Here is a 112,118-nt window from a genome sequence, read left to right on the forward strand (position 1 = left end):
GCGGGCGGTTGGGGGTGTGGTGGGGCGGGCGGGGGCCGGCAAACCCGCGGCCCCGGGGGTGGCCGCCCCGCGCCCGGCACTACCATCGGTCAACCAAACTCGAAGCCCATCTCCGCCAGCGCGGGGCCGACAAAGTCGCCCTGCACATAGTCCACGCCGGCACTGAACAGCAGGGTCATCGAGTTGGCATCGCTGACGAACTCGGCGATGGTGCGGATGCCGGCTTCCTGCGCACGCGCGGTGATCTGGCTGATGCGGTCGATGTTCTCACGGGTGGCCGCCAGGTCGCTGGTGAAACCACGGTCCAGCTTGAGGAACTGGGGCTGGAAGTGGGCCAGCAGCTGGAACGAATCCAGCCCCGAGCCGAACTGCTCCAGGCCGATCCGGCAACCCAGCGGTGCCACTTCGGCAAGGAACTGCTGGGCGCTGCGCAGGTGGGTGAACACCTTCGCTTCCGGCGCATGCAGCCACAGCCGCTCGCCAGGCACACCCTGTGCCTGCAGCTCACGGCGAAGGGTGGCGATCATCTGCGGGTCGTCGAACGATTCCGGGGTCACCTTCACCAGCATCTGGGTGGCATGCCCTTCGCGGGCGCGCTGGCCAAGCACGGCGATCGCCTGCGAGACCACCCAGCGGTTGATGTCGGCCAGCAGGCCGTGCTCCTCGGCGATGCCCAGGAACGCAGTCGGGCTCAGCAGTTCGCCGTTATGCTCCAGGCGCAGATACGCCTCGTACAGCTCCAGTGACTCGCCCTGCAGGTTCAGTACCGGCTGGTAGTGCAGCTGGAAGCCGTCGCCAGCCAGTGCTTCACGGATGCGCGCGACCCAGCGCAGCACGCGTTCTTCCTCCACGCGGTCAGCGGCGGCCGGGTCGAAGATGCGGCAGGTGTTGCCCAGCTCGGCGGCGGCATGCGTGCATTCGCTGGCGCGCGCCAGTACCTGGCCGATGCTGGCGATCTTCTCGCCCACCTGCACGCCGCCGATGCTCACCGTCACCGTGGCCGAGCGGGCGCCGATGCTGAACACATGCGCGGCGTAGGCCTCGCGGATGCGCTCGGCCAGCGCCACGGTCTGCGCATACGGGCCGGCCTGCAGCACGGCGAAATTGTGCTCGCCGAAACGGGCCAGTTGCGCATCCTCGCCCACCACTTCGGCCAGCAGGCCGGCGAGGGCGCCGATCAGGGTGTCGGCCGACGCCAGGCCGATGTCCGGCAGCAGGCGCGCATAGTGGTCCGGCTCGATCAGCAGCAGGCCGAACTGGCCTTCGCTGCGCCCGGCCTGGGCTACCGCGCTTTCCAGCTGCAGCATGAAGGTCGGGCGGTTGAGCAGGCCGGTGACCTGGTCGCGCTGGCGCAGGTCCTCGACCTCGCGCGCCAGTTCCGGGTCGAACTCCATGCGGCGGCGGAGCACCACCTGCAGGCAGGACTCGCCTTCATAGGTGGCGGCAGTGAATTCCATCGTCGCCGGAAACGCGCTGCCGTCCTCGTGACGGGCATCGAGCTGGTACTGCGGCGGCGGCGCCTCGCCACGGCTCAGGCCCTTCAGCAGCTGCTTGAAGCCCTCCACGTGCTGGGCGGCGACCATGTCCAGCAGGGAGATGCCTTCGATGTCGTCGAAATGCTCGTAGCCGAACATTTCCAGGTAGGCATCGTTGGCGCGGATATGCATGCCTTCGTGCACGTAGGCGATGGGATCGCGCGAGGAGGCAATCAACGCATCGCAGCGGCGCTCGGTCTCGCGCATCTGTGCCTCGATGCGGCGCAGGCCGCGACGCGCCTGCAGGTCCACCCACTGGTCACGGATCACCGCAAGCAGATGCTCGGGGCGCTGGCGCAGGGCGAGGGCGCGGATACCATGGCTGCTGGCCTGCACCAGCTCGTCCTCGTCGATGCGCTCGGCCAGCAGCACCAGCGGAATGTCCTTGCCGCTGGCAGCGATATGTTGTGCGGCCAACGGCAGTGGAATGCCCTGCGAGGGTGACGCCAGCACCAGGTCGATGGCCTGGCTGGCCAGCACCTGGGCCAGTTCGGCCGCGTCCTGCGGGCGCCATGGGCGCACCGCGATGCCGCTGTTGCGCAGGGTGCTGACGATGGCTTCGGCATTCTCGCCGCTGTCGTCGACGATCAGCAGGCGGATGGTGATGTCGTTCGCGTTCTGCATGCACTGCTCCCCAATCTGCGAACCTAGATACACGATGCGCGGCGAACCGTCCATGCGCGCACCCCTTGCGCGCATCGAACGGCGATGTGGTTCACACCACGCCGCCGGCCGCGTGGCCGCTGGCCCAGGCCCACTGGAAGTTGTAGCCGCCCAGCCAGCCGGTCACATCCAGCACCTCACCGACGAAATGCAGGCCGGGCACGCGCTTGGATTCCAGCGTCGAAGACGAGACTTCGGCCGTATCCACGCCGCCCAGGGTGACTTCGGCGGTGCGGTAGCCCTCGGTGCCACTGGCCACCAGCGGGAACGCGCCCAGCAACTGTGCAGCCTGGCGCAGCACCGGCTCGTCCAGCTGGCGCACCGGACGGTCGGGCAGCCAGTGCTCGCACAGGCGCTGCGCCAGCCGCTTCGGCAGCACCTCGCCCAGCACCGTGCGCAGTTCGGCGGCGGGCCGCTCCTGCTTCATCTGGCGCAGCCAGTCACCGGCATCCTGGCCAGGCAACAGGTCCAGCTCCAGCGCGTCACCGGGTTGCCAGAACGAAGAGATCTGCAGGATCGCCGGGCCACTTACGCCGCGGTGGGTCAGCAGCATGAAGTTCTGGAAGCTCTTTCCATTGCAGCGCGCCTCGATCGGCAGCGCCACGCCGCTGAGATCGGCCAACCGTTCCTGGTGCTTGCCGCTGAGAGTGAGCGGCACCAGTCCGGCGCGGGTCGGCAGCACCTGGTGGCCGAACTGGCGGGCGATCTCATAGCCGAAACCGGTGGCGCCAAGGCTGGGAATCGACAGGCCACCGGTGGCCACCACCAGCGAGGCGCAATGGAACAGGCCCTGCGTGGTGTGTACGCGGAAACCATCGGTGCCATGCTCGATGCGCTCGACGCTGCACTGGGTACGGATCTGCACGCCCGCCGCCTGGCATTCGTCCACCAGCATCTTCACGATCTGCTTGGACGAAATGTCGCAGAACAGCTGGCCCAGCTCTTTTTCGTGATACGCGATGCCGTGCTTGTTGACCAGCTCGATGAAATGCCAAGGTGTGTAGCGCGCCAGCGCCGACTTGCAGAAGTGCGGGTTGGCCGACAGGAAGTTGGCCGGGGTGGTGCCGGTGTTGGTGAAATTGCAGCGGCCACCACCGGACATCAGGATCTTCTTGCCGATCTTGTTGGCATGGTCGATCACCTGCACCTGGCGGCCGCGCTGGCCGGCCGTGATCGCGGTCATCAGCCCGGCTGCACCGGCACCGATCACCACCACATCGCAACGGATCGCGCTCATGCCTTGGCGCGCTTGCGCCAGTTCGGGATCACGTCGAGCTGGATCTGATCGTCCAGCAGCTGCACCTCGCCGTCCTGGATCAGCACGCTCCAGCGCATCGCACGCTTGATCTGCTGGCCCCAGCGCTCGACGAAGTCGCCGTCCAGATCAACCACGGACAGGTTGTCGAAGCGCGCCAGGCCCTTGCCCTGCTTGCCCCACCAGATCTCCGAAGCGTTGCCGCCATAGTTGATCACCTGCACCTGGCGGCTGCGGTTGCTGGCCTTGCGGATGCGCGATTCGTCGGGATGGCCCAGGTCGATCCACTGCAGGATGTCGCCGGTGTAGTCGTGTTCCCACAGGTCCGGTTCGTCATCGGTGCTCAGGCCGCGGCCGAACTCCAGGCGGTCGCCAGCGTTCAGCGCGAAGGCGAGCAGGCGCACCATCAAGCGGTCGTCGGTCTCGGACGGGTGCTGGGCCAGGGTCAGGTTGTGGGTCGCGTAATAGCCGCGATCCATGTCGCTGATCTGCAGTTCGGCCTTGCGGATGGTGGCGGTGAGAGCCATTGGGGTACCGTGGACTAAAGAGGACCATGATAGAGGTTTGCTCCGGGGGTGTCCGTGGCGGGGCTGTCTGTGCAGCGTCAACGTGGCACGCTTGGGCTCTTTTCCGTTGCCTGAGTGGACCTGATGATCCTGCCCAGCCGCCTGCAGCTTCCGCCCGGCCACTGGGCCACCCTGCTCGACGGCCTGTGCGCGCGTTTTCCGCGCATCGATCGTGAGCAATGGCAGGATCGCTTCACGCGCGGCCGGGTGCAGGACGCGCAGGGCAGGGCGCTGGCAGCGGACATGCCCTGGCAGGTGGGGCTGGAGATCCAGTATTTCCGGGAGGTGGTGGACGAGCCGGTGATCCCCTTCGCCGAGACCATCGTCCATCTCGATGCGCATCTGCTGGTGGCCGACAAGCCGCACTTTCTGCCGGTCACGCCAGCCGGAGGTTATGTGCGCGAGACGTTGCTGGCACGCCTGGTCGCGCGCACCGGCAATACCGATCTGGTGCCGCTGCATCGGCTGGACCGGCTGACTGCAGGCCTGGTGCTGTTCTCCACGCAGGCTGCATCGCGCGACGCCTACCAGCGGCTGTTCCGCGAACGCCGCATCGACAAGACCTACGAGGCGCTGGCACCGGCGCTGCCCGCGGCGACGTTTCCGCTGCATCGGCACAGCCGCTTGGCCCCGGCCGAACCGTTCTTCCGCATGGCCGAAGTGCCCGGGGAGCCCAATGCGCGCAGCCGGATCGAGCTGATCGAGGGTGAGGGACCGATCTGGCGTTATCGGCTGCTGCCGGAAACCGGCCGCAAGCACCAGCTGCGCGTGCACATGGCGATGCTGGGCGCGCCGATCGAGGGCGATGACCTGTATCCGCAGCTGCGGCAGCGGCCGGCAGGCACGGCCGAGGTACCGCTGCAGCTGCTGGCGCAGGGGCTGGCCTTCGACGACCCGTTGAGCGGCGAGCGTCGGGTGTTCAGCAGCCAGCGCTGCCTGCGCCTGCCTGATCAGGAAGGCTAGACGCGTTCAGCGGGCCGGATGGCGTGCCAGCCAGCGGTCCAGCTCGGCCGCAAACAGCTGCCGGTCGCGTGGACCCAATGGCGGAGGCCCCCCGGTCTGTACCCCGGCGCCGCGAAGTTCCTCCATGAAATTGCGCATCGACAGCCGTTCGGCCATGTTGTTCGGGGTGTACAGCTGGCCGCGCGGGTTCAGGGCCACCGCCTTCTTTTCCAGCACCAGTGCGGCCAGCGGGATGTCCTGGGTGACCACCAGGTCGCCGGCCGCCACCCGCTCGACAATGGCGCTGTCGGCCACGTCCAGGCCCTGCGGCACCTGGATCGAGCGCAGCCAGCGTGAGGGCGGGGTACGGATCCACTGGTTGGCGACCAGGGTCAGTTCGATCCCGACCCGTTCAGCCGCCCGGAACAGGATGTCGCGAATGACGGTGGGGCAGGCATCTGCATCCACCCAGATACGGGGGCGGGCGTGTTCAGCTTGGGTTTCAGCTTCAGTCATTTACCCAGTGTAGGGTAGGAAAAACCTGAATGGGGACTCGGGGTTAGCCGCAGAAAGGCGCCAACCCTTGCCACGCCTAGCGGGCGGCGTTTGCCGATGAACGTCCGGGCTATCGCTTTTTGCAGAAAACACGCGTATCGTTCGTCCCACTGTGTTTGCTAGGGTCACCGTGAATCGTGGCCTGGTGCAGTTGATCTCACGATCCGCTCATCGATCCGCTTTACCAACGCCTGCAACTCAGTCTCGGCCCCGATACCCGGTGGCTGCGATTTTTTCAACATGTGTTTCAGGAGTTAGTCAAATGTCTGATCGTCAGACCGGCACCGTCAAGTGGTTCAACGACGCCAAGGGCTTCGGCTTCATCACCCCGGAAAGCGGCCCGGACCTGTTTGTGCACTTCCGTGCCATCCAGGGCACCGGCTTCAAGACCCTGCAGGAAGGCCAGAAGGTTACCTTCATCGCCGTCCAGGGTCAGAAGGGTATGCAGGCTGACCAGGTGCAGGCGGTCTAATCCGTCTGCTACCGTTTGGTAGCCAGAACGCCGGAAGCGAAAGCTTCCGGCGTTTTTTATTGCCCGCTGCTTTTTGTAGAGTCGGGCCATGCCCGACTGCTTTCAAACGCAGTCGGGCATGGCCCGACTCTACAAAGGGCATGCACCGTGCGCGGTACGATGTAGGTCTTCCCAAGGATCGTCCCCATGCGCATCGTCCACCATCTGGAAAACTCCCGTTCACTACGCGTGCTGTGGATGCTGGAGGAGCTGGGGCTGGACTACGAGCTGCGCCGCTATCCGCGCGATCCGAAGACGCTGCTGGCACCGCCGGAACTGCGTCAGGTGCATCCGCTGGGCAAGTCGCCGGTACTGCAGGATGGTGAGCTGGTGCTGGCCGAATCCGGTGCCATCCTCGATTACCTTGCCGACCGCTACGACACCCAGCGCCAGCTGTCGCCGTCGCCGACGCCTGCCGATGGTGCCGAACGCATCGCCTACCGCTACTGGCTGCACTACGCCGAAGGCTCGGCGATGCCGCCGCTGCTGCTGACCCTGGTGATCGGTCGCATCCGCAGCGCACCGATGCCGTTCTTCGCGCGCCCGATCGCACGCAGCATCGCCGACAAGGCCGAGCGTGGCTTCATCGGCCCGCAGCGGCGTCTGCACCTGGACTGGATGGAGCGCCGCCTGACCGAAAGCCCGTGGTTCGCCGGCGAGCGCTTCAGTGCCGCCGACATCCAGATGAGCTTCCCGATCCAGGCTGCGGCTGCGCGCGGTGGTGGCCTCGACGACAAGCCGGCACTGCGTGGCTTCCTCAAGCGCATCGGTGAACGCCCGGCCTATCAGCGTGCCGAGGCCCACGGCGGTCACCTGCAGGCACTCAGCGGCAATTGAGGAGGGTGGCCGTCGCCCCCATCTTCAGCACCATGGATACCGACAGCCCCCGTTTCGACAACCGCCTGCTGCATACCCTGCCAGGCGACCCCGAATCCGGCCCACGCCGCCGCGAAGTGCTGGGCGCCGCCTGGTCGCCAGTGATGCCGACCCCGGTGACGGCGCCCACGCTGCTGGCCTGGGCGCCGGACGTCGCCGCGATGCTTGGCTTCGATACCGCTGAGGTCGAGAGCGAAGGCTTCGCGCAGGTGTTTGGCGGCAATGCACTGTACGCCGGCATGCAGCCATGGGCAGCCAACTACGGTGGCCATCAGTTTGGTCACTGGGCCGGTCAGCTCGGCGATGGGCGTGCGATCTCGCTGGGTGAACTGGTCGCGCCGGATGGCCGCCACTGGGAGCTGCAGCTGAAGGGGGCCGGCCCGACGCCGTACTCACGCGGTGCCGATGGGCGCGCAGTGCTGCGCTCATCCATCCGCGAATTCCTGTGCAGCGAGGCGATGCATCATCTGGGTGTGCCGACCACGCGCGCGCTGTCGCTGGTTGGTACCGGCGACGACGTGGTGCGCGACATGTTCTATGACGGCCATCCACGTGCCGAGCCGGGTGCCATCGTATGCCGGGTGTCGCCGTCGTTCCTGCGCTTTGGTTCCTTCGAGCTTCCGGCGTCGCGCGGGGAAACCGCGTTGCTGCAGCAGCTGGTCGATGCCTGCATCGCCCGCGATTTCCCTGAACTCCAAGGGCAGGGTGAGGCACTGTACGGCGACTGGTTCGCGCAGATCGCGGTGCGCACCGCCGAGATGATCGCGCACTGGATGCGCGTCGGCTTCGTGCATGGCGTGATGAACACTGACAACCTGTCCGTGCTCGGCCTCACACTCGATTACGGCCCCTACGGATGGGTCGAGGACTTCGACCCGGACTGGACGCCGAACACCACCGACGCGCAGGGCCGCCGCTACCGTTTCGGCACCCAGCCGCAGGTGGCGTACTGGAACCTGAGCCGATTGGCGCAGGCGCTGTCTCCGCTGTTCGGCGATGTCGCACCGCTACAAGCGGGCTTGGCGGCGTATCAGTCCACCTTCGTGGCCTGCACGCGTCGCGATGCTGCCGCCAAGCTCGGACTGGCCGCGGCCGATGATGACGACCTGCAGCTCTTCCTGCGCTGGCAGCAGCTGATGCAGGACGGTGCCATGGACATGACACTGGCTTGGCGTGCGCTGATGCGTATCGATCCGACGGCACCGGATGCGGCGCTGCTGGACGCTGTGTACTACGACGAGGCGCGCCAGCAGGCGGTGCAGGCACCGTTGCAGCAGTGGCTGCAGGACTACACGGCGCGGTTGCAGGCCGATCCGCTGTCGGCCAGCGAGCGCACGGCGAAGATGACCGCGGCCAATCCGCTGTACGTGCTGCGCAACTGGCTGGCCCAGGAGGCCATCGACCGCGCAGAGCAGGGCGACCTCGGCGGCGTTCATGCGTTGCAGGACGTACTGCGCGATCCGTACACCGAGCGTGCCGGCCTGGAACACTTCGCCGGCAAGCGCCCGGCGTGGGCCGACAATCGCGCCGGCTGCTCGATGCTGTCCTGCAGTTCCTGAGGGTGGGTTTCGGCAGGGCTGCGCCCTGCACCCGCAGAGGCCAGGTCAACAGCCAGAGCAAAAGCGGATTCCGTGGTTTGGCGGGGCGGTGTCGGATTGCGGGGACGCCGCAAGTACGTCCGTGTAGGCTTGGCAGCCGCATCCATGCGGCTGACACCCCGCAATCCGACATCGCCCCACCTCCGACAGATTTCCCGCTGCTGTGGGTAGGTGTCGAACTTGGTCGACACGGTAGATCCAGGCCATGCGTGGATGCTCTTCGTTCAATTTTCGAAACATTCGATTTCAATTGAGATTCATCCACGCATCGCATGGATCAACAGATCGCAGAAATCTGTCGAAGGCGGGGTGGGTCCGGTGGCGGGAGTGTCCGCGGCATGGATGCCGCGGCCAAGCCCCCAAGGGTGAGGGTGCTTTGCTTGCGAAGCACTGCTTCGCAAGCGCCCGAACGCACAGCCGCCAGCGGCTGGGCCGGACCGCGGAGCGGGGTTTACGGCGTCCCCCGCAACCGGACCCACCCCGCCTCCCCACGGGAACCAGCTTCTGCTGTTGCTGTTGCTGTTGCTGTTGCTCCAGCTCGTAGCGGGTGCAGGGCGCAGCCCTGCCGTACCCCTAACCCCGTGCCATTGACTGCCACCACTGCGACATCAGCTCCGGCCTGCGCAGGCGCTCGCGCCACCAGCGCAGTGCTGCACCATCTTCACCGGTACGCCAGGCCAGCCAGAACGTCTCTTCCGGCTTGTGCTCCTCCACTTCGCGGATCACCAGCTGGCCGCGCGCTACTGCCGCGCGCGCGCACGGCTCGGGCAGGAATCCGAAGCCCACACCCTCGCATTGCAGCTTCAGCTTGCTGGCCATGTCCGGCACCGTCAGCATTTCCTGCCCCATCAACAGGCCGACCGTGCGTGGCAACAGCCGCCGCGCCGAATCGGAGACGGCGATCGCGCAATGCTCGACCAGCTGCTCGCGACCGAGCACGCCCGGCACCGCCGCCAAGGGATGATCGGGCGCGACCGCGAACACGAACTCCACCGTGCCCAGCGGCTCGACCACGTAACCACCGCCACTGGGGCCCTCGCCCGGCGCACCGACCAGCAGGTCGGCACGGCGGTCCAGCAGGGCTTCCCAGGTGCCGGACAGGGCCTCGCCAATCAGCCGCAGCCGGGTCGGCGCCTCGGCCTCACGGAATGCGGCGATATCCGGCCCCAACAGCCAGGTCGGAAACACCGAGTCGACCGCCAGGGTCAGCTCGGTCTCCCAGCCCGAGGCCACCCGCCGCACCCGCAGCTCCAGCTCACGCGCGGCGCGCAGCAGGTGCCTGCCCTCTTCCAGCAGCGCGCGGCCGGCCTCGGTCGGTTCGGCGCGCGGTCCGACCCGGTCGAACAGCTGCACGCCCAGATCCTCCTCCAGCTTGGCCACGGTATAGGAGATGGTCGAGGGTACTTTGTGCAGGGCCTTGCCGGCGCCGGCGAAAGAGCCGCGGCGGTCGATGGCATCCAGGATCTGCAGAGCATCGAGGCTGAGCTTGAGCATTCGAATTTTTCGATGATGGCTGTCAAAACTATCCGTTTTTCAAAGCCGGGGCGCAAGCGGATACTTCTCTCCAACGGGAAAACACAGCGGCCAGAGGCCCATCCCGCCCCATCGAAACCATCGAACAAGGAGATTCCATCATGCTGCAGATCCGCAAGAGCGCTACCCGTGGCTTGGCCGAGCATGGGTGGCTGTCCTCGCGCCATACCTTCTCCTTCGCCAATTACTACGACCCCCGTTACGTCAGCTTCGGCCCGCTGCGGGTGATCAACGAAGACAAGGTGATCGGCGGCCAGGGCTTCGGCACCCACAGCCACAGCAACATGGAGATCGTTTCCTATGTACTGGGCGGCGCGCTGGAGCACAAGGACTCGATGGGCACCGGTTCGGTGCTGCGCTACGGCGACGTGCAGCGCATGAGTGCCGGCAGCGGTGTCAGCCACAGCGAGTTCAACCATTCGGCCGATGAGCCGGTGCACTTCCTGCAGATCTGGATCTTCCCGGACGCGGAGAACATCACCCCGTCGTACGAGGAGACCCACTTCGCGCCGGAGACCAAGCGCGGCCAGCTGCGCCTGATTGCCTCGCCTGACGGTGCCGACGGCTCGCTGCGTATCCACCAGGATGCCCGCATCTTCGCCACCATCCTCGATGGCGGCCAGAAGCTGCACCACGCGCTTGGCAACGGTCGTGGCGCCTATGTGCAGGTGGCGCGGGGCCAGCTGCAGGTCAACGGCATCACCCTGGAAGCCGGCGATGCGCTGCAGGTCAGCGACGAAGCACAGCTGACCCTGGAAAACGGCAACGACGCAGAAGTGCTGGTGTTCGACCTGCCGCTGTAACGACAACGCCCGCGATGCTCCAGTGCATCGCGGGCGCATTTCTGTAGCGCCGGGCCCACGCTCGGCTGCTGTTTGCCTGGATCAGGCCATGCACGGCCAGCCGAGAGCGGGCTCGGCGCTACAGCACCACCGGCGTCAGAACTTGTACGTCATCGCCAGGCGTACGTTGCGCGGCTCACCCCAGGTATAGGTGCTGTACCAGCTGAAGATCGTGTAGTACCGCTTGTCCAGCAGGTTGTTGACGTTGAGCGTAGCCGACAGGCGATCACTGAATTCATAACGCGCCATCGCATCCAGCAACCAATACGGTTGGGTGCGATGCACCACCTTGGCCTGCGTGGCCGGGTTGGTGATCTCACCGAAAGTGGAATCCTGCCAGCGCGCACCACCACCCAGCGTCAGCCCCTTCCAGTCGCCGCGCAGGCGGTAGCTGGTGTGCAGGCTGAACTGATTCTCCGGCTCCAGCGTCGACACCTTGGTCCCGGCCTGGCGTGCGATCTTGTGGGCGAAACCACCCTGCACCTGCCAGCCCTCGGCCAGCTGGCCGGACAGCTCCAGCTCATAGCCCTTGGTGCGCACGCCCATCAGCGCGCGGTAGGCGATGTCGCCGGTCGGCGTCTTGCCACCGGAAGGCTGGGCGAAGTTGTCCTGGTCGAGCTGGAACAGCGCCGCACTGGCGTTGAAGCGGCCATCGAAGAATTCCGCCTTCAGGCCCATCTCGTAGCTGCGTCCTTCCAGCGGATCCAGCGCCTTGCCCTGTTCGTCGCGCTCGCCCTGCGGCTTGAAAATGGTGCTGTAGCTGGCATACACCGAATAGTGTTCGCCGAGGTCGTAGACCACGCCGGCATACGGTACGAACACGCCGGTCTCGCGCGTCTGCGGCGAGCGGTAGCTGGCCAGGCGGCTGCCGACGATCACCTTCAACGGATCGGCAACATCGAAGCGGCCGACCACATAGACGCCGTTCTCGCGGGTCACTTCATTGTTGTCGTAGCCCCGCTGCCATTGCGGCTCGGGAATGTCCCCCTGCCACGCGCGATAGTCCGGCACCGCTGTCGGGTAGCCGGGCTGCGGTGAGTAACCGGTGTTGGTCCAGCGCTTGCGCGACGCGCTGCCGCCGACCACCAGTTCATGCTCGCGCCCAAGCAGGCCGAAGCGCCCGCTGACGTAGAAGTCGGCGGCGTTGCTGACGGTCTTGCCGACATACTTGCCCAGCCACAGCGACACGCCTTCGCCGGTAACCGGATCGGGATTGCCACCGGCCGCGCCGGCCAGGGCCGCGTCATAGCCATTGACCTGATGGTTGAGCTGCAGCTTGGCAACCCAGTCATTGTTGAACGTGTGCTCCAACGTGGCGAAGCCGGTGCGCACGTACTGGCGCCAGCCGCTCCAATGGGTGCCATTGTTGAACGAACGCGGCATGTCGTTGAAGTTGCCCTGGCTGTCCAGCAGCGGGATGCCGCCCCAGGTCGAGCCCTTCGGATCGCTCTCCAGTACGTCCCCGCCGACAGTCAGCAGGGTGCGCTCGCCTACGTCGGCCTCAAGCACTGCGTAGCCCACCTTGCTGGTGCGCTGGTAGAAATCGAGATTGGAATGCTTGTCCTGCCAGGCACCAACGGCACGGCCACGCACACGACCATCGGCGGTCAGCGGACCACCCACATCGATCTCGGCGCGGTAGTCGTCCCAGCGGCCCACACCCAGCGTCGCACTACCTGCGAAGTCCTTGCCCGGCTTCTTGCGCACCAGGTTGATGGTCGCGCCTGGATCGCCCATGCCGGTCAGCAGGCCGGTGGCGCCCTTGAGCACTTCAATGCGGTCGTAGATGGCGGTGTCGCTGAGCGTGTTACCGGCCGAGTAGGCCGAGTCGCGCGACATCGGGATGCCGTCGTACTGGAAGTTCTGAACGGCGAATCCGCGTGCGTAGTACTCGGTGCGCTCGCTGTCGTAGGTCACGATGCTGATGCCCGGGGTCACCCGCATCACGTCATCGATGCCGTCCAGGCCGAAGTCGTCCATCTGCGTGCGGGTGATCACGCTGATGGTCTGCGGGGTCTGCCGCGGGGTCAGCACCAGCCGGGTGGCGGTGGCGATGGTGCCCGGCGTGTAGGCGCCGCTGCCTTCGGTGATGGTGCCGAGCTGGTTGGCGGTGACCTGTACGGTCTGCAGGGTCTGCGAGGCGGGCGCCGGCTTGGCCTTGTCCTCGTCCTGGGAGGACTGGGCGGCCGCGGTGCCGCCGCTCAGTGCAAGCAGCAGCAGGCCCTGGGCCAGCGCATGCGACAGCGGCAGGCGACGTGGAAACGGGAACGGGAAACGGACAGGCACAGACGACACGACGGGACCTCCACGATCGGGTGGGATCCTCTGGCGGCGGCTGGAGGCGGGATGGGAATGGGGCCGGATGGCCGCAGGCGCAGGAGTTTACTCCCCTGCGCCCCGGCTGTCGTGCGGTATGCCGTCGCGCGCGTCGCGATGGCGCCGGATCAGCCGCCTACGGCGGCACAGGCCTCAAGAATCAACGCGGTCACCTCGGCCGGCTTCGAGGCCAGCGAGGCATGGCTGGCATCCAGTTCCAGCAAGCGCTTGGGCTGCATCCGACCAGCCATGACCTTCTGGTTCTCCGGCGCGATCATCCGGTCATGGCGGGACAGCTGGTACCAGCTCGGCTTGTGCTTCCACGCCGGGTCGCTGACCGCATCGCCGAAAGTGCTGGCCAGCGGCGCCTTCTGGGTCACCGCCATCACCCGGCCTTCGTCGTCACTCAGGTCCTGGCAGAAGCTTTCATGGAACTTGTCGGCACGCAGCCACAGGTAGCCATCGCTGTCCGGCGCCAGATTCGGTGCCGCATCCGGCAGATGCTGCTGGGTGATGCCACCTGGACTCTCGCCGGCATCCGGGGCGAACGCCGCGATGTAGACCAGGCCCTTCACGTTGGCCTCGTTGCCGGCCTGGCTGATCACCGCACCACCATAGGAGTGGCCGACCAGCAGCACCGGCCCGTCGATCTGCCGGATCATTTTCTGGGTGCGGCCGGCATCATCGGCCAGCGAGGTGAGCGGCAGTTCCACCGCCTGCACGCGGTCATGGCCGTTGCGATGCAGCTCCAGGATCACTTTGGCCCAGTGTGCGGCCCCGCCCCAGAAACCATGGACGAGGAGGATGGTCGGTGTCGTGCTCATGTACGGATCTCCGGCAGCGGCCGGCGGAATGCCGACCGTGTCGCCACTGTCCGCGCGGGGCGTTAATCACTGGTGACGCATTCGGGTCACTGCAATCGTATGCGTCGCTTGATCTCACGCATGGCACTTGCCCATCCGGCCTGAAAACGTTTTCATGGATACTCCTTGGAGCTTCGCACCGCGCATGACGCCCTCATCCCCACGTGCCCAGCAGCACGCCACCCGTGCCGCCTTCTTCATTCCCGGATTCGCCACCGCTGCCTGGGCGCCGATGGTGCCCTATGCCAAAGCCAAGGCCGGGTTGTCCGATGCCAGCCTCGGCGCGGTACTGCTGTGCCTCGGCCTGGGCTCGTTGCTGGCGATGCCGTTGGCCGGTGCCTTGACCGGCCGCCTCGGCTGCCGCCGGCTGCTGGTGGTGACCTGCGCGATGGTGCTGTTGGCATTGCCACTGCTGGCGCTTGCGCCCTCGCCTTTCGCGCTGGGCGCTGCTCTGTTCGTATTCGGTGCCGGCGTGGGCGCGATGGACTGCACGGTGAACATGCAGGCGGTGGCGGTCGAGCGCGACGCCGGGCGCGCAATGATGTCCGGCTTCCACGCCTTCTACAGCATCGGTGGTTTTGTCGGTGCTGGCTGCATGACCGGCCTGCTGATCCTGGGTACGCCGTTGTGGCTGGCCGCGCTGGTCTCGGTAGCGGCGCTGCTGCTGGTGGCGGCGCTGTCGGCCCCGCACTGGCGCCCACAACGGATCCTGCACGAAGGGCCGCTGCTGGCACTGCCGCACGGCGTGGTGCTGTTCATCGGCGTGCTGGCCTTCGTGGTGTTCCTCGGCGAAGGTTCGATGCTGGACTGGAGTGCGGTGTTCCTGGCCGAAGTACGGCAGGTGCCACGCGACCAGGCTGGTGCCGGCTTCGCGCTGTTCACCCTGGCGATGACCGCGATGCGCCTGTTCGGCGACGGTATCGTCGAGCGCCTGGGCCGGACCCGCACGATGGTCTTCGGCGGCATCACCGCTGCTGCGGGTTTCACCCTGGCCACGCTGGTGCCGTCATTCCCGGTGGCGCTGGCCGGCTACGTGCTGGTCGGGCTGGGCTGCGCCAACATCGTGCCAGCGCTGTTTTCCATGGCGGGCCAGCAGCGGGTGATGCCGGAGAGCATCGCCATCACTGCGGTTACCACACTGGGGTACGCCGGCATCCTCGCCGGCCCGGCAGCGATCGGTGCACTGGCACACGCCACCAGCCTCGGCTTCGCCTTCCTCTGCGTGGCCGCGCTGCTGCTGGGCGTAGCCGCGTCGGCGCGCTCACTGGCACGACGCCTGCCCTGACAGAAGGGGGGACGGAGGGGATTAAGTCGTTTCTAGCCCAGGTGTGCGGGAAACGACCTAATCCACTCCGCCCCCTTTTTTCAGCTGCGCGCCGGAGCCTTCACCGGCGTATCGGTTTCGTGCACCAGCCATTCGGCCTGGGCGGGCAGCTGCGGTGCCGGGCAGGTGCTTTCCGGATGGTGCTCGTCGCGTGCCATCCAGTCGTCGACCACACCGGCCAGCAGATCCAGCCTCAGCGGCAGGGTGATGTGATCTTCGCCGCGCATCTCGATGTAGTGCGCGCGCGGATTGGCCTGCGCCAGTTCGCGGCCCTGGCTGACCGGGATGTGCTGGTCGCCCTGCCCGTGCAGAAGCAGTACGCAGGCGTGGGTATCGGCCAACGCGCGCGCCACGTCCACACGGTCGAGATCGACGTCGATGCGGCGGCTTGCCGCGGCGACCACCTGGTCGATGTCCTGGCCACCGTAACGCCAGCGCGCGTAGGAGGCTACCGCCTGCGCCTTCAACCCTTCCGGCTGCAACCCCATCAGATGCGGGATCATCGTACGGATGGCCACCCCGGCATTGGCGAATGACTCCATCGCTACCACCCCGGCAACCTGATCGCCCAGCTTGTCGGCGGTGAACACTGCGGTGGCCGCACCGTATGACACACCGAACAGGTACAACGGGCCGGTCACTTCGCCGCGTGCACGCAACTCACCGATCACATCGACCACGTCATCGGATTCATAGGTGCCATAGCCGGACGGACCGGCACCGGACTGGCCGTGGTTGCGCAGGTCGAGGGTGACCACGCGGTAGCCGGACTCGGCCAACTGAAGCGACCACGGCAACATCGAATCACCGTTCATCATCCAACCGTGCAGCAGCACCACGGTGCCGCGCGGTGCCTGCGCGTGGAAGGGCTGCGGCACGGCCAGGCTCAAGCCGGTATCCAGCGGCAGGCCGTTCTCGTGGCGCTGCGGCAGGTAGTGGTAGCGGGCACCGTAGTTACCCGGATCGAACACGCGCCAGAAGATCGGCACGCCATCGCGCCCCGCTGCGAAACCATGGCGATTGGGCAACTCGGCAATGGCGGCGGCAATGCGCGGGCGATCGAGCAGGGTCGACACGCCACCCGGCGCGATCAGCCGATCAGCGAGCGAGGTGGAGGATGCATTGATGGAGGAGGAGCATGCAGCCAGCCACAGGCCAGCGCACGCCAGCAACAACAGCAGCAGGCGCTTCATATCACGTCGTAGGGGTGAATCAGACAAGTGGCGACGTTAACGCCCCACCCGACCGGCCATCTATCGCGCGTGGATGACGGCTTGATGACAACGCGGGAACGATTCAGCTTGGTGTACAAGCTGTATCTGTTCAGTCATTGATCCGGATCAATGAACGCGCGTGCGCGATTGCCCACAGTGCCGCCATGCGCACCTCGTTCAAGCTCGCCATTGCCCTGGCCGCCACCGTGGCCGCCGCCTACGGCATCGCCCGCACCACGCCCTACTGGTTCGCACCGCGACAGGAGGCGAAGGTCAACGTCCACGACCTGGCGCTGATCGCGCAGGGGCAATACCTGTCGCGCGCGGCCGACTGCGCTGCCTGCCATACCGCGCCGGGCGGCAAGCCGTTCGCCGGTGGACTGGGCATGCAGACGCCGATGGGCACGATCTATTCGACCAACATCACGCCCGATCCGGACACCGGCATTGGCGCCTACGACTACGCCGACTTCGAGCGCGCGGTCCGTCGCGGCATCCGTCACGATGGGCAGCCGTTGTATCCGGCAATGCCGTACGCCTCATACGTGATCGCCAGCGATGCCGAGATCAAGGCGCTGTACGCCTACTTCATGGGCTCGGTGCAGCCGGTGAAGCAGGACAACGCCGACAGCACGATTCCGTGGCCAGCCAACATGCGCTGGCCACTGGCCTGGTGGCAGCTGCTGTTCGCACGCCCGCGCAGCTTCAGCCCGGATCCAGCGCTGGATGCCGGCGAGCAGCGTGGTGCAGAACTGGTGGAAGGCCTGGCTCACTGCGGCGCCTGCCACACGCCACGCGGGCTGGCCTTCCAGGAAAAGGCGATGGCCGACGATGGCAGCCGCCAGTTCCTGTCCGGTTCGGTACTGGAAGGCTGGTACGCGAAGAACCTGCGCAATGAATCGACCGGCCTGGCCAGCTGGAGCGAGGGCGAGATCGTCGACTTCCTGCGCACCGGCCGCACCGATCGTTCGGCGGCCTTCGGTGGCATGGCCGATGTGGTCGAGCACAGCACGCAGTACCTGTCCGACGCCGACCTGCTGGCCATGGCACGCTACCTGAAACAACTGCCGGCACGCGAGGGCCGCAGCGCACAGTGGTCACCGGGTACCGACACCACCACCGCCGCACTGCGCAGTGGCGACTATCGCGTGGCCGGCTCGCTGGCCTATGCAGAGCACTGCCAGGCCTGCCATCGCGCCGACGGCCGCGGCATGCCACGGGTCTACCCAGCACTGGCTGGCAACTCGATCGTGTTCGCCGATGATCCCAGTTCGCTGGTGCAGGTGACCCTGATCGGTGGCCGCACGCCGCATACCCCGCACGACCGCATGGCGTTCACCATGCCCGGTTTCGAGCAGCTGCCGAATGCACAACTGGCACAGATCCTGACCTTCATCCGCAGCAGCTGGGGCAACCAGGCCAGCGCGGTCAGCGAGGTCGACGTGGCGAGGATGCGCCGGGTGGTGCGTGACAAGCCGGTGCATTACGTTCCGCAGGAGGCTGCACGATGAAGCGTTCGCGCAAACGTTCCCGCCTGCTGCCCGGCAGTGCGATCGCCGTTGTGCTGCTGGCCGGTGCCGGCACCCTCGTCTACCGCCATCTGTACCCGGACCTGGATGCCGCCGTGGCCAGCACGATCGACATCCTCGACGCGCAGGGCACGGTGGTCGGCCAGTACCACGCCCCCAGCGCCGAGGAAATTGCCGGGCTGGGCAATGCCGGGTCGGTGATGCTCGGCCGCCGCCTCCTCAACGAGACCGCGCGGCTGCTGCCGGACAACGTCGGCAACGATCTGAACTGCAATTCGTGCCACATGGCCGAGGGCAAGCGGCCGTTCGGCAACCACTACTTCAATACGGGTGGTGGTGCCTACCCGCGCTACATGCCACGGCCAGGCAAGGTGATCGGGCTGACCGAGCGCATCAATGGCTGCCTGCAGCGCTCGATGAACGGCAAACCGCTGGCCAAGGACGCGCCGGAAATGCGTGCCATGCTGGAATACATGACCTGGTTGAGCCGTCCCGTTCCCGAAGGCGCGCGCGTGGCGGCACCCAGCGAAGGGCCGATCGACAGCTCACTGACACCTGATCCGATCCGCGGCCAGGCGCTGTACGCCGCGCAATGCGCCGCCTGCCACGGTGACAACGGCGAAGGCCGGCGCGATGCCAGCGGTGATATCGCCTTCCCGCCGCTGTGGGGTGACCGCAGTTTCAACATCGGCGCGGGCATGGCGCGGCTGTACAAGGCCGCCGGCTTCGTCAAGCACAACATGCCGCCGGCAGTGACCCGCGAGCCCCCGCTGGGGCAGCAGGTGATGCCCGACCAGGATGCGGTGGACGTCGCCAGCTACTTCATCAACCAGCCGCGTCCGGACTTCGCCAACAAGGCCAAGGACTGGCCGCGTGACCCGAAACCAAAGGACGCGCGCTACTGAGGCAGGCGGCCTCGGGTACCGGCCGTCACACAACACGGTTCCTGCATCTTCGCGTCATGCCGATGTCATTGGCGCTGCCGACACTCCGGGGCTTCCCTCCCCTCAAGGTCCGGTCTCGATGCGAACCATTGCGCGCTTTCCCCGTGTCTCCCTGCTTGCCCTGCTGATCGCCCCCGCACTGGATGCCCTGGCCGAAGCACCGCAGGGCGACGCGGCCGAACCGCGCAGCAGCGATGCCCGCACCCTGGACCAGGTGCAGGTGATCGGCCAGGCCACCAGTTACGCCAAGACCTCGGTACGTGCGGAAACGTTGAACCGGCAGACCGTGATGAGCAGCGTCAACGACGCACTCAATGAAGTACCCGGGGTGGTGGTCAGTGAAGCCGACGCCACCGGTTCGTCGGTGTGGGGCACGCAGATCAGCATGCGCGGTTTCGTCACCAACCGCGATACGCAGCAGATCGGCACCACCATCGATGGCCTGCCCAATGGCGGCTCGGGCTACGGCGGCGGCTCGCTGGCCAACCGCTACATCGACACCCTCGATCTGGAAACGGTGGAAGTCAGCCAGGGCACCGCTGATATCTCCTCGCGCTCGAACGAAGCCCTCGGGGGCACCCTGAACTTCCTTACCAGCGATCCGCTGCAGGACAGCCGCCTGCGCTTCGTGGTCGGCGCCGGTGACAACGAGGCACGCAAGTACTACGTGCGCTACGACACCGGCCTGCTCGGCGGCCACACCCGCGCCTGGGTCAGCGCTTCCTCCGCGCGCGTGCACGACTGGATCGACGGCAGCGGCAAGACCAGCAACGACCACATCGCCGGCAAGTTCATCACCGAGCTGGACCGTTGGACCCTTACCGGCTACCTGTCCTACAACGATGCCGACGAGCCGGAATACACCAGCGTCTCGCCGAAGGGCTTCGCCACCAACCCGGATCGCGACAACCTGGTCGGCACCCTCACCGGCATTCCGTACCTGGACCAGAACTTCCGTTCCGGCTCGCGTGCGCTGCGCGAGAACACCTTCGGCTACCTGCGCGCGGCCTTCGACGGCGGTAACGGTTTCAAGGCCTCGGTGGCCGCTTATGGGCACCGAATGGAAGGCCGCGGCGACTGGCTGCCGCCCTACCTGGCACAGGTCAGCGATGACGGTGCTGGCCGCCCGGAATCGGAGTATCTCGGTGGCAGGACCGTGTTCGGCGGCAGCAACCGCGGCCAGATCTTCTTCGTCAATCCCGATGGCAGCGCCGCACAGCGCCTGGCCAGCTGCACCCCACGGCTGGGCTTCACTGCCGAGTACGACCCGAACTGCTACGCCGGCAACGTGTTGGGCGCGCAGTCGTACCGCCACACCCACTACGACAACAACCGCAAGGGCGTGACCGCCGACGTCGAGTGGCGGCAGACTTTCGGTGCCGTCGACAACACGATCCGTGGCGGGCTGTGGGTGGAGAAGCTGGACCGCTCGGCACGCCGCGACTGGCATCGCCTGCTCAACGTCGGCCAGGACATCGCCTTCGACCACCAGCCGTACTGGGTGCAGTTCGAGGACAAGTACAAGGTTGATGAGCAGATGTACTACGTCGAGGATATCGCGCGCTTCGGCCCGTTCAGCGCGCGCCTGGGCGTGAAGCAGTTCTTCGTCGACCAGTCGCGCCGCCGCGTGATCGGTGCCAATGAGCACGTGAAATCCGATTCCAAGTCCGATCCGCTGCTGTCCACCGGCTTCACCTGGGCGCCAGGCGTGGAAGGCATGGAGCTGTTCGCCGGTTTCTCGCAGAACTTCGCCGCCATTCCCTCCGGCGTGCTCGGCGAGACCGACCCGCAGCGCTTCCGCAACGTGGAGCCGGAAACCGCCGACAACATCGAAGTCGGCATGCGCATCAGTCGTTGGCCGCTGACCGCCTCGGTCACCCTGTACAACATCAAGTTCGACAACCGCATCGTCTACCTGCCGGCAGGCTTCGTCAGCGGCATCGACTACCTGGGCGAGACCGATGGTGTCTACGAGAACTTCGGCGGCGTGGAAAGCAACGGCCTGGAGGCCGCGTTCGGCTATGGCTGGGACAACGGCTGGCGCCTCAACGCCGCCTATACCTACAACCGCTCCAAGTACCTGGGCAGTGGCGACGCCGCACGTGATACCCAGCTCGGCATCGTCGACGGTGCCAAGGTGATCGGCCAGCCCGAACAGACCCTGGTGCTGTCGGCCGACTGGCAGGGTGAAAGCTGGAACTTCGGCCTGTCCGGCCGCTACCTGGGCACGCGCTACCTCGATGCCGCCAACGTCAACAAGCTGCCCTCGGCCACCGTGTTCAACGCCAACATCGGCTTCGACCTGCAGGGCCTGTCGCCGCGCCTGAAGGGCATGGGCACCAACCTGGTGGTGAGCAATCTCACCGACAAGCGGTATCTTGCAGGGGTGGATGGCCGCGACAACGCCTTCATCGGCGCACCGCGTACCGTCGGCATCTCCTTCCGTGTGGACCTGTGAGTGAACCCGTGACCGATATCGGCCGACGCCGGTTGTTGCAGGCCGGCGCTGCCGCCGGCCTTTCCCCCCTGCTACCCAGCATCGCCCGGGCTGCAGCGATCGCACCCGCCGCGCAGACGCGCAGCCTGGAAGACCTGCAGCACATCGTGGTGTTCATGCAGGAGAACCGCTCGTTCGACCACTACTTCGGCACGCTGCCGGGGGTACGTGGCTTCGGCGACCGCTTCGTGGCCCCGGCCGCCGCGCTGCAGGCCGGTGGCCGCGCGCGCAGCCTGTGGCTGCAACCCGATGCCAGCGGCACGCGCGCGATCGCACCGTTCCCGCTGGATACCGCTGCACACTTCGGCTACATGCGGGTGGAAGGCACGCCGCACACCTGGCCTGATGCACAGCGTGCCTGGGACCATGGACGCATGGGTCAATGGCCGAAAGCCAAGCAGAACCATTCGATGGGCTATTTCCAGCGCAGCGACCTGCCCTTCCAGTTCGCCCTGGCCGACGCGTTCACTATCTGCGACGCCTACCACTGTGCGATGCAGGCCGGAACCAACCCGAACCGGGTGTTCCTATGGACCGGCCACAACGATGCGACCGCGCGCGCCGGTGGCCCGGTGATCGCCAACTCGCACGACAACTTCCCGGAACATGGCGGGCATCCGGCGTCGTACCGATGGACCAGCTATGTAGAACGCCTGCAGAAGGCCGGGGTGTCCTGGCAGATCTACCAGGACATGGCCGACAACTTCACCGACAACCCGCTGGCCGGCTTCGAGTCCTTCCGCCAGGCCTACCGCGCTGCGCCGGGGCATGACCCGCAGCTGCGCGCGCGTGGGGTCAGCACGCGTGGGCTGGCACAGCTGCGCCAGGACGTGGTCGACGGGCGCCTGCCGCAGGTCAGCTTCATCATCGCCGACGCGGCCGGCAGCGAGCATCCCGGCCCTTCCAGCCCGGCCCAGGGCGCGGCGTACACCGCGCGCGTGCTGGATGCACTGACCGCCGATCCAGAAGTGTGGAGCCGCACCGCCCTGTTGCTGATGTTCGACGAGAACGACGGCTTCTTCGACCACATGCCGCCACCGGCACCACCTTCACCGGAAAACGGTGGCTGGGCGGGTGCGTCTTCGGTCAGCACCGAGGGCGAGTACCACCGCCTTCCGGCACCGGGGGATGAGAAGTACGACGCCGCCGAGCTGCGCGGACGCCCCTACGGACTGGGCCCGCGCGTGCCGCTCTACGTGATCTCGCCCTGGAGCCGGGGTGGCTGGGTCGATTCGCAGGTGTACGACCACACCTCGGTCATACGCCTGATCGAACGCCGATTCGGCGTGGCCGCACCGGACATCTCGCCGTGGCGCCGCGCGGTCTGCGGTGACCTCAGCAATGCCTTCGACTTCGCCCAGCGTGATACCCGCCCGTTCGTACGCGGCCTGCCCGACGTCAGCGCGGTTGCCGCACGCGCTGCCGCCCTGCCGGGACGCACCGTGCCGGCGTTGCCGGAGGGACTGAAGCCGGCGAAACAGGAAAGCGGCGTACGCCCGGCGCGTGCCCTGCCCTATCGGCCGCAGGCATCGATTACTGCGATCGACGCATCGGGCGTGGATCTGACGCTGTCCTGCGAAGGCGCAGCGGCGGTGCTGCATGTGTACGATCGGCTGCGGCTGGGTGCGGTGCCACGCCGCTATACGCTGGTACCGGGCACGCCGCTGCGCGAGCGCTGGGCGCTGGACGCCCAGGGACGCTATGACCTGTGGCTGCTCGGCCCGAATGGCTTCCACCGTCACTTCCAGGGCGCTGCCAAAGGGCCCGTCGTGCAGGCGTCGGTCGAGCGCGCCGAAGGCCAGCTGCGGCTGCATCTGCGCAATCTCAGCGATGCCGTACAGCAGCTGCGCGTGCATGCCGGCGCCTATGCCGGGCACATGCCGGAACAGACGCTGGCGCTGCCGGCGCATGCAGAGACCGCATTGGCGTGGGATGCAACGCCTACCGCGGGCTGGTATGACCTGCAGGTCGGCGCGGGTGAGAGCGTGCTGCGTCTGGCCGGTCGCGCAGAAGATGGTCGCCCCGGCACCAGCGACCCGGCGATGGGCAGCGAGCCATTGCGGTTCGAGCACGATTGAAGGATCTCTGTAGAGCCGAGCCCATGCTCGGCTGCTTTTCCGGTCAGTTATCGAAGAGCAGCCGAGCATGGGCTCGGCTCTACAGGGTAGACCGGTAGATTCAGGCCTCCTGCAACCCCGGCCGGCCGTGCTCCACCGCATAGCGTTTCCAGCTCTGCACCGTTCCGTTCGGCTGCATCACGGTATCCAGCGTCTTCATGTCGCCGATCCAGGCATCACGGGTGACATCGCACAGCACATAGCCGCGCTTGTCGGTGGTCGCCTTCAATTGCGGACTGTGCCGCAGCTGGTTCTCGGCATACGCGTCCACGCCCTGGCCATCGGCACCGGAGGTGATCGACGTGGCGAGGAATTCACTGGAGATCACGCCCGAGTCACGATGGTCCTGCACCAGGTCACTGGCGTAGTGCCGATGCGCGTCGCCGCAGGCGGTCACTACATTGCCGAAGCCAACCTTCTGGATGTGGTCAAGCAGGCGCCGGCGGCTGTCCAGATAGCCCGACCATTGGTCGTCGGACGACTGCACCACACCATCCTTCTCGCGCATGTAGTTGCCCAGTGCCACCTGGTGGGCGATGGTGTGCCAACGTGGCGTGGCATCGGCCAGTCCGTCGAACAGCCAGCGCTCCTGCTTCGCACCGACGATGCTGCGCGCCGGTGATTCCACTTCCTCATGCAGCGCCATGTCCACCTGCTTGCTGCGGTACTGGCGGGTGTCGAGCAGGTGTAGGTCCATCAGCGTGCCATAGCGGGCACGCCGATACATCTGCATGTGGCCGTTGCGGGGAAGCGCCGATCGGCGCAGCGGCATGTTCTCGTAGTAAGCCTGGAAGGCCTGTGCGCGGCGCAGCAGGAACACCTCGCTGGGGGTATCGTCCTGGTCCTCCGCACCGGCCCAGTTGTTGTCCACTTCATGGTCATCGAAGGTGACGAACCACGGCGCCGACGCATGCGCGGCCTGCAGGTCGGAATCGCTCTTGTACTGGGCGTAGCGGCGACGGTAATCGTCCAGCGTGTAGATCTGCGGTCCAACATGGTTGCGCAGGTTGGTGAATGGCCGGCCGTTCATCCTGCGCACGCCCGGTTGGCTTGCGCCCTCGTAGATGTAGTCGCCATAGTGGAAGACGAAGTCCAGCGGCTCCTCGGCGATGCGCCGCCATGCGGTGTAATGGCCCTCTTCATAGTGCTGGCAACCGGCCACGGCGAAACGGACACGATCAACCGCAGCGTTGGCTGCCGGCAGCGTGCGGGTGTGGCCCACGGCACTGGCGTGGCCGCCCACGCTGAAGCGATACCAGTACGGACGGCCCGGTGCCAGCCCTTCCAGCTCCACGTGCACCGCATGGCCAAGCTCGGGGTGGGCCATCGCCGAACCCTGGCGCACCACCTTGCGCATGCCATCGTCGGCCGCCAGCTGCCACTGGACCGCCATCGGCTGCGTCGGCATGCCACCACCGAACACCAGCGGCTCCGTTGCCAGGCGTGTCCACAGCACCATGCCATCGGCCGAGGGATCACCCGAGGCCACGCCCAGGGTGAACGGTGTACTGGCGAACCGCGGCGATGCCAGCAGGTTGCGCGGGTTCAGCGCGGTGGCATCGGTCTGCGCGGCCAGCGCCCGTGCCGTGCCCATCCAGGCGCCGGCGGCGGACAGGCCGGCCAGGGCCAGGAATCGCCTGCGATTGATCGTATCCACGGGTGCGCCCTCAGTTGTAGATGATGTGGAAGTAGAAGAAGCGGCCGTAGTCGTCGATCTCGGTGCGGAAGCGACCATTGGGTCCAGTGCTGTAGGTCGGCTGCGTGTTGAACAGGTTCTTGGCCTCGTACTTCAGCGTCACGTGTTTGCTGACCTTGTGGCTGAAGGCCAAGTTGAAGGTCATGTACGGGTCGTAGTACGAGTCCAGCCACTGGGTATCACCGAAGTCGACCAGCATCCGGCTGCGGTAGGTGCCGGACATGCGCAGCTGTGCGCTCTTCCACGGCATGCGCCAGATCACCGACCCATTGAGCGACCAGTCCGGCTGGTACAGCAGGCGGTCCAGGCGGCGCTCGCTGCCATCACTGATGCGGTAGTTGGTCTGGCCTTCCAGCCGCGTGGCGTTGAAATACATATCAAAGCGCTGGTGGCCCCACTGCAGGTTGCGGTTGGCCACCGCGAACTCGACGCCGCGCAGCTTGGACGCGTCGGTGTTCATCGGCTGGGTGACCCGGTAGCGGGTATCACCCACGTTCTCGAACGTGGTCAGGGTGTAGATGTCGTCCTTGATCACTTTGTCGAACAGCGCGACCGAGACCAGGCCGTTGTTGTCGTTGAAATACAGGTCCCAGGCCAGGTCGATGTTGGTGGAGCGGCGCGGCTGCAGGTTGGCGTTGCCCTGCTTGATCGTGCAGAAGCCCCTGCCCTCCTCGTCATCGCCACAGCTGGTGCTGGTGGCCTGGGCGATGTTGCTTGGCGTCGGCCGGCCCAGGGTGCGGCTGGCGGAGAAGCGCAGGCGCTGGTCGTCGGTCAGCTTGAAGGTTGCATTCAACGACGGTAGCAGGTTGTTGTAGCTACCACTGGTCCTGCGGAACGCGGAGGTATAGGTGGTACCGCCATCATCACTGAACGGGCTGAATGCATCGAAGGTGGTGTGGTCGTAGCGCAGGCCACCGATCAGCAACAGCCGATCCCAGGCATAGTGCGCGGAGACATAGGCATTGGTGATGTCCTCAACGTACTTGTAGTCACTGGTGAAATCGGCATTCGGATAGGCCGCGTCGTTGCCGCCAAGCGTGGGCGCGAGTTCGTCATTCCATTTGCGATTGTCGATCAGCGGAAAGCCCGGCACGCTGCCCAGCAGGGTAGAACCCGGGTACAGGTAATCGTTGAGCGTGGCACTGCTCTTGTAGTAGTCGAAGTCGATGTCCTGCCAGATCTTCAGGTGACGGTACTCGGCACCGGCGGCCAGGCCAAAGCCACGCGCATCGGCGTCGATGTTGTAGCTGAAGTCGGCACGCAGGTTGTCGATGCTCTCCTTGGCGTCGCGCGGCGAGACATAGGCCTGTGCCGGGTTGAGCTTGAACGCCGAGCTGGTCAGCAGGCTGGAATCGGAAACCGCCACCGCATTGGGAAAGCCGTGGCTGTCGTTCTCGTAATCGACGAACAGGTTGCTCGGGTAGGCGCGTACCCCCCAGTAGACCTGGCTGTTGTGGAAGGTCTCTTCGGTGTGGCCACCGCGCAGGGTCAACCGCGAACGGTCACCCAAGTCCCAGTTGAAGCTGGCGATGGCGCCGCGATTGCTGCGATCCCAACGATCATGCCGGTTCTTGATGTAGATGCTGTTGATCTGGGTGGTGCCGCTGTCATCGGTCTGGTTGCGGATCGGAAACTTGGCGTTGCCATACAGATCGGTCTTGTTCATCGTCGAGTTCTCGTAGAACCGGTACGAGTACAGCAGCAGCGACGCGTAGAACGGATCGTCCGACGGTTTCCATTCCAGCTTGGCCGAGCCACCGAAATTGGTGATGAAGTTGGTGTAGGTACCGGTACTGAAATTGCCGGGCGCACGCAGCCCGTTCCAGCCCTTGGCCTCGTCCGGCCCAGTGGTGCCGTCGGTGAGGTACTTGCCGGCGTCGTTGTAGTAGTAGTTCGACTCCACCCAGCGCTTGACGCTGTTGCGCGAACGCTGCTCATAGCGCGCCACCGCAACGATGCCGAATTCCTGGTCGGCACCGAACTGGTTGGAGAACACCACCTTGGCGCTCTTGCCGAAGTGACCCAGGGTCTGGTGGTTGCCACCGGCGCTGCGCTCGACGTTGGTCTCGGCAGTGGAGTAGATACCGGCCACATCGGCGAACACATACTTGCCGGACCGGTCGAACGCACTGCGGCTGATGATGTCGATCACGCCGCCGATGGCATCCGGCGCCTGCTCGGCACTGAAGCTCTTGTAGATATCGGTGCGGGTACCGATGTCGCTGGGAATCAGCTGCAGGTTGTTCATGCGCTCACCCGAGCCACTGCCACCCACGCTGGCAATCGCGATGCCATCGATGGTGGTGTAGTTGAGGTTGGCCTGCACGCCACGTACCGTGACGTAACGCGGCTCGCCAGCGTCTTCCACCGCGCTCAGCCCCGGCGCGGCCATCAGGCTCTCGGCCAGGGTTTCGTCGCCGTAGCTGTCCATCTCGTCGTAGACCACCGAATCCTTGATCACCGGCGAGGTCTTCTTCTGGTCGATCACCTCGTGCGCGGCAATCACCTTCACCGTATCCAGGGTCGGCGCCACCACCGCCTCGGCCTCGCGTGGCTTCGGCGCGGCCGGTTTCGGCTCGTTGCGTGCGGGCGCCGGATCAATGGCGATGACGTTGCCGTCCACCACGGTGTAGCCCAGGCCGGTCCCTGCCAGCAGCGCGTCCAGTGCCTGCTTGACGGTCGCACCACGCGGCACCGCCCCGGCCATACGCGCTTCACCGCTGCCCGAATACAGGAACTGCACGCCCGAACTGCGCGACAACTGCTCCAGCGCACGCGCCAGCGGCTGCGCCGCGATCGGCGCCGACACACGGGCCTCAAGGCCATCTGCAGTGGCCGCAGCCGCCACCGGCACGCTGCAGGGAGACAGAGCGAGGATGATCGACAGGTAGAGCGTGTTACGCATCACGGGTCCTTGGAAGAGAGAAAGCAGCAGGTGCCGCTGAGCGATTCGACAGCGGCTTCTCCCAAGTAAGAGCCCGCTTCCACCGAAGTGGAGAACGCGGATTCGATGAATCTTTTCTGACAGTGCACGGCCACGCCGGCCTCAGCGGCTGCCGACCCGCACCGTGTCGCCCTCGCGGCGTACGACAAAGCGCGGATCGCGTTCGAGGAACACCTGCAATGCACCGATGCGATGCGCATCGAGGCTGCCGGACAGCCGCGCCGATGCCGCGCCTTCATCCAGTATCCGCACCTGTACCTGGTTGTGTCGGTTGAAGGCGGCGGCCACTTCATCCAGCCGCTCATCAAGGAAGGACACCTTGCGATGCTGCCAATCCAGCAGCATCGACAACGGCATGTCCAAGGACTCCACAGCATGACTGCGCGTGTCGACCTGCACTACCCGGCCTTCGCCCAGCTGCGCAAGACGCGTTGCATCCCTGCCCTGGCTCCACACCTCCACTTCGCCGGAGACCACGCCGATGCGCGTGCTCTGCAGCCGCCGCGATACATCGAACACGGTGCCGATGTCTCGGATCTTCAGGCCGTTCACCTGCACTTCGAACGGACGGCGGTCGCGGGCGATGTCGAACGTGGCTTCGCCCTGCAGCAGCTCCACCTTGCGGCTGAACCAGCTCATGCGTACCCGCAGGCGGCTGTCCGCGTTGAGCTGCACCTGGGTCTGGTCAGGCAGCACCAGGTCGCGCAGTTCACCATGGTCGGCGCTGTACAGCTGTTCGGTGGGCATCAACTGCGGAACCAGGCCCACGCCGAGCAGGGCGACACAGGCTGCGGCAGCCAGCGCCCACCAGCGCGCGCGGCCGCGCCGCGGCGCAGCGCGCGGCGCGGCCGGTGCGCTACCGAACAGCGGCACCACCTTGGCGGCAGCCTGCCGTGGCGGCGCCTGCGCCTCTTCAGGCAATGGCGATTGCAGTGCCTCACCGACCTGCCGGTGCAGCGCGAGGGCGTGCATGTAGGCGCGCACGTGTTCGGGCGAACGCTTCATCCAGTGCAGGAATGCAGCGCGCTCGGCCTCGCCCAGACTCCCCTCGCGATTGCGCTGGAACCAGTCCATGGCCTCGCAGGCGATCGTGTCGTCGGCTGCGGGCGATGTGTTCCGGTTCATGTGTGCTCCCTGGCGCCCAGCGCCTTCCTGCAGGCCTCCAGCCCCTTGCCGATGTGCTTGCGCACCATGTGCACCGACACCTGCAGCTGCTGGCTGATTCCCGGGCAGTCCAACCCGTCGCGGTAGTGCAGCTCCATCACCCGCCGCGTGGTCGCCGGCAGTCGTGCGATGGTGCTGCGGATACCGTTCCAGCGCTGCGCGCGCTCGAATTCGCCTTCGATGTCTTCTTCGCTTTTCAGCACTTCCGCCAGTAAATCAACGTCTTCCAGCGGCGGCAGCGACGAACGTGAGCGTGCATGCTCGCGCGCCAGGTTGGCCGCGACGGTGAACAGGTAGGCTTCCGGGTTCTCGATCGCTGCGGCATTCTCGCCGGTGGTCCGCAGCAGCCGCAGGTACACTTCCTGCGCCAGGTCCTCGGCATCTTCGCTGGCAGAACCGCGGCGCAGGAAAAAGCCACGCAGCAGCCGTCGCCGCAGCGCGTAGCTCTTCTCCCAGATCCTCACGCTGTTCACGGCCGGCCAACCACCCCGAGGCTGGAAAGCCCCGCAGGGTGACGGCCATCGATGACAGTGACGTTTCAACTGCCGGCAGGCAGCCGCTAGAATTCCGCCCCTGCAGTATCCCGGCAGCCGGCACAAGGAGTGCCCCGCAATGAACGCACGCACCGCCATCAACACACTCAGCAGCCTGCTGTTCCTGCTGCTGGTCGCGCACACCACGGCCTACCAGCAGCAGATGTGGCCGCCCAGCCGGGTCATCCATGTGCATCCGGTGATCGTCGCCCTCGCCTATGCACTGGGTGTGCTCACCCTGCTGCTGTGGACCGGCGGCCGTCGTACACCGGAACCCGCCCAACGACTGGCGCGCTGGCTGCCCATCGTCGCCTGGTGCCTGTTGGGCGTCGGCGTGGTGATCATCCCGATGTTCCTGCCTGGGTTGTCCCCGGCCTGATCAGCGGCCGTGCCCAGCGCATCCGCCCATGATACGCCGCGCCGCGCCAACCCTTGCTTGCCAGAGACCCAAGCCCTGCCCGCCTATCGAAGCCGGGGGGCCAGGCCTACGCTTGTCTTCTCGGTGACCGCCACGGTCGCCCTTCGCGTCACGGCCCCGCCGTTGCGACCCCGCTCCAGTGCTGTGCGCCCTGCCGGTGTTGTCGCCCAGGCAGAAGTCCGACCGGCGCCCTCTGGAGACAGCCATGAATCAAGCCCAGATCCCCTTCGATACCGACCCGCTGGAAACGCGGGAGTGGCGTGAATCGCTGGAGGCGGTGATGCAGGCCGGCGGCCGGCCGCGCGCGCACTACCTGATCGACCAGCTGAGCGAGCTGGACGCCCAGCAGCATGGCGACCTGCATACCCGTGCCTGGACCGCGTACGTCAACACCATCCCGCCCGAGCGCCAGCCGGCCTACCCGGGTGACCTGGCCATCGAGCGCCGCCTGAACGCGATGATCCGCTGGAATGCGATGGTGATGGTGCTGCGTGCCGGCAAGCATTCCAACGTCGGCGGCCACATCGCCACCTACCAGTCGGCGGCAGTGCTGTACGACGTGGGTTTTGATCATTTCTTCCGGGGCCGTACCGACACCTTCGACGGCGACATGATCTACATCCAGGGTCATTCAGCGCCAGGCATCTACGGCCGCGCCTATGTGGAAGGCCGCATCGATCCGGCGCGGATGGACAACTTCCGCCGCGAAGCGGGCCGCGAGGGCCTGTCCTCGTATCCGCACCCTCGCCTGATGCCGGAGTTCTGGCAGTTTCCCACCGTGTCGATGGGCCTGGGCCCGCTGACCGCCGCCTACCAGGCGCGCTACATGCGTTACCTGGAATACCGCGGTCTGAAAGAACACCAGGGCCGCAAGGTCTGGGCCTTCCTCGGCGACGGCGAGATGGATCAGCCCGAATCGCTGGCGGCAATTTCCCTGGCCGGTCGCGAGCGGCTGGACAACATCGTGTTCGTGGTCAACTGCAACCTGCAGCGCCTGGACGGTCCGGTGCGCGGCAACGCCAAGGTCATCCAGGAACTGGAAGGCACCTTCCGCGCGGCCGGCTGGAACGTGATCAAGCTGATCTGGGGCAGCGGCTGGGACGACCTGCTCGCCCGCGACCACAGCGGCCTGCTGCGCCAGCGCATGATGGAATGCGTGGACGGCGACTACCAGACCTTCAAGTCGCAGAACGGTGCCTACGTGCGCGAGCATTTCTTCGGCCGTTATCCCGAGCTGCTGGAGCTGGTCGCGCACATGAGCGACGACGACATCTGGGCGCTGGCGCGTGGCGGCCATGATCCGCAGAAGGTGTTCGCCGCCTACCAGCAGGCAGTGAACACCAGCGGCCGGCCGACCGTGATCCTGGCCAAGACGGTCAAGGGTTTCGGCATGGGCGAAGCCGGCGAAGGCCAGAACATCAACCACCAGCTGAAGAAGATGAGCGCCGACGCGGTGCGCGCCTTCCGCGACCGTTTCAACCTTCCGGTCAGCAATGAGCAGCTGGAGGAGATGCCGTACCTGCGTCCGGAGCCGGGCAGCGCCGAGGCGGCCTACTTCGCCGAACGCCGCCGCATCCAGGGCGGGCAGCTGCCGGCGCGCCTGGCCAAGGTCGATCCGCTGCCGCTGCCGCCGCTGTCGATCTTCAACACCCAGCTGCAGGGCAGCGGCGATCGCGGCCAGTCCACCACCATGGGCTTCGTGCGCATCCTCACCAGCCTGCTGAAGGACCCTGAACTGGGCAAGCTGGTGATTCCGATCGTGCCCGATGAATCGCGCACCTTCGGCATGGAAGGCCTGTTCCGCCAGATCGGCATCCATTCGTACCTGGGCCAGCTGTACACCCCACAGGATGCCGGCCAGCTGAGCTACTACAAGGAAGCCAAGGACGGCCAGATCCTGCAGGAAGGCATCAACGAATCCGGTGCGATCTGTTCGTGGATCGCCGCGGGTACCGCCTACAGCAACCACGGGCTGGCGACGATTCCGTTCTACATCTTCTATTCGATGTTCGGCCTGCAACGCGTCGGTGACCTGGCCTGGGCCGCCGCCGATGCGCGCACCCGCGGCTTCCTGCTCGGCGCCACCTCCGGCCGTACCACGCTGATGGGCGAAGGCCTGCAGCACGATGACGGCCACAGCCACGTGCTGTCGTCGGTGATTCCGAGCTGCGTGTCCTACGACCCGACCTACAACTACGAGCTGGCGGTGATCATCCACGCCGGCCTGCGCCGCATGTACGTCGAGCAGGAAGACATCTACTACTACATCACCGTGCTCAACGAGAACTATCCGCAGCCGGCACTGCCCGAGGGCACCGAGGCTGGGATCCTGAAGGGCCTCTACCTGCTGCGCCCGGCAGCCGCAGGCAGCACTTCGCAGCCACGCGCGCAGCTGATGGGCAGCGGCTCGATCCTGCGCGAAGTGGAAGCAGCAGCCGAACTGCTGCAGCAGGACTTCGGCGTCGCCAGCGATGTGTGGAGCGCGACCAGCCTGACCGAACTGCGCCGTGACGGCCTGGCAGCCGAACGCTGGAACCTGCTGCATCCGGCCGAGGAGCCGCGCGTACCCTACGTGCAGCAGTGCCTGCAGGGCCACGAAGGGCCTGTGGTGGTGGCCACCGACTACATGAAGATCGTCGGCGACCAGATCCGTCCCTTCATCAACGACCGCCGCTTCACCGCCTTGGGCACCGATGGTTTCGGCCACTCCGACACGCGTGAATCGCTGCGCACGTTCTTCGAGGTGGATCGCCACTTCATCGTGCTGGCGGCCCTGAAGTCACTGGCCGATGAGGGCCGCATCGAACGTTCGCGGATGCAGGAGGCCATCGACAAGTACGGCATCGACACCGGCAAGCGCGATCCGGCGGCGGTGTAAGGCTGCTGCATTCACCACGCCCGTTCTGCGGGCGTGGTGCCGGCGGCAATGCTAGGGCATCCGCTTGAACAGATTGGTCTGCAGTATCGGCGTACCGTCGTGGCCGTAGAACGCCTTGGTCTCGGTCATCGTCGAGCGATCGGCCGCCACGGTGTAGATGCGTGTGGAGGCCGGCGTACCGTGGTCCACCAGCTGCATCACCAGCGTGTTCGGCGCTGGCAGTTTCAGGTTGGCCTTGTCCGCACCGTAGGTGCCGGACAGGGGACCTGGCGTGCCATCCAGCGCCAGCGTGCCATCGGACTTCATGGTATTGCCATCGTGCAGCACGATGTCCACGTGCGAACTCCAGCGGCCGCCACCGGCATCCTTGAATTCGAGTACTACCTGCTTTGGACGCTGCGCCTGCGGCAGCGCCGAGGTGGCGATATCCAGCGACCAGCGCCCCAACAGCGGCGAAGGAGATGCCTCCATTGCCAGCGCCGGAACGGCGGGGAGTGAAAGCGCAGACAACAACACAGCGGACAACAGCTTCATACGTTGCTCCATTCGACGAAGAAGGCTCTGCGTGAGGCGTTGTGGGGCGCAGCACGGTCAATGCTGCTCGCCCACGGCGTGTGCTGCAAGCCACTCGCTGAATGGCCGACCTCACGCCATGTCAGGCCGCTGTCACACAGGGGTAGTAGAACGATCCCGGATCTCCGGCCTCCTCCCCCAAAAACAGCGTTGAACGCGCAGCCATCGCTGCGGCAGCTCTATGCCGCCGGCCACTTCGCCCGCACTCTGTCCTGGTCGTTCGTGGACCTGGCGCTGGGCTACTACCTGCACGTCCGGCTGGGACTGTCGGCTGACCACACCGGCCAGCTGCTGGCCATCTCACTGGCCTACAGCAGCGTGCTCGATCTGCTGTTGGCCGCCGTGTTCACGCGCCTGCACGACCAGCGTCGCCTCGCCTTGCGCCTGCAGCTGGTCGGGGGCCTCGGTACCGCGGCCAGCGCCTGCCTGCTGTTCAGCCCGAGCACCGCGACCGAGCCGGCCTTCCTGCCGCTGCTGGCCGCCTCGCTGTTGTTCCGTACCTGCTACGCGGTTTACGACGTGGCCCAGAATGCACTGACTTCGCTGTTGCCCCGCGACGAGAACGAGGCCATGCGCTACGTTTCCGCCCGCGCGGTAGTGGTACCGATCTCCAAGGTGTGCATCGCTGCAGCACTGTTCGGCGTGGTCGGTGCACCTGAATCCGCAGGAGGTGGCAGCGCGCTGCTGATCTGCATGATCATCGGCATCCTGATCGCGGCCGCCGCGCTTCCCCTGGCCTGCGTCGCCACGCCCGCACAGCCCGCCACAGCCATCAGGCCCGTTGCCGGCGCCCTGCCGCTGCCGGCACTGCTGCCGGTTCTGCTGGCTGCAGCGGCAGAAACGGCGCTGGTGGGCCTGGCCGGGCGCCTGTTTCCCTTTGCCGACCAGGGCGCAGCGCTGACCTTCGCCATGGTCGCGGGCATGGTGGTCGCGCCTTGGCTCCATCTGCGCCTGCGCCCCCCGCTGTGCAGCGAGACAGGCCTGATTGCGCTGATGTCGGTGCTGGCCATCGCTGCCGTCTGCGTTTACCAGGCCAAGCCCTCCCTGCCTGTAGCGATTGCGTGTGCCGCTGTCCATGGGGCGGCGGTGGCCAGTGTCGGCCTGGTGCTGTGGCGGCGCACCGCGCTGATCGCCCGTCGCCATGCCGTCCGCAGCGGACGTGAGGATGACCTGAGCTGTTTTGCCCTGCTCACTGGAACCATGAAACTGTCCATTGCCGCCTCCTCATTGCTGCTGGGCCAGCTGCTGCCCGGCATACAGGCAGGTGATCCGGTCACCTCTGCCGCACTGGTCTCGCTGGTTGCCGTCGGCAGCCTGCTGTCGCTGGCCGCATTGGCCTGGCCAGTCGCGCCGCCGCGTACCGAAGGCCTGCGCCCATGAACCTGGCTCCCACATCGCGGCTGCGCCGCAAACCGCTGATCGCGCTGGATGCCGACCACAAGCGCATCATCTGGCTGTTGCGCACGATGGGAGCCGTTCCCCGCATCACCATTGCCCATCACTTAGGCATGCACAACGGTGCGTTGACCCGCCTGGCGCGTGAACTGCTGATGCTGGAAGTGATCGAGGAACAGGGACAGCTGTCCGATGGCCAGCGCGGCCGACCCTCGGTGCCACTGGCGCTTTCCGGGCGGGGCGGCTATGCCGCCGGTGCCACGGTACATCCCGGTTGGCTGGAGATCGCGCTGGTGGATTTTGCCGGCCAGGTCATCGCCCGCGATGCAACCGCATTCGACAGCGCAGATCCCTACGACTTCGTGCACGCGGTGGACCAGCGCCTGCGCAGCCTTACCAGCCGCACCGGGCTCATGCGCGCGCGCTTCCTGGGCCTCGGCGTGGCGGTTCCCGGGCCCGTGGTCGAAACCGGGCCTGCGCGCAGGCACGCGGTGGACTGGTTGCACGGTTGGCGCGATATCGACAACGACCAGTTCTTCGAAGATTACTTCGGTTTCCCGGTCTGGGTGGAGAACGATGCGACCCTGGCGGCGCTGGCGGAGTACTACGACAGCGGGCTGATCCGCGACTGCGCCTCGGCGCTGCTGCTGTATGTAGGCCACGGCGTGGGCGGCGGCGTGATCCATCGGCGCGACGTGATGCGCGGTGAGTTCGGCAATGCCGGGGATATCGGTCGCTTGTTCCGCATGGACGCACCGCGCCCCTCGGGCATCGACCTGCTGGCCACGTTGCGCGACGCCGGTGCCGGCATTCCTTCACTGTTCGAACTTGAGTCCTGCCTGGAAACCCATGCCGGCATCATCAATGCCTGGGCAGAACGTGCGGGCAACCAGCTGGGCGTGGCGGCCAATACCGGTGTGGCGTGGCTCGATCCCGGCGCCGTGATCCTGTCCGGTTCACTGCCCCGGCAGGTGCTGCAAGCATTGGGACAGCATCTGCAGCAGCCAGCACGCTGGAGTAGTGCGCTGGACAGCCTGCGCCTGCCACAGGTGCATGTGTCGCGGCTGGGAGGGTCTGCGGTATCGGTGGGTGCGGCCCTGCTGCCAATCCACCAGTTGGGTGCCGATGCCGCCGCTTAATTGTTTATTTCCGCCGAAGTAAACAATTCCGTCATCGCCCGGACCTACCGTGCAGCGGTCCCCCTTCCCTGCATGGCCGCCCTCCGATGAACATCAGCCCCCTGGTCCTGGGAATCTCCCTGGTCCTGATATCCCTGCACGGCACTGCATCTGCGCAGGACGCGCCGGTGCAGAAGCAAGACACGGCCGACGCAGCAACACTGGATGCAGTGGTGGTTACCGGTGCGGCACGCACCCAGCGTCGCTTCGATGCGTCCTTCGCGGTCAATTCACTCAGCCGCGAAGACGTGCAGAAGCTCGCACCGAAAAGCTACGCCGACCTGCTCGGGTCGGTGCCCGGCATCCATGTCGAGGCCACCGGTGGTGAAGTACAGAACATCACCCGGCTGCGCGGCATTCCAACCGATCGTGGCTTCATCGCCTTCCAGCAGGACGGCCTGCCGCTCTACCAGGAGCTGGATGGCCACTTCTTCAACTCCGGCGACGGCATGAACCGTTTCGACGTGATGAACCAGCGCGTGGAGATCGTACGCGGTGGCCCGGCACCGATCTATGCGAGCAGCGGCGGCGCCATCGTCAACAACATCCTCGCCGAGGGTTCCGAAGACACGCACGGCAAGGCGCAGTTGACCATCGGCGATACCGGCCTGTACCGCGGCGAGATGTACCAGTCGGGCGCGCTCGGCAAGGACACCTTCTATGCCGTCGGTGGCTTCCTGCGCCAGCACGATGGCTACCGCGACAACGGCTTCCCGAATGACAAGGGCGGGCAGATCCGCGGCAACATCAAGCACTACTTCGACGACACCAGCTGGTTCAAGATCAGCGGCACCTTCGTCGATGACCACAATACGTTCTACCTGCCGATCCCGGTTGCCGATCCGCGCAATCCCAGCGTTCCACTGGACCCGTACATCGACTACTTCGACGGTACGCTGAACTCGCCCTCGCTGCGCAGTGTCAACCTGAAGTACCTCGATGGCGGCGGTGCCCTGCAGGGCATGAACCGCGACCTGGCCGATGGCCGGCACATGCGCTTCGGCAACATCGGCTTCCAGTACGAGAACACCGCCAGCGATTGGACGATCTCGCTGAAAACCGGCTACACCAAGGGCCGCAATACCTTCGACGCGCTGTACTCGACCACCAACCCGGTCGACGCACGCAGCTTCGCCAACGGCTATCTGGGCGCGGCCCGCAGCACCTTCGGTGCCGGCGTCGCGCGGATGGGCTACGCGCTGGCCGGCAGCAACGGCGCCAGTGCCTACGATCCCTACGCCGACTCCGGCCTGGTGATCTCGGCCCAGTACCGTGCTGCTGATTCGGACTTCTACTCCGGCCAGGCCGATTTCAGTGCGACGCGGCTGTTTGAAACGGCCTGGGGCAGCCACGATCTGAACATCGGTGCATACACGGCCTTCTTCGGAACCACCGCTTTCAGCCTGTACCAGGACATGCTGATGGAGATGCGCGGCAAGCCACGCCTGCTGGATCTGGTGGCCTACGGTAACGATGGCGCCCCACTGGGCTATGTCACCGACAAGGGCACGCTGCGTTACACCACCACCCTCAATCGCGGCAAGGTCGATGCCCGCATGTTCGCGGTGTATGCCAATGACACGTGGGCACTGACGGAGCGTTTCAAGCTCGACGCCGGTATCCGCCATGAGCGCTACCGCTATGAAGGCTATGCCGAGCAGACCGCCCAGGTCGACCTCGGCGACCGCAATACACTGGCTGACAACACCACGCGCCGGTTCACCGGCGTCGTCCAGAACCATCGCCTGAACCCGACCGCCACCAACTGGACCGTGGGTGCCAACTACGATTTCACTGCCACCGTAGGCGCCTATGCCCGCGTGTCGCACATGGAGATCGTTCCCAATTCGTCGGTGGCGCGCTCGATCGACCCCACCATCGTGCAGACCCAGCTGGACCAGTACGAGCTGGGCCTGAAGGCAGGGTTCGGCCGGTCCTATCTCTACCTGACCGCGTTCTACACCAAGTTCGATCCACTCAATGCGTCCTTCGTCGCCTTCAATCCGACGACCGGCCGCAATGACCAGTCGGTGCCCTTCATCGGCACCGCCGTCTCGAAGGGCATCGAGCTGGATGGCATGTTCCGGCCGCTGGACTGGTTCAGCATCGCCGGCTCGATCACGGTCAGCGATCCGCAGTACGACAGCCTGCAGAACGATTCCGGCGCCGATCCGGCCGCGGTCAACGGCAAGCAGATCGTCCGCGAACCCAAGCTCTACGGCAACCTGCGGCCGACCTTCAGTTTCCAGCACGGCCAGGACCAGTTCGAGACATGGCTGCGCTATGACGTGGTTGGCAAGTCCTATGTCGATCTGTTCAACCAGACCGCGTTGCCGGCCTACCAGACCCTGGGCCTGGGCATTTCATGGAAGCGCGGCAACTGGGGCGCACAGCTGGTGGGCGACAACCTGACCAATGAAAAGGGGCTCACCGAGGGCAACACCCGTACCGATGCACTGGCTGGCCAGGGTTCGGCCGAGGCAATCTATGGACGGCCACTGTTCGGCCGCAACGTCCGCCTGATGGTGAGCAGGAGCTGGTGATGCACCAACGATTGAGCTTGTCCCTCGCCCTGCTGGCCACGGCTGTGCTGCCGCTTGCGGCAGCCGCCGACGACCGCGACAGCGCGGCCCTCGCCTCGCGCCTGTTTCCGACCCTCGTGCAGCTGAAGCACGATACGTTGCCCGATCGTGCGCGCGCCGCCCTGGCCGAACGCATGCAGCAGCTGGTGGGCTGCCGGACCACTGCCTGCACACTCGAGGCAGCACGCTGGACGCCCGCGCAGGCTGGCCTGTTGAGCGCCGCAGTTCCGGCGCACGCCATGGCCATCGAAAGGGAGCTGGCGGGCCTCAACAACATCCTCTCCGTCTACGGCCACGGCCAGCCGCCCCGCTACGACGCCATCGACGGCCCGGTCGGCGCGGCGGGCAGCACGCGCCTGGCTGGCGATGCTGCCATTGCCATGCAGATGAGCGAGGTGGACGCCGCCGCGGCCTACACCGCATTCGATCGCAGCATCGCGGTGGCAGTGGGCCTGCTCGATGCCAATGATCGTCTCGATGCGATCCGCTTCGAGCCCATCAGCGCGGGAATGAACGCCGCGCCATTCGCACGCGCGCGGCAGCTGGATTGGACCGCGCATCCATACACATCGATCATCGTGCTTGGGCAGGGCCCGGACGAGCTGACCACCCCGCTCAGCGCCGGCAGCAAGCTGCGCCTGAAAGCCGCTGCGCAGCGCTATGCAGCGGGCGATGCGCCTTTCGTCATCGTCTCTGGCGGCGCCGTGCATCCGCGCGGCACCCGCAGCGTCGAAGCCGTGCAGATGCGCGAAGCGCTGATTGCGCGCTTCGGCATTCCCGCAGAGGCGATCATCATCGAGCCCTATGCCCGCCACACCACCACCAACCTGCGCAACGCAGCCCGGTTACTGGCGGCCCTGCAGGCACCGCCACGGCAACCGGCACTGGTGGTCAGCAGTCCATCGCATATCGATTCGGTCGCCAGCAGCGGATTCAGCGAGCGCAACCGTCGTGAGCTTGGCTACGTTCCAGGCAAGGTCGGTTCACGCATTTCGCCGTACGCGATCACCTTCGTGCCAGCGCCCGAATCGCTGCGCATCGATCCGATGGATCCATTGGATCCCTGAAGGGCGCGACGTTACCCTCAGTAGCCGACCTTCAGCGTGAACATCACGTTTCGCGGCGCCCCGTACCAGCCCTGGTTGTAGAAGCCGATCTGCGAGTAGTGGTGGCGGTCGAACAGGTTGTTGATGTTGACCGCCGCAGAGACGTGGGAACTGAACTGGTAGCGCGCCATCAGGTTCACCAGTGCGTAGCTGGGCTGCTCCACCGGCACGCGGCGATTCCCGGGGGCGGTGGCGGTCTGGTACATGCGGTTCTGCCAGTCCACACCGCCACCGAGCGTCAGCCGATCCCAGGTACCGGGCAGGCGCCAGGTGGTGAACAGCTTGAACAGGCTGCGCGGTTTGGCGGTGTTGATCGCCCGTCCCTGTGCATCCTGCGCGATGAAGGTGGTGAAGCTGGTACCCAGGCTCCAGCCCGGCAGAGGTTCACCGGCCAGCTCCAGCTCCAGGCCGTCCACGGTTGCGCCCTTCACCGCGCGGTAGGCCGCCTGCGTGCTGCCTTCGACCAGACCACCAGTGGCCTCGGCCAGGTTGTCCTGCTGGGTGCGGAACAGCGCCGCCGACGCATTCAAGCGCTCCTGCAACCAGCTGCCCTTGAGGCCCAGCTCATAACTGCGGCCACTGACCGGGTCGAGGATCTGCCCGGATTCATTGCGGTTGTTATGCGGCTTGAAGATGCCGGTGTAGCTGGCGTACACGCTGCTGTAGCCGTTGAGGTCCCAGACCACGCCGGCATAGGGTACGAACTCGTTGCGGTAGCGGTACTTCCGCTTGGCGCCGAAGTAGACCTGGTCGGTCTCCCAGTTGCTCAGGCGGCCACCGACGATCACGTGCAGCGGATCGGCCAACGACAGCCGCGCGACGGCATAGGCACCGCTCTGCTGGTTGTGCAGGTCATCGGCCTGGGTCTTGCTGCTGGCCCACGTCGGCTCAGGCGTGCCAGGCCCGTGCCAGTCCAGATAGCTGGCCAACGGCGGCAGCGGCGCCAGTGCGCGGTACTGCCCCAGCGTGATTTCATCACGCGAGCGCGACCAACCGATCGATGCGGTGTGCTGGCGACCGAACAGCTCGAACGGCCCGGACAGGCTGACACTGACCGCCTCGCGGCGCACCGGGCCGTCGTAACGAGTGAAGCTGTTGCCTGTAGGCATGGCGCCGGTAACCGGATCGGGATAGCCGCCCCGGTAGAGATGCTTCATCTCCATATCGGTATGCGAGCGGCTGTAGGACACGCGGGCTTGCCAGTCGTTGCCGAAGCGATGATTGAAATCGAAGAAGCCGTTGCGGGTATCGGTGGTCATCCGTGCCCACGGCGCGGTGGCCGATACCGAGCGGTCGAATCGGGTGCGCGTGCCGTCGGCGTTGAACAGTGCGAAACCGCTGCCGAAGCCTCGGTTGTCGTTGCCCTGGTAGGAGATGCCGGCGATCAATCCAGTGTCCTCGCCCAGATCCACACTGACCACGCCGTAGAGTGTCTTTGCGGTGCTGTCCAGGCCGGCGGTGTAGCTGTCGCCCTCTGCCTGCGCAGCGACCACGCGACCACGCACACGCCCTTCCCGGCTCAGCGGGCTGGACACATCCGCCCACGCGCGGCGCGCGTCCCAGCTGCCGAGGCTGATGCCACCACTGGCAGCGAACTCGCGCAGCGGGCGCTTGCGCACATAGTTCACCGCCGCCGAGGGATTGCCGGCGCCGGTCATCAGGCCGTTGGCACCGCGCACGATCTCGATGCGGTCGTACACCACCATGTCCAGATTGTTCTCGCCGAAATTCCACGGCGACAGCACCGGCATCACCACGCCGTCGAACTGGTAGTTGTCGATATCGAAGCCGCGTGCGGAGAACGAGTAGCGGTTGGCGTCGCTGCGCGTGACCGAGATGCCGGGGGCGGTCGACAAGGCGTCGGCGGTGCTCAGCAGCCCGCGGTCCTCGATCTGCTGGCGGGTAACCACGCTGACCGACTGCGGCGTCTGTCGCGAGGTCAGCGACAGCCCCGTCGCCGTGCCCATGGAATCGGTGGTGTAGGAGCGCGAGCTTTCGGTGCTGCCATCGAGGTCGGCCGTGACCTGCACGGTTGGGAGCTGGGAAGGCGTTACGGAAGGAGCGCGTTCGGCGGCGTGGGCAGCGTTGAACAGCGCCAAGGTCGTGCCGATGGCGGTGGCCAGGGCACATGGGCGGAAACAGGCAGGCATGGGAGATCCAGCAGAAGGGAAAGGCTGGATGAGAATTATTGTCATTTAAGCGTGAGCGCACGTATGCGCGCACGCAGCACGCGTATGCGCACCGCCAGCCGCGATCCGGACTCAGCGGATCTGGCTGGGGGCGATGCCGTAGCGCGTTCGGAACGCGGTTGCGAAATTGGTGGCATGCCGATAGCCGACGAAATGCGCGGCCTGCTGCACGCTGCAGCCCTGCCGCAGTTGCTCGCAGGCCAACTGCAGGCGTCGCTCGCGCAACCACGCGAACACCGAACAGCGGTGCACCTGCTGGAATTTCAGGCGCAGGCTGCTCGGGCTCATGCAGGCCACGCGGGCCAGGTCCTCCAGCCGGTGGTCAGCCGCAGGCGATGCCTGCAGGCAGTCGATCACCCGTTGCAGCATGCGCCGGTCGCGCGGTGAAACACGCAGATCCGGCAGCGCGTCCTGTGCAGACGTACCCAACGCCATCGCCAGCATCTGCAGTCCCACACCCTCGCAGAGCAGCGCATGCATCGCGCCTTGCCAGGTCCCCGACAGCAACTGTTCGGCGGCATGTTCAAGATGCGCGGGTACCTGCCAGCTGTGCAGCCGCCGGCGACCATGGCGACGAGCCTGCAACAGCAGTTCGCTGATCACCGGATCATCCATCTCGGCCGGTGCATCCAGCGAGACATTCAGACTGCGCATCCGTTGACCGGCCGGATGAATCGCAGTCATCGGCGCGGCATCGGCCAACACCATCACGCCGGTGCCGCGGTTCATGCCGATCACAGCCTGCCCTTCCAGGCGTGCTCCGGCACGGCCTTCCAGCATCACGATCGCAGCGAACGGCGGGGGTGCCTCCGAAGTCGCCTCGAACGGCTGATGCGCGACCACGTCCGACAGCGCCAGGCTGATGCCAGGGCGCAAGCAGCGCTGTTCCACCCTGCCCTCGACCACGCACAGCGCGCCCGAATCCGCGGCGGACGCAAGTGCAGGCAGCCGATAGCGGAAACCGCTGCTGCGGCCCAAGCGGTCCAGGTCGGCAAGGGTAAGGGTGTGCATAGGGCGCCTACGGGAGATCCAACGCCATTGTCATATGAGAACCGCTCTCATCTCCAACCTTCATGGCAAGGCCCAATCTGCCCTTGTCGATACAAATAGTTACGTTATAACATTTCACATCAACTTCACGGATCGTGTCATGCGCCGCCATCTCCTTGCTGCTGCCATTCTGTTCGTCGTCCACAACGCCCAGGCCGCGGACGACCCCACCCTCCCCACCCTCCAGGTCCAGGCCTCCCAATCCTCCCGCATCGACAGCCGGGTCACCGTCGACAATCCGCAGGCGCAGAACCGCACCCTCGGCGGCCTGCTCGAACACGTCTCCGGTGTGCAGAGCACCGCCTTCGGGCCGAACGCGGGCGCTCCGGTCATCCGCAGCCTCAGCGGCAACCGCGTGCAGATCCTGCAGGACGGCCAGTCGATTCTGGGCATGAACGCGATCAGCGGTGACATCAACATCCCGTTCGATCCGCTGTTCGTACGCAGCGTCACCGTCAACAAGTCTTCCGACACCGTGCGATATGGCGGCAATGCGATCGGTGGCAGCGTGGAGATCGACTCGGGCCTGATCTCGCGCAGCATGGAAGACAAGGACCAGTCGATGGAACTGGTCCTGCGCAAGGGGTTCAACGCGGCCGACGCGCAGGGCTTGCGCATGAACTTCAACAACCAGCGCAACGTGTCCACCAACCTGCAGGTGTCGCGACAGCGGATCTCGCACTACGACATCCCCGGCAACAGCAAGGCCAGCGTCTGCAACACCGGTCTGTTCCCGGCCGCTGGGGGCGTCAACTCGGCCCTGGCCGACGCCTGCCAGAAAGAGGCGCGCGTCCAGCAGATCTACAACAAGGCCTCGCAACCCTACATCGACCAGTTCATGACCGAGAACCCGGACTGGGCCGACGGTGATTTCTCCTTCTATACCAACAGTCCGACCTCGGTCTGGCAGCGCCGTACCTACGTCAATCCGGTCAACCCGGCCTACGTCGCGGGCACGCCCTCATACGTGCAGAAGCAGATAAACAACGATGTGACGCCCGACTACCATCACCGGCTGGGCAACAGCTATGCGCGCAATTCGCAGGTGGCCCTCGGTTCGACGCTGTTCTTCGACCGCGGCTACGTCGGTGTCAGCATCGATGCCAAGGACAGCGAGTACGGCGTGCCGGGCTTTTCGATGCAGAACCTGTCGTTCGGCTCCAACTACGCCGATGGCCTGCCGGTGGGCGTGGTGATCAAGCAGCAACGCTACGCGCTGGAAGCCCTGCTGCGCGATCCGCTGCCCTACGTTGAACGCGCTGAGCTGCGGGTCTCGAAGCTGGACAACACCTCCGGCGAGCGGCTGGGCACAAAAAAAGCCAACGACTACGACTTCGAGAGCACCCAGGCCGAGCTGCTGCTGAGCCATCAGCGGGTCGGCCCGCTGAGCGGCCTGCTCGGTTTCAGCCATCAGTCGCGTGATGTCACCGGCAGCGGCTCGCTGCGCTACCTGCCCGACGTCGACAGCCGCAGCAACGCGGTGTTCCTGAAGGAAACGCTGGACTTCGGCTGGGCGAGCTTCGACGCAGGCGTGCGCCACGAACGCGTGGATCACGAGCTGCAGCCCAGCCGCTTCAAGACCGCGCGCAATGCTTCCAACACGAAACTGCAGGACCGCGACTACCGGCTCAACAGCTACAGCCTGGGCTCATATGTCGAGCTGGGGCCGATGTTCGCGGCCAAGGTGCGTTACTCGTCTTCGCAGCGTGCCCCGGAGATCAACGAGCTGTATGCCAGCAACGCGCACTACTCGGTGATGACCCAGGAAGAAGGCAACCAGGACCTGGAACCGGAACGCGCGAAGAACCTGGAGCTGACCGGCCTGTTCCATCTCGGCGGTTTCGAGCTGTCAGCCACGGCCTACCGGATGAAGTACGAGAACTATCTCTACCTCGGCTACTCCGGCCTGCAGACCGCCAACCGCCTGCCGCTGAAGTACTGGAAGCAGACCGATACCAAGGTGAAGGGCTTCGAGATCGACGTGTCGCAGGCCGTGGACCTGGGCCGCTATGGTTCGTTGAATGTCTCCGCCTTCGCCGACCTGGTGAAGAACAAGGCCGACCACCCCGATTCGCTGCGTGCCCACAATGACGGCGAATATCTGCCGAACATGCCAACCAACCGCTACGGCGCCAACCTGCAGTGGCAGCGCGAAGGCTGGAAGGCGCAGTTGTCCAGCACCTACTACGACACCCAGAAGTACCTCGGCCGCAACGTCAGCGAGGAGGTGCCGCTGGATGCGTTCAACATGGTCGACCTGCAGGTCAGCCGTGAGCTGCCGGTGCGCAATGCCTACATTGCCAGCATGGAAGTGTTCGTCAATGGCAGCAATCTGCTCAATGAGGAAGCACGGCCGCACAACTCGCCGCTGAAGTACATTGCGCCGCTGCCGGGGCGTGGTTTCCAGGTGGGTGTGACGGTGAGGCTTTGAGTAGAGATTGAATGAGAACACGCCTGCAGGTGAACAGCCTGCAGGCACTCTGCATCAGAATCCCATCTGGTTGCGCCTCGAACCCCGCTTGATCCACCATCGGCAAAAAGGGAGAGTGCAATGAACTGGATGCAGATGGTTTCACTTGGGCTGTTGCTGTCCGTCTCATCAGGCGCAAACGCCGCCTCTGCGATCACCTACGACAAGGATGGTCGCTTCGGCTATTCGATGAATCAGCGCTCCCTGACCAGCGCGATGCAGCAGTCGCTGCACTACTGCGCAGCGCGATCCCGCAATTGCGGTCAGTCCGCCAGTACGTCCAGCGAAGGCTATTCGGCCATTGCCACAGGCACGATTGCGTTGGGTTTTGCTCTGGGTGAGAAGACCCCGGAAGCCGCGCAGAGGAAGGCAGAAAAGATGTGCAGGGAACGTGCCAACGACTGCACCCTTTCGATGCTGTGGCGGGAAACGCCAACTCCCGAGCTTGAACCGCCAGTGCTCCCTGGCGCACCAGCCCCAGCGCCTGCGGCAACGCCAACACCAACGCCCCGATCGCAGCCCAGGATCGGGACAGTGGATTAGGCATACGCAGCTCTGCGCCGATCTGCCTTTTCGAACATCAGATAAAGAAAAACGCCTGCAGATCGACGATCTGCAGGCGCTTCTTTGTATCTGGCGGAGTGAGAGGGATTCGAACCCTCGATAGAGCTTTTGACCCTATACTCCCTTAGCAGGGGAGCCCCTTCAGCCGCTCGGGCATCACTCCGGGGTTTTCTCCGCGTCTGGTGCGTTGCACCTCAGCGGGGCGTGAATCATAACGTTAATCGAGTGCGAAGGTAAAGCGTTATTCGGCAGAATTTTCACTGCCGGTGCCACCGGCTTCGTCACCACGCTGGATGCGCTGGTAGATCTCTTCGCGATGCACAGCGACGTCCTTCGGCGCAGTGATGCCGATACGCACCTGGTTACCCTTGACGCCAAGCACGGTGACGCTCACCGAGTCACCGATCATCAGGGTTTCGCCGACGCGGCGAGTCAGGATCAACATTTTTGTAAGTCTCCATGGAACCGTGTGGAAGGGTATCCCCCACCGGCTTGACGCTCCGTCAAGAAGCGCTACCACGACAAAGGGAAAAGATTCGCAATGGTACCGTCAGCCGTCCCGCTCCTACAAGGAGGGGGACGGCGCGGTTCATCACAGGCGGGGGCTGACCCATTCGACGACGGCAGCCAGCGCAGTGGCAAGGGCGGGCCCGTCCTCGCCACCACCCTGGGCGAGGTCCGGGCGTCCGCCGCCCTTGCCCCCGATCTGACTGGCGATATGGGACAACAGTTCCCCGGCCTTGACCTTGCCCATTGCGCTGCCGTTCACACCCGCGACCAGGGCGGCCTTGCCGTCCTGGGCACCGGCCAGCACGATCACCGCGTCGCCCAACTGCTGCTTCAGGCGGTCCATGGCGTCACGCAGGGCCTTGGCGTCGAAACCTTCCAGGCGAGCCGCCAGCACCTTCACACCGGCGACCTCGACGGCCTGGCCGGACAGGTCAGCGGTGGCGCCAGCGGCAACCTTGGCCTTCACGGACTCCAGCTCGCGTTCCAGCTGCTTCTGGCGCTGGCCAAGGGCGCGGATCTTCTCCACCACGTCGGCAGCGCTGCCGCCAAGCAGTTCGGCGGCCTCGGCCAGGCGGGCCTCTTCGGCATCCACGTAGTCCAGCGCACCCTGGCCGGTGACCGCCTCGATGCGGCGCACGCCGGCGGAGACGCCGCCCTCGGAGGTGATCTTGAACAGGCCGATGTCGCCGGTACGGTTGACGTGGGTACCGCCGCACAGCTCGGTGGAGTAGTCACCCATCTTCAGCACGCGCACGTGCTCACCGTACTTCTCGCCGAACAGGGCCATCGCGCCGAAGTCCAGCGCTTCCTGCATGCCCATGTTGTGCACTTCGGCAGCGTTGTTGGCACGCACCTGCTGATTGACCTTGCGCTCGATCACCGCCAGCTCTTCCGCGCTGATCGGCTGGAAGTGCGAGAAGTCAAAGCGCAGGCGGTCCGGCGCCACCAGCGAGCCCTTCTGCTGCACGTGGGTGCCCAGCACTTCGCGCAGGGCGGCATGCAGCAGGTGGGTGGCGGAGTGGTTGAGGATGGTGGCGCTGCGACGCTCGCCATCGACCTGGCCGGACAGCACGTCACCAACCTTCAGGCCGCCTTCGGACAGGGTGCCGACGTGGCCATGGAACTGGCCGGCGAACTTCTGGGTGTCGTCCACCGCCAGGCGCACGCCGTTGCCGGTCAGCACGCCGGTGTCGCCGACCTGGCCGCCGGACTCGGCGTAGAACGGGGTCTGGCTGGTGATCACGATGACCGCATCACCGGCATTGGCCGACTGCACCGGACGGCCGTCCTTGAGCACGGCCAGCACGGTCAGGTCATCGGCCTGCAGGCGGTCGTAGCCGAGGAAGCGGGTCGGGCTGAGGGTTGCCACCAGCTCGGCCGGCAGGGTCACGCCACCGCCGAACTTGCCGGCCGCGCGCGCGGTTTCGCGCTGCTGCTCCATCGCCGCATCGAAGCCGGCGATGTCGACGGTCAGGTCGCGCTCGCGGGCGATGTCCTGGGTCAGGTCGAGCGGGAAGCCATAGGTGTCGTACAGGCGGAACGCATCAACGCCGGGGATCACGCCATTGCTGGCCTTGCCGGCAACGTCTTCGAAGATCTTCATGCCGGCGTCGAGGGTTTCAGCGAAACGCTCTTCTTCGGCCTGCAGCGCACGGGTGACGGTATCGACCGCCGCCGGCAGTTCCGGATAGGCCTCGCCCATCTGCTCGACCAGAGTCGGCACCAGCTTGCTGAAGAACGGCTGGCGCACGCCCAGCATCCAGCCGTGACGCAGGGCGCGGCGGATGATACGGCGCAGCACGTAGCCGCGGCCTTCGTTGGACGGCAGCACGCCGTCGACGATCAGGAACGAGCAGGCACGGATGTGATCGGCGATCACCCGCAGCGACTTGTTCTCCAGATCGGCGGTGCCGGTCAGCTCGGACGCCTTGCGGATCAGCGCCTGGAACAGGTCGATCTCGTAATTGGTGTGCACGTGCTGCAGGATCGCCGCCAGGCGTTCCAGGCCCATGCCGGTATCCACGCACGGTGCCGGCAGCGGCACCAGGGTGCCGTCGGGCTGGCGATCGAACTGCATGAACACCAGGTTCCAGATTTCGATGAAGCGGTCGCCGTCTTCATCCGGGGAACCCGGGGGGCCACCGGCGATGTGGTCGCCGTGGTCGTAGAAGATCTCGGTGCACGGGCCGCACGGGCCGGTATCGGCCATCTGCCAGAAATTGTCCGAGGCAAACGGCGCACCCTTGTTGTCACCGATGCGCACGATGCGCTCTTCCGGGATGCCGACCATGTCGCGCCACAGCGCATACGCTTCGTCGTCGGTCTGGTAGACGGTGACCAGCAGGCGTTCGGCCGGCAGTTTCCAGACCTGGGTCAGCAGCTCCCATGCCCAGGCGATCGCGTCCTTCTTGAAGTAGTCGCCGAAGGACCAGTTGCCCAGCATTTCGAAGAAAGTATGGTGACGTGCGGTGTAGCCGACCTGGTCAAGGTCGTTGTGCTTGCCGCCGGCGCGCAGGCAGCGCTGGACGTCGGCCGCGCGCACGTAGCTGCGCTTCTCCGCGCCAAGGAACACGTCCTTGAACTGCACCATGCCGGAATTGGTGAACAGCAGGGTCGGATCATTGCCCGGCACCAGCGGCGCCGACGGCACGATGGTGTGGCCTTTGCCCTTGAAGAATTCAAGGAAGTCGCTGCGGATCTGGGAAGTCGTGAATTTGGCGGATGCGTTCATTGGGGGCTGGCAGTCGGCGGGCCGGCGGACCCGGACCACCGGCCGCAATGGCCAGGGTCGCGCGGGACCGCCGAAAACCTAAAGGGTATCAGGCCCGGCGCCGCCAGTCTCAGTCATCCGGGTCGTAGCGGGTCGCGCGGCGGATGCTGTCCCCGTCGAAGCCCCGTCGGGCCAGCAGGTCCGCAGCCTTGCGACGCTGCGCCAGGTCCTGCGGGCCGGTTTCGCCGAAGCGGCGGCGGACCAGGTCGCGGGCGTTCTCCTGCCAGTCGCCTTCATAACTGTCCATTGCCGCGGCGATCGCCTCGCTGTCCAGGCCATGGGTGCCGAGCTCGGCGCGCACGTGGATCGGCCCGTAGCCGGTATTGGCACGCATCCGCACCAGGTTCTCGGCAAAGCGGGTGTCATCCTGCCAGCCCGCCTCGGTCAGCTTGGCAACAGCGGCTTGCGCGGCCTCATCCTCGATGCCACGGGCGGTCAGTTTGCGGGTCAGCTCTTTGCGCGAGTGTTCGCGGCGGACCAGCAGGCCCAGCGCCCGTTGTACGGGGGTCTGCTCACGCGGCCGTCGCTTGCGGCCGGCGGGAATGTCTTCGGCGTCGGACATCGGTGCTCCAGGGGTGGCGCCATCCGTGGCGCCCTGCCCGTCCATGGGCGATTCGAACCTGCGGAGCAGGGCGACGTCACTGACGGCGCCACCCTGCCCCACAGCAAGCCTTATTCGTCGTCGCCTTCGTCGTCGCCTTCTTCGCGGGCAGCTTCAGACGGCTGGAACTTCTCGCGCAGCTCGGCTTCGAGCTTGGCGGCGACGGTCGGGTTGTCGCGCAGGTAGCCACGGGCATTGTCCTTGCCCTGGCCGATACGCTCTTCGCCGTAGCTGTACCAAGCGCCGGCCTTCTCGACCAGCTTGGCATCCACGCCCATGTCGATCAGTTCGCCTTCGCGGCTGATGCCTTCGCCATACAGGATCTCGGTGATGACCTGCTTGAACGGCGGCGCCAGCTTGTTCTTGACGACCTTGATCTTGGTCTGGTTGCCGATGATCTCGTCGCCCTTCTTGATCGCGCCGATACGGCGGATATCCAGACGCACCGAGGCATAGAACTTCAGCGCGTTGCCGCCAGTGGTCACTTCCGGGCTCTGGCCCGGCATCATCACGCCGATCTTCATGCGCAGCTGGTTGATGAAGACCACCAGGGTGTTGGAGCGCTTGATGTTGCCGGTCAGCTTGCGCAGCGCCTGGCTCATCAGGCGGGCCTGCAGACCCGGCAGCTGGTCGCCCATCTCGCCTTCGATTTCGGCCTTCGGGGTCAGCGCGGCAACCGAGTCGACCACCAGGATGTCCACCGAGCCCGAACGGACCAGCATGTCGGCGATTTCCAGCGCCTGCTCGCCGGTGTCCGGCTGCGACAGCAGCAGGTCGTCCACGTTGACGCCCAGCTTGGCGGCGTAGATCGGATCCAGCGCATGCTCGGCGTCGATGAAGGCTGCAGTGCCGCCCAGCTTCTGGCACTCGGCGATGGCCTGCAGGGTCAAGGTGGTCTTGCCCGACGACTCCGGACCATAGATCTCAACGACACGGCCCTTCGGCAGGCCACCAATACCCAGCGCGATGTCGAGCATCAGCGAACCGGTCGGAATGGCTTCGACGGGTTCGACCACGCGGTCGCCCATGCGCATCACCGAGCCCTTGCCGAACTGCTTTTCGATCTGGCCCAGAGCTGCAGCGAGGGCGCGCTTCTTGTTCTCGTCCATCGGATTGGTCCTTGCAGAGGTCGTGTCGTTGGAGGTGCTGTCTTTGGGGGTCTTCTTTGCCATGGGTTCACTTTAAGTCGGACGTATCGCACAGGCTGAGATTCTGCCCGGCGCTCTGAAAAGAATTATCGGACATCCGTACCAACCTCAGTGGAACCAGAGAATCGCCACAAAAGACCGCGGGGTAATGCGCTATGGAACAGGTCAACGGTTGGGTCGTAACAGGCCGCAATAGAGGCCTTCGATCGAGAAGTCCTGGTCCGGCAGCACCTCGATCGGCTTGTAGTCGGGGTTGCGTGGCAGCAGGCGGATACGGTCCTTGGCGATCTTCAGCAGCTTGACGGTGATCTCGTCATCGATGCGGGCCACCACGATCTGCCCGGAATGGGCATCGCGGGTGCGGTGCACGCCGATCAGGTCACCGTCGAAGATGCCCTCGTCGATCATCGAATCGCCCTGCACCTTGAGCAGGTAATCCGGCGCCGGCGAGAAGAACACCCGGTCCAGCACCACGAAATCATCCGAGCCGATGTCGGCACCGATCGGCAGACCTGCTGCGACCCGGCCGAGCACCGGCAGGCGCAGAACGTTGTCGGGCAGGCCCGGCTCGGCCAGCTTCTCCAGCGGTGGCGCCTGCACCAGGCGGATGCCTCGGGCCTGGCCCGGAATGCGACGGATCGCACCGGCCTGCTCCAGGGCTTCCAGGTGGTACTGGGCCGCGCGGACGCCCTTGAAGCCGAATGCACGCGCGATTTCAGTCTGCGACGGCGGTGCGCCTTCGCTCTCGATACGCTCGGCGATCAACTGCAGGATCGCCTGCTGGGTGTCGGTCAGGTCCATGATTAGTAGTATTACTACTAACGCACGGGACTGCAAGTGCTGGTTGCGACACGGCGGGCTGCAGGACTGACGGGGAACGACCTATGGCGCCGAGCCATGCTCGGTGCCGTCGCCGGGCATGGCCCAGCTGGTAGGGGCAAAAGCAAGAGCAGCCGACCAGCGGTCGGCTCTACAGGAATCGCGCAGCGATTCCGCGGTTCCCGTTGGGAACCGCTGCGGCAAGCACACTAGGTGTGCTTGCCGCTTCTCCATATCGAAAACAGGATCCACACGCCGCAGAAGCCGGCGCCGATGAAACCGCATACGCCCAGCGCCAGCAGCCAGCGGCTGGAAACCCCGCCGACGCTGTGCATCACGATGGATGAGCCGATGATCAGAGCGGCGGTGACGATGCCCATCACCAGCCGGTTGGCGGCGCGGTTGACCTGTTCGCCGAAGCCCTGCAACGCCGTGGTTTCCACCTTCAGCTGCAGGCGCCCACGGCGTGCGGCCTGGACCAGCTTGCGCAGGTCACGGGGCAGTTCGCCGGCGAAATCAACCAGGCCCAGCAGGCTGCGCCGGCCACGCTTGAGCAGCGCCTTGGGCGCATAGCGCTGCAGCACCACCCGCTCCAGGAACGGGCGCGCGGCGCTGGCCATGTCGAAATCCGGGTCCAGCTGCCGGCCCATGCCTTCCAGGGTCAGGAACGCCTTGATCATCAGCGCCAGGTCGGCCGGCAGGGTCAGGCTGTAGCTGCGCAGCAGCTGGGTGATGTCGCCCAGCATCAGGCCGATGCGCAGGTCCTTCAGTGGCACGCCCCGGTACTGGTCGACGAACTGGCTGATGTCGTGCTGCAGCCGGTTTTCGTCCACTTCCACGCCGCCGGCCCAGTCCAGCAGCACGTCGGCCACGCCCTGCGGGTCCTGCTCGACCAGCCCGTGCAGCAGCTGCGCGACCTGGAAACGACGCACTTCGGACAGCGCACCGACCATGCCGAAATCGATCACGCCGATGCGGCCGTCGCGCAGGTAGATGATGTTTCCCGGATGCGGATCGGCGTGGAAGCTGCCGTCCTCCAGCACCATCTTCAGCACGATGTCGGCACCACGCCGCGCCAGTTCGCGCCGGTCCAGCCCTGCGGCGTCGACGCCGGCCAGGTCGCGGCCGGGAATGCCATCAACGAAGTCCTGCACATTCAGGCTTTCGCAGGTCCACTGCCAATGCACGCTGGGAATCAGGATATCGTCGCGGCCTTTGAAGTTGCGCGCGATGCGCTCGGCATTGCGGCATTCGGCGGCGAAATCCAGCTCGCGGCGCAGCGACACGGTGAACTGCTGCACAACCTCGGCCGGGCGGTAACGACGCAGATCGGGAAGGCGCGCCTCGACGATCTCGGCCAGGCGCGCCAGCAGCCGCAGGTCGGCCTCGACCACGTCACGGATACCAGGCCGGCGCACTTTCAGCACCACCTCCCGGCCGTCCTGCAGGCGCGCGCGATGGGCCTGCGCCAGTGAAGCCGCAGCCATGGGCGTTTCATCGAGGAAGGCGAACACGTCCTGCGGCGACGCACCGAGGTCGGACTCGAGCTGCTCGCGGATGTCCGCATACGGCAAGGCCGGCACCGCGTTCTGCAGTTCGGAAAGCTCGGCGATCCATTCCGGCGGCAGCAGGTCGACGCGCGTCGCCAGCACCTGGCCAAGCTTGACGAAGGTTGGGCCGAGATCCTGCATGGCGCTGCGCACGCGCACCGGTGCGGTCATCCGCAGCAGTTCCTGGCGCTCTTCGTTCCAGTGCAGCAGGCGCCCTGCCCGCTCCAGCACCGTGGCCAGGCCGATGCGCCGCACCACATCGCCGAAGCCATAGCGGATCAGGACGACGGCAATTTCCTGCAGTCGGCCCAGGTCACGGACCGTGCCCAGCGTTTCCCACATCATGCGTGCTCCGGACGATTACCGGAGCAGCATGTCACAGCTGGGCGTCGATACCGCGCAATGCCGCGGACACGGTTTGCCGGCGGATGGCTTCGCGGTCGCCATCGAACTGGAACAACTCGGCGCGGGCGTAACCTCCACGGCGCTTCCAGCCGATCCAGACGCTGCCGACCGGCTTGTCAGGGCTACCGCCACCAGGGCCAGCGATACCCGTCACCGCCACGGCGATGCCGGCGCCGGAATTGACCAGCGCACCGGACACCATCTCCAACACGGTTTCGCGGCTGACCGCACCAAACTGCTCCAGGGTCTGCGCGCGCACGCCGAGCAGGCGCTGCTTGGCCTCGTAGCTGTAGACCACCATGCCACAGTCGAAGAACGCCGAGGAACCGGCGATGTCGGTCATGCACTTGGCGATCCAGCCGCCACTGCAGCTCTCGGCGGTCACCAGCTGCAGCGAGACCTGCTGCAGGCGCTGCCCGAGCGCGGCGGACAGGGCATTGAGTTCAGCGTCGGTGGGAATGGACATCGGCATGACGGTGGGGTGAAGAACCTGCACGTTGTACCGCAGATGACGGCCGCGTGTCGCGGGCCGCCGTGACGGCAGCCGCCAGGCAGGGCCCGGCGCTACCTCACCACTCCGGCAGCTTTTCCGGCAGCAGCGCCCGGATCGGCGCGCCGTCCGCACTGGCCGCCAGCTTCTCGGCTTCGGCGATCGGCAGGTCGACCTGCAGCAGCCAGCCGTCTTCATCGGTCTGCTCGCTGCGGATCACCTCCAGCTGGTGCAGGCGCGCACGCAGGCGGCCGGCATCCGGCGGCAGGCGCAGCTCACCGGTCACGTGCTGCAGGCCAAGGCGCTTGCCCAGCACGCTCTGCAGCAGTTCCAGGCCCAGTCCATCGCGTGCGGAAATCCACACCCGCTCGCGGCGCGACTCGTCGGGAACGCCGTCCTGGCCATCGTGGCGGACGTCTGCACCGTCGATGCGGTCGATCTTGTTGAACACCAGCAGCTGCGGCAGATCGCCGGCACCGACCGCGGTCAGTACCTCGTCCACCTGGGCGATGCGCTCCTCGCGGTGCGGATCGGCGGCATCAACCACGTGCAGCAGGAAGTCGGCCTCGCGCGCCTCGGACAGGGTCGAGCGGAACGCGGCGACCAGATCATGCGGCAGATCACGGACGAAGCCGACGGTGTCGGCCAGCACCACGTTGCCGCCCGGCACCGCGATGCGGCGTACGGTCGGATCCAGGGTCGCGAACAACTGGTCCGCAGCGTAAGCCTCGGCACCGGTCATGGCGTTGAACAGGGTCGACTTGCCGGCGTTGGTGTAGCCCACCAGGGCCACGCGCGGCAGCTCGCTGCGCACGCGGGCGCGGCGCATCTGGGTGCGCTGCACTTCCACCTTTTCCAGCCGCTTCTGCAGCTGTTCCACCCGCTTCTGCAGCAGGCGGCGATCGGTTTCCAGCTGGGTTTCACCCGGGCCACGCAGGCCGATGGAACCGCCGCGCTGGCGCTCCAGGTGGGTCCAGCCGCGTACCAGCCGCGTAGCCAGGTGGCGCAGCTGCGCCAGCTCGACCTGCAGCTTGCCTTCGTGGCTGTGCGCACGCTGGGCGAAGATGTCCAGGATCAGGCCGGTACGGTCGATCACCCGGCGTTCGAGGAAGCGCTCCAGGTTGCGCTCCTGGCCCGGGCTCAACGCATGGTTCACCAGGATCAGGTCGGCGCCAGACGCATCTGCGGCAGCCTTGATCTCGTCCAGCTTGCCGCTGCCGATCAGGGTCGACGGATTGGGCCGATCCAGGCGCGCGGTGATCGTGGCGGCGATGCTGGCCCCAGCCGAGCGGGCCAGATCACCGAACTCTTCCAGCACATCGTCTTCCAGCTTGCCGAAATGCGGCTGGATCAAGAGGGCGTGTTCGCCCTTTTTCGAGCGGTCAAACATTCACCGCTCCAGTCTTACTCGTCTGCTTCATCACCCGCCTGACCACCTTCACCCGACTGCACATAGCCACCACCCGGTCCGACCTTCACGTTGCGTGCCGGTACCACCGTGGAAATGGCGTGCTTGTAGACCATCTGGCTGACCGTGTTGCGCAGCAGGACCACAAACTGGTCGAACGACTCGATCGTGCCCTGCAGCTTGATACCGTTGACCAGGTACACCGAAACCGGCACGCGCTCGCGCCGCAGTGCGTTCAAGAAAGGATCCTGCAGCGATTGTCCCTTGGACATTGCACACTCCTGATTATTGTTCTTATTGGGTTGCCGACGGTTGCCGCGGCCCCCGAGCCGCCCACCGACCGATGATGTTACACGGCTGGCGGGGGTTCAGCGTGCGACGAAGGTCGACACCGCGCCGGCAAGGCGCTCCCGGTCGATATGGGGGTCGAACCAGCGCGCATCAAGTTCACCGCGCAGCCAGGTCAGCTGGCGCTTGGCCAGCTGCCGGGTGGCGAAGATCGCCTTGTCACGGAAGCGGGCGGCATCGCCCTGCCCGTCCAGGTACTCCCAAGCCTGGCGATAGCCGACCGCGCGCACAGCCGGCAGGTCCAGTGGCGCCTCCGCGGCGGCCAATTCCGGCATCGCGCGCAGCGCCCGCACCTCGTCAAGGAAACCCTGCGCCAGCATGGCGTCGAAGCGCGCCTCGATGCGCTGGTGCAGTACCGCGCGGTCACGCGGGGCCAGGACCAGCTTGAGCGTGCGCACCGGCAACGGCGCCACGCCCGGCCGGCGCTGCCACTCCGTGATGGGGGTACCGGTCAGGCGATAGACCTCCAGCGCCCGCTGGATGCGCTGCGGGTCGGTGGCATGGATGCGTGCGGCGGCCGCCGGATCAACCTTGGCCAGTTCCGCATGCAGTGCCGCCCAGCCGCGTTCGGCGGCTTCGGCGCTGAGCGCTTCGCGCGTCGCCGGATCGGCCTCCGGCATCGGCGACAGGCCCTGCAACAAGGCGCGGAAGTACAACCCGGTGCCGCCGGCCAGGATCGGCATCTTGCCGCGCGCCAGGATGTCGGACACGACGCGACCGGCATCGGCCGCGAACTCGGCCGCCGAATAGGTCTGCCAGGGATCGCGCAGATCCAGCAGGTGGTGCGGCGCCTGCGCACGCTCGGCCGCATCGGGCTTGGCCGAGCCGATGTCCAGGTGGCGATAGACCAGTGCCGAATCGACGCTCACGATCTCGCCATCCAGCTGCCGGGCCAGGGCGATCGCAGTCGCGGTCTTGCCACTGGCGGTCGGTCCCATCACGGCGATCGCCAGCGGCCGCTGGTCGATCCCCATCAGTCTTCGTCCGGCCAGCGGATCGTCGGCGTGGCGTCGGCGCGCGGCGTCGGTACGGCCTCCACTGCCTGCCAGATCTTCAGTGCGTCGACCGTGGCGGCCACGTCATGCACGCGCACGATGCCCGCACCTCGCTGAACTGCGATCAGGTGCGCGGCAACCGAAGCGGCCACTCGCTCAGACGGCGTGTCGCGACCGGTCAGTTCACCCAGGCTGCGCTTGCGCGACAGGCCAGCCAGCATCGGCACGCCCAGTTCCAGGAAGCGCTCCGAACGCGCCAGCAGGGTCATGTTGTGGGCGGTGGTCTTGCCAAAGCCGAAGCCGAGGTCGATCAGCAGGTTTTTCTTCTCGATGCCCGCCATCTCGGCAGCGAACAGGCGCTGCACCAGGAAACCGTGCACCTCGGCGACCACGTCGTCGTAATGCGGATCGGCCTGCATGTGGCCCGGCTCGCCCTGCATGTGCATCAGCACCACCGGCACGCCGGCCTCGGCAGCCGCGTCCAATGCGCCTTCCTGGCGCAGGCCGAAGATGTCGTTGATCATGCCGGCGCCGGCCGCCACTGCCGCCCGCATCACGTCGGGCTTGAAGGTGTCGATGCTGATCGGCACCTGGGTTCGGGCAGCCAGCTGCTCGATCACCGGAATCACCCGGCGCAGCTCCTCCTCCACCGATACCGGCGCAGCGCCCGGCCGGGTCGATTCGCCGCCGATGTCCAGCAGGTCCGCGCCCTCCTCGACCAGTTTGAGGCCATGTGCGACCGCGGCCTCGGTGGTGTCGTGCGCGCCGCCATCGGAGAACGAGTCCGGGGTGACGTTGACGATGCCCATGACCCGGGCACGGTCGAGGCGCAGAATGCGGCCGGCGCAATCGAGCTGGGGCGAGGTATCGAACATGGGCAATCCTGCAGGGACAACGGCGGGTAGTTTAGTTCGGCAGGGCGGCGCCCTGCACCCGCAGAGGCAACGGCCACAGCAAGAGCCCAAGCAACAGCAGAAGCTGGTTTCCTGAGGGTAGCCGGGGTGGGTCCGGTTGCGGGAGACGCCGTAAACCCATCCATGGGGGCTTGGCCGCGGCATCCATGCCGCGGACACTCCCGCAACCGGCCCCACCCCGCCTTCGACAGATTTCTGCGATCTTTCGGAGCAGCTCTTGGGGTCAGATCCGTTTTCCTGCGGAAAACGGATCTGACCCCATTCTTGTACATCGATATCTGACAGATGTGTCGACCAAGGTCGACACCTACCAACAGCTCCCGAAATCTGTCAGAGGTGGGGCGGTGTCGGAGTGCGGGGTGTCAGCCGCATGGATGCGGCTGCCAAGCCTACAGGGACGTACTCGCGGCGTCCCCGCACTCCGACACCGCCCCGCCATCCCACGGAATGTAGCTGTAGCTGTTGCTGTTGCTCCGGCTCGTAGCAGGTGCAGGGCGCAGCCCTGCCGATACCCATCAACGGCGGCGGCGCTTGCGGTCCACGTACAGGGTCTTGGCGATGCTCAGCACGATGCCGACACCGATACCCACCACGCAGCCCAGCAGTAGGTTGTCGGCACCAAGGCCTACACCCACGCCGACCACGGTGGCGATGATCATCTCGACGGTGTGGGAAATCGGATCGGGCTTCGGGGTGGACATGCGGGCTCCAGCATCAGAACGGTTCTTCGGGATGGGCCAGTGGCCCGGAAACAACGAGGCCGGGTTGCCCCGGCCTCGTCTGGTACTACCTGCAGCGGGCCGTCAGTGCGACTCGGCCGGGCCTGCGATCGGCGGCAGCGGACGGGCGTCACCACCCTTGTCGTTGCCACCATCCTTGTTCGACTTGTTCCAGCCGGCCGGCGGCGGCGGATCGCGGCCTTCCATGATGGCGTCGATCTGCGGCGCATCGATGGTTTCGTACTGCAGCAGCAGCTGGGACATCGCGTGCAGCTTGTCCAGGTTGGCCGTCATCAGCTCGGTGGTGCGTGCGTAAGCCTCGTCGAGGATGTTGCGCACTTCCTCGTCGATGCGGCGCGCGGTGTCGTTGGACACGCTCTTGTGCTGGGTGACCGAACGGCCCAGGAACACCTCATCGTCCTCTTCGCCATAGGCGATCGGGCCGAGCTGGTCGGACAGGCCCCACTTGGTGACCATGTTGCGGGCCATCTTGGTGGCACGTTCGATGTCGTTGGAGGCACCCGTGGTGACTTTGTCGGCACCGAAGATCAGCTCCTCGGCCACGCGGCCACCGTACAGCGAGCACAGCTGCGACTTGATCGCCACGCGGTTCATCGAGTACTTGTCGCCTTCCGGCAGGTACATGGTCACACCCAGCGCACGGCCGCGCGGGATGATGGTGACCTTGTAGACCGGATCGTGCTCGGGCACCAGACGACCGACAATGGCGTGACCGGCTTCGTGGTACGCGGTGAGGGTCTTCTCCTCCTCGCTCATGGCCATCGAACGACGCTCGGCACCCATCAGGATCTTGTCGCGGGCACGATCGAAGTGGTCCATGCGGACCTCCTTCTCGTTGCCACGGGCGGCGAACAGGGCGGCCTCGTTGCAGAGGTTGGCCAGGTCGGCACCGGAGAAACCCGGGGTACCACGCGCGATCACCATCGGCACGACGTCGTCAGCCAGCGGCAGCTTGCGCATGTGTACCTTGAGGATGTGCTCGCGGCCCTTCACGTCCGGCAGACCGACCACCACCTGGCGGTCGAAACGGCCCGGACGCAGCAGCGCCGGGTCCAGCACGTCCGGACGGTTGGTCGCGGCGATCACGATCACGCCTTCGCCGCCTTCAAAACCGTCCATTTCGACCAGCAGCTGGTTCAGGGTCTGCTCGCGCTCGTCATGACCGCCGCCCAGGCCGGCACCACGGTGACGGCCGACGGCGTCGATTTCATCGATGAAGATGATGCACGGCGCGTGCTTCTTGGCCTGCTCGAACATGTCGCGCACACGGCTGGCGCCGACGCCGACGAACATTTCCACGAAGTCCGAACCGGAGATCGAGAAGAACGGCACCTTGGCTTCGCCGGCGATGGCCTTGGCCAGCAGCGTCTTGCCGGTACCCGGCGGACCCACCATCAGCACGCCACGCGGAATCTTGCCGCCCAGCTTGGTGAACTTGGACGGGTCGCGCAGGAAGTCGACCAGCTCGCCCACTTCTTCCTTGGCCTCGTCGCAGCCAGCGACGTCGGCGAAGGTGACCTTGATCTGGTCTTCACCCTGCAGCTTGGCGCGCGACTTGCCGAAGGACATCGCGCCCTTGGCACCGCCGCCACCGCCCTGCATCTGGCGCATGATGAACAACCAGAAGCCGATGATCAGGATGACCGGCAGGAAATTCATCAGGATCGCGCCGAGGGAGATGCCGCTGGACGGCTCTTCCTGCACGATTTCCACGTTCTTGGTGCGCAGCACGTTGATCAGGTCACGATCGAACGGTGCGGTGATGGTGGCCGACTGGCCGCCACGGGTGGTGTAGGTCAGCTGGCTGGTGCCGCCGCGCATGTCGCCGCCGAAGGCGACCTTCTGCACGTTGCCGCTGTCCACCTGGTCCAGGAACTGCGAATACGACGCGCCCTGCGCCCCAGCCCCGGAGGTCTTGGGCGAGAAGCTCTGGAAGACCACCATCAGCACGACGGCGACGACCACCCATAGCAGGAGGTTCTTGGTCAAGTCGTTCATCCTCATTGGCTCCGGTGTTCCTCTTAGTGCTGGCGTTGCGTTGGGGTCGAACTTGCGTACGTTGCGAGCTTACTTCATGTGGGCGCGTTTTCCCTGACCCAAGGCATACACCTCGGGGGAGCGCTTGCGCGAGGCTTCCGGCTTGCGGATGGAGACCTTGTCGTACCGGCGGCGCATGTCACGCACGTAGTCGTCAAAGCCTTCGCCCTGGAACAGCTTGATCAGGAACGCCCCACCGGTCTTCAGGTGGTTGTCGGCAAAATCCAGGGCCAGCTCCGCCAGGTGCATCATCCGCGGCTGGTCGACCGCGCCTACACCACTCTTATTGGGGGCCATGTCCGACAGCACAAGGTCTACCGGCTGATCTCCGAGCATGGCTTCAAACTGCGATAGGACGGTTTCTTCCCTGAAGTCACCGTGAAGGAACTCCACGCCGGCCAGCGGTGGCATGTCAAGGATGTCCAGGGCCAGCACACGGCCAGTATCGCCAATCTGTCTCCGAACCTGCTGAGACCAACCGCCCGGGGCCGCGCCAAGGTCGACCACGACCATGTGCGGCTTCAGCAGCCGGTCACGTTCGAGCAGCTCTTCAAGCTTGTAGGCGGCGCGCGAGCGCATGCCTTCGGCCTGCGCCTTCTTCACGAAGGGGTCGGAGAAGTGTTCCTTGAGCCAGCGCTGGCTGCTTTTGCTGCGGGTAGCCATTGAAAATAGGGGCTGATGGGGTCCTCATGATACCCTGATCGCCCCATTCAACCGTGTTTTCCTGCATGTCCATCGCCCTGACCGCTTCCCAGACCCGTTTCCTGCGCGGCCAAGCCCACGACCTGAAGGCGCTGCTGCAGACCGGCGGCAAGGGCGTGACCCCGGCCTTCATCGCTGAGCTGAACGAAGTGCTGGAGCGTCACGAACTGGTCAAGGTGAAGGTCGCAGCCGAGGACCGCGACGCCCGTGACGTGATGATCGGCGAGATCGTCGCCGCCACCGAAAGCGCGTTGGTGCAGCGCATCGGCCATGTGGCCGTGCTGTACCGTCCCAGCAGGGAACAGCGCCAGATCGTGCTGCCGCGCGGCTGATCGCCCTACTCCCATGCAGCTGAACCACGAACCGCCCGATTACGCCTACAGCCTGCGCGCTGCCGACGGGCGCTCGGCCAGGGTCAACGACCAGGTGCTGGGCAGCAGCTTCTTCCTGACTCCGGACCAGCTGGTCGCGCAGTGGCCGGTGACACGTGCCGCCGAGCTGCAGCTGGCCGACCTGGAGCCGATCCTGGCACTGAATCCGGCGCTGATCGTGCTGGGCACCGGCGACCGCCAGGTGTTCCCGCCGGCGGTAGTGATGGCTTCGTGCCTGAGCCGTGGCATCGGTCTGGAAGTGATGAACAACCCGGCCGCCGCGCGCACCTTCAACATCCTGGCCGGCGAAGGCCGTAAGGTCGCTGCCGCCTTCATTCTGGAAGGCTGAGGAACAGAGCCGCCAGGCATGGCCCGGCGCTACCTTGGATCACACGTAGCCTGTAGCGCCCGAGCCCATGCTCGGGCGGCGTCGCTTCGCGGCGGAAAGACGCCGGGCATGGCCCGGCGCCATCAACGTCAACGCGTCGGCAGGTACTGCTGCGGGTCGACCGGCTTGCCGTTGTAGCGGGTGCGCCGACGGCGTTTGCGGCCCATGGGCCGCGCCGACGGCAAACGCCCGGCGTGCTACGCCGGGCCGGGGATCCGCCCAGATGGCGAATCGACGATCAACGCGCCGGCAGGTACTGCTGCGGGTCGACCGGCTTGCCGTTGTAGCGGATCTCGAAGTGGACCATGTCGCGGTTCGCGCCGGTACGTCCCATCTCCGCGATCTGCTCGCCAGCCTTCACGCTCTGTCCTTCATTCACCAGGCGCTTGCGGTTATGACCGTACGCCGACAGCCACTGGTCGCTGTGCTTGATGATGATCAGCTCGCCGTAGCCGACCAGGCCGGCACCGGAATACACCACCACGCCATTGGCGGTGGCCTTGACTGCCTGGCCACTGGTGCCCGCGATGTCCACGCCCTGCTTGGTCGCATCACCCGCCACGTAGCGGCCCACGACGGCGCCATCGGCCGGCCAGCGCCAGGCGATGTTGCTCTTCACCGGACCGGCCGGCGCCGTGGTCGGCGCGGCACTGCCTGCGGTGCTGCCGCCGGAGCGCGGCGGGGTCACCACCGTGGTCGGTGCGCGGCCACCGCTGGCACCGGCCGGATACAGGCGGATCACCTGCCCCGGATGGATCGATGAGGGATTGTCCAGGCTGTTCCAGGCAATCAGGTCAGCCGGGGTGATGTCGTGGATGCGGGCCAGCGCATAGATGGTGTCACCCTTGCGAACGACCACGGTCTGGCCCGGCTTGGGCACCGAGGTCTTCGGCGTGGTCACGCCGCCACCGGTGCTGCCCCCACCAGGACGAACCACGGTAGCGGTGCCGCAGGCGGCCAGGGTGGAAACCAGCAACGCCAGCGCGCCGATGCGCACTCCCTTGCTCAGACGATCAGGATTCATGCGAACTTCGACCTCCATACAAGCCAGGCGATCAGCACCACCACCAACGCGGTGGCGATCCAGCCCAGCGGTTCAATCCAGCGGCGCAGCGCCGCTTCGGCACGCGCACCACCGATACGGATGACCGCAGCCAGCACGAACACGCGCTTGCCACGACCGATCAGCATGCTCAACAGGTACTGCGGCATCGGTACGCCGACGATACCCGATGCCCACGTGAAGACCTTCATCGGGATCGGCATGAAGCCGCCCAGCACCAGGAAGGTGAACACCGCCCACGGCGACTCGGCCATCTTGGCCTGCACGGTGGTGATGCCCTGCTCGATCGCCGGCAGCATGCCCAGTGCCTCGAACAGTGGCTTGATCGCCTCGAAGGCGAAATGACCCAACGCGTAGCCGACCACCGCACCGACCATTGAACCGGCCAGGCTGAGAGTCGCGAACCACCAGCCGCGCTTGGGCTGGGCCACGCACATCGGCGCCAGCATCACTTCCGGCATCACCGGGAAAATGATCGCCTCGAAGAAACTCAATACCGTGAGGTAGGTCGGCGCGCGTTCGTGCGCCGCCCACTTCATCGCCCGCTCGTACAGCGGCCCGAAAATCTTCATGCAACCCTGCTCCGTGGATTAGTCCAGCATGCCAGACAGCAGCGGCACGAAGGTGACCGGCGCCAGCACGTGTTGTTCGATGCTGCCGTCGGCCTTGCGGTCCAACTGCACCAGCGACTGCGCACTGGGGCCGCCGACCGGGGCCACCAGGCGGCCGCCTTCGGCGAGCTGCTCGATCAGTACATCGACCAGCGCCGGCGCCGCTGCGGTGACCACGATGGCATCGAACGGACCGTGCTCGGCCCAACCGACGCGGCCGTCATCATGCTTGGTACGGATGTTCATGCCCAACGCGCGAAAACGCTTGCGCGCCTGGCGCAGCAGGTCGCCGATGCGCTCGACGGTGTAGACCTCCAGACCCAGTGCACCGAGCACCGCGGCCTGGTAGCCCGAACCGGTACCCACTTCCAGCACCCGCTTCGGTGCCACCTGCAGGACAGCCTCGGTCATCCGAGCGACCACCCAGGGTTGCGAAATGGTCTGGCCATGGCCGATAGGCAGTGCGGTGTCTTCGTAGGCCCGTGACGCCAGCGCCTCATCGATGAAAAGATGGCGCGGCACCACCCTGATCGCATTCAAGGTTGATTCGTCGACGATGCCCGCTTCACGCAGGCGATCGACCAGGCGGTCACGCACACGTTGCGAGGTCATGCCGATGCCGACAGCTTCCGGTTGCAGGCGCAGGCGCGGGCTCATGCCGGCTGGTCCAGCGCAGCACTGAGGCCGCCGACCCAGCTGGCCACCTTCTCCAGTGCCTGGTAGCGGGTCAGGTCGACCTGGATCGGCGTGATCGAGATGTGGCCGGTGCGCACCGCATGGAAATCGGTGCCGGGGCCGGAGTCCTGCTCGCGGCCAGCTGGCCCGATCCAGTACACCTCATTGCCGCGCGGGTCTTTCTGCGCGATGCAGCCTTCGGCGCGATGGCGATTGCCGAGGCGGGTGACCTCGAAGCCCTTGACCTCGTTCCACGGCAGATCCGGCACGTTGACGTTGAGGATGGTGTCGGCGGGCAGCGGGTCGGCCTTGAGGCGGGCAACGATCTCGACTGCGGCACGCGCGGCGGTCTCGAAGTGCTTCGGATCGTGATTGCGGCTGACCAGCGAGACCGCTACTGCCGGCAAGCCGAGGAAGCGACCTTCCATCGCCGCCGAGACGGTTCCGGAATAGATCACGTCGTCGCCGAGGTTGGCAGCGTTGTTGATGCCGGACACGACAATGTCAGGTTCGAATTCAAGCAGGCCGGTCAGCGCCAGATGCACGCAATCGGTCGGCGTGCCGGCTACCGAGACGGTGTAGTGGTCGATGCGCTTGAGGCGGATCGGCAGGTCCAGGGTCAGCGAGTTGCTGGCGCCGGAACGGTCGCGATCGGGTGCGACCACCGTCACTTCGTGGCCGGCTTCGCGCAGGACCGAGGCAAGCATCCGGATGCCTGCGGCGTCGACACCATCGTCATTGCTGACCAGGATTCGCATCTTCGATTTAACCGCTTGATTTTCCAAGAATTCGATTCCATCACCGTGCAGTGTGGGCGGGACCGTCGCGCTTCCCTGCGGAAGCCGTCGACCCTGCAAGGGCATCGTCTATTGTGCCGCATGCGAGCCGCCGGTCCTACCCTGCCGGCGGTCACGGCCGACTTCGAATCGTCATAGGCAGGCTCACGCCGGCGGTTTACCCTGTGCGCATGTCGCACCCTGAAGATGAAGATCCGGCCGCGTTGTTCCGTGCAGCCATCGGCGAAGTGACGCCGCTGCGTAAGGATGCCGAGCCGGCGCCCGCCGCGCCGCGGCCGAAACCGCGCGCGCGCATGGCCGAGCGTGACGAGGCGGAAGCCGCTGGCGAGTTCGCCCGGCTGCTGCGCGACAGTACGCCGCTCGAAGCCGGCGACGTGGCCAGCTATCGACGCGACAACCTGCCGCCGCGGGTGTTCCAGCGCCTCAAGCGTGGCCAGTACTCGGTGCAGGACGAGCTGGACCTGCATGGTGCAACCGCCGCGCAGGCAGAAGCGTTGCTGCGCCAGTTCCTGCTGGAAGCGCATGCGCACGAATACGGCTGCGTGCGCATCATCCACGGCAAGGGCCTGCAGTCCGATGGCGGTGCGCCGGTACTGAAAAACCTGGTCGATCGCCTGCTGCGGCTGCGCAACGACGTGCTGGCGTTTCATTCGGCGCCGACCGGACAAGGCGGCACCGGCGCGATGCTGGTGCTGCTGGCACGCAGATGAAAAAGGGGACGGAGGGAATTAAGTCGTTTGTGCCACAAACGACTTAATTCCCTCCGTCCCCTTTTTCTGTCAGGCCTGCGAGGCGTCTTCGACCGGGCCTAGCTCGTGCAGCACGGCAGTGGCATAACAGCCCGGTGGCAGTGCGAACGACAGTTCCAGCACGTCATCCGCCAGCCACTGGTGCTGCAGCAACGCTGGACGCAGGCGCAGTGCGCGGCGCTCCTGCTTCAGGCGCGCGTCTTCCAGGCCGGCACGCAGCGCCTTGGATTCGTCGTCATCCAGCGTCGCCAGCTCCAGCGCGCGTGCCGCTTCGGTGCTGCGCAGTTCACCCTCGCCCCACAGCGGTGCGCTGGGGTGGATGTCGAAGCGCGCCAGGCGCTCGGCCAGTACATCGGTGTACGGCTCGGGGCCGAACACGCTGCGGCTGCCATCGAGCATCCACACTTCGCCATCCAGCGGCTGGTCCCAGTTGCCCTGCTCCACGCGCGCGGCCAGCACGCGGTTGAACAGCGCCGAGCGGGCCGCCGACAGCAGCAGTGAACGCTGGTCCTTGCGCATGCGGCGGCCACCGAACATCGCCAGCGCCGCCGGCACGTTGCCACCGTCGCGGCCAAAACGCTGCTCGCCGAACCAGTTCGGCAGGCCCCGCTCTGCGATCTGCTGCAGGCGCTCACTGATCGCGGCGGCATCACCCTGCACGTCGCGCAGCACCAGCTTGAAACGGTTGCCGGCCAGCGCACCACGCTGCAGCTTGCGGTTGTGCCAGGTGGATTCGATCACTTCGATTTCATCACTGGCCAGCGATGCCAGGTCAGGCGCCACGCGCTTGGGCAGGTGCACGCTGAAGCGCTGGGTGGTGACCGCGTGCCGATCCTTCATGCCGGCGTAGCTCACCGCCATTTCCGGCAGGCCAGCCCATGCGGCCAGCAGCTTGGCCACGTGCACGGTGTTGGCACCACGCTTGCGGATGTGCAGCAGCAGGTGCTCACCTTCGCCGGTGGCCTCGAAGGCCGGCAGTTCATCAACCTGGAAATCTTCCGGCGTGGTGCGGATGCGTGCGCTCAGCAGCGGCGCGCCGAACGCGAGCGGCAGCGGAATCATGCCGCCACCAGCAGCACCACCGCCTGCGCGGCGATGCCTTCGCCACGGCCGGTGAAGCCCAGCTTCTCCGAGGTGGTGGCCTTGACGCTGACCGCGTCCAGCGGCAGCTGCAGCAGCTCGCTGATGCGTTCGCGCATGGCCAGCGCGTGAGGGCCGACCTTCGGCCGCTCGCAGATCACGGTGATGTCGGTGTTGCCGACGCGCCAGCCGCGCTCGCGCAGCAGGCTGTCGCAGTGGCGCACGAAATCGCTGCTGTCGGCACCCTTCCAGCGGTCGTCGCTGGGCGGGAAATGCTGGCCGATGTCCCCCAGCGCGATCGCACCCAGCATGGCATCGCACAGCGCATGCAGGATCACGTCGCCATCGCTGTGTGCGAGCACTCCGCAGCTGTGCGGCACGTTCACTCCGCCGAGCATGATGTGGTCGCCTTCACCGAAGGCATGGACGTCGTAGCCCTGGCCAATGCGGACGGGCGGGAACGGTGCGGTGCTCATGGATACAGCCCTTGCAGCAGGGCCGCGCGGGCGATCAGCCGGCGCGGCGGGAAAGTACGAATTCAAACCGGTCCAGATCGGCCGGGGTGGTGACCTTGAAGTTGTCCTCGCTGCCTTCGACCAACAGCGGGCGCTGGCCCTGGCGTTCCATGGCCATGGCCTCGTCGGTGACTTCCACACCGGCGGCAGCGGCTTCGGACAGCGCGCGACTGAGCTGGTGGCGGCGGAACAGCTGCGGCGTCAATGCGCGCCACAGACGCTCGCGCGGCTCGGTACCATCGATGCCACCATCGTCGCCAGCGCGCTTGAGGGTGTCACGCACCGGTGCCGCGAGAATCGCGCCGACCGGGTCGGCACGACCGACTTCGAGCAGGCGGCCGAGATCGGCCGGCGACAGGTTCGGGCGCGCCGCGTCGTGGACCAGCACGAATTCATCGGCGCGCACCGTCTCCGGCAGCGCCTGCAATCCGGCCAGCACAGAGGCCGCACGGGTAGCGCCACCGATACAGGTCAGCACCGGCTTGCCGGCCCATTCGCTCCAGCCCGGCCAGTCGGCATCGTCCGGACCGATCACCACCATCGCTCCGGCCACCGCCGGATGCGCCAGCAGTGCATCCAGGGTGTGGGCGAGCAGGATCTGCCCACCCGCCTGCAGGTACTGCTTGGGCAAGGGCGCACCGAAACGGGCGCCACGACCGGCGGCCGGAACCACCACCCAGATCGCCGCGCTCATGGCACGTCCGCCGGATGATCGCCCGCCTGCGCGCTGACACCCGTCGCGGGCTGTACCGGATGGACCGGTGCATCCTCGACCACGCGGTAGAACTTCTCGCCAGGCTTGATCATGCCCAGTTCGCTGCGCGCGCGCTCTTCGATGGCGGACTGGCCTTCCTTGAGGTCCTTCACTTCGGCAGCCAGCGCGTCATTGCGCTGCTGCAGGCCCTCATTGTCACGCTCCTGGTTGGTGACCTGGGCTTCGAGCATCATGACTTCACCCGAATTGCCCGGACCAAACCAGAAGCGATACTGCAGCCAGCCCAGCAACAGGGCCAGCAACAGCAGCATCCAGCGCCAGTCGCGCATCGGATCAGCGCTTCAGCGAAACGAACGCGTCACGACCGGCGTAACGCGCGCCGGCGCCGAGAGCTTCCTCGATGCGCAGCAGCTGGTTGTACTTGGCCACGCGATCGCTGCGGCACAGCGAGCCGGTCTTGATCTGGGTGGCGGTGGTGGCCACCGAGATATCGGCAATGGTGGTGTCTTCGGTTTCGCCCGAGCGGTGAGAGACGACGGCGGCATAGCCGGCGCGGTCGGCCATCGCGATCGCTTCCAGGGTCTCGCTGAGCGTACCGATCTGGTTGACCTTGATCAGGATCGCGTTGGCGGTGCCCGAGTCGATGCCTTCCTGGAAGATCTTCGGGTTGGTCACGAACAGGTCGTCACCCACCAGCTGCACCTTCTTGCCGATGCGATCGGTCAGCAGCTTCCAGCCGGCCCAGTCGTTCTCGGCCAGGCCGTCTTCGATGGTGATGATCGGGTACTGCGCGGCCCAGTCGGCGAGGAAGTCGACGAACTGCTCGGAGGTCAGGCGCTTGTTCTCGCCGACCAGGTTGTACTTGCCGTTCTCGAAGAATTCGCTGGAGGCCACGTCCAGGCCCAGCAGCACATCTTCACCGGCGGTGTAGCCGGCCTTGCCGATCGCTTCGAGGATGGTGTCCAGCGCCTCGACGTTGCTGCGGAAGTCCGGCGCGAAGCCGCCTTCGTCGCCAACCGCCGTGCTCAGGCCGTGGCCCTTCAGCACCGACTTCAGTGAATGGAAGATTTCGGTGCCGGCGCGCAGGGCTTCGGAGAACGAGGTGAAGCCGACCGGCAGCACCATGAATTCCTGGAAGTCGACGTTGTTGTCGGCATGTGCGCCGCCGTTGATGATGTTCATCATCGGCACCGGCAGCGACGGGGTCACGCCAGTCCTGGCGGCCAGGTACTGCCACAGCGCCTGCTTGCTCGATGCAGCGGCGGCATGCGCGGCGGCCATCGAAACACCCAGCAGCGCGTTGGCGCCGAGGCGGCCCTTGTTCTCGGTGCCGTCGAGGTCGATCAGGCGACGGTCGAGGCCTTCCTGGTCGGAGGCTTCAAAGCCCTTCAGCGCGTTGGCGATGGTGGTGTTGACGTTGTCGACCGCCTTGCGCACGCCCTTGCCCAGGTAACGGGTCTTGTCGCCGTCGCGCAGCTCCACCGCTTCCTTGGTGCCGGTGGAGGCACCGGAGGGAACTGCGGCGCGACCGAACGAACCGTCCTCCAGGGTGACTTCGGCTTCCAGCGTGGGGTTGCCACGGCTGTCGAGGATTTCACGGGCATGGATGCTGCGGATCGTACTCATGGTCGGGCCGGTTACCTGTATGGAGAGGGGGCGACAAAAACGAATGCCGCGTGATTATCCCCGGCTACCCGCCGCTTGCCAAATGGCCTGATCGGCATCAGCCCCAGCTGGACCCGATCACGATCAGCACCAGCGACACCAGCATCACCAGCAGGGCACCGGCAATCGCCGCCCAGATGGGTCCTCGCTGCCGCCGCCAGGCCAGCACCATCGCCACCAGACTGCCCAGAAAGGACAGGACCAGCGTGACCAGCGCGCCCAGCACCCACCACTGCATGGCCTGCACGCCGTTGTCGCCGTCCCCCGGGGGACGGAAGCTGGCTGCAAAGGCCACTACGGCGGTCAACAGGCTGCTCCAGGCGAGCACCGACAATCCCAGGGCGACCAGGCCCCAGGGCCAGCCTCGTGGCGGTGTCGTCGTATTCATCAGAACAGGTCGTGCAGCAGCACGCCAAGCCACAGCGAGAGCAGGACCATGGCAAGCGCGGCGGCCGCCCTGCCCCGGTTCAGTCGCCAACCCAGCACCGACGTAACGATGCCGGCGGAAACAGTGAACAGTTCGGCCACGGCGAGGGTGATGACATAGGGCTTCAGGTTGAGGCCCGCGCCGTCACCGGGCGGGCGCATCGCCGCTCCCACCAGCATGAAGATGAAGAACGCACCCGACAGCGACAGCAATGCCAGGCCAAGTGCGATCAGGCCCCACGGCCACTGCTTCCAGTGCCAGCGACGACGCTGGGTTGCCAACGCCGTCCACGGGTCACGACTCACGCGAAGCGCGAGAAGCCGTGCTTCTTGGTCACTGCATCCAGCTCCATCAGGGTCTCGAGCAGCGCTTCCATCTGGTCCAGCGGCCATGCATTGGGGCCATCGGACAGCGCCTTGGACGGGTCCGGATGGGTTTCGGCAAACAGGCCGGAGATGCCCACGGCAACCGCGGCACGCGCCAGTACCGGCACATGCTCGCGCTGGCCACCGGAACTGGTGCCCTGCCCGCCCGGCAACTGCACCGAATGGGTAGCGTCGAACACCACCGGGCAACCGGTATCGCGCATCACCGCCAGCGAGCGCATGTCGCTGACCAGGTTGTTGTAGCCGAAGCTGGCACCGCGCTCGCAGACCATGATCTGCTCGTTGCCGGTGGCCTTGGCCTTTTCCACGACCGGCTTCATGTCCCACGGCGCCAGGAACTGGCCCTTCTTGATGTTGACCGGCTTGCCGGCCGAGCACACCTTGCGGATGAAGTCGGTCTGGCGGACCAGGAACGCCGGGGTCTGCAGCACGTCCACCACCGAGGCCACTTCATCCATCGGGGTGTATTCGTGGACGTCGGTCAGCACCGGCACGCCGATCTGCTTCTTGACCTCGGCCAGGACCTTCAGGCCCTCTTCCATGCCCGGGCCGCGGAACGCGGTGCCCGAGGTGCGGTTGGCCTTGTCGAAGCTGGACTTGAAGATGAAGTTGACACCGAGCCTGCCGGTCACTTCCTTCAGCTTGCCGGCGGTATCCAGCTGCAGCTGCATCGACTCGATCACGCAGGGGCCGGCGATCAGGAACAGGGGCTGGTCCAGCCCGACCTCGAATCCACACAGTTTCATGGCGTTTCCTTGTTGTCCGCTACACCGGCAGTGCCGGTGCGCTGGGGTTGAAGCGAGCAAGATGGGGGCCGGCAGCCCCCATGACAAGTCAGGCGCGCACTTCCTGCAGCAGCTTGCCACCGGCCTTGCGCTCGCGCGCGGCACGGATGAAGCCAATGAACAGCGGGTGGCCGTCACGCGGGGTGGACAGGAATTCCGGATGTGCCTGGCAGGCCAGGAACCACGGGTGCGCATCGCGCGGCAGCTCGACCACTTCCACCAGGGTGTCGTCCATCGACTTGCCGGCGATCACCAGGCCCGCATCTTCCAGCTGGGTACGGTAGCGGTTGTTGAACTCGTAGCGATGGCGGTGACGCTCGGCCACCACGTCCTTGCCATACAGCTCACGAGCCAGCGTGCCCGGCTTCAGGCGCTGTTCCTGCAGGCCCAGGCGCATGGTGCCGCCCAGGTCACTCTTGTCGTCACGCTTCTCGACGTCGCCGGTGGCAGTGCGCCATTCGGTGATCAGGCCGATCACCGGGTTCGGCGACTGGCGGTCGTTCTCGGTGCTGTTGGCACCCTCCAGGCCGACCACGTTGCGCGCGTAATCGACCACCGCGGCCTGCATGCCATAGCAGATGCCGAAGTACGGCACCTGCTGCTCGCGGGCGAACTTCGAGGTCAGCACCTTGCCTTCGAAACCACGGTCGCCGAAACCACCCGGCACCAGGATGCCATCGACATCGGCCAGCGCGGCCATATCGGTGCCTTCCAGATCCTGCGCTTCCAGCCACTTCAGGTTGACCTTGGTGCGCTGGCGCAGGCCGCCGTGCTTGAGTGCCTCGCCGACCGACTTGTAGGCGTCCTGGTGGTCGACGTACTTGCCGACCACGGCGATGGTCACTTCGTCCAGCGGGTGCAGGGTCGCGTCGACCGCGTCTTCCCACATCGACAGGTCGACCGGACCGACCTTGTCGGCCAGCTTCAGCTGGTTGACGACGATCTCGTCCAGGCCCTGGGCATGCAGGCCCGACGGAATGCGGTACAGCACGTCCACGTCCGGCACGCTGATCACCGCGCGTTCGGAAACGTTGGTGAACTGGGCGATCTTGCGGCGCTCCGAATCCGGCACGGCCTGTTCGGAGCGGCACAGCAGCACGTCCGGCTGGATGCCGATCGAGCGCAGCTCCTTCACCGAGTGCTGGGTCGGCTTGGTCTTCAGCTCGCCGGCGGCGCCGATGTACGGCACCAGGGTGAGGTGCATGAAGAGTGCCTTCTCCGGGCCACGCTCGGTGCGCACCTGGCGGATCGCTTCCAGGAACGGCAGCGATTCAATGTCGCCGACAGTGCCGCCGATCTCGACCAGGGCCACGTCGTAGCCTTCGGTAGCTTCATCGATGCAGCGACGGATCTCGTCGGTGATGTGCGGGATGACCTGCACGGTTGCGCCCAGGTAGTCGCCGCGGCGCTCCTTGCGGATCACGTTCTCGTAGATGCGACCGGTGGTGACCGAGTTCTTGCGGCTCAGGCGGGTGCGCACGAAACGCTCGTAGTGGCCCAGATCGAGGTCGGTTTCGGCGCCGTCGTCGGTGACATAGACCTCACCGTGCTGGAACGGGCTCATGGTGCCCGGGTCGACGTTGATGTACGGGTCGAGCTTCATCATCGTGACCTTGAGGCCACGGGCTTCGAGAATGGCGGCCAGCGACGCGGCGGCAATGCCTTTGCCGAGCGAGGACACCACGCCGCCGGTTACGAAAATCAAGGGAGTCATGGCTGCAAGCATCCTGTCTGGAAATGGAAAACGGCAGCACCACGCGCACCCGGAGGGCGGGCATGGTGCTCAGAGGGGGTTTTCCGGTTCGCTGGGACAGCGAGGGAGGTGCCGTTCCATGCGGCGGCAGGCGCCGGACGGGGACCACCGTGCGAGGTCGGGGTGGCCGTGCCGGTCAAATCGACCGTCACCTGCGACCCGCCATGCTGGAAGCCACGCTTGGCCGCTCCAGCCCATTCGCAAATGGTGGACACGCACTTACTCCCGGAAAGCCATAGTTTACAGATTGATGGCCGCCAACCCAAGGGGCTTGTGCGTCCCATCCAACAAAAAACGCCCCGCTGGGCGGGGCGTTCCGGAGCGCAACCCTTGTCGCAAGGGCGCCTGGCAGGTTGTGGGATCAGCGCTTCTTGCGCGCTTCTTCCTCTTCTTCCTGCTGCGGGACCGGCTGACCCTTGGCCTTCATTTCGGCATTGGCCTGGGCGCGGCGCTTGGCCTTGGCGTCCGCCTCGGACTGCGCCTTGTCGGCCTGGTCGCCCTGCTGCGGGGCCGGCTGGCCGGCGTTCTGCGCCAGCACCAGCGGCACTGCAACGGCAGCGGCGGCCAGGATCGCAATGGTCAGCAACTTCTTCATGGAGTCCTCCTCGCGGTATGGCTTGGACATATCGGTCCAACTAGGGGCGCCGGCGTTCAGATTCCAGCGGGTGCCATTTTACCCCCTTGCGCGCTCCAAGGCTGAACCGCAGGCGTGCAAAATCACGGGCCAGACCGCACACTTGCGCGTCGCTCCAAGCTTTCGAAGACAGATGAACGCCCGCTATAACGCCGCCGATATTGAAGTCCTGTCCGGCCTTGACCCGGTCAAGCGCCGCCCCGGCATGTATACCGACACCGCGCGCCCGAACCACCTGGCGCAGGAAGTGATCGACAACTCGGTGGACGAAGCCCTCGCCGGCCACGCCCGTTCGATCGAGATCACCCTGTTCAAGGACGGCAGCGTAGAGGTCAGCGATGACGGCCGCGGCATGCCGGTGGACATCCATCCGGAAGAGAAGATCCCGGGCGTCGAGCTGATCCTCACCCGCCTGCATGCCGGCGGCAAGTTCAACAACAACAACTACACCTTCTCCGGCGGCCTGCATGGCGTCGGCGTCAGCGTGGTCAATGCGCTGTCGACCCTGGTGGAAATCCACATCAAGCGCGAAGGTGCCGAACACCGCATCACCTTCCGCAACGGCGACCGCGCCTCGCCGCTGGAAGTGGTCGGCACCGTCGGCAAGAAGAACACCGGTACCCGCCTGCGCTTCTGGCCGGATCCGAAGTACTTCGATACGCCCAAGTTCGCCGTGCGTGCGCTCAAGCACCTGCTGCGCGCCAAGGCCGTGCTGTGCCCGGGCCTGACCGTGAAGCTGACCGACGAAGCCACCGGCGAAGTCGATACCTGGTACTACGAGGACGGCCTGCGCGATTATCTGAAGATGGAGCTGGGCGACCGCGAATCGCTGCCGGCCGATCTGTTCGTCGGCAATCTGAAGAAGGACACGGAGATCGTTGATTGGGCCGTGGCCTGGCTGCCGGAAGGCGAGCTGGTGCAGGAAAGCTACGTCAACCTGATCCCGACCGCGCAGCACGGCACCCATGCCAATGGCCTGCGCACTGGCCTGACCGAAGCGCTGCGCGAGTTCTGCGATTTCCGCAACCTGCTGCCACGCGGCGTCAAGCTGGCCCCGGAAGACGTCTGGGACCGTGTGTCGTTCGTGCTGTCGCTGAAGATGACCGACCCGCAGTTCAGCGGCCAGACCAAGGAACGCCTGTCCTCGCGCCAGGCCGCCGGCTTCGTCGAAGGCGCCGCGCATGATGCGTTCAGCCTGCTGTTGAACCAGAACGTGGAACTGGGCGAGAAGATCGCGCAGATCGCCATCGAGCGCGCCAGTGCGCGCCTGAAGACCGAAAAGCTGGTCGTCCGCAAAAAGGTCACCCAAGGCCCAGCCCTGCCCGGCAAACTGGCCGACTGCATCAGCCAGGACCTGTCGCGCACCGAACTGTTCCTGGTCGAAGGTGATTCGGCAGGCGGCAGCGCCAAGCAGGCCCGCGACAAGGATTTCCAGGCGATCATGCCGCTGCGCGGCAAGATCCTGAACACCTGGGAAGTCTCGTCCAACAGCGTGCTGGCCTCGGAAGAAGTACACAACCTGGCCATCGCCATCGGCTGCGATCCGGGCAAGGATGACATCAGCGGCCTGCGCTACGGCAAGGTGGTGATCCTGGCCGACGCCGACTCCGACGGCCTGCACATCGCGACCCTGCTGACCGCACTGTTCCTGAAGCATTTCCCGGCGCTGGTCGATGCCGGCCACGTGTTCGTGGCAATGCCGCCGCTGTTCCGCATCGACGTGGGCAAGCAGGTGTTCTACGCCCTGGACGAGGAAGAAAAGCGCTCGATGCTGGACAAGATCGAACGCGAGAAGATCAAGGGCGCGGTCAACGTGACCCGCTTCAAGGGCCTGGGTGAAATGAATCCGCCGCAGCTGCGTGAGTCCACCATCCATCCGGATACCCGCCGGCTGGTGCAGCTGACCGTGGACGATCGCGAGCAGACCAGTTCGCTGATGGACATGCTGCTGGCCAAGAAGCGTGCGTCCGACCGCAAGGGTTGGCTGGAAAGCAAGGGCGACCTCGCTTCGCTGGAAGCCTGATCGCTGAGCGGGGTCAGAGCCGTTTCCCACCGGTGAACGGCTCTGACCCCCGTTAACCGGTGGTGCCAGCCAGCGGCCGGCACTACCGGTTCATGCGCCACGGGGCCATTACACCCCCATCGGCAAACCCTGCGGGTCCATAATGCGCGCTCATCTGCGTGGACGACTGAATTGCCCGCCAACTCGCTGCTGTTCCCCGGCCTGCCGCTGCACAGCGCGCGCCTGATCCTGAGCCCGATCCGCCGTGATGACGCGGCTGCGCTGTTCACGCTGCAATCCGACCCGGCGGTGATGCGCTGGTGGAACCATCCGGCCTGGAAACGACCTGCCGAAGCCCGCGAGCAGATCGACGACGACCTCGCGGCACACGCCACCGGCACCCAGCTCAAGCTGGCCGTACGCGAATCGCTGGAGGGGCCACTGCTGGGCATCTGCGTGGTATTTGCCGTCGACCGTGACGCTGCCCGCGCCGAGATCGGCTACCTGCTGGCGCCTGGCCTGCAGGGCCAGGGTTACATGCACGAAGCGTTGCAGCAGGTGCTGGCCTACCTGTTCCACACCCTGCGCCTGCATCGCGTGGAAGCCGAAATCGATCCGCGCAACGCGGCCTCCGCGCACGTGCTTGAACGCCTCGGCTTCCACCGTGAGGGCCTGCTGCGCCAGCGCTGGCGCATCCAGGGTGAACTGGCCGATTCGGCGGTGTACGGGCTGCTGGCCGACGACGAAGCGGCCGCCGCCCTGCCCGCTTGACCCAATCTGGCCGCAACAGGCGACAACGCCTGGCCATGGCTTTGGACACATACGGCGCGGCACCGTAGCGGCCTAGCATCGGAACCCCTTCCGCTGCCGATCCGGTGCCATGAAGTCCCTGCTGCACACTGCCGCGCTCTGCGTCGGCCTGCTCATTGCTCCCGCCAGCGTGCTGGCCGCGCCCGCCGCCGAAACCAAGTCCGATGCCAAGGACGACAAGACCGAGGTACCTGCGCTGCCGGCCGATGCGTCCGCTCGCCAGAGCATCCGCCTGGCCGGTCGCGCCCTCGACTACACCGCCACCGTTGGCACCCTGCCGGTGCGCGATGAGAAGGGCAAGGTGATCGCCGACGTGGTGTTCACCGCCTACACGATGCCGGGCAAGGACCGGCCGGTGACCTTCGCGCTCAATGGCGGCCCCGGCGCTTCGTCGGTCTACCTCAACATGGGCGCGATCGGTCCCAAGGTGGTGACCTTCGGTTCGGAAGGCGACAGCGCCTCGGCGCCGGCCACCCTGCACGACAACCCGGGCACCTGGCTGGACTTCACCGACCTGGTATTCATCGATCCGGTCGGCACCGGCTTCAGCCGCGCACGCATCGGCGATGACGAGGCCAAGAAGCAGTTGTACAACCCCAACGCCGACATCGAGTACCTGTCGCGCTCGATCTACGACTGGCTGCTGCGCAACCAGCGCATGGCCTCGCGCAAGTACCTGACCGGCGAAAGCTACGGTGGCTACCGCGGCCCGCGCATCACCCACTACCTGCAGACCCGGCTGGGCGTGGCGATGAACGGCCTGGTGCTGGTGTCGCCGTACCTGAGCCCGACCCTGGAAGACAACGCCGATGTCTCGCCGATGGCGTGGATGCAGACACTGCCGTCGATCGCCGCCGCGCACCTCGAGCGCCAGGGCAAGCTGACCGACGCGGCGATGCGTGACGTGGTCGAGTACACCCGCGGCGACTACGCCACCGCGCTGATGAGGGGCCGCAGCGATCCGCAGGCCACCGAGGCGATGCTGCGCCGGGTGACCGAGCTGACCGGCCTGGATCCGCAGTTCGTGCGTCGTGCCGGTGGCCGTCTGGAAACCCAGGCGTACCTGCGCGAGGTGTTCCGCGACAAGGGCACGCTGGGCAGCCGCTACGATTCCAACGTGACCGCGTTCGATCCGTTCCCGAACGATCCGGAGCAGCGTGCCAACGATCCGCTGCTGGACAGCATCATCGCGCCGACCACCACGGCGATGGTCGACTTCGTCACGCGCGTGGTCGGCTGGAAGGTGGATTCCCGCTACCAGGCGCTGAACTACGAGGTGAACCGGTTGTGGGACCGCAACGGTGATCTGCGCCAGGGCGCGGTGACCCAGCTGCGCCAGGCGGTGGCGATCGATCCGCACCTTCAGGTCTTGATCGTGCATGGCTGGAACGACCTGTCGTGCCCGTTCATGGGGTCGATCCTGACGGTGGACCAGATGCCGGCGATGGGCAGCAATCCGGACCGGGTACAGGTACGCAGCTATCCGGGCGGGCACATGTTCTACAGCCGGGCGGACAGCCAGGCGGCATTCCGGAAGGATGTGCAGGCGTTGTTCCAGCGTAACTGAGGGGTTCGGCCGGGCCTGCGGCCCGGCACCCGCTGACAGCAACGGCAACGGCAACTGCAACTGCAACCGCAACGTCAAAGGCCGGGTTCCCGTGGGCTGGCGAGGCGGGATGGGGTTGCAGGACACGCCGTAAACCCATCCATGGGGGCTCGATGGCGCCATCCATGGCGCCAACGGTCCTGCAACCCCACCCCACCCCGCCGCTGACAGATTCCTGCGGCTGTTGGTGGGTGCCGACCGTTGGTCGGCACGCTGGATACGGAAAATTCTTCGCCCATGAAAAAAGCCCGCCGGTATCCGGCGGGCTTTTTCGATTGTTGGGGTCAGATCCTTTTCCCCGCAGGCAAAGGGCTCTGACCCTAAGCTAAGGCCGCGGGCCTCAGGTCCAGCCGAACAGCTCGAACAGCTTCAGGATCAGGTACGCACAACCACCTGCTGCCGGAATGGTCAGGATCCAGGCCCAGACGATGCGTTCGATCACGCCGAACTTCAGCGAACGCGGGTTCTTGGCGAAGCCGACGCCCATGATCGCGGTGGAGATGCTGTGCGTGGTCGAGACCGGCATGCCGAAGTGGGCCGCCAGGGTCAGGATGGTGGCCGAGCTGGTCTCTGCGGCGAAGCCATGGATGGGGTGCAGCTTGACCATCTTGTGACCCAGGGTCTTGATGATCTTCCAGCCGCCCGAAGCGGTACCGGCAGCCATCACCACCGCGCAGGTCAGCACGATCCACATGGCGATGCCATCGCCGGCATGCGCGTCCGGATGCATGAAGGCCAGCCACGACGGCAGGTCATTCAGTGCACCGGTTGCTTCGGCACCGATCAGGGTCATCGCAATGATGCCCATGGTCTTCTGCGCGTCGTTATGACCGTGTGCGAAGCCCATGTAGGCCGCCGAGGCGATCTGTGCCTTGCCGAAGAAGGCGTTGACGATGCGCGGACGGGCCAGGCGGCCGATGGCACCACCGATCTTGGCCAGGCCGGCGATCAAGCCCCACAGCAGCACCATCACCACGATGCCCAGCAGGAAGCCGGCGATCGGCGAGGTGATCATCGGCACGAACACCTTCCACAGCAGGCCCTTGTTCTGCGCCCAGCTGCCCAGGCGCTCGGACCAGATCAGCGCGTCCCAGTTGTTGTGGGCCGCAGCCAGGCCGGCGCCGCAGAGGCCACCGATCAGGGCGTGCGAAGACGAAGACGGCAGGCCCTTCCACCAGGTGATCAGGTTCCAGATGATGCCGCCCAGCAGCGCGCACAGGATCACCTGCGGGGTCACGTCGACCACGTTGGTGTTGAGCAGGCCCGACGCGATGGTCAGTGCGACCGCGGTGCCGGTCAGGGCACCGATGAGGTTCATGAAGGCGGCAAGCATCACCGCCCAACCGGGCGACAGTACTTTGGTTGCCACCACGGTAGCGATGGAGTTGGCGGTATCGTGGAAGCCGTTGATGAACTCGAAGACGAGCGCGGCCAGGATCACCACCAGGACTAGGGTGAGCATCGGTACCGGCCCGTCAGCTGTTCTTCAACACGATCTGGTACGCCACCACACCGGCCTCGCGGCAGCGGTCGATGGCCTTTTCCAGGATCTCGAAGAATTCCTTCAGCAGGAACATCTGTAGGTTGTCCAGGCGACCGGAGTAGATGTCGCGGTACAGCTCAAGCATCAGACGGTCGGCCTCGTTTTCCAGCGAGCGCAGGCGCTCGTTGAGCGCGGTCATCCGGTCCAGGTTCATGTGGCGCAGGTCGGCCACCATCTCCACCACCACGCCAGCGGCCTGCTCGAGCATCGCCGCGCGCGGCGCGAAGTCGATGTGTTCCAGGTGGGTGGTGGCCAGCGAATAGCGATCGGCGAACTTCTCGATCTGCTTGGGAATCTTGTACAGGGCCGAGCCCAGCGCTTCGATGTCTTCGCGCTCGATCGGGGTCATGAAGCTGTCCACCAGCGCCTGGCTGATCTTGTCCGAGGCCGCGCGTTCGCGCAGGCGGGCCAGCTTGAAGGCATCCAGGGCGGGCTGGCGATCGGCGTCGCGCAGCATCGAATGCAGTGCCTTGGCGGCATCGGAAGCCGCGACGGCAGCCTCATCGAGCAGGGTGTAGAACTGTTTGCCGGAACCGAAAATGGTCTGCAGAGAGAACATTGAGAAACCTGTCAGCCGTCGCGGGAAGGACGGCACCAGACGGAATTATGACGGCTAGATGACCATCTCGGGTATCCCCGCCTCCTTTCGGGGGCTGGGGACCCTCAACCTGAACAGGCAGTTGCCACCCTGCCACGGCCCTTTGCTAAGATGCCAGCGCGCCCTCGGGCGCACCTTATGGACGACGACCCTTATCCCCCTGCGCCGCGCCGGACCCTGTTCCTGAGCGCCTGCCGCCATCGCAAGCACCCGCCCTCCCTGCCACCAACCGGGGACGATGCCCGTGTTTGAAATGATCCTGATTGTCTTCGCGCTGGTTCTGTTGAACGGCTTCTTCGCCATGTCCGAGATGTCGGTCATGACCTCGCGCAAGAGCCGCCTGAAGCAGATGGCCGGCACCTCCAAGCGCGCTGCCAAGGCACTGGAGCTGTCGGAGAAGCCGGAGAGCTTCCTGTCCACCGTGCAGATCGGTATCACCGTGATCGGCGTGCTGACCGGCTACCTCGGCGGTGAAGCGCTGGGTGAAGCCTTCGCCGGCTGGATCCAGGGCCTGATGCCCGGCTTTGCCTACGCCGGCAACGTCGGTACCGCGCTGGCGGTCAGCCTGATCACTTTCATTACGCTGATCTTCGGCGAACTGGTGCCCAAGCGCTTGGCGCTGACCCGTTCGGAGGCCATTGCCAGCCTGGTGGCGATGCCGATGAGCTGGCTGGCCAAGCTGGCCCTGCCCTTCGTCTGGCTGCTGTCCAAGACCACCCAGCTGGTGCTGCGCCTCTTCGGCCTGGGCAAGGATGAAGTCGCCTCGGTGACCGAAGAAGAGATCCGCATGCTGGTGGCCGAAAGCCACGAGGCCGGCGTGATCGACGCCCACGAACGCGACATGATGAACCGCGTCATGCGCCTGGGCGATCGTACCGCCGACAGCCTGATGACCCCGCGCAACCGGATTGCCTGGCTGGACACGCAGGGCGGTCTGGACAAGAACCTGGAGATCATGGCCGAGCATGAGTTCTCGCGGTACCCGGTGTACCGCGACAACGACATGGACGTGGTCGGCGTGCTTGAACTGAAGTCGTTGGCCACACGTATGGCGCGCGGTGACAACGCGCTGTTCCAGACCCTGCGCGAGCCGCTGTACGTGTCTGAATCCACCCACGCGATGAAGCTGCTGGAGATCTTCCGCGAGGAACAGCAGTCGATGGCGCTGGTGGTGGACGAGTACGGCGAGATCCAGGGCCTGGTGACCATCAGCGATCTGATGGGCGCGGTGGTTGGCCGTCTGCAGGCCACCGAAAATGCCGACGAAGATGCGCTGGTGGTGACCCGCGAGGACGGCTCGCTGCTGGTGGACGGCTCGCTGCCGATCGAGGACCTGCGCGAGCTGATCGGCAGCAACGACCTGCCCGATGCCGAGGATGGCGACTACTACACGCTGGCCGGCATGTGCATCCACTACTTCGGCCGCATCCCGCACGCGGGCGAGTACTTTGACTGGGCCGGCTGGCGCTTCGAGGTGGTCGACCTGGACGGTGCCCGCGTGGACAAGCTGCTGCTGCGCACGCTGTCGGACGAGCAGGCCGATGAGCTCACCGCCTGAGGCCGGCCAGGGTCCGGGCGTTGAGCGCCCGGCCTACCGCAACGAGGGCATCCGCACCCTGCTGGAGATGTTCGCCTCCGGCGACCCGGCCGAGCACATGCCGCTCGGCCAGATCCTTTGCAACCTGCAGCAGAGCGCCTTCGGCGTGTTCCTGTTCGTGGCGATCCTGCCATCGTTCATCCCGATTCCGGGCATGGGAGGCGCGGTCAGCGGCCCACTGGTAATTCTGATCGGGGTGCAGATGCTGTGCTGCCTGCGCCGGCCCTGGCTCCCGGGCTTCATTGCCCGCCGCGGCCCCAGACGCAGCACCATGCACCGCTTCCTCGACCGCATCGATCGCCCGCTGCGGCGGCTGGACCGGATGTTGAAGCCACGGCTGCCGCAACTTCTCACGCCACTGCCGGCGCATGCCTTCACCGGCCTGCTGCTGGTGCTGCTCGGCCTGCTGCTGTCGCTGCCGATCCCGTTCACCAACTTCCTGTTCGGTTTCCAGCTGCTGCTGTTCTCGCTGGCACTGCTGGAACGCGATGGCGCGCTTATGCTGTTCAACTGGATCGCAGCGCTGGCAGCGATCGCGTTCTTCGGTTTCAGTTCCGGGCAGCTGGTGGGCTATACGGTGGAGTTGTTCCAGCGCTGGTTCTGAGCCGGAACCCGGTACAGCCGGCCGCTGGCCGGCCGCCACGTTTCCAGGATTGCCGGCCCGCGGCCGGCACTACCAATACCGGACATCGGCCATCACCGAAGGTCAATGAACCCGTTGTCGGCCAACTGCCCGGGCTCATCCTGCACTGCTGACAACACGAACGTCAGCGCCTTGCCCAGCAACGTGCCCGGGCCATCCCAGTACTCGGCCGAATCGGCGCGCACATGGATCAGGCGCAGGTTGGGATCATCCTTGCCACCGGGGAAGAACAGTTTCATCGCCGGCGACCACAATTCCTCGATCTTTGCGCGGTCATCGACGACGCGCGCACGCCCCGCGACCGACACGTAAGTATTCTTCGACGGCGAGGCATAGGCCACGTTGACGTGCGGATCGAGCGCGATTTCAGCCACCTTCGGACTGTCGGCAGTGATGACGAACCACAGGTCGCCGTCGAAGGCGACCTGCTGGGTGGCCAGCGGCCGGCTGTAGAGGCGGCCATCGACACCGGTGGTGGTGAACATCGCCACCTCCACGTCCCTGATCAGTTCAGCCAGCTGGGCAATGTGTTCAGTGCGGGCGTTGGACATGTGGGGGCTCCATGAGTGGGAGCCCCATCAGACCGTGCATCGCTGCAACAGCTCGTGACGCAATTGTTCAGCCCGCGTGGCGGGCGTGCCAGGCCTGCATCGCCAGTTCGAACGAGCGCAGGCGCGCGCGGTGGTCGTACAGGTTCGCGGTGAGCATCAGCTCGTCTGGCTTGTGCCGCTCAACGAAAGCGGCGATGCCCTCGGCCACCTGCTGCGGATCGCCGAGGACGGTGCAGGCCAGTGCCCGCTCCACGCCCAGCTTCTCATGCGGCTCCCAGAACGACTCGATGTCGTCGATGGGTGCCGGAATCTTGCCCGGGCGGCCGCGACGCAGGTTCACGAAACTCTGCTGCTGGCTGGTGAACAATCGACGCGACTCGGCTTCGCTGTCGCTGGCGACAACGTTCAAGGCCAGCATGGCGTGCGGTTGCTTCAACGTCGCCGAAGGGCGGAACTCACGGCGGTACACGGCCAGCGCTTCGTCCATCACGTCCGGTGCGAAGTGCGAGGCGAACGCGTACGGCAGGCCCATCGAGGCGGCCATGCGCGCACCGAACAGGCTGGAACCGAGGATCCAGGTCGGCACCCGCAGGCCACCACCCGGAACGGCCTGCACCGCTTGCCCGGGCTGCACCGGCTCGAAGTAGTGCAGCAGCTCGCGCACGTCCTGGGGGAACTGGTCGGCGCTGTCGAAGTAGCGGCGCAGTGCACGCGCGGTCGGCTGATCGGTGCCCGGCGCACGGCCCAGGCCGAGATCGATGCGGTCCGGATACAGCGAGGCGAGCGTGCCGAACTGCTCGGCCACCTGCAGCGGCGCATGGTTGGGCAGCATGATGCCCCCTGCACCGACGCGGATGCGCTTGGTGCCGCCGGCGACATGGCCGATCAACACCGCAGTGGCGGCGCTGGCGATGCCGGGCATGTTGTGGTGTTCGGCAAGCCAGTAGCGGCGGTAGCCCAGCCCATCGGCATGCTGGGCCAGCTCCAGCATGTTGGCGAAGGCGGCGGTGGTGTCACTGCCCTCGCAGACCGGGGCCAGGTCGAGAATCGACAATGGAATCATCAGGCGGTTTTCCGTCACAGGATTCCCCTTGCATGGGGACGGCGAGGCGCGGCGGCCAGTGACGGTAGCGGGATGCTGATTCCCGTGGGGCGGGTTCAGGGCCGCCGGGCATGGCCCGGGGTGCCATGCGTGTTGGTTAGTGCCGGTCGCTGGCCGACAGACGGAGAGCCCTTGCAGCCGGCCAGCGGCCGGCTCGACCGGCGCCCTGTCAGAACGCGCTGGGGCGCGGCTCCGGCATCGGCTGGTCGACCATCGGCTTCAACTCGGCATCCAGCGCCACGCGCTCGTCGAACACGAAACAGCGTCCTTCGTAGCCCTCGCCCCCCACCTCCTCGAAGTAACCGAGGATGCCGCCGTCGAGCTGCAGCACGTTGTCCATGCCGTCGTTGACCATCCACAGCGCAGCCTTCTCGCAACGGATGCCACCGGTGCAGAAGCTGACCACGGTGCTGTCCTTCAGCGCCTCGCGGTGCGGCGCCAGCGCCTCGGGCAGGTCGGTGAACTTGTGGATGGGCAGCACCAGCGCATCCTTGAAGGTGCCGTACTCCACTTCCTGCAGGTTGCGCGTATCGAGCATCACCACCGGCTTGCCGGCGTCGTCATGCCCCTGCCGCAACCAGCGCTGCACGGTGGCCGGATCGATCGCCGGCGCGCGCGGGTAATCCAGCGGCTGGCCGTCGTCGCGACGGAAGCTGATGATCTCGTCCTTCACCTTGGCCTTCAGCCGCGCGAACGGCTGGTGCTCACTGAGGCTGGTCTTGACCCGCATATGTGCAAAGCGCGCATCGGCACGCAGCGCCACATAGAAACCCTCGATGGCCCCAGGCGCACCGGCCAGGAACAGGTTCAGCCCCTCGCCTGCCACCAGGATCGTGCCCCGCAGCCCAGCCGCCTCGGCACGCGCCAGCAGCTGGTCGCACAGGGCCTGGGGGGCGTCGATGACGGCGAAATGGTAGGCGGCGGTATTGGCGATCATCCCGCCATTTTAGCGCCTCCCGCCCCTCCGGACAGATTCAGGGGTCAGAGCCCTCTGCGCAGCAGAGGGATCCGACCCCAAGCCCGGCAGACACCCGGAATCTGTCAGGGGTGGGGCGATGTGGGCAGGCGGGGGCGCAGAGCGCCATGGGCCCGGGGCATGCGCCGGGCGGGTTGGGCAGGACGCCCAACCCCGGTCTTGCCGTGTGCGCAGGACAGCGCACACGAGCAAGGCGCTCTACGAGGCAGGCAGGAGCAGTTTTTGCCGTCCCCCGCCTGTCTACACCGCCCCGCCCTCCCACTTAAGCCCGGCTTTTGACGTTGCCGTTGCCGTTGCCGTTGCGGGTGCCGGGTGCAACCCGACCGGAAGTCCCCCTTACCCCCGCAACAGCACGAACGGCAGCAGCACCAGCGCCGCCGCACCGGCCATCGCCAGCAGCACCAGCACCACATATGCCGGTCGGCGCCGGAACAGGCTGCCGAAGGTCTCCGCCGTGCCCTCGCGCAACGCCTGCTCGCGCTCGGCACGGATGCGCGGCCCGCGTTCGGCCTGGTATTCGGCCATCAACGCCTTGGCGCGCGGATGATCGGCATCCTCGCGCAGCCACAGGCCGCCATTGGAGATGCCCCACGGGCTGGGTTCGGTGCGATACCAGGCGATGCCGTGCTGGTCGAGCAGCGTGCAGACATCGGCATATTCGTCGTTGCCGACATTGCGCAGATTGAGCAGGAGTTTTGCCATGCGCCCATGATACCCGGCGCCGATGCGCTACCCTTGCCGCCCTCGCCCTGCGCCCTTCCGGAGACGCCCGATGCGCCGCCTGCTGCTTCCCCTGCTGCTGTCCCTCGCCGCCGTTGGCTGTTCGAGCGAACCCGCCGGCCCGCCGCCGGGCGGCACCCTGACCACCTTCGAGCGCATCGATACCGTGCCTGGCACCGGCACCGAAGCCGTTGCCGGCAACAAGGTCACCGTGCACTACACCGGCTGGATCTACGACAACCGCACCGAAACCAAGCACGGCAAGACCTTCGACAGCTCGGTCAGCCGTGGCGAACCGTTCACCTTCGCGCTCGGCGCAGGCCAGGTCATCCGCGGCTGGGATGAAGGCGTGGCCGGCATGAAGGTCGGTGGCAAGCGCACCCTGATGATTCCGCCGGACTACGGCTACGGCGACCGTCGCGTCGGCCCGATCCCGGCTGGCTCGTCGCTGGTGTTCGATGTCGAGCTGCTCGATGTCAAACCGTAATACCGCAACGCCACACCGGGTCGCCGTCGTCGGCGGTGGTCCGGCCGGCCTGTTCGCCGCGGAGCGCCTGCGCGCGGCCGGGCTGGAGGTCGACCTGTACGAGGCCAAGGGTTCGCCCGGCCGCAAGTTCCTGATCGCCGGCAAGGGTGGGCTCAACCTCACCCACTCCGAGCCGCGCCCGTTGTTCGACAGCCGCTACCGCGAGCAGGTCGCCACGGTCGGCCGATGGCTGGATGGCTTCGACGCGCAGGCGCTGCGCGATTGGGCCGCCGGTTTCGGCGTGGAAACCTACGTCGGCAGCTCCGGCCGCGTGTTCCCGGTCGACCGCAAGGCGGCACCGCTGCTGCGCGGCTGGGTGCGCCGATTGAGGGAACAGGGCGTGCGCCTGCATGCCAACCATCGCTGGATCGGATGGAGTGACGACGGCGCCCTGCGCTTCACCACGGAAGAGGGTGAGATCGCGGTCCACGCCGATGCCACCGTGCTGGCAGTAGGTGGTGGCAGCTGGCCGCAGCTCGGCAGTGACGGCGCCTGGGTCACACCATTGCAGGCACATGGCGTGGACATTGCCCCTCTGCAATCAGCCAACTGCGGCTTCGACGTCGACTGGACGCCGTTCTTTGCCCAGCGCAACGCCGGCGCGCCGCTGAAGCCGGTGGTTGCTCACTGGATCGACCTGGACGGCCAGCCGCGGTCGCTGCAGGGCGAATGCGTGGCCAGCGAGTACGGCATCGAAGGCAGCTTGGTCTATGCGCTGGCGGCCGATCTGCGCGAGACCATCAACCGCGATGGCCACGCCATGTTGTGGTTGGACCTGGTGCCGGGCCGCGACGAGGCACGCCTGCTTGCCGACCTGTCGCGCCCGCGCAAGGGCCGTAGTTTTGGCGAGCATCTGCGCCGCCAGGCCGGCCTGGATGCAGTGAAGGCCGCGCTGGTGTTCGAGCTCCTCGGCAAGGAAGCGGGCAACGATCTGAGCGCCGTGGTGGCCACGCTCAAGCGCCTGCCGCTTCGGCTGCTGCGCCCGCGGCCGATGGCCGAAGTGATCAGCACCGCCGGTGGCGTGCGCCTGGATGCGATGGATGAGGACTTGATGCTACAGGCGCTGCCCGGCGTGTTCTGTGCTGGCGAGATGCTGGACTGGGAAGCCCCCACCGGGGGCTATCTGCTGACCGCGTGCTACGCCAGTGGCCTGCGTGCTGCGGAAGGCGTGATCGGGTGGTTGGCCGAGCGTTGAGGCCTACCACGTAGAGTCAAGCTTGCTCGGCTGCGTTGCGTTGTAGAGCCGAGCTTGGGCTCGGCTCTACACGCTGGTCACCACGGCCTGCGCATGCTCACCGAGGCCAGCGAAACACCACTGGGATGCGGGTAAGCCTCTTCGCGCACGCTGACGAAGCCCTGCCGCTGGTAGAACGGCACGGCATTGAGCGAGGCCGACAGCACGACCTCGCGCTCCTGGTCGGCCATCGCCAACAGGCGCTGCATCAGGGCCTGGCCGATGCCCCTGCCACCCTGATCCGGGTCGACAAACAACGCATCCACTTCGTTGGCCTCGAGATCAAACACGCCGAAACCCAGCAGGTCTCCCTGCGTGTCCTCGGCCACCACGCAACCGCCCTGCCCCAGCAACCGCGCGTACTGCACCGGCGGTGGTGAAGCCGACCAGGGGGCGATCACCTCCGGCGGGTAGTGGCTGCTGCAGGTTTCGCGCACGCAGCGCGTACGCAGCGCCCACAACGTGGCCACATCGGCCATGGTGCCGGTCCTGAACTGCATGACACCTCCTTGTAGAGCCGAGCCCATGCTCGGCTGTTCTTCGTTCCAACGTCGCCATGCCTGATTGAAAGGCAGTCGGGCATGGCTCGACTCTACAGAAGCGTCATCGCGATTTGCTGGCGCGCAACGCCTGGATCTTCGGCGGTGGCTGGAACGAGTCGCTGCGTGCATCGGCCCAGAACGCATGGAACACCGCGTGGTCCGGCACCTTGTGCAGCAGCTCGCCCGGTTCCAGATAACGGTACAGCGACGCCAGCGAACGGATCTCAACCGGCGAAACACGACGCAGGATGTGCTCCGGACCCAGCTCCGCCGGGTCATTCAAACCTGCAGCGCAGAGCAGCTCCTTCAAGGCGTGCAGCGTGTGCTCGTGGTAGCTGTACACACGCGTTGCCTTGTCCGGCGCATCGAGGTGCTTCCAGCGTGCCGGGTCCTGGGTAGCGATGCCGGTCGGGCACTTGTCGGTGTGGCAGCTCAGCGACTGGATGCAGCCCAGCGCGAACATGAAGCCACGGCCGGCATTGCACCAGTCGGCCCCCAGCGCGACGGTCCGCGCGATGTCGAACGCACTGGTGATCTTGCCCGCCGCACCGATACGGATGCGGTCACGCAGGTCCAGGCCGACCAGCGTGTTGTGTACCAGCAGCAGCGCCTCGTGCATCGGCACGCCGACATGGTCGACGAACTCGGCCGGGGCTGCACCGGTGCCGCCCTCGGCACCATCGACCACGATGAAATCTGGCAACAGGCCAGTCTCCTGCATGGCCTTGGCGATACCGAACCACTCCCAGGGGTGACCGATCGCCAGCTTGAATCCGACCGGCTTGCCACCGGACAGCTCGCGCAGGCGGCCCACGAACTGCAGCAGCTCCACCGGCGTGGAGAACGCCGAGTGACGCGAGGGCGACACGCAGTCCACGCCCATCGGCACGCCACGGGTCACCGAAATCTCGGCGGTCACCTTCGGCGCCGGCAGCACGCCGCCGTGGCCGGGCTTGGCACCCTGCGACAGCTTGATCTCGATCATCTTGACCTGGTCATGGGTGGCATTGGCAACGAAGCGCTCCTCGCTGAAACCGCCCTTCTCGTCACGGCACCCGAAGTAGCCCGAGCCGATCTCCCACACCAGGTCACCCCCCATTTCGCGGTGATAGGGTGAAATCGAGCCTTCGCCGGTGTCGTGGTAGAAGCCGCCGCGCCGCGCGCCTTCGTTCAGCGCACGGATCGCATTGGCCGACAGCGAGCCAAAGCTCATCGCCGAGATATTGAACACGCTGGCCGAATAGGGCTTGGCGCAGTTGGCACCGATCAGCACGCGGAAGTCATGCTTGGCGATGGCCGTCGGCGCCAGCGAATGGTTGATCCACTCGTAGTCCACAGCGTACGTACTGCGCAGGGTGCCGAACGGCACCGTGTCCATTTCGTTCTTGGCGCGCTGGTAGATCAGCGCGCGCTGCTGGCGCGAGAACGGCACGTCCTCCAGGTCGCTCTGCACGAAGTACTGGCGGATCTCCGGGCCGATCGATTCCAGGCCGTAGCGGAAGTGCGCCATCACCGGATAATTGCGGCGCAGCGTGCTGCGCTTCTGCAGCAGGTCCCAGGTCCCCAGCGCCACCATCGCGGCAGTCAGGCCGACGCCCCAGTACCAGGCCGGCCATATCACGGCCAGCCACAGGCAGATCGGGAACATCAGGATGGCGAGCAGGTAGACGATATACCGGTGCATGGCTTTCCTCGGTTGCAACTGCCCCCGAGTCTACCGCGCCGACTGCCGCCGGGGTTTACAGTCGATCGTCAACCACGTTGCGCGGCCAGGCCGACTTCACGTCGTAGACCAGGCCACCGGGCGCCAGCAGGCTGCGGATCCGTGTTTCATCCATCGCCTTGAAGTGGGCGTGTGCCACGGCCAGCACCACCGCGTCGTAGCAGCCTGCCGCTGGCTCGGCAAGCCACTGCACACCTTCGTCGGCCAATGTGGCGGGGCCGACCCATGGATCGCTGACCTCGACCTGGGCACCGGCATCGCGCAGGCGTTGCGCCAGTTCCAGCGCGCGGCTGTTGCGCAGGTCCGGGCAGTCTTCCTTGAAGGTCACGCCCAGTACCAGGATGCGCGCCTGCGCCGGTGCGCGGCCGCGTTCGGCCAGCATTGCCAGCACCCGCGTCGCCACATGCTCACCCACGCGGTTGTTGACCTGCCGCGCGGTATGGATCAGGTCCGGGTGGAAACCCACGCTCTCTGACTTGTGCAGCAGGTAGTACGGATCCACGCCGATGCAGTGGCCGCCAACCAGGCCCGGCCGGAACGGTAGGAAGTTCCACTTGCTGCCCGCCGCGTCGAGCACGTCCTGGGTATCGATGCCGAGCCGGTCGAAGATCAGTGCCAGCTCGTTGACCAGCGCGATGTTGACATCACGCTGGATGTTCTCGACCACCTTGGCCGCTTCGGCCACGCGCATCGACGGCGCCGGGAACGTACCGGCAGCGATGATGCGCTGGTACAGGCCGTCGATCACCGCAGCAACTTCCGGTGTCGAGCCGGAGGTGATCTTGCGGATGTCGGCCAGGCGTCGCTGGCGATCACCGGGGCTGACCCGCTCCGGGCTGTAGCCGCAGTAGAAGTCTTCGTTGAAGCGCAGGCCGGAGCCCTGCTCCAGCAGCGGCACGCACACTTCTTCGGTGGTGCCGGGATACACCGTGGATTCGTAGATCACCAGGTCGCCAGCACGCAGGTGGCTGGCGATCAGCCGCGTGGCCGAGCGCAGCGGCTCCAGGTCGGGCTGCTCGTAGGCATCGATCGGCGTCGGCACGGTCACGATATAGACGTTGCACGCGTCAAGCAGATCCGGATCGCTGCCGTACTCCAGCAGCTGCGCACTGGCCAGCTCGTCGGCTTCCATTTCCAGCGTGTGATCCACGTCGTTGCGCAGCTCGGCGATGCGCCCGGCGTCAATGTCGAAACCCAGCGTCGGCCAGTGCCGGCCGAAGGCCACCGCCAGCGGCAGCCCGACATAGCCCAGGCCGATCACCGCAAAACGGGGTGCGTCGGCCGCTGCAACAGGCACATTCATCGGCACGCCCAGTGCAACAGGCAAGGCTTCACGTTCGCAGCCATCGCTTCGGCCAATACGCTCATTCGCTGTACCACTCGGAGGAACCCACGCCGGAAAGGCTACAGCGTAACGGCCTCGCCCCCCGCCGCCAAGGCAGTTCAGGACCCCAGTGCGACCGCTGCCGGTTCGAGTTCGCCATCGGCACCCGTCCAGGCCTGGCGCAGGCGTTCGAAGCCACCGCTGCCCTGCAGGAAGCCTGGCCAGGCGGCATCGACGATCTGCGCCAGCAGGTCCGCTTCGATCCGTCGCGTGCCCATCGACCAGCGCGGGAATGCACGCTGCGCTACCGGCGCACGGCACAACACCTTCAGCTGCCCATGGCTGCGCGCGTTGAGGATGCGCGGGAACACCGAATCGATGCCATCTTCCGGACCTTCCAGGTATTGCAGGAAGCGCGTGCCGTCGAACATCAGCACGCCGGTGACGCCGGCTACACGATTGAATGCCGAGGCATCGGCCAGCAGGCGGTCAAGATCGGTTGTCTGCAGATCGGCGCGGGCCTCACTGGCATAGGCAATCGCGTGCAGCGACATCAGGTGGCTCCCCCCCTGGGAACGATGGTTGGGACTATGACATGAACAGGCACAACAGTTAAGCACGTCCCCGCAGGTCACTGCTCCGGTGCAATCCAGCCGTCGTGCGGCAGGTGGGCTACAATCGGCGCCGCGCTGCAGGCCCGGATGGCGAAACTGGTAGACGCATCGGACTTAAAATCCGCCGGGGGCAACCCCATGCCGGTTCGATTCCGGCTCCGGGCACCACACGCGCACAGCGCAGCACGCCGTCAGATCGCCCGCGAATAACGCGGCTGCTCATGCGCCGCACGCAGGTACGGATCGAAGCACATCGCCAGCAGCCGCAGCAGCGGTCGTCCCGGTTCACTGGCGCGTACCACACCCTCACGGTATTCGGCCAGACCGTCGTCCTGCAGACGTTGCACCGAACGCAGGTCTTCGGCGAAGTACTGCTCGAAGTCGACACCATGGCGCTGGCCCAGCACGGCACCATCCACCTCGCCCTGGCACATCAGCTGCTGGATCAGTTCCGCGCGCAGCTGGTCGTCGGTACTCAGCGCCACGCCACGCCAGACTGGCAGTTGGCCGTGGTCCACCGCATCCTCCCAGGACGGCAGGTCACGCGGATTCTGGCTGTAGGTCGCGCCGATGTGGCTGATCGCACTCACGCCCAGGCCGAGCAGATCGGTATCGTCGTGGGTGGTGTAGCCCATGAAGTTGCGATGCAGCTGGCCGGCACGCTGCGCACGCGACAGGTCCTCTTCCGGCAACGCGAAGTGATCCATGCCGATGTACTGGTAACCGGCGGCCGACAGCCTCTCCACCGCCAGCCCCAGCAGCGCCAGCTTGTCTTCCGGCGACGGCAACCGGTTTTCGTCGATCTGCTTCTGCGCGCGGAAAAGATGCGGCAGGTGCGCATATCCGTAGACCGCCAAGCGGTCCGGGCGCAGCGCCAGCACCAGTTCCAGCGTGCGCCCGAAGCCCTCCAGACTCTGCCCCGGCAGGCCATAGATCAGGTCGACGTTGACCGAGCGCATGCCGCTGTCGCGGCAGGCGCGCAGGATGTCCAGCGTCTGCTGCACGCCCTGCACGCGGTTGATCGATTCCTGCACCTGCGGGTCGAAATCCTGCACGCCCAGGCTTGCGCGGTTGAACCCCAGCCGGGCCAGCATCGCTACGTCTCGGGTATCGATGAAGCGCGGATCGAGTTCGATGGAGAAATCGCGGTGTGATGAATCGCTGAAGTCGAAACGTCGGCGCAACCCTTCAATCAGTGTGGTCATCGCCTCGGCATCGAGGAAATTCGGCGTGCCGCCACCCAGGTGCAGCTGGATGACTTCGCGACCATCCTCGAACTGCGGCGCCAGCAGGTCGGCCTCGGCCAGCACGCGCGAGACGTAGCTGTGGCCACGGCCGCGATCGCGGCTGATCACCCGGTTGCAGCCGCAGTAGAAGCAAGGGCTGGAACAGAACGGCACGTGCACGTACAGCGACAGCGCGCGGGCCAGTTGGTTGCTGTCGGCAATTGCCTGGCGCAACGCCGGCGCGTCGAAGCCATCATGGAAATGCGGCGCGGTCGGATACGAGGTGTAGCGCGGCCCCGGACGGTCGTGCCGACGCAGCAGGTCGGGGTCGAAGTTCCAGGCCAGGCCGCCAGCGGCGGGAGAGAACGTGTCCATGGCGCCAGCATCGCGCCGGGCGGCCTGCGCCGCCTTGACCCAGATCAATCCTTGGCGGGGATCCCCAGCACCGGCAGGCCGACCTGAGGCCAGCGCAGCATCTGGTAGCGCTTCCAGAAAGTGTCACCGATGCGTGCGGCCACATCGTTGGCCAGTTCCTGCATCGGCGGGTTGTTGCATTCGGCAGTGGTGATCCGGAACAGCACCAGCCAGCGGTCGAACAGATCCTTGTCCAGTTCAATGGCCATGTGCTTGGACATCGGCGAGCCTTTGAAGCGGCGCGTGCCGCGAAGCATCGCCGACCAGAAGTCGACCAGCTGCGCAAGATGCTCCGGCCAATCGTGGACGTGCGTGCCGAACACCGGCCCCAGCCGTTCTTCCTCGCGCACGCGGGCATAGAAGTCGTGGACCAGGCGGGTCACTTCCTGCTCGGTACACAGCTCCGGCGAGGCGACGGGAAGGACTGGCGGAGGTATTGCGGTCATCGGGGCACCCAAAGCTTGCCGGCAGTGTGCCGCAGCCGGCCATCACCACCGTTGATCCAGATCAATGTCGGCGCAGTCCGCTGCACCTAGGCTGGCACGCTTGCAGGAAGCATGCCCTGCGGATGCTGCGCCAGCCGGCGGAGTATACGCGCCGCCCACTTTTCGAACCGGGACAGCATGAACAGACCTTCTCCCAGCCGCCGCCAGCGGCTGATCCAGCATTGGGGCGCCATCCTCTGGCCCAGCTTCATTGCCGCCGGCGTGGCCAGCGTGGTGTTCTTCGCCTTCGTCGATCCATTGCGCCTGCAGGCGATCAGCTTTCCGGACACGGCGATCAGCCGCGAGCTGGGCTATAGCGCTGGCTTCTTCATGTTCTGGGCAGTGACAGCACTGTCCAGTGCAGTCACCTGGTACCTGCAACGACCGATGCCGAGCGACGACGACGACGAGCTGCCGCTGGGATGAGCACGACCTGCACCACAACACCCAGACCGTGGCACTGGCGAGGCCCGCTCAGCGCCGCCCTGCTGGTGCTGTTCTATGCGCTGCCGTGGCTGCGCTGGGACGGCCGCCAAGCCCTGCTGCTGGACATCAACACTCGACGCTTCGACCTGTTCGGCTGGACGCTGTGGCCTGGCGACGCCGGCGTATTGATCGGACTATTGTCGGCGCTGGCGGTGGGCTTTGCGCTGCTCACCCATCTCGCCGGGCGCATCTGGTGCGGCCACGCCTGTCCGCAGACGCTGTGGCGCCGTGCCTTCGACTGGATCGCACGCGCCGTGGCCCGCGTGCTGCCAGCATCAATGGCGCGCCCCGCCACGCAGGTGGCCTGGGGACTGTTGTCGCTATGGACCGGGATCACCTTCGTCGGCCTGTTCAGCCCCATGGCCGAACTGGTGGCCGCTGCGCCCCACGCCGACTGGAGCCGTTGGGAAACCTTTTGGGTGCTGTTCTATGCGGCCGCTACCTGGGGCAATGCCGGCTTCCTGCGCGAGCAGGTCTGCCGCTCGCTGTGCCCGTTCGCACGCATGCAGCCGCTGCTGACCGATCCACACACGCCGCGCATGCTGTACGACGCGCGTCGGGGTGAACCACGTGGGCCGCGTCCATCCGGCCTGGGCGGCGTTCTCGGCCGCGGTCGTGGCCTGCTCGATCCAACAACTGCGCAGGACTACGTGTTCCGTGCTGCGCATCCGTTGCTGGCCGGGCCCATGCCCGTCTTCAGTGCCGACCGCCTGGGCGACTGCACCGACTGCGCTGCCTGTGTCAGCGCCTGTCCGATGCAACTGGACATACGCCACGGGCCGCAGGCCGATTGCCTGGCCTGCGGCGCCTGCCTGGAAGCCTGCGCACAGCAACAGCACCAGGCCGGCTTCGGTCCGGGGCTGGTGCGTTACTGCAGTCCACAGGCGATGGTCGGGCAACCGCGGCGCTGGTGGCGACCGCGGACCCTGGGCCTGATTTCAATGCTGCTGGCGCTGCTTGCCTGCGGCGCCTGGCGCCTGCTCTGAATCAACGCGGCCCGCTGGCGTTAGGCGGGACCAGCTGTGCACGTCGGACGATGCCCAGCTGCTCGATGATCAGCGCCATTTCATTGGTGACTTCGGTACGCTCGGTCCCCTGCGGGACCAGGCGGTCCAGCACCTGCTGGTAGGTATCCCAGAACGCCGGACCGCATCCGTGTTTGTGATAGCTGGCTTCCAGTTCGCGGCGTACCCGTTCAGCCAAGCCATGCATGCCGTATTCCATACGACCTCCGTTGGACTTGTTCTGCATTGTTGACGGTCTACCGACTCACTTGCGTGCTACTGAAAGACTCCCGGGCTTCACACCCAGTTGATGCCAATTAGTCATAGATTTCACGACAGGTCAATTACATGCAGCGACATTCGTGATCGAAATTATTAATCGTTCACGAAACTGCATACGGGCCCACGGGGTCGCCGGATGGTCCGAAGCCGACACGCGACCTGTCTTGACCGCCCCACCCGCCAGTAGACGTCACTGATCGGCAATCCCGAATTGATCGAATTTGCCTATGTGGCTAAGCATACTTAACAAAAAGTGCTTAGAGTGCTAGATGCGACAGAATGCGGCGCAGATCAGATGGATTTACCTTCCGCCGCCTCAGTTACGGGGAACAGATTCGGATAGCGCTGGTGCAGGATGTATTGCCTTAACGCCGGAATTGGAAAGTCCCTGGGCCATTGCGACACTGCGGATCGGCTTATGCCGAAGAAGCGCGCCAGTTCGGCATCGGTCCGGAAGCCCAACCGGTTACGCACCTGTCTCTTGCTCCAGAATTCGGTCATGGCCGGTCCTTCTGTTAACCAGCCTTATTCTTGCCGCAAGGATTCTTCGCATTCCACGCGTTAAGCTGGCTTGCATAGATGAATACTCTCGGCCAACGACTCGCCACCGCCATGAAGAAAGCCGGGCATCCACGCCCGGCCGACCTGGCCCGCGCCGCGCACTCGACGACGGCAACCATCAGCAACTGGCTCAACGACCATGTCAGCCCCTCGCATGTGAAGGCCGAACAGCTGTTCCGCATCGCCGATGCGGCCAAGCTGGACGCGCGTGAACTGCTGTACGGCATCAGCGGGCTCGGCGTCGGTGAGCCCGGCAATGCCTACATCCCCAGCCAGGCCCACCTGGACGTCTGGCAGGACGCCTACGAACTGGTCAGTCACCTGGTTGCCGAGAACGGGCTGGAGATCGATCACCGCCGTCACGCGGCGCTGGACCTGCTCGCGTTCGAGCTGTTGATGGACGGCTTCAGCCGCAGCAAGGTCGCCCGCGTGCTGATGACCTCGATGACGTGAGCGCACCGCCGCTGGTAGCATGGGCGGCGATGGGGATGGGGCTCCCCCGATAACCGCCTGAGAAGGCTGATGGCTCCTGCCAGGACGAACCCGGCGTTCGTCGACGGCAGGTCGTGCCTGCCCTCGCCGTTCGCCGTCGAACCAGCGAATCCGCACGCGAGGCACGCCATGCAAGCTCTGAACAATTACTTCCTGGTCTTCATTGGCGGCGGTCTCGGCGCCTGCCTGCGCCATGCCTGCAACCTGATCGGCGCGCGGGTGGCGGTCGGCAGCCCCTGGCCGTGGTCGACCTTCCTCATCAACATCAGCGGCGCACTGCTGATGGGCGTGGTGGTCGAGGTCTTCGCGATGCGCAATGGCGCCTCGCCGCAGCTTCGCCTGCTGCTGGCCACCGGCATCCTCGGCGGCTACACCACGTTTTCCACCTACGCGCTGGAAATCGGCCTGCTGCTGCAGCGCGGCCAGCACGGACTGGCGGCGTTGTATGCCGGCGGCTCGGTGGCACTGGGCCTGGCCGGCCTGTTCGGCGGGATGAAGCTGGCCCGGCTGGTGCTGGGCTGAGGCTCAGGCCGCAGTGGCACGGGCACGGGCCTGCCCGCGCCACTGCCGTGGCGACTGCCCGGTGTGCGCCTTGAAGGCGCGCGACAACGCCGCTTCGCTGCCATAGCCCACGTCGTCGGCAATCCGCTTCAACGGCCTACCCTGGCGTAGTGCCTGCTGCGCCAGGCCCACCCGCCAGCCCTGCAGGTACTGGCCCGGAGTGGTTCCCATGGCCTCGCGGAAGCTGGCCGCGAACACACTGCGCGACATGCCGGCGACATCGGCCAGATCTTCCAGCGTCCACGCCTGTGCCGGTGATTCGTGCATGGCCACCAGCGCCAGCCGCAGTCGCGGATGACCGAGCCCGGCAAACAGGCCACCGCGCATCTCGCCACCTTCCATCAGCTGGCGCAGCACCTGGATCATCACCACCTCGAACAAGCGGTTGACCATGGCCGCACGGCCACAACGCTGCTCGAAGGCCTCTTCGAACAGCAGTTCCAGCGCCGCGTGGCCGCCATACAGATCCGCCAGCGGCAGGCAGATGAAATCCGGCAGTGCCGCGCTGATCGGATTGAGCCGGCCCCCTTCGAAATACAGGTTGGCGCAGGCCATGTCGGCGCCGAGCTGCGGGTCGGTGCTGAAGCGGTGCGGCATCGGTCGCGGATACAACAACAGGCTGGGCACCTCGACCTGCACGACCTGCATGGCCTGCTGGCCGTGCCTGACCTGCACCGGCCCGCGCCGCACCAGGTGCAGCTGGCCGGCCTCATCTTCACTCTCCAGGGTGTTGATACCGCACAGCGCACCCGCATGGAACACCGAGGCGGTGACCGAAAAGCGCTCAAGCAGAATGGCGAGACGGTCGACCATAACGAGACTCCGGATCAAGCGGAAATGGTTCAATACGTCAGATCGTATCGGAATCGCCACTGTGATGGACGATTGAACGCTGTCCGCCCCGGACTCTCACCCATCCTGCAAATTGCGGATCGCCACGAAGCCCTCCGCCGCCGCAGGCGCAACGAAGTGGCGGGTGATCTGCTCGAACGCTTCATCGCTGGCCTGGAACGGGTGCTCACCGCGTGCGTTGCGGGCACGCAGCCGCGCCTTGCAGATGGGGTCGGGAACATCGAGAAAATGGAGCTGATGGGCAACGCCGGCCGACGCGAACAGTTCGCGGCCCCGTGCACGGGTGCCGGGTCCACGGCTGCCAGGCAATCCCCTGCGGCAGTGCAGCGCGCGCAGGATTTCGCCGGGTTCTATGCTCGGCGCGATTCCCGGATGGAATGACCGTGATGCGTCCCTTGCTTCGATGCACCCTCGCCCTCGGCCTGCTGCTGTCTTCGACACCATTGCTGGCCGCACTACCCACTGCACCGCGCACCCTGAGCGGAGAGCTGCAGAGGGCACCGTGGCGGCTGGATGTGCCAGCGAACTGGAATGGCGACCTGGTGATGCTGGCCCACGGCTATGAGCCGGCAGGCATGCCACGCACTACGCCGATGACCGCCAATGACAGCACCGCACCATTGCTGGCCGCTGGCTACGCCGTCGCACAGAGTGCCTATGCCAGCCAGGGCTGGGCGGTGTCCGATGCGATCAGCGATATGGAACGGCTGCGCCAGCACGTGCTGGCTGAACTCGGGCACGTGCGCCAGACATGGATGCTGGGATTCTCGATGGGTGGCGCCGTGACGATCGGCAGCCTCGAGCGCTTCCCGCAGCATTACGCGGGTGGGGTCTCGTTGTGCGGCGCCAATCTCAGTGGTGAACGGATCGCGGCCGACCTGCTGACCACGCTGGTCGCGTTCGACTATTTCTTCCCAAAGGCCGAGGGCCTGCCAAGGACCGGCCTTGTATCGCGCGAAACCGCCACCCTGCCGCAGGGCGAGTTGTACCAGGGTATCGCCAACGCGCTGCAGCGCCCACCGTCACATGCGGCCTTGCTGGCGCGGCGGCTGCAGGTCTCCACTGAAGACCTGGCCGGCACGATCAGCCTGCACGCACTGGTCCTGCATGAGCTGGCCACCCGCAGCGGCGGAATGCCGACCGGCAATGCCGGCATTGTCTACAGCGGCTTTGGTGATGACGCCGCATTCAATGCCGGCGTGCAGCGCATCGATGCCGTGCCTTCCGCACAGGCCCATGCGCGCGGAAATCCTGCACTGACCGGTGCGTTGAAGCGACCGCTGGTGATCCAGTTCAACCACAACGACCCGACCATCGTGCCGCACATGCAGGCGGTGTATCCGCAACTGGCCGCACAGGCTGGTGCCCATCCGCTGCCGCAGGTGCTGCCGGCCGTGGGCGAAGGGCATTGTGGCTTCTCTGAAGCGCAGGTGGTCGAAGCATTGAAGGCGGTGCAGCGCTGAGGCCGGCGCATGCCGCAGCGCATCAGGACCGTGCCGGTCGGGCTGCTATGGTAGCCCGGCCCATTGAAGGGCAGACAAAGGACTGACGTGATGATCAAGACGACCTTGAAGACCGTGATGCTCCTTGGCATGGCCGTGACCGGCCTGGCCTTCGCCGCCGGAACCTGCGAGTTCTGCACGCTGAAGTACGAGCAGTGCCTGCGCACTTCGCACGGACCGTTGGGCAAGACTGCGGAGCAGTGCCTGGCCGAGTACAGGATGTGCCGTGAAATGGACTGCCCGTCTCCCTGATTGGCGCCCAGCCGGCTCCTGCGGGAGCCGGCTCAGCCCACAGCGATACCGATCACTTACGTTGCAGGAACTGGTGGGTTTCCCAATCTCGACTGACCGCGCACCTGTCCGGCATGCACGAAGGCGAGTGGCTGGGCTTCGACACCTCGATGTCCTTCGACCACAAGGGCCTGGGTCTGACCCGCACGGCGCTGCATGATGCGCGCGGCCCGATCGGGGCGTCGTCAACCGCCCAGCGTTCCCATGGTGAAGGTGTAACCGGAAGTCATCAGGAACTCGCGCATGCGCATCTCCGCGCGCCGCGGTGAGGCCAGGTTTGCCGGGGCGTACAGGGCATAGACCAGGCCCGATCCTTCGATATGCTCGCGGCGGACCTCGCAGCGGGCGGTTTCCGAGGCAATCACCCATCCGTCTTTCAGCCGATCCGGCCCGATGGATTGCCCGTTCTTCAAACGGAAGGTCAACCAGCGCACATCTGCCATGATTTTGCTCATTTCCGATTCGCTCCGTGCCCGAAGCGATCCGAGGTGTCCTTGCTCGCCATTGCAGCTCCCTAAGACGTGGAACTCGACCATAACGCCTTTCCATGTCGCAGGTGGCTGAGACTGACCCCGCGGCTCAGGTCGCCAGGGTGAACAGTCGCCACAATGCCTCGCGCCCCGGCGGAGTCAGGCGTAGTTCGCGCCGGCCCTCGACGCGTCGGAGCCAGTCGTTGCTCACGAAGCTGTCCAGCATCGCCTCGCCGACCAGGCCCGCCAGATGTGGACGCCGCTCGGTGCAGTCCAGGCACCCCCGGCAGTAGCGCGCGGGCTTGGCCGTGACCGGCTGCCGAAGTACATCGGCCAGTGGCTGGCCCAGTCCTCGCAGGAAGTCAGCGCCGTGCTCACTCACCCGCCAATGTCCCTCACCCGGCAGCACATGACCCGCCCTCAGCAGATGCTCGGTGATGGCCACCGCGTGCACGCCGGCCAGGTGTCGATAGCAGGAACGTGCCTGGCGCAGCGCCGGCAGGGTGCGCGATGCTGCAGCCGTGCACGAGGGCGTACGATCGGCCACGCGCAGGATGCCTTCGAGCATGTCGGCCACCTCGCTTGAGGCCAGCCGATGGTAGCGATGGCGCCCTTGCGCGACGGCAACGAGAAGGTCGCCCTCGACCAGCCTGCGCAGGTGCGAGCTTGCCGTCTGCGGCGTCACCCCTGCCACGCGCGCCAGTTCCATCGCGGTGTAGGCACGCCCATCCATCAATTGCAGCAGCATGGCGGCGCGCGCTTGGTCACCGACCAGGGCACCAACGCTGACAAGGGAACCGGAGGTGTGGACCATGACCGCATTGTGGCACGCCCCCGTATACCGATAGTTCGATGCAGGCCGAAGCGTCGGCGGCCACTGCCACGTCAAAGTTGCCGCCCCAACACCGTGAGACCTGTCGTGAAGAATGCTTCGATCCATCGTCGCTGCATCACCCCTTCGGTCCTGTATCCAGGCACACCGGTGCTGTTGATGACCACGCTGAACGACGACGGCAGCAGCAACATCAGCCCGCTTTCTTCGTTCTGGGCACTGGGCAATCGCGTGGTGCTGGGCCTCGGCGTGCAGGGCCAGGGCTACCGCAATCTGCAGCTGCGCAACGAGTGCGTGCTGAATTTTCCTTCGTCCGCGCAGGCCGCGCAGGTCGAGGCCATTGCAAGGGCGACCGGCTGTGACCCGGTGCCGGCCGCCAAGCAGGCGATGGGCTACGTGCACGTGCGCGACAAGTTCGCCTTGGGCAGGTTCAGTGAAGTCGCATCGACGCAGGTCGCGCCGATGGCGATTGCCGAGTGCCCATTGCAGGTAGAAGTCAGCGTAATGGCAATGCACCCGTCTGGCGGGGACGATGGCCAGGGCTTTGTGATCGTCGAAGGTCGTATCCGCTGCGTGCATGCCCACGAGGACATCACCGTGGCCGGCACCCAGCACATCGACGTGGCGCGCTGGAAGCCGTTGATCTATCTGTTCCGTCACTACCTGGGCGTGAGCGAAGTGATCGGGCGCAACTTCCGCGCGGAGACGCCGATGCGCGATCCCGCCTAGCGACCAGGACGGTTTCACCCTGTAGGTCGAGCACGCGCGTGATCCATAGCCTCGCCCCCAATGCGGCAACCATGCTGCCACGATTCGAGCCGGCACTTGAGCTGGGCGTTCGCGCTGGATGCCTTGCCGCAGCCGCTGACGCAGGCCACGATTCAGGCGTTGGCCCGGCGGTAGCTGTGATCAACCTTGAACATTCACGGGCAATCCGTCCGCCAAAGAAAAAGCCCTGACCAGAGTCAGGGCTTTTCAATATGGAGGCCTCAAGCGGAATCGAACCGCTGTAAACGGATTTGCAATCCGGTGCATAGCCACTCTGCCATGAGGCCAACGTACTGCGCGTCAGGAACTGAGCCCTGACATGACAAAACCCCGTGATGGGGCCTGTCCGAACATGGAGCGGGAAACGAGACTCGAACTCGCGACCTCAACCTTGGCAAGGTTGCGCTCTACCAACTGAGCTATTCCCGCGTAAGCCGCTATGGTACCGGAAACCCGGAACACACACCAGCGATTTCACATTTCTGACTGCGCGCAAAGCCTTGTGGCCCAACGGGCCCCGCCTTGCCGTGGCGGGAGAAAAACAAGGCCCCTGACGGGGCCCTGTAGAATCTGGAGCGGGAAACGAGACTCGAACTCGCGACCTCAACCTTGGCAAGGTTGCGCTCTACCAACTGAGCTATTCCCGCAGATTCTCCGACCTGCGTCGAAGGAGCGCTATTGTGTCCAAATTCCTTCACGCCGTCAACAGTATTCACACCCTGCGGTCACAGGCGTCCGCACTGGAGTACGCTGCCCCGCCCAGCCCCGTTCGCCCATGTTCCTTCGCGGCAAGCCCCTGTTGATCGCCCTGGCGCTGCATCTGCTGGTAGCGCTGCTGTACTGGGCACTGATTCCGCTGGGAATGAACTGGTATCGCGACCATTTCGGCTTCACCTCCCATCGCGACATCGGTCTTGGCATCGCCCAGTTCTATCTGTTCTATGCGTTCCTCGGCGCCCAGCCGCTGATCGCGGTACTGCGGCCGCTCTTCGCCAAGCTGCTGGTGCTGGCGATTCCCTTGGCGTTCGCGACGTGGACGCTGATGCACCACCATCCGCTGCGCCTGGTGTACTTCACCGTTGGACCTGGCCTGCTGGCACTGGCCGCGATCTTCGCCACCCTGCACTTTGCAGCGCGCGGCACAGCACTTCCCGCACCGGACGCCCCCCATGCCTGAGCGCTACATCCGCCTGTTCTGGCTACTGGTCGCCATGACCTGGCTGGCGCTGATCGCCGCACTGGTCAATGCTGGCTTCACGCCGGACTACTGGCTGCTGCGCCACTTGGAAGGCGGCACACTGCCCTACCCGACCAGCACCGTGATCGTGTTCGCGCTGCTGAGCACCGTCGAGCTGGTGGTTGCCGCACTGATCGTGCAGCCCTGGAAACTGGGGCGGCTGTGGTTGCGCCTGCTGATCGCCTTCGTGCTGCTGCTGGCCTGGTCGGTACCATGGCTGCTGTCGGCGATGCACCAACCACCGGTGCAGGGCATGCACCTGCTGTGGTTGCTGCTGCTGGACGTTGGGCTCCTGCTGGCGCTGTGCGTGGTGTCGCTGGTCAGCGTCCTGGGACGCATTTCCGGCAGGAAGAAGACCCCGACTGCGGTTCCTTAAGGCGCTGGATCCGAGGCCTTCACCGCTTCATTTTCGGATCTCTTGCATGGATTGCGGCAGGCCGATGCAGGAAGGTTGAGGATCCGCCAGCGACGAGCGCCTGAATCGTGCCCCTGTCCATCGCATTCCGTGCCGCCCCTGCCATCTGGCCGTTCGTATCACTCATCTGGCTACTGCTGGTTGCTGCACTCATCCATGCCGGCTTCAAGCCAGACTACTGGAAACTGCGTCACATCGAGTCCGGGACGCTGCCCTATCCCATCGGCTCGGTCATCACGTTCGCGCTGATCATCCTCGTGGAAATGACAGTGCTGGGCCTGGCTGTGCAGCCATGGCGGTTCCGCCGCCTGTGGCTGCGGATCCTGATCAGCCTCATTCCATGGCTGGGGTGGAACGTCCTATGGGGCTTGGCTGCCATGCATCAATCCCCCGTGCGCGACGTCCATTCGAACTGGCTGCTCGGCATGAGCGCCATCCTGCTGCTGGCACTGCTCGTGGTTGTTCCGGCCTCACTCTGGCCTCGCCTGCGACGCTGGCTCGGGAACTAAGGCCCGCGCCTACTTCCGGAACTCCACCCGCACATGCTGGCCGAAGCGCGCCTTGGCGTTGCCATCAAACTCCAGCACGCACTCCACTACCTTGGCCACGCCACGCCCGGCGTCTTCCGGCAGACGCGCCTGCGCGAACACCGGACTGATGCGCACCACGCGTGCGGGTGGCAGTGAGCCGGTGTTCTCTGCGCCATCACTGTCCGGCACAACGATGGCATGCATCCCCACCTGCACGGCATCGGCGTAGGCCGCACTGAGTTCGGCACGCACCTGCAGCGGGCGTGCCGGCAGCAGCGAGATCGCCGGCTTGCCACCCTGCACGAATGCGCCGAGTCCCGGCACCTGGCCGACCACGGTGCCAGCCTCCGGTGCGCTCAGCGACATCTGCTGCAGTTTCAGTTTCGCGTGCTCCAGCTTGTGCTGGGCCATGTCAACTTGCGCACCGGCCACGTCGACATCGGCGCGCACACCGACCAGTTGCTGCTTGGCTGCATCGGCCTGCTGGTTGGACGACACGCCTTCGCTGGCGCCGGTGGACAGGCGAGTCGCATTGCGCTCCAGTTCGCGCAGCTGCGCCTGGCTGCCCTTCAGACGGTCATTGGCCAAGGCGAGATCAGCTGTGGCCATCGCTACTTCCTGCTGCAGCAGCGCGCCATCCAGCGACAGCAGCAGCTGTCCCTTCTTCACCATGGCGCCCTCCTTCACCGGCGCGGCAGTGATCGAGCCATCCACCGGCGGTGCCAGCGCGATCAAACCGCCCTCGACGTCAATGATGCCGCGCGCAACCGCGACCTTGCCGGCGGCAGCAGTGCTGGCTTTGCCGGCGGATGCTGGGGCAGGCGCCTCCTTGGAACAGGCGCCGAGCAGCAATGCTGCGGACAGGGCCAGGCTGAGGGGGAGCAGGTACGGCGTCTTGATCATGGGGCGGACTCTACAGTTTCGTTCTGGCGGCGATCGTCACGGACCATGCCGTCTTCCATGGCGATCACCCGATCGGCATGCCGGATCAGGCGCGGATCGTGGCTCACGCACAGCACGGTGGCGCCATGCGCACGTGCGTAGCGATGCAGGATGTCGATCACGCGCTGGCCGTTCTCGGCGTCCAGCGCGCTGGTGGGTTCGTCGGCGAAGATCAGCGTCGGCGACTTGGCGAAGGCACGGGCAACGGCCACACGCTGCTTCTCGCCGCCGGACAGCTGCGCCGGACGCATGTGGCTGCGATGGCTGAGGCCCACTTCTTCCAGTGCCTTGCGCGCCAGCGGTTCGCTTTCGCGATTGCTCATGCCTCGATAGCCCAACGGCAGCTGCACCTGTTCCAGTGCGGTCAGCGCCGGAAACAGATTGAAACCCTGGAACACGAAGCCGACATGGTGCAGGCGGAATCGCTCCACTTCACTGCGCGTCATGTGGCCCACGTCCTGGCCGAGTGCGTGCACGCGGCCGCCATCGGGCGCAGACAACCCAGACAGCAACGACAGCAGCGTGCTCTTGCCGCAACCAGACGGACCGGACACGAGGGTCAGCTCACCGGGGTAGATGTCCAGCGAGAGGCCGCGCAGCACCGGCACCTGCACATCCCCGGACATGAAACCCTTTTCCAATGCATCGGCCTGCAGGGTCGGGGCGACGGCGCGTGTAGAAGTCATCGGCCGGCCCTCAACGCAGCAGCAACGATGGATCGGAGCGGACGACACTGCGCACCGCCATGATGCTCGACAGCATGGCCATCACCGCCACCAGTGCCACGCATCCGATGATGACCATCGGCGTCAGCTGCACCGGTACGCGCTGGGTCTGCGCGATCAGCAACACCGCGGTACTGAAGGCCGCCGCCAACAACATGCCCACGCCGCCGATCAACAGTGCCTGCTCGAACACCACCCGCGCCAGCGCATAGCGACCGGCACCGAGGGCATTGAGCGTGGCGTACTCGCGTACCGAACCGGCCACCACCGAAGCAAACGACTGGTTGGTGATCACCGCACCGACAAAGCAGACGATGACCGCCATGAACAACACCGCGATGCCGGCACCGGTATCGAACAGCCAGTATTGCTGCGAGCGGCTGGCGAACTCCGGTGCGGTCCAGAACTCGACCGGCGTTGCCTGCCCCATCGACGCGGCCAGACGATCACGCACGCCGTTGGCCAGGTCCGGCGAGCGCAGGCCCGCAACGAAATAGGTGCTGCCCTCATGCGGATCGGTACCGGCGATGGCGCGCGCGGTATCCAGCGAAGCCAGTACGTTGACGCCACCAAGGCCACGCAGGCCCGCTTGTGCGGCAACCACGCGCACCGCCTTGCCGTTGATCCAGGCACGGTTGTTCTGCAGGTCCACGCCCAGCGTATCCAGATCGGCACTGTCGACGATCACCGCACCCGGCTCACGCAGCTGCGCGCGCAGGTCGGCGGGCAGGATGCGCGCGAACATCATCGCATCGTCCTGCGTGGAGATACCCGACAGGTACACCGACACGTTGCCGGTACCCTGCGCGCTGGAACGCCATTCGCCATCGACCCATTCGTAGGGCTCGACGCGGGTGACATCCGGGTCCATGCGCAGGTGACTTTCGACATCCGCGCTGATTGCATGGCCGTAGTTCACGCTCTGGGTGCCGGGAAAGCCGGCCCAGATATCAGCGGAGGATGCCTTCACGTAGATCGCGGCGGTACCGAAGATGCCCAGTACCAGCGCCGCCTGCACGATCAGCAACACCCCGGCGAAACACATTGCCAGCACTACCGGCAGGAACCGGCGCCACTCATAGGCCAGGGTCTTTCGGGCCAGCGCGATCATTGCTGTTCGCCCTCACCCTCAGTCGGCAGCGGTGCACCACCAAGCGCGCGGTACAGCGAAGCAAACGCGAGCACGCGCGCGCCCTGCGCACCGATCAGATCGGCCTGCGAGGCCAGTGCGGCACGCTGAGTGTCCAGCCCATCGAACTCGCTGGACAGGCCCAGCTGCACCTGCCGCGCCTGGCGCTTGACCTGCTGGCCGGCGGCATCATTGGCCGCACGCAGCGACTGGATGCTGCTGTCCTGGCGTGCAAGGCTGCCGAGCGCGCCTTCCACCTCACTCACGCCTTCCAGTACCGCTTTGCGGTAACCGAGCAGCGCGGCATCCAGCTGCTTTTCATCGGCATTGAAGCGCGCGCGACGCTGGCCCCAGTCCCACAGCGGGATATCGACGTACGGGCCGATCGAGGGACTGGAGTCGGAGTTGGAGCGGGCGTTCTGGGTGAGGTTGTAGGCGTACAGGATCGAGCCGCCGAGGCTGACCCGCGGATACATCGCAGCGCGTGCGGAGCCCTTGCTCGCCGCCGCCTGCATCACCTCCGATTCGGCCAGCAGAATTTGCGGGCGATGACGCAGCAGATCCGCCGGCACCTGCTGCAGCGAGAACGTACCCAGCTTTGGCGGCGTGCGATAGGCCTGCCAGGTCGGATCCGGGCCGTCGCGGCCCAGCAGCAGGGCCAGCGCACGGGCAGCGTTGTGCGCATTCTCGCGGGCCTGCGCCGTAGCTGCCCGGGTCGCCGCCTGGCGTGCACGCAGACGATCAAGTTCGCCCGGCTCATCCAGGCGCAGGCGCTGGCGCACCAGGGCCAACTGTTCGCCGCGATCATCCACAGCCTGCTGCCGGGCCAGCAGGTCCTGCTGGGCGTGTGCCACGGTCAGGTCGAGATAGTTGCGCACCACGTCGGCGATCACCGCCACCTGCGCGGCGCTACGCAGCGCCTCGGCATTGCCAGCCGAGGCCTGCGCGCTCAGCTGCGCACTTTCGGCGGCGCCGAACAGGCCCAGGTCCCATATCGCTTCGATGCCGGCATGGAAATAGGTGTCGACTGCGGCGGCATCCTGCACCTGCTTGGCGCTGGCTGAGATTTCCGGCAGGAAGCGCGAATCCGAAGTGCCGGCGACGATCCGAACGGCCTGCAGGCGCAGCGTGGCCTGCTGCAGATCGAGGTTGCCGGCGATGGCCTGATCGACCAGCCCGTCCAGCGCCGGGTCGGACAGCGCTTTCCACCACTGCTTGGCGTCGACGGCCACACCCTGGCTCTGTGGCACCTGGGTCCAGGTGCTGGGCGTGCGGTCAGGCAGGTCCGGAACCGGCACCGACATGCAGCCGGCCAGGGCCAGGCTGGCCAGAAGCGCGCCGGGGCGCAGCACCGCATGCAGGGAGAATCCGCGCCCGGTCCTGGGCACTGCAACTGGAGTGATACGCCTGACCACCAGCCCGCCAACGTGTAGAAGGAGCATGAAGGCTACCGTGCGATTGTGGAGCGAACATGGAGAATTGGTCCGAAAAAGGTCACAGCACGCGTGCGGTTCAGGCAGTGCTGCCCCAGCCTTTCACCACGCTTTCAGCGCGTTCTCGACACGGAACACTGGACGGCTTTCACGACGTATTGCACATTGCGGCACTGCCTTGCTTCGGTGCTGCCTGCCCGTGAAACGCCCCCGCCGCTGGCTACTGATTGGCTCGATCACGACAGTGACTGTCGGCGTGATCGCGCTCGTCCTGACCACCCCACTGATCTCGAACGCCATGCTGCTACTGATGGAGCGCAGCAACTTCATCCCCGGTGAATCTTCGATCTTCACGTTCGAGCCATATGCCATCAACCAGGGATCGTCGAACTACTGGTTGTACGGAAAGGATCGAACCTACTATTACCACTTCACCTACGAAGACGATGTTCCCTACGTCTACATCCCGCAGGACAACCGCTGCCCTGGTTTCGACCGACAGGATGCCCTGACCTGGTGCAGCGCCCTGCCCGGCAAGGCACGCTAGCGCGGCAGTGGTGCAACCGGTGTGACAAACGAAAAACGCCCCCTTGCGGGAGCGTTCTTCTTGAATCTGGAGCGGGAAACGAGACTCGAACTCGCGACCTCAACCTTGGCAAGGTTGCGCTCTACCAACTGAGCTATTCCCGCAGATTCCGTTCGACCTGCGTCGAAGGAGCGCTATTGTGTCGATATTGCTGCACGGCGTCAACAGGAATTTTCACGTGACGTGAGGGGCAGCGTTCAGGCGTCCCCGCCTGCTCCCTTCACGTGCGCAGGCCGCGGCGATGGAAGTAGATCTGCTCGGCGATGCGCCGCGTGGCGGCCTTGTGCAGCAAGGCATTGAGCGGCCAATCGGCCTGCAGGTGGTCCATCCCCCAGCGCAGCAGGCGCTTGCCATGGAATGCCGGCGCCACCTGCTGGGCCACCCGTTCCGCTTCCGGCCCTTGGCCACGCAGATGGCGGGCAATCGCCTCGCCGACCGCCCAGCCATGCCGCCACGATGAGTGGATGCCCCCGGCGGACAACGGCGAGACGATGCCTGCGGCGTCGCCGGTCAGGATCAGGCGAGCGTCGGTGATCGGCCCATCCGGCCGACCACACGGCACCAGCCCGGCGCGGGTGGCCGATGGACGCGAAGAAGGCGGAATGCCGACCACATCGCGCACATGCTCAAGGAAGCCATCGATATCAGGCGGCCGCACCTGATTCGGGTCATGGCGCAGCGCCAGGCCGACCTGCAGCCCGGTCGGGTTCTGTGCGACCCAACCGATGTAGCCCGGTGCAAAGCGCTTGCTGACGAAGCAATGCAGTGCATCGCCCTGCGGTAGCTGCAGGCCGGCGAACTCACGTTCGACGCCATGGAGATTGTCGCGCACGTGGCCGAGGCCGGTGCGCTGGGCCACGCGCGAACGCGCACCATCGGCGCCGACCAGATAGGCGCATCGCCCTGCCCCTTCCACCTGCCAGCCATCACCGCTGCGATGGGCGTCGGTGAAGGAGTGCTGCAGGCGCAGGTCGACACCATTGGCCGTCAGTTCGCTGGCCAGCCAGCGCATCAGGCTCGGCGTATCGGTGGTGAGGAAGTAGTAGCCCGGTGCGGCCAGCAGCACGCTGCGCAGGTTCGGCGCATACAGGCGCACATTCGCGACGCGTTGCACCAGGTGTTCGGGCATGCGCCCCAGCCAGGTCTGCTCCATCGCTTCCTTCACCACGATGCCGGTGGTGTGCAGGCGCTCGCCGGGATCGGCTTTGCGTTCGAGCACGCAGACGCGCAAGCCGTACTGGGCGGCGGCCAACGCACAGGCGGCACCGGCGAAACTGGCGCCGACAATGATCACATCGTGGTCATAGGCGGAGGATTGATGAGGCATCGCGGCGTCACCCTGGGAAAGAAGGACGCAGCATCGAACCTTCGCGTGGTGCGGCGATGGGGTGGCGGTGAAGTGGGGATGAAGCGCGTTGGAGGCAAACGAAAAACGCTCCCTTTCGGGAGCGTTTTCCTGAATCTGGAGCGGGAAACGAGACTCGAACTCGCGACCTCAACCTTGGCAAGGTTGCGCTCTACCAACTGAGCTATTCCCGCTTGGGAGGCGAAATTCTACCTATTCCAAGGATGGCGTCAAGCGCTTTTTTCGGAGATCTGCGATGCGCCTGACATTGCGTATCCACGCCATGCGTGGATAGGCGCATCGATGGGGTCAGTGCCCTTTCCTGCGGAAAGGGATCCGACCCCGGGGCTCAGTTGCCCAGCTTCTTCTGCCGCGCCCGCTCGCGCGCAGCGCGCTCGTCATCGCGCAGGCTCGGCCAGGCGGCATGCAGGTACTGCAGGCCCGACCACAGGGTCAGCACCGCGGCAATCGCCAGGGTCCAGTCGCCGATGTGGAACACCGGCCAGCCCATCCAGATGTCCTGCACCGGCACGTTCGGCGCCACCGAATACAGCAGGCACAGCAGTGCAACCATCTGCGCCGTGGTCTTGACCTTGCCGATCATCGCCACGCGCACCTTGGCGCGCTGGCCCAGCTCGGCCATCCACTCGCGCAGCGCCGACACCGCAATCTCGCGGCCGACGATGACCGCCGCCCAGAACGCCATCCACGGCGTCGGGTGGCCCTGCACGATCAGGAACAGCGCCACTGCCACCATCAGCTTGTCTGCGACCGGGTCGAGGAAGGCGCCGAAGGCCGACTCCAGCTGGTAACGGCGTGCGATCCAGCCATCGAGCCAGTCGGTGATCGCGGCCAGGCCGAAGATCGCCGCCGAAGCGAAGTTGGTCCAGGTGTAGGGCAGGTAGAACACCAGCACCAGCACCGGGATCATCACGATCCGCAACAAGGTCAGCCAGGTGGGCAGGGTC

General features: G+C 65.9%; 105 protein-coding genes, 7 tRNA genes, 1 pseudogene and 1 riboswitch (1 of these 114 running past the window's edge). Of the genes and pseudogenes, 40 read left to right on the forward strand and 73 right to left on the reverse strand.

Going from position 1 to position 112,118, the window contains the following annotated elements; genetic code table 11:
• Positions 1-89: 89 nt before the first annotated feature.
• The 3 genes from V9K93_RS00660 to V9K93_RS00670 form a co-directional block, all read right to left on the reverse strand.
• On the reverse strand, positions 90-2,159 hold the full coding sequence (locus V9K93_RS00660; protein ID WP_012510772.1) for an EAL domain-containing response regulator: 2,070 nt from the start codon (positions 2,157-2,159) through the stop codon (positions 90-92).
• Between the two features lie 91 nt (positions 2,160-2,250).
• A complete protein-coding gene (locus V9K93_RS00665; protein ID WP_337301945.1) occupies positions 2,251-3,435 on the reverse strand; it encodes a BaiN/RdsA family NAD(P)/FAD-dependent oxidoreductase in 1,185 nt (394 codons plus the stop codon).
• A complete protein-coding gene (locus tag V9K93_RS00670; protein WP_032969767.1) occupies positions 3,432-3,980 on the reverse strand; it encodes a YaeQ family protein in 549 nt (182 codons plus the stop codon). The genes V9K93_RS00665 and V9K93_RS00670 overlap by 4 nt, the downstream gene beginning before the upstream one ends.
• A gap of 123 nt (positions 3,981-4,103) precedes the next feature.
• Between V9K93_RS00670 and V9K93_RS00675 the strand changes: the two genes are divergently transcribed.
• Positions 4,104-4,982, forward strand: coding sequence for a pseudouridine synthase (locus V9K93_RS00675; protein ID WP_337301946.1), 879 nt, complete (start codon positions 4,104-4,106; stop codon positions 4,980-4,982).
• A 6-nt stretch (positions 4,983-4,988) separates the two neighbouring features.
• Here V9K93_RS00675 and V9K93_RS00680 read toward each other — a convergent pair whose 3' ends face one another.
• Positions 4,989-5,477: a YaiI/YqxD family protein gene (locus V9K93_RS00680; protein WP_004153306.1), complete on the reverse strand. Its 489-nt coding sequence runs from the start codon at positions 5,475-5,477 to the stop codon at positions 4,989-4,991.
• A gap of 301 nt (positions 5,478-5,778) precedes the next feature.
• Between V9K93_RS00680 and V9K93_RS00685 the strand changes: the two genes are divergently transcribed.
• The 3 genes from V9K93_RS00685 to V9K93_RS00695 all read left to right on the forward strand — a co-directional run bounded on the left by V9K93_RS00685 (position 5,779) and on the right by V9K93_RS00695 (position 8,462).
• Entirely contained in the window at positions 5,779-5,988 is a 210-nt protein-coding gene (locus tag V9K93_RS00685; protein WP_004153307.1) for a cold-shock protein, read from the forward strand.
• A gap of 186 nt (positions 5,989-6,174) precedes the next feature.
• Positions 6,175-6,864 (forward strand): glutathione S-transferase family protein, encoded by a 690-nt coding sequence (locus tag V9K93_RS00690; protein ID WP_012510777.1) that lies wholly within the window; start codon positions 6,175-6,177, stop codon positions 6,862-6,864.
• Between the two features lie 32 nt (positions 6,865-6,896).
• Complete coding sequence (locus V9K93_RS00695) at positions 6,897-8,462, forward strand: protein adenylyltransferase SelO (RefSeq protein WP_337302150.1); 1,566 nt, start codon at positions 6,897-6,899, stop codon at positions 8,460-8,462.
• Positions 8,463-9,074: 612 nt separating this feature from the next.
• Here the strand turns inward: V9K93_RS00695 and V9K93_RS00700 are convergent.
• Entirely contained in the window at positions 9,075-9,995 is a 921-nt protein-coding gene (locus V9K93_RS00700) for a LysR family transcriptional regulator (protein WP_046985864.1), read from the reverse strand.
• A gap of 140 nt (positions 9,996-10,135) precedes the next feature.
• Here V9K93_RS00700 and V9K93_RS00705 point away from each other — a divergent pair, with 140 nt between their 5' ends.
• Positions 10,136-10,837, forward strand: coding sequence for a pirin family protein (locus V9K93_RS00705; protein ID WP_046985863.1), 702 nt, complete (start codon positions 10,136-10,138; stop codon positions 10,835-10,837).
• Positions 10,838-10,972: 135 nt separating this feature from the next.
• Here the strand turns inward: V9K93_RS00705 and V9K93_RS00710 are convergent, their stop codons facing one another.
• Positions 10,973-13,171 (reverse strand): TonB-dependent siderophore receptor, encoded by a 2,199-nt coding sequence (locus tag V9K93_RS00710; RefSeq protein WP_337301947.1) that lies wholly within the window; start codon positions 13,169-13,171, stop codon positions 10,973-10,975.
• Positions 13,172-13,320: 149 nt separating this feature from the next.
• Positions 13,321-14,016 carry an alpha/beta hydrolase gene (locus V9K93_RS00715; protein ID WP_046985861.1) on the reverse strand — a complete coding sequence of 232 codons (696 nt, stop codon included), beginning with the start codon at positions 14,014-14,016 and terminating at the stop codon, positions 13,321-13,323.
• Positions 14,017-14,200: 184 nt separating this feature from the next.
• Between V9K93_RS00715 and V9K93_RS00720 the strand changes: the two genes are divergently transcribed.
• The gene (locus V9K93_RS00720; protein WP_337302151.1) at positions 14,201-15,340 is read left to right on the forward strand and encodes an MFS transporter; all 1,140 of its coding nucleotides are present in this window, start codon (positions 14,201-14,203) and stop codon (positions 15,338-15,340) included.
• Positions 15,341-15,420: 80 nt separating this feature from the next.
• Here V9K93_RS00720 and V9K93_RS00725 read toward each other — a convergent pair whose 3' ends face one another.
• Positions 15,421-16,572, reverse strand: a complete 1,152-nt coding sequence (locus tag V9K93_RS00725) for an alpha/beta fold hydrolase (protein WP_136638836.1) — start codon at positions 16,570-16,572, stop codon at positions 15,421-15,423.
• Between the two features lie 185 nt (positions 16,573-16,757).
• Here V9K93_RS00725 and V9K93_RS00730 point away from each other — a divergent pair, with 185 nt between their 5' ends.
• The 4 genes from V9K93_RS00730 to V9K93_RS00745 all read left to right on the forward strand — a co-directional run bounded on the left by V9K93_RS00730 (position 16,758) and on the right by V9K93_RS00745 (position 23,641).
• Entirely contained in the window at positions 16,758-18,104 is a 1,347-nt protein-coding gene (locus V9K93_RS00730) for a c-type cytochrome (protein WP_046985858.1), read from the forward strand.
• Positions 18,101-19,027 (forward strand): c-type cytochrome, encoded by a 927-nt coding sequence (locus tag V9K93_RS00735; protein ID WP_046985857.1) that lies wholly within the window; start codon positions 18,101-18,103, stop codon positions 19,025-19,027. The genes V9K93_RS00730 and V9K93_RS00735 overlap by 4 nt, the downstream gene beginning before the upstream one ends.
• 118 nt (positions 19,028-19,145) lie before the next feature.
• The gene (locus tag V9K93_RS00740; protein ID WP_337301948.1) at positions 19,146-21,524 is read left to right on the forward strand and encodes a TonB-dependent receptor; all 2,379 of its coding nucleotides are present in this window, start codon (positions 19,146-19,148) and stop codon (positions 21,522-21,524) included.
• Positions 21,525-21,532: 8 nt separating this feature from the next.
• Positions 21,533-23,641: a phosphocholine-specific phospholipase C gene (locus V9K93_RS00745; protein ID WP_046985867.1), complete on the forward strand. Its 2,109-nt coding sequence runs from the start codon at positions 21,533-21,535 to the stop codon at positions 23,639-23,641.
• Positions 23,642-23,741: 100 nt separating this feature from the next.
• On the opposite strand, the gene V9K93_RS00750 is transcribed toward V9K93_RS00745, so the two are convergent.
• From V9K93_RS00750 to V9K93_RS00765, 4 genes are all read right to left on the reverse strand, one after another.
• Positions 23,742-25,337 (reverse strand): alkaline phosphatase D family protein, encoded by a 1,596-nt coding sequence (locus tag V9K93_RS00750; RefSeq protein ID WP_136639935.1) that lies wholly within the window; start codon positions 25,335-25,337, stop codon positions 23,742-23,744.
• A gap of 10 nt (positions 25,338-25,347) precedes the next feature.
• The gene (locus V9K93_RS00755) at positions 25,348-28,281 is read right to left on the reverse strand and encodes a TonB-dependent receptor (RefSeq protein ID WP_136639936.1); all 2,934 of its coding nucleotides are present in this window, start codon (positions 28,279-28,281) and stop codon (positions 25,348-25,350) included.
• A gap of 141 nt (positions 28,282-28,422) precedes the next feature.
• Positions 28,423-29,445 carry a FecR family protein gene (locus V9K93_RS00760; protein WP_136639937.1) on the reverse strand — a complete coding sequence of 341 codons (1,023 nt, stop codon included), beginning with the start codon at positions 29,443-29,445 and terminating at the stop codon, positions 28,423-28,425.
• Positions 29,442-29,957: an RNA polymerase sigma factor gene (locus V9K93_RS00765; RefSeq protein WP_046985852.1), complete on the reverse strand. Its 516-nt coding sequence runs from the start codon at positions 29,955-29,957 to the stop codon at positions 29,442-29,444. Before V9K93_RS00765 ends, V9K93_RS00760 begins: the two co-directional genes overlap by 4 nt.
• A 139-nt stretch (positions 29,958-30,096) precedes the next feature.
• Here V9K93_RS00765 and V9K93_RS00770 point away from each other — a divergent pair, with 139 nt between their 5' ends.
• Entirely contained in the window at positions 30,097-30,396 is a 300-nt protein-coding gene (locus V9K93_RS00770) for a hypothetical protein (protein WP_046985851.1), read from the forward strand.
• Between the two features lie 244 nt (positions 30,397-30,640).
• A complete protein-coding gene (gene aceE / locus V9K93_RS00775; RefSeq protein WP_337301949.1) occupies positions 30,641-33,313 on the forward strand; it encodes a pyruvate dehydrogenase (acetyl-transferring), homodimeric type in 2,673 nt (890 codons plus the stop codon).
• Positions 33,314-33,364: 51 nt separating this feature from the next.
• On the opposite strand, the gene V9K93_RS00780 is transcribed toward aceE, so the two are convergent.
• The gene (locus V9K93_RS00780; protein WP_004152943.1) at positions 33,365-33,847 is read right to left on the reverse strand and encodes a hypothetical protein; all 483 of its coding nucleotides are present in this window, start codon (positions 33,845-33,847) and stop codon (positions 33,365-33,367) included.
• Between the two features lie 189 nt (positions 33,848-34,036).
• On the opposite strand from V9K93_RS00780, the gene V9K93_RS00785 reads away from it, so the two are divergent.
• From V9K93_RS00785 to V9K93_RS00800, 4 genes are all read left to right on the forward strand, one after another.
• Complete coding sequence (locus V9K93_RS00785; protein WP_046985849.1) at positions 34,037-35,266, forward strand: MFS transporter; 1,230 nt, start codon at positions 34,037-34,039, stop codon at positions 35,264-35,266.
• Positions 35,263-36,420: an ROK family protein gene (locus tag V9K93_RS00790; RefSeq protein WP_046985848.1), complete on the forward strand. Its 1,158-nt coding sequence runs from the start codon at positions 35,263-35,265 to the stop codon at positions 36,418-36,420. The genes V9K93_RS00785 and V9K93_RS00790 overlap by 4 nt, the downstream gene beginning before the upstream one ends.
• A gap of 167 nt (positions 36,421-36,587) precedes the next feature.
• On the forward strand, positions 36,588-39,002 hold the full coding sequence (locus V9K93_RS00795) for a TonB-dependent receptor (protein ID WP_337301950.1): 2,415 nt from the start codon (positions 36,588-36,590) through the stop codon (positions 39,000-39,002).
• Complete coding sequence (locus V9K93_RS00800; RefSeq protein WP_046985846.1) at positions 39,002-40,108, forward strand: YdcF family protein; 1,107 nt, start codon at positions 39,002-39,004, stop codon at positions 40,106-40,108. The genes V9K93_RS00795 and V9K93_RS00800 overlap by 1 nt, the downstream gene beginning before the upstream one ends.
• 17 nt (positions 40,109-40,125) lie before the next feature.
• On the opposite strand, the gene fauA is transcribed toward V9K93_RS00800, so the two are convergent.
• Together fauA and V9K93_RS00810 are read right to left on the reverse strand one after the other, a co-directional pair.
• Complete coding sequence (fauA, locus tag V9K93_RS00805) at positions 40,126-42,297, reverse strand: TonB-dependent alcaligin siderophore receptor FauA (protein WP_337301951.1); 2,172 nt, start codon at positions 42,295-42,297, stop codon at positions 40,126-40,128.
• Positions 42,298-42,408: 111 nt separating this feature from the next.
• Positions 42,409-43,347, reverse strand: a complete 939-nt coding sequence (locus tag V9K93_RS00810; RefSeq protein ID WP_337301952.1) for a helix-turn-helix transcriptional regulator — start codon at positions 43,345-43,347, stop codon at positions 42,409-42,411.
• Between the two features lie 139 nt (positions 43,348-43,486).
• Here V9K93_RS00810 and V9K93_RS00815 point away from each other — a divergent pair, with 139 nt between their 5' ends.
• On the forward strand, positions 43,487-45,817 hold the full coding sequence (locus V9K93_RS00815; protein WP_337301953.1) for a TonB-dependent receptor: 2,331 nt from the start codon (positions 43,487-43,489) through the stop codon (positions 45,815-45,817).
• 120 nt (positions 45,818-45,937) lie between these two features.
• On the forward strand, positions 45,938-46,399 hold the full coding sequence (locus tag V9K93_RS00820; RefSeq protein WP_136638579.1) for a DUF4189 domain-containing protein: 462 nt from the start codon (positions 45,938-45,940) through the stop codon (positions 46,397-46,399).
• Between the two features lie 91 nt (positions 46,400-46,490).
• Here the strand turns inward: V9K93_RS00820 and V9K93_RS00825 are convergent.
• From V9K93_RS00825 to rlmE, 15 genes are all read right to left on the reverse strand, one after another.
• Positions 46,491-46,583, reverse strand: a tRNA-Ser gene (locus tag V9K93_RS00825).
• 78 nt (positions 46,584-46,661) lie between these two features.
• Entirely contained in the window at positions 46,662-46,865 is a 204-nt protein-coding gene (csrA, locus tag V9K93_RS00830; RefSeq protein ID WP_004152909.1) for a carbon storage regulator CsrA, read from the reverse strand.
• A 147-nt stretch (positions 46,866-47,012) separates the two neighbouring features.
• Entirely contained in the window at positions 47,013-49,661 is a 2,649-nt protein-coding gene (alaS, locus tag V9K93_RS00835; protein WP_337301954.1) for an alanine--tRNA ligase, read from the reverse strand.
• 109 nt (positions 49,662-49,770) lie between these two features.
• Positions 49,771-50,262, reverse strand: coding sequence for a recombination regulator RecX (gene recX, locus V9K93_RS00840; protein ID WP_253078933.1), 492 nt, complete (start codon positions 50,260-50,262; stop codon positions 49,771-49,773).
• A gap of 110 nt (positions 50,263-50,372) precedes the next feature.
• Entirely contained in the window at positions 50,373-51,410 is a 1,038-nt protein-coding gene (gene recA, locus V9K93_RS00845) for a recombinase RecA (RefSeq protein WP_012510666.1), read from the reverse strand.
• Positions 51,411-51,614: 204 nt separating this feature from the next.
• Positions 51,615-52,250, reverse strand: coding sequence for a transcriptional repressor LexA (gene lexA, locus V9K93_RS00850; protein WP_012510665.1), 636 nt, complete (start codon positions 52,248-52,250; stop codon positions 51,615-51,617).
• A 227-nt stretch (positions 52,251-52,477) separates the two neighbouring features.
• Positions 52,478-54,160, reverse strand: coding sequence for a 2-polyprenylphenol 6-hydroxylase (gene ubiB / locus V9K93_RS00855; protein ID WP_337302152.1), 1,683 nt, complete (start codon positions 54,158-54,160; stop codon positions 52,478-52,480).
• A gap of 34 nt (positions 54,161-54,194) precedes the next feature.
• Entirely contained in the window at positions 54,195-54,689 is a 495-nt protein-coding gene (locus V9K93_RS00860; protein WP_136638582.1) for a CinA family protein, read from the reverse strand.
• Positions 54,690-54,792: 103 nt separating this feature from the next.
• Complete coding sequence (gene hflX / locus V9K93_RS00865; protein WP_136638583.1) at positions 54,793-56,103, reverse strand: ribosome rescue GTPase HflX; 1,311 nt, start codon at positions 56,101-56,103, stop codon at positions 54,793-54,795.
• A 14-nt stretch (positions 56,104-56,117) separates the two neighbouring features.
• Entirely contained in the window at positions 56,118-56,393 is a 276-nt protein-coding gene (gene hfq, locus V9K93_RS00870) for an RNA chaperone Hfq (protein WP_004152891.1), read from the reverse strand.
• A 96-nt stretch (positions 56,394-56,489) separates the two neighbouring features.
• A complete protein-coding gene (gene miaA / locus V9K93_RS00875; RefSeq protein ID WP_337301955.1) occupies positions 56,490-57,443 on the reverse strand; it encodes a tRNA (adenosine(37)-N6)-dimethylallyltransferase MiaA in 954 nt (317 codons plus the stop codon).
• Positions 57,443-58,339 (reverse strand): dihydropteroate synthase, encoded by an 897-nt coding sequence (gene folP, locus V9K93_RS00880; protein WP_136638585.1) that lies wholly within the window; start codon positions 58,337-58,339, stop codon positions 57,443-57,445. The genes miaA and folP overlap by 1 nt, the downstream gene beginning before the upstream one ends.
• A 554-nt stretch (positions 58,340-58,893) precedes the next feature.
• Positions 58,894-59,079, reverse strand: coding sequence for a hypothetical protein (locus tag V9K93_RS00885; protein ID WP_337301956.1), 186 nt, complete (start codon positions 59,077-59,079; stop codon positions 58,894-58,896).
• A 102-nt stretch (positions 59,080-59,181) separates the two neighbouring features.
• Positions 59,182-61,116, reverse strand: coding sequence for an ATP-dependent zinc metalloprotease FtsH (gene ftsH, locus V9K93_RS00890; RefSeq protein ID WP_169050334.1), 1,935 nt, complete (start codon positions 61,114-61,116; stop codon positions 59,182-59,184).
• Between the two features lie 69 nt (positions 61,117-61,185).
• A complete protein-coding gene (rlmE, locus tag V9K93_RS00895) occupies positions 61,186-61,818 on the reverse strand; it encodes a 23S rRNA (uridine(2552)-2'-O)-methyltransferase RlmE (RefSeq protein WP_004152870.1) in 633 nt (210 codons plus the stop codon).
• A 65-nt stretch (positions 61,819-61,883) separates the two neighbouring features.
• On the opposite strand from rlmE, the gene yhbY reads away from it, so the two are divergent.
• Positions 61,884-62,189 carry a ribosome assembly RNA-binding protein YhbY gene (yhbY, locus tag V9K93_RS00900; protein ID WP_135273104.1) on the forward strand — a complete coding sequence of 102 codons (306 nt, stop codon included), beginning with the start codon at positions 61,884-61,886 and terminating at the stop codon, positions 62,187-62,189.
• A gap of 13 nt (positions 62,190-62,202) precedes the next feature.
• Positions 62,203-62,577, forward strand: a complete 375-nt coding sequence (locus V9K93_RS00905) for an Mth938-like domain-containing protein (RefSeq protein ID WP_136638587.1) — start codon at positions 62,203-62,205, stop codon at positions 62,575-62,577.
• A 277-nt stretch (positions 62,578-62,854) separates the two neighbouring features.
• Here V9K93_RS00905 and V9K93_RS00910 read toward each other — a convergent pair whose 3' ends face one another.
• From V9K93_RS00910 to surE, 4 genes are read right to left on the reverse strand one after another with little or no spacing between them, the layout of a single operon-like run.
• Positions 62,855-63,640, reverse strand: coding sequence for a peptidoglycan DD-metalloendopeptidase family protein (locus V9K93_RS00910; RefSeq protein ID WP_136638588.1), 786 nt, complete (start codon positions 63,638-63,640; stop codon positions 62,855-62,857).
• Positions 63,637-64,251, reverse strand: coding sequence for a YqaA family protein (locus V9K93_RS00915; RefSeq protein WP_004152860.1), 615 nt, complete (start codon positions 64,249-64,251; stop codon positions 63,637-63,639). The genes V9K93_RS00910 and V9K93_RS00915 overlap by 4 nt, the downstream gene beginning before the upstream one ends.
• An 18-nt stretch (positions 64,252-64,269) precedes the next feature.
• Complete coding sequence (locus V9K93_RS00920) at positions 64,270-64,947, reverse strand: protein-L-isoaspartate(D-aspartate) O-methyltransferase (RefSeq protein ID WP_046984418.1); 678 nt, start codon at positions 64,945-64,947, stop codon at positions 64,270-64,272.
• The gene (gene surE, locus V9K93_RS00925; protein ID WP_012510655.1) at positions 64,944-65,723 is read right to left on the reverse strand and encodes a 5'/3'-nucleotidase SurE; all 780 of its coding nucleotides are present in this window, start codon (positions 65,721-65,723) and stop codon (positions 64,944-64,946) included. Before surE ends, V9K93_RS00920 begins: the two co-directional genes overlap by 4 nt.
• Before the next feature lie 209 nt (positions 65,724-65,932).
• Here surE and V9K93_RS00930 point away from each other — a divergent pair, with 209 nt between their 5' ends.
• Positions 65,933-66,472, forward strand: a complete 540-nt coding sequence (locus V9K93_RS00930) for a Smr/MutS family protein (protein WP_046984417.1) — start codon at positions 65,933-65,935, stop codon at positions 66,470-66,472.
• 69 nt (positions 66,473-66,541) lie between these two features.
• Here V9K93_RS00930 and truD read toward each other — a convergent pair whose 3' ends face one another.
• From truD to V9K93_RS00980, 10 genes are all read right to left on the reverse strand, one after another.
• Positions 66,542-67,573 carry a tRNA pseudouridine(13) synthase TruD gene (truD, locus tag V9K93_RS00935; protein WP_253078634.1) on the reverse strand — a complete coding sequence of 344 codons (1,032 nt, stop codon included), beginning with the start codon at positions 67,571-67,573 and terminating at the stop codon, positions 66,542-66,544.
• Positions 67,570-68,067, reverse strand: a complete 498-nt coding sequence (gene ispF / locus V9K93_RS00940) for a 2-C-methyl-D-erythritol 2,4-cyclodiphosphate synthase (RefSeq protein WP_337301957.1) — start codon at positions 68,065-68,067, stop codon at positions 67,570-67,572. Before ispF ends, truD begins: the two co-directional genes overlap by 4 nt.
• Positions 68,068-68,101: 34 nt before the next feature.
• The gene (gene ispD, locus V9K93_RS00945) at positions 68,102-68,800 is read right to left on the reverse strand and encodes a 2-C-methyl-D-erythritol 4-phosphate cytidylyltransferase (protein WP_046984414.1); all 699 of its coding nucleotides are present in this window, start codon (positions 68,798-68,800) and stop codon (positions 68,102-68,104) included.
• Entirely contained in the window at positions 68,797-69,150 is a 354-nt protein-coding gene (ftsB, locus tag V9K93_RS00950; RefSeq protein WP_136638592.1) for a cell division protein FtsB, read from the reverse strand. The genes ispD and ftsB overlap by 4 nt, the downstream gene beginning before the upstream one ends.
• A gap of 4 nt (positions 69,151-69,154) precedes the next feature.
• Positions 69,155-70,447 (reverse strand): phosphopyruvate hydratase, encoded by a 1,293-nt coding sequence (gene eno / locus V9K93_RS00955; RefSeq protein ID WP_136638593.1) that lies wholly within the window; start codon positions 70,445-70,447, stop codon positions 69,155-69,157.
• 97 nt (positions 70,448-70,544) lie between these two features.
• Complete coding sequence (locus V9K93_RS00960; protein WP_046984411.1) at positions 70,545-70,874, reverse strand: hypothetical protein; 330 nt, start codon at positions 70,872-70,874, stop codon at positions 70,545-70,547.
• A complete protein-coding gene (locus V9K93_RS00965) occupies positions 70,874-71,218 on the reverse strand; it encodes a hypothetical protein (RefSeq protein ID WP_337301958.1) in 345 nt (114 codons plus the stop codon). Before V9K93_RS00965 ends, V9K93_RS00960 begins: the two co-directional genes overlap by 1 nt.
• Positions 71,215-72,045, reverse strand: coding sequence for a 3-deoxy-8-phosphooctulonate synthase (gene kdsA / locus V9K93_RS00970; protein ID WP_337301959.1), 831 nt, complete (start codon positions 72,043-72,045; stop codon positions 71,215-71,217). The genes V9K93_RS00965 and kdsA overlap by 4 nt, the downstream gene beginning before the upstream one ends.
• Positions 72,046-72,133: 88 nt before the next feature.
• Positions 72,134-73,798 carry a CTP synthase gene (pyrG, locus tag V9K93_RS00975; RefSeq protein WP_004152841.1) on the reverse strand — a complete coding sequence of 555 codons (1,665 nt, stop codon included), beginning with the start codon at positions 73,796-73,798 and terminating at the stop codon, positions 72,134-72,136.
• A gap of 400 nt (positions 73,799-74,198) precedes the next feature.
• Complete coding sequence (locus V9K93_RS00980; protein WP_032969519.1) at positions 74,199-74,432, reverse strand: hypothetical protein; 234 nt, start codon at positions 74,430-74,432, stop codon at positions 74,199-74,201.
• 172 nt (positions 74,433-74,604) lie between these two features.
• On the opposite strand from V9K93_RS00980, the gene parE reads away from it, so the two are divergent.
• From parE to V9K93_RS00995, 3 genes are all read left to right on the forward strand, one after another.
• Entirely contained in the window at positions 74,605-76,494 is a 1,890-nt protein-coding gene (parE, locus tag V9K93_RS00985) for a DNA topoisomerase IV subunit B (protein ID WP_046984409.1), read from the forward strand.
• A gap of 171 nt (positions 76,495-76,665) precedes the next feature.
• Complete coding sequence (locus tag V9K93_RS00990) at positions 76,666-77,244, forward strand: GNAT family N-acetyltransferase (RefSeq protein ID WP_046984408.1); 579 nt, start codon at positions 76,666-76,668, stop codon at positions 77,242-77,244.
• Positions 77,245-77,353: 109 nt separating this feature from the next.
• On the forward strand, positions 77,354-78,850 hold the full coding sequence (locus V9K93_RS00995) for a S10 family peptidase (protein WP_046984407.1): 1,497 nt from the start codon (positions 77,354-77,356) through the stop codon (positions 78,848-78,850).
• Between the two features lie 379 nt (positions 78,851-79,229).
• On the opposite strand, the gene V9K93_RS01000 is transcribed toward V9K93_RS00995, so the two are convergent.
• A complete protein-coding gene (locus tag V9K93_RS01000; protein ID WP_006431323.1) occupies positions 79,230-80,351 on the reverse strand; it encodes an inorganic phosphate transporter in 1,122 nt (373 codons plus the stop codon).
• A gap of 13 nt (positions 80,352-80,364) precedes the next feature.
• Positions 80,365-80,991: a DUF47 domain-containing protein gene (locus V9K93_RS01005; protein WP_025878890.1), complete on the reverse strand. Its 627-nt coding sequence runs from the start codon at positions 80,989-80,991 to the stop codon at positions 80,365-80,367.
• Between the two features lie 292 nt (positions 80,992-81,283).
• On the opposite strand from V9K93_RS01005, the gene V9K93_RS01010 reads away from it, so the two are divergent.
• A complete protein-coding gene (locus V9K93_RS01010) occupies positions 81,284-82,588 on the forward strand; it encodes a hemolysin family protein (protein ID WP_041864498.1) in 1,305 nt (434 codons plus the stop codon).
• A complete protein-coding gene (locus tag V9K93_RS01015) occupies positions 82,572-83,231 on the forward strand; it encodes an exopolysaccharide biosynthesis protein (protein WP_046988219.1) in 660 nt (219 codons plus the stop codon). Before V9K93_RS01010 ends, V9K93_RS01015 begins: the two co-directional genes overlap by 17 nt.
• A gap of 92 nt (positions 83,232-83,323) precedes the next feature.
• On the opposite strand, the gene V9K93_RS01020 is transcribed toward V9K93_RS01015, so the two are convergent.
• The 4 genes from V9K93_RS01020 to V9K93_RS01035 all read right to left on the reverse strand — a co-directional run bounded on the left by V9K93_RS01020 (position 83,324) and on the right by V9K93_RS01035 (position 86,601).
• Positions 83,324-83,821 (reverse strand): pyridoxamine 5'-phosphate oxidase family protein, encoded by a 498-nt coding sequence (locus tag V9K93_RS01020; protein WP_046988220.1) that lies wholly within the window; start codon positions 83,819-83,821, stop codon positions 83,324-83,326.
• 67 nt (positions 83,822-83,888) lie between these two features.
• Positions 83,889-84,884 carry an LLM class flavin-dependent oxidoreductase gene (locus V9K93_RS01025; RefSeq protein ID WP_046988222.1) on the reverse strand — a complete coding sequence of 332 codons (996 nt, stop codon included), beginning with the start codon at positions 84,882-84,884 and terminating at the stop codon, positions 83,889-83,891.
• 208 nt (positions 84,885-85,092) lie between these two features.
• On the reverse strand, positions 85,093-85,860 hold the full coding sequence (locus V9K93_RS01030; protein ID WP_136638595.1) for a sulfurtransferase: 768 nt from the start codon (positions 85,858-85,860) through the stop codon (positions 85,093-85,095).
• 375 nt (positions 85,861-86,235) lie between these two features.
• Positions 86,236-86,601 carry a DUF6164 family protein gene (locus V9K93_RS01035; protein ID WP_046988229.1) on the reverse strand — a complete coding sequence of 122 codons (366 nt, stop codon included), beginning with the start codon at positions 86,599-86,601 and terminating at the stop codon, positions 86,236-86,238.
• Positions 86,602-86,671: 70 nt separating this feature from the next.
• On the opposite strand from V9K93_RS01035, the gene V9K93_RS01040 reads away from it, so the two are divergent.
• Complete coding sequence (locus tag V9K93_RS01040) at positions 86,672-87,106, forward strand: FKBP-type peptidyl-prolyl cis-trans isomerase (RefSeq protein ID WP_046988230.1); 435 nt, start codon at positions 86,672-86,674, stop codon at positions 87,104-87,106.
• Positions 87,093-88,340 carry a TIGR03862 family flavoprotein gene (locus V9K93_RS01045; RefSeq protein ID WP_337301960.1) on the forward strand — a complete coding sequence of 416 codons (1,248 nt, stop codon included), beginning with the start codon at positions 87,093-87,095 and terminating at the stop codon, positions 88,338-88,340. Before V9K93_RS01040 ends, V9K93_RS01045 begins: the two co-directional genes overlap by 14 nt.
• 77 nt (positions 88,341-88,417) lie before the next feature.
• Here the strand turns inward: V9K93_RS01045 and V9K93_RS01050 are convergent, their stop codons facing one another.
• The 4 genes from V9K93_RS01050 to V9K93_RS01065 all read right to left on the reverse strand — a co-directional run bounded on the left by V9K93_RS01050 (position 88,418) and on the right by V9K93_RS01065 (position 92,522).
• Positions 88,418-88,879: a GNAT family N-acetyltransferase gene (locus V9K93_RS01050; protein WP_046984927.1), complete on the reverse strand. Its 462-nt coding sequence runs from the start codon at positions 88,877-88,879 to the stop codon at positions 88,418-88,420.
• A 103-nt stretch (positions 88,880-88,982) separates the two neighbouring features.
• A complete protein-coding gene (locus V9K93_RS01055; protein ID WP_046984926.1) occupies positions 88,983-90,605 on the reverse strand; it encodes an FMN-binding glutamate synthase family protein in 1,623 nt (540 codons plus the stop codon).
• 55 nt (positions 90,606-90,660) lie between these two features.
• Entirely contained in the window at positions 90,661-91,947 is a 1,287-nt protein-coding gene (locus V9K93_RS01060; RefSeq protein WP_046984925.1) for a nucleotide sugar dehydrogenase, read from the reverse strand.
• A 140-nt stretch (positions 91,948-92,087) separates the two neighbouring features.
• Positions 92,088-92,522 (reverse strand): BLUF domain-containing protein, encoded by a 435-nt coding sequence (locus tag V9K93_RS01065; RefSeq protein ID WP_046984924.1) that lies wholly within the window; start codon positions 92,520-92,522, stop codon positions 92,088-92,090.
• Between the two features lie 141 nt (positions 92,523-92,663).
• Between V9K93_RS01065 and V9K93_RS01070 the strand changes: the two genes are divergently transcribed.
• Positions 92,664-92,750, forward strand: a tRNA-Leu gene (locus V9K93_RS01070).
• A gap of 23 nt (positions 92,751-92,773) precedes the next feature.
• On the opposite strand, the gene hemN is transcribed toward V9K93_RS01070, so the two are convergent.
• Positions 92,774-94,183 (reverse strand): oxygen-independent coproporphyrinogen III oxidase, encoded by a 1,410-nt coding sequence (hemN, locus tag V9K93_RS01075; protein WP_337301961.1) that lies wholly within the window; start codon positions 94,181-94,183, stop codon positions 92,774-92,776.
• A 44-nt stretch (positions 94,184-94,227) separates the two neighbouring features.
• A complete protein-coding gene (locus tag V9K93_RS01080; RefSeq protein ID WP_337301962.1) occupies positions 94,228-94,668 on the reverse strand; it encodes a group III truncated hemoglobin in 441 nt (146 codons plus the stop codon).
• Positions 94,669-94,845: 177 nt separating this feature from the next.
• Between V9K93_RS01080 and V9K93_RS01085 the strand changes: the two genes are divergently transcribed.
• Complete coding sequence (locus V9K93_RS01085; RefSeq protein WP_046984922.1) at positions 94,846-95,133, forward strand: hypothetical protein; 288 nt, start codon at positions 94,846-94,848, stop codon at positions 95,131-95,133.
• Complete coding sequence (locus tag V9K93_RS01090; protein WP_337301963.1) at positions 95,130-96,179, forward strand: 4Fe-4S dicluster domain-containing protein; 1,050 nt, start codon at positions 95,130-95,132, stop codon at positions 96,177-96,179. Before V9K93_RS01085 ends, V9K93_RS01090 begins: the two co-directional genes overlap by 4 nt.
• Position 96,180: 1 nt before the next feature.
• On the opposite strand, the gene V9K93_RS01095 is transcribed toward V9K93_RS01090, so the two are convergent.
• On the reverse strand, positions 96,181-96,417 hold the full coding sequence (locus tag V9K93_RS01095; RefSeq protein ID WP_012510634.1) for a hypothetical protein: 237 nt from the start codon (positions 96,415-96,417) through the stop codon (positions 96,181-96,183).
• Between the two features lie 353 nt (positions 96,418-96,770).
• Positions 96,771-96,980 (reverse strand): helix-turn-helix domain-containing protein, encoded by a 210-nt coding sequence (locus V9K93_RS01100; RefSeq protein WP_046984920.1) that lies wholly within the window; start codon positions 96,978-96,980, stop codon positions 96,771-96,773.
• A gap of 111 nt (positions 96,981-97,091) precedes the next feature.
• On the opposite strand from V9K93_RS01100, the gene V9K93_RS01105 reads away from it, so the two are divergent.
• Both V9K93_RS01105 and crcB read left to right on the forward strand, forming a co-directional pair.
• Complete coding sequence (locus V9K93_RS01105) at positions 97,092-97,493, forward strand: helix-turn-helix domain-containing protein (RefSeq protein WP_012510633.1); 402 nt, start codon at positions 97,092-97,094, stop codon at positions 97,491-97,493.
• A 22-nt stretch (positions 97,494-97,515) separates the two neighbouring features.
• A riboswitch (Fluoride riboswitch) is annotated at positions 97,516-97,579 on the forward strand.
• Between the two features lie 82 nt (positions 97,580-97,661).
• Complete coding sequence (gene crcB / locus V9K93_RS01110; RefSeq protein ID WP_012510632.1) at positions 97,662-98,054, forward strand: fluoride efflux transporter CrcB; 393 nt, start codon at positions 97,662-97,664, stop codon at positions 98,052-98,054.
• 3 nt (positions 98,055-98,057) lie between these two features.
• Here the strand turns inward: crcB and V9K93_RS01115 are convergent, their stop codons facing one another.
• Entirely contained in the window at positions 98,058-98,906 is an 849-nt protein-coding gene (locus V9K93_RS01115; RefSeq protein WP_295378061.1) for an AraC family transcriptional regulator, read from the reverse strand.
• A gap of 96 nt (positions 98,907-99,002) precedes the next feature.
• Positions 99,003-99,236: pseudogene (locus V9K93_RS01120) on the reverse strand (P-loop nucleotide/nucleoside kinase family protein); the annotation flags it as partial.
• Between the two features lie 95 nt (positions 99,237-99,331).
• Between V9K93_RS01120 and V9K93_RS01125 the strand changes: the two are divergent.
• Together V9K93_RS01125 and V9K93_RS01130 are read left to right on the forward strand one after the other, a co-directional pair.
• Positions 99,332-100,408: an alpha/beta hydrolase family protein gene (locus tag V9K93_RS01125; RefSeq protein WP_337301964.1), complete on the forward strand. Its 1,077-nt coding sequence runs from the start codon at positions 99,332-99,334 to the stop codon at positions 100,406-100,408.
• 90 nt (positions 100,409-100,498) lie between these two features.
• A complete protein-coding gene (locus V9K93_RS01130; protein ID WP_046984916.1) occupies positions 100,499-100,699 on the forward strand; it encodes a hypothetical protein in 201 nt (66 codons plus the stop codon).
• Between the two features lie 224 nt (positions 100,700-100,923).
• Here V9K93_RS01130 and V9K93_RS01135 read toward each other — a convergent pair whose 3' ends face one another.
• Both V9K93_RS01135 and V9K93_RS01140 read right to left on the reverse strand, forming a co-directional pair.
• The gene (locus V9K93_RS01135) at positions 100,924-101,193 is read right to left on the reverse strand and encodes a hypothetical protein (protein ID WP_046984915.1); all 270 of its coding nucleotides are present in this window, start codon (positions 101,191-101,193) and stop codon (positions 100,924-100,926) included.
• Between the two features lie 124 nt (positions 101,194-101,317).
• Positions 101,318-102,022, reverse strand: a complete 705-nt coding sequence (locus V9K93_RS01140) for an ArsR/SmtB family transcription factor (protein ID WP_136638757.1) — start codon at positions 102,020-102,022, stop codon at positions 101,318-101,320.
• A 105-nt stretch (positions 102,023-102,127) separates the two neighbouring features.
• Here V9K93_RS01140 and V9K93_RS01145 point away from each other — a divergent pair, with 105 nt between their 5' ends.
• Entirely contained in the window at positions 102,128-102,769 is a 642-nt protein-coding gene (locus tag V9K93_RS01145; RefSeq protein ID WP_136638758.1) for a flavin reductase family protein, read from the forward strand.
• 252 nt (positions 102,770-103,021) lie between these two features.
• Here V9K93_RS01145 and V9K93_RS01150 read toward each other — a convergent pair.
• From V9K93_RS01150 to V9K93_RS01160, 3 genes are all read right to left on the reverse strand, one after another.
• Positions 103,022-103,095, reverse strand: a tRNA-Cys gene (locus V9K93_RS01150).
• 66 nt (positions 103,096-103,161) lie between these two features.
• Positions 103,162-103,237: transfer RNA gene (locus tag V9K93_RS01155), tRNA-Gly, on the reverse strand.
• A gap of 142 nt (positions 103,238-103,379) precedes the next feature.
• A tRNA-Gly gene (locus tag V9K93_RS01160) sits at positions 103,380-103,455 on the reverse strand.
• A gap of 128 nt (positions 103,456-103,583) precedes the next feature.
• Here V9K93_RS01160 and V9K93_RS01165 point away from each other — a divergent pair.
• From V9K93_RS01165 to V9K93_RS01175, 3 genes are all read left to right on the forward strand, one after another.
• Positions 103,584-103,985 carry a hypothetical protein gene (locus V9K93_RS01165; RefSeq protein WP_337301965.1) on the forward strand — a complete coding sequence of 134 codons (402 nt, stop codon included), beginning with the start codon at positions 103,584-103,586 and terminating at the stop codon, positions 103,983-103,985.
• The gene (locus tag V9K93_RS01170; RefSeq protein WP_046984911.1) at positions 103,978-104,421 is read left to right on the forward strand and encodes a hypothetical protein; all 444 of its coding nucleotides are present in this window, start codon (positions 103,978-103,980) and stop codon (positions 104,419-104,421) included. Before V9K93_RS01165 ends, V9K93_RS01170 begins: the two co-directional genes overlap by 8 nt.
• Positions 104,422-104,528: 107 nt before the next feature.
• A complete protein-coding gene (locus V9K93_RS01175; RefSeq protein WP_248298461.1) occupies positions 104,529-104,969 on the forward strand; it encodes a hypothetical protein in 441 nt (146 codons plus the stop codon).
• Positions 104,970-104,978: 9 nt separating this feature from the next.
• On the opposite strand, the gene V9K93_RS01180 is transcribed toward V9K93_RS01175, so the two are convergent.
• From V9K93_RS01180 to V9K93_RS01195, 4 genes are read right to left on the reverse strand one after another with little or no spacing between them, the layout of a single operon-like run.
• Positions 104,979-105,893 (reverse strand): HlyD family secretion protein, encoded by a 915-nt coding sequence (locus tag V9K93_RS01180; RefSeq protein WP_136638759.1) that lies wholly within the window; start codon positions 105,891-105,893, stop codon positions 104,979-104,981.
• Positions 105,890-106,618 carry an ABC transporter ATP-binding protein gene (locus V9K93_RS01185; protein ID WP_046984909.1) on the reverse strand — a complete coding sequence of 243 codons (729 nt, stop codon included), beginning with the start codon at positions 106,616-106,618 and terminating at the stop codon, positions 105,890-105,892. The genes V9K93_RS01180 and V9K93_RS01185 overlap by 4 nt, the downstream gene beginning before the upstream one ends.
• A 10-nt stretch (positions 106,619-106,628) precedes the next feature.
• Positions 106,629-107,768 carry an ABC transporter permease gene (locus tag V9K93_RS01190; protein WP_136638760.1) on the reverse strand — a complete coding sequence of 380 codons (1,140 nt, stop codon included), beginning with the start codon at positions 107,766-107,768 and terminating at the stop codon, positions 106,629-106,631.
• A complete protein-coding gene (locus tag V9K93_RS01195) occupies positions 107,765-109,228 on the reverse strand; it encodes an efflux transporter outer membrane subunit (protein WP_337301966.1) in 1,464 nt (487 codons plus the stop codon). The genes V9K93_RS01190 and V9K93_RS01195 overlap by 4 nt, the downstream gene beginning before the upstream one ends.
• Before the next feature lie 190 nt (positions 109,229-109,418).
• Between V9K93_RS01195 and V9K93_RS01200 the strand changes: the two genes are divergently transcribed.
• Positions 109,419-109,766, forward strand: coding sequence for a hypothetical protein (locus V9K93_RS01200; RefSeq protein ID WP_248298462.1), 348 nt, complete (start codon positions 109,419-109,421; stop codon positions 109,764-109,766).
• Positions 109,767-109,833: 67 nt separating this feature from the next.
• Here V9K93_RS01200 and V9K93_RS01205 read toward each other — a convergent pair.
• From V9K93_RS01205 to pgsA, 4 genes are all read right to left on the reverse strand, one after another.
• Positions 109,834-109,909, reverse strand: a tRNA-Gly gene (locus V9K93_RS01205).
• 116 nt (positions 109,910-110,025) lie between these two features.
• Entirely contained in the window at positions 110,026-111,132 is a 1,107-nt protein-coding gene (locus tag V9K93_RS01210) for an NAD(P)/FAD-dependent oxidoreductase (RefSeq protein WP_337301967.1), read from the reverse strand.
• A gap of 136 nt (positions 111,133-111,268) precedes the next feature.
• Positions 111,269-111,344, reverse strand: a tRNA-Gly gene (locus V9K93_RS01215).
• A 155-nt stretch (positions 111,345-111,499) separates the two neighbouring features.
• Positions 111,500-112,118: the 3' portion of a CDP-diacylglycerol--glycerol-3-phosphate 3-phosphatidyltransferase gene (gene pgsA / locus V9K93_RS01220; RefSeq protein ID WP_004152330.1), read on the reverse strand. It continues 8 nt past the right edge of the window; the window shows 619 of its 627 coding nt (coding positions 9-627); its start codon lies off the right edge, out of view; its stop codon occupies positions 111,500-111,502.

Source organism: Stenotrophomonas sp. CCNWLW162 (genome assembly GCF_037203745.1).
GTDB classification, from domain to species: domain Bacteria; phylum Pseudomonadota; class Gammaproteobacteria; order Xanthomonadales; family Xanthomonadaceae; genus Stenotrophomonas; species Stenotrophomonas maltophilia_AQ.

Bases quoted from the DNA above. Each gene is read 5' to 3' on its own strand.
- hfq (WP_004152891.1), bottom strand. From the start codon at position 56,393: ATGTCCAAGGGACAATCGCTGCAGGATCCTTTCTTGAACGCACTGCGG.
- pyrG (WP_004152841.1), bottom strand. From the start codon at position 73,798: ATGACTCCCTTGATTTTCGTAACCGGCGGCGTGGTGTCCTCGCTCGGC.
- V9K93_RS00695 (WP_337302150.1), top strand. From the start codon at position 6,897: ATGGATACCGACAGCCCCCGTTTCGACAACCGCCTGCTGCATACCCTG.
- V9K93_RS01050 (WP_046984927.1), bottom strand. From the start codon at position 88,879: ATGCAGTTCAGGACCGGCACCATGGCCGATGTGGCCACGTTGTGGGCG.
- ftsH (WP_169050334.1), bottom strand. From the start codon at position 61,116: ATGAACGACTTGACCAAGAACCTCCTGCTATGGGTGGTCGTCGCCGTC.
- kdsA (WP_337301959.1), bottom strand. From the start codon at position 72,045: ATGAAACTGTGTGGATTCGAGGTCGGGCTGGACCAGCCCCTGTTCCTG.
- V9K93_RS01015 (WP_046988219.1), top strand. From the start codon at position 82,572: ATGAGCTCACCGCCTGAGGCCGGCCAGGGTCCGGGCGTTGAGCGCCCG.
- lexA (WP_012510665.1), bottom strand. From the start codon at position 52,250: ATGGACCTGACCGACACCCAGCAGGCGATCCTGCAGTTGATCGCCGAG.
- V9K93_RS00820 (WP_136638579.1), top strand. From the start codon at position 45,938: ATGAACTGGATGCAGATGGTTTCACTTGGGCTGTTGCTGTCCGTCTCA.
- folP (WP_136638585.1), bottom strand. From the start codon at position 58,339: ATGTTCGATACCTCGCCCCAGCTCGATTGCGCCGGCCGCATTCTGCGC.
- V9K93_RS01005 (WP_025878890.1), bottom strand. From the start codon at position 80,991: ATGTTCTCTCTGCAGACCATTTTCGGTTCCGGCAAACAGTTCTACACC.
- V9K93_RS00980 (WP_032969519.1), bottom strand. From the start codon at position 74,432: ATGAAGAAGTTGCTGACCATTGCGATCCTGGCCGCCGCTGCCGTTGCA.
- V9K93_RS01105 (WP_012510633.1), top strand. From the start codon at position 97,092: ATGAAGAAAGCCGGGCATCCACGCCCGGCCGACCTGGCCCGCGCCGCG.
- aceE (WP_337301949.1), top strand. From the start codon at position 30,641: ATGAATCAAGCCCAGATCCCCTTCGATACCGACCCGCTGGAAACGCGG.
- V9K93_RS01210 (WP_337301967.1), bottom strand. From the start codon at position 111,132: ATGCCTCATCAATCCTCCGCCTATGACCACGATGTGATCATTGTCGGC.
- V9K93_RS01195 (WP_337301966.1), bottom strand. From the start codon at position 109,228: ATGCTCCTTCTACACGTTGGCGGGCTGGTGGTCAGGCGTATCACTCCA.
- V9K93_RS00675 (WP_337301946.1), top strand. From the start codon at position 4,104: ATGATCCTGCCCAGCCGCCTGCAGCTTCCGCCCGGCCACTGGGCCACC.
- V9K93_RS00960 (WP_046984411.1), bottom strand. From the start codon at position 70,874: ATGAATACGACGACACCGCCACGAGGCTGGCCCTGGGGCCTGGTCGCC.
- eno (WP_136638593.1), bottom strand. From the start codon at position 70,447: ATGAGTACGATCCGCAGCATCCATGCCCGTGAAATCCTCGACAGCCGT.
- V9K93_RS00670 (WP_032969767.1), bottom strand. From the start codon at position 3,980: ATGGCTCTCACCGCCACCATCCGCAAGGCCGAACTGCAGATCAGCGAC.
- V9K93_RS01165 (WP_337301965.1), top strand. From the start codon at position 103,584: ATGTTCCTTCGCGGCAAGCCCCTGTTGATCGCCCTGGCGCTGCATCTG.
- csrA (WP_004152909.1), bottom strand. From the start codon at position 46,865: ATGTTGATCCTGACTCGCCGCGTCGGCGAAACCCTGATGATCGGTGAC.
- V9K93_RS00730 (WP_046985858.1), top strand. From the start codon at position 16,758: ATGCGCACCTCGTTCAAGCTCGCCATTGCCCTGGCCGCCACCGTGGCC.
- V9K93_RS01180 (WP_136638759.1), bottom strand. From the start codon at position 105,893: ATGATCAAGACGCCGTACCTGCTCCCCCTCAGCCTGGCCCTGTCCGCA.
- V9K93_RS01085 (WP_046984922.1), top strand. From the start codon at position 94,846: ATGAACAGACCTTCTCCCAGCCGCCGCCAGCGGCTGATCCAGCATTGG.
- V9K93_RS00705 (WP_046985863.1), top strand. From the start codon at position 10,136: ATGCTGCAGATCCGCAAGAGCGCTACCCGTGGCTTGGCCGAGCATGGG.
- V9K93_RS01065 (WP_046984924.1), bottom strand. From the start codon at position 92,522: ATGTCGCTGCACGCGATTGCCTATGCCAGTGAGGCCCGCGCCGATCTG.
- V9K93_RS00735 (WP_046985857.1), top strand. From the start codon at position 18,101: ATGAAGCGTTCGCGCAAACGTTCCCGCCTGCTGCCCGGCAGTGCGATC.
- yhbY (WP_135273104.1), top strand. From the start codon at position 61,884: ATGTCCATCGCCCTGACCGCTTCCCAGACCCGTTTCCTGCGCGGCCAA.
- V9K93_RS00770 (WP_046985851.1), top strand. From the start codon at position 30,097: ATGAACGCACGCACCGCCATCAACACACTCAGCAGCCTGCTGTTCCTG.
- V9K93_RS01170 (WP_046984911.1), top strand. From the start codon at position 103,978: ATGCCTGAGCGCTACATCCGCCTGTTCTGGCTACTGGTCGCCATGACC.
- V9K93_RS00660 (WP_012510772.1), bottom strand. From the start codon at position 2,159: ATGCAGAACGCGAACGACATCACCATCCGCCTGCTGATCGTCGACGAC.
- rlmE (WP_004152870.1), bottom strand. From the start codon at position 61,818: ATGGCTACCCGCAGCAAAAGCAGCCAGCGCTGGCTCAAGGAACACTTC.
- V9K93_RS00905 (WP_136638587.1), top strand. From the start codon at position 62,203: ATGCAGCTGAACCACGAACCGCCCGATTACGCCTACAGCCTGCGCGCT.
- V9K93_RS00680 (WP_004153306.1), bottom strand. From the start codon at position 5,477: ATGACTGAAGCTGAAACCCAAGCTGAACACGCCCGCCCCCGTATCTGG.
- V9K93_RS01095 (WP_012510634.1), bottom strand. From the start codon at position 96,417: ATGGAATACGGCATGCATGGCTTGGCTGAACGGGTACGCCGCGAACTG.
- V9K93_RS01030 (WP_136638595.1), bottom strand. From the start codon at position 85,860: ATGATCGCCAATACCGCCGCCTACCATTTCGCCGTCATCGACGCCCCC.
- V9K93_RS00715 (WP_046985861.1), bottom strand. From the start codon at position 14,016: ATGAGCACGACACCGACCATCCTCCTCGTCCATGGTTTCTGGGGCGGG.
- V9K93_RS00800 (WP_046985846.1), top strand. From the start codon at position 39,002: ATGCACCAACGATTGAGCTTGTCCCTCGCCCTGCTGGCCACGGCTGTG.
- V9K93_RS01185 (WP_046984909.1), bottom strand. From the start codon at position 106,618: ATGACTTCTACACGCGCCGTCGCCCCGACCCTGCAGGCCGATGCATTG.
- V9K93_RS00760 (WP_136639937.1), bottom strand. From the start codon at position 29,445: ATGAACCGGAACACATCGCCCGCAGCCGACGACACGATCGCCTGCGAG.
- surE (WP_012510655.1), bottom strand. From the start codon at position 65,723: ATGCGAATCCTGGTCAGCAATGACGATGGTGTCGACGCCGCAGGCATC.
- V9K93_RS01140 (WP_136638757.1), bottom strand. From the start codon at position 102,022: ATGGTCCACACCTCCGGTTCCCTTGTCAGCGTTGGTGCCCTGGTCGGT.
- V9K93_RS01055 (WP_046984926.1), bottom strand. From the start codon at position 90,605: ATGCACCGGTATATCGTCTACCTGCTCGCCATCCTGATGTTCCCGATC.
- V9K93_RS00810 (WP_337301952.1), bottom strand. From the start codon at position 43,347: ATGCACACCCTTACCCTTGCCGACCTGGACCGCTTGGGCCGCAGCAGC.
- V9K93_RS01090 (WP_337301963.1), top strand. From the start codon at position 95,130: ATGAGCACGACCTGCACCACAACACCCAGACCGTGGCACTGGCGAGGC.
- V9K93_RS00740 (WP_337301948.1), top strand. From the start codon at position 19,146: ATGCGAACCATTGCGCGCTTTCCCCGTGTCTCCCTGCTTGCCCTGCTG.
- V9K93_RS01135 (WP_046984915.1), bottom strand. From the start codon at position 101,193: ATGAGCAAAATCATGGCAGATGTGCGCTGGTTGACCTTCCGTTTGAAG.
- V9K93_RS01000 (WP_006431323.1), bottom strand. From the start codon at position 80,351: ATGCTCACCCTAGTCCTGGTGGTGATCCTGGCCGCGCTCGTCTTCGAG.
- V9K93_RS01060 (WP_046984925.1), bottom strand. From the start codon at position 91,947: ATGAATGTGCCTGTTGCAGCGGCCGACGCACCCCGTTTTGCGGTGATC.
- recA (WP_012510666.1), bottom strand. From the start codon at position 51,410: ATGGACGAGAACAAGAAGCGCGCCCTCGCTGCAGCTCTGGGCCAGATC.
- V9K93_RS01035 (WP_046988229.1), bottom strand. From the start codon at position 86,601: ATGGCAAAACTCCTGCTCAATCTGCGCAATGTCGGCAACGACGAATAT.
- V9K93_RS00755 (WP_136639936.1), bottom strand. From the start codon at position 28,281: ATGCGTAACACGCTCTACCTGTCGATCATCCTCGCTCTGTCTCCCTGC.
- alaS (WP_337301954.1), bottom strand. From the start codon at position 49,661: ATGAACGCATCCGCCAAATTCACGACTTCCCAGATCCGCAGCGACTTC.
- V9K93_RS00995 (WP_046984407.1), top strand. From the start codon at position 77,354: ATGAAGTCCCTGCTGCACACTGCCGCGCTCTGCGTCGGCCTGCTCATT.
- parE (WP_046984409.1), top strand. From the start codon at position 74,605: ATGAACGCCCGCTATAACGCCGCCGATATTGAAGTCCTGTCCGGCCTT.
- truD (WP_253078634.1), bottom strand. From the start codon at position 67,573: ATGATTCCGCTGCCGCTCGCGTTCGGCGCGCCGCTGCTGAGCGCACGC.
- V9K93_RS01020 (WP_046988220.1), bottom strand. From the start codon at position 83,821: ATGTCCAACGCCCGCACTGAACACATTGCCCAGCTGGCTGAACTGATC.
- V9K93_RS00910 (WP_136638588.1), bottom strand. From the start codon at position 63,640: ATGAATCCTGATCGTCTGAGCAAGGGAGTGCGCATCGGCGCGCTGGCG.
- V9K93_RS00930 (WP_046984417.1), top strand. From the start codon at position 65,933: ATGTCGCACCCTGAAGATGAAGATCCGGCCGCGTTGTTCCGTGCAGCC.
- miaA (WP_337301955.1), bottom strand. From the start codon at position 57,443: ATGGGGATCGACCAGCGGCCGCTGGCGATCGCCGTGATGGGACCGACC.
- V9K93_RS00665 (WP_337301945.1), bottom strand. From the start codon at position 3,435: ATGAGCGCGATCCGTTGCGATGTGGTGGTGATCGGTGCCGGTGCAGCC.
- V9K93_RS00815 (WP_337301953.1), top strand. From the start codon at position 43,487: ATGCGCCGCCATCTCCTTGCTGCTGCCATTCTGTTCGTCGTCCACAAC.
- V9K93_RS00860 (WP_136638582.1), bottom strand. From the start codon at position 54,689: ATGTCCATTCCCACCGACGCTGAACTCAATGCCCTGTCCGCCGCGCTC.
- hflX (WP_136638583.1), bottom strand. From the start codon at position 56,103: ATGTTTGACCGCTCGAAAAAGGGCGAACACGCCCTCTTGATCCAGCCG.
- crcB (WP_012510632.1), top strand. From the start codon at position 97,662: ATGCAAGCTCTGAACAATTACTTCCTGGTCTTCATTGGCGGCGGTCTC.
- V9K93_RS00885 (WP_337301956.1), bottom strand. From the start codon at position 59,079: ATGTCCACCCCGAAGCCCGATCCGATTTCCCACACCGTCGAGATGATC.
- hemN (WP_337301961.1), bottom strand. From the start codon at position 94,183: ATGGACACGTTCTCTCCCGCCGCTGGCGGCCTGGCCTGGAACTTCGAC.
- V9K93_RS01080 (WP_337301962.1), bottom strand. From the start codon at position 94,668: ATGACCGCAATACCTCCGCCAGTCCTTCCCGTCGCCTCGCCGGAGCTG.
- V9K93_RS00920 (WP_046984418.1), bottom strand. From the start codon at position 64,947: ATGAGCCCGCGCCTGCGCCTGCAACCGGAAGCTGTCGGCATCGGCATG.
- V9K93_RS01010 (WP_041864498.1), top strand. From the start codon at position 81,284: ATGATCCTGATTGTCTTCGCGCTGGTTCTGTTGAACGGCTTCTTCGCC.
- ftsB (WP_136638592.1), bottom strand. From the start codon at position 69,150: ATGCGCGACTGGCGCTGGATGCTGCTGTTGCTGGCCCTGTTGCTGGGC.
- V9K93_RS01040 (WP_046988230.1), top strand. From the start codon at position 86,672: ATGCGCCGCCTGCTGCTTCCCCTGCTGCTGTCCCTCGCCGCCGTTGGC.
- ubiB (WP_337302152.1), bottom strand. From the start codon at position 54,160: ATGTGGGAAACGCTGGGCACGGTCCGTGACCTGGGCCGACTGCAGGAA.
- V9K93_RS00720 (WP_337302151.1), top strand. From the start codon at position 14,201: ATGACGCCCTCATCCCCACGTGCCCAGCAGCACGCCACCCGTGCCGCC.
- fauA (WP_337301951.1), bottom strand. From the start codon at position 42,297: ATGCCTGCCTGTTTCCGCCCATGTGCCCTGGCCACCGCCATCGGCACG.
- V9K93_RS00790 (WP_046985848.1), top strand. From the start codon at position 35,263: ATGAACCTGGCTCCCACATCGCGGCTGCGCCGCAAACCGCTGATCGCG.
- V9K93_RS00700 (WP_046985864.1), bottom strand. From the start codon at position 9,995: ATGCTCAAGCTCAGCCTCGATGCTCTGCAGATCCTGGATGCCATCGAC.
- V9K93_RS01045 (WP_337301960.1), top strand. From the start codon at position 87,093: ATGTCAAACCGTAATACCGCAACGCCACACCGGGTCGCCGTCGTCGGC.
- V9K93_RS00685 (WP_004153307.1), top strand. From the start codon at position 5,779: ATGTCTGATCGTCAGACCGGCACCGTCAAGTGGTTCAACGACGCCAAG.
- V9K93_RS00915 (WP_004152860.1), bottom strand. From the start codon at position 64,251: ATGAAGATTTTCGGGCCGCTGTACGAGCGGGCGATGAAGTGGGCGGCG.
- V9K93_RS01100 (WP_046984920.1), bottom strand. From the start codon at position 96,980: ATGACCGAATTCTGGAGCAAGAGACAGGTGCGTAACCGGTTGGGCTTC.
- V9K93_RS00690 (WP_012510777.1), top strand. From the start codon at position 6,175: ATGCGCATCGTCCACCATCTGGAAAACTCCCGTTCACTACGCGTGCTG.
- V9K93_RS01025 (WP_046988222.1), bottom strand. From the start codon at position 84,884: ATGATTCCATTGTCGATTCTCGACCTGGCCCCGGTCTGCGAGGGCAGT.
- recX (WP_253078933.1), bottom strand. From the start codon at position 50,262: ATGTCCGACGCCGAAGACATTCCCGCCGGCCGCAAGCGACGGCCGCGT.
- ispD (WP_046984414.1), bottom strand. From the start codon at position 68,800: ATGAGCGCGGCGATCTGGGTGGTGGTTCCGGCCGCCGGTCGTGGCGCC.
- V9K93_RS01125 (WP_337301964.1), top strand. From the start codon at position 99,332: ATGCGTCCCTTGCTTCGATGCACCCTCGCCCTCGGCCTGCTGCTGTCT.
- V9K93_RS00780 (WP_004152943.1), bottom strand. From the start codon at position 33,847: ATGAAGCTGTTGTCCGCTGTGTTGTTGTCTGCGCTTTCACTCCCCGCC.
- ispF (WP_337301957.1), bottom strand. From the start codon at position 68,067: ATGAGCACCGCACCGTTCCCGCCCGTCCGCATTGGCCAGGGCTACGAC.
- V9K93_RS00725 (WP_136638836.1), bottom strand. From the start codon at position 16,572: ATGAAGCGCCTGCTGCTGTTGTTGCTGGCGTGCGCTGGCCTGTGGCTG.
- V9K93_RS01130 (WP_046984916.1), top strand. From the start codon at position 100,499: ATGATCAAGACGACCTTGAAGACCGTGATGCTCCTTGGCATGGCCGTG.
- V9K93_RS01190 (WP_136638760.1), bottom strand. From the start codon at position 107,768: ATGATCGCGCTGGCCCGAAAGACCCTGGCCTATGAGTGGCGCCGGTTC.
- V9K93_RS01115 (WP_295378061.1), bottom strand. From the start codon at position 98,906: ATGGTCGACCGTCTCGCCATTCTGCTTGAGCGCTTTTCGGTCACCGCC.